Origin of the sequence: Rhizobium sp. C1 (assembly GCF_021026335.1) — a bacterium.
Classification (GTDB): Bacteria; Pseudomonadota; Alphaproteobacteria; order Rhizobiales; family Rhizobiaceae; genus Ensifer_A.
Map to the genome: position 1 here is coordinate 227383 of NZ_JAJNCY010000004.1, position 115343 is coordinate 342725.

91 protein-coding genes, 1 tRNA gene and 2 riboswitches (2 of these 94 only partly in view) are annotated in these 115343 nt (G+C 60.9%); of the genes, 56 read left to right on the top strand and 36 right to left on the bottom strand.

From position 1 onward, the window contains the following. From LQK83_RS11320 to LQK83_RS11335, 4 genes are all read left to right on the top strand, one after another. A protein-coding gene (locus LQK83_RS11320) for a helicase-related protein (RefSeq protein WP_230837645.1) crosses the window boundary here: on the top strand, window positions 1-2552 show its 3' portion. Its footprint begins 577 nt before the window's first position; only the last 2552 of its 3129 coding nucleotides appear in the window; the start codon falls outside the window, past its left edge; its stop codon occupies window positions 2550-2552. A gap of 72 nt (window positions 2553-2624) precedes the next feature. Then, window positions 2625-3038: an RNA-binding S4 domain-containing protein gene (locus tag LQK83_RS11325; protein WP_230837515.1), complete on the top strand. Its 414-nt coding sequence runs from the start codon at window positions 2625-2627 to the stop codon at window positions 3036-3038. A 139-nt stretch (window positions 3039-3177) separates the two neighbouring features. Continuing rightward, a complete protein-coding gene (fdxA, locus tag LQK83_RS11330; RefSeq protein ID WP_230837516.1) occupies window positions 3178-3516 on the top strand; it encodes a ferredoxin FdxA in 339 nt (112 codons plus the stop codon). Between the two features lie 392 nt (window positions 3517-3908). Continuing rightward, a complete protein-coding gene (locus LQK83_RS11335; protein ID WP_230837517.1) occupies window positions 3909-4487 on the top strand; it encodes a CarD family transcriptional regulator in 579 nt (192 codons plus the stop codon). Between the two features lie 97 nt (window positions 4488-4584). Here LQK83_RS11335 and LQK83_RS11340 read toward each other — a convergent pair whose 3' ends face one another. The 4 genes from LQK83_RS11340 to thiB all read right to left on the bottom strand — a co-directional run bounded on the left by LQK83_RS11340 (window position 4585) and on the right by thiB (window position 9590). Continuing rightward, the gene (locus tag LQK83_RS11340; protein ID WP_269065514.1) at window positions 4585-6027 is read right to left on the bottom strand and encodes a M48 family metalloprotease; all 1443 of its coding nucleotides are present in this window, start codon (window positions 6025-6027) and stop codon (window positions 4585-4587) included. Window positions 6028-6312: 285 nt separating this feature from the next. Beyond that, on the bottom strand, window positions 6313-6996 hold the full coding sequence (locus LQK83_RS11345) for a thiamine ABC transporter ATP-binding protein (protein WP_230837519.1): 684 nt from the start codon (window positions 6994-6996) through the stop codon (window positions 6313-6315). Further along, complete coding sequence (locus LQK83_RS11350) at window positions 6993-8576, bottom strand: thiamine/thiamine pyrophosphate ABC transporter permease ThiP (RefSeq protein WP_230837520.1); 1584 nt, start codon at window positions 8574-8576, stop codon at window positions 6993-6995. Before LQK83_RS11350 ends, LQK83_RS11345 begins: the two co-directional genes overlap by 4 nt. 9 nt (window positions 8577-8585) lie before the next feature. After that, the gene (gene thiB, locus LQK83_RS11355) at window positions 8586-9590 is read right to left on the bottom strand and encodes a thiamine ABC transporter substrate binding subunit (protein WP_230837521.1); all 1005 of its coding nucleotides are present in this window, start codon (window positions 9588-9590) and stop codon (window positions 8586-8588) included. A gap of 40 nt (window positions 9591-9630) precedes the next feature. Next, window positions 9631-9739, bottom strand: a riboswitch (TPP riboswitch). A gap of 1100 nt (window positions 9740-10839) precedes the next feature. Here thiB and LQK83_RS11360 point away from each other — a divergent pair. The 9 genes from LQK83_RS11360 (at window position 10840) to LQK83_RS11400 (ending at window position 21097) form a co-directional block, all read left to right on the top strand. Continuing rightward, the gene (locus LQK83_RS11360) at window positions 10840-11484 is read left to right on the top strand and encodes a thiamine diphosphokinase (RefSeq protein WP_230837522.1); all 645 of its coding nucleotides are present in this window, start codon (window positions 10840-10842) and stop codon (window positions 11482-11484) included. 1 nt (window position 11485) lies between these two features. Further along, window positions 11486-13309, top strand: a complete 1824-nt coding sequence (locus LQK83_RS11365; RefSeq protein WP_230837523.1) for an ABC-F family ATP-binding cassette domain-containing protein — start codon at window positions 11486-11488, stop codon at window positions 13307-13309. Window positions 13310-13561: 252 nt separating this feature from the next. Further along, window positions 13562-14401, top strand: coding sequence for an AAA family ATPase (locus tag LQK83_RS11370; RefSeq protein ID WP_230837646.1), 840 nt, complete (start codon window positions 13562-13564; stop codon window positions 14399-14401). A gap of 28 nt (window positions 14402-14429) precedes the next feature. Beyond that, window positions 14430-14507, top strand: a riboswitch (SAM riboswitch). Between the two features lie 59 nt (window positions 14508-14566). Further along, window positions 14567-15505, top strand: a complete 939-nt coding sequence (gene metA, locus LQK83_RS11375; RefSeq protein ID WP_230837524.1) for a homoserine O-acetyltransferase MetA — start codon at window positions 14567-14569, stop codon at window positions 15503-15505. 124 nt (window positions 15506-15629) lie between these two features. Beyond that, a complete protein-coding gene (locus LQK83_RS11380) occupies window positions 15630-16106 on the top strand; it encodes a Panacea domain-containing protein (protein WP_230837525.1) in 477 nt (158 codons plus the stop codon). 424 nt (window positions 16107-16530) lie between these two features. Further along, the gene (locus LQK83_RS11385) at window positions 16531-17718 is read left to right on the top strand and encodes a vWA domain-containing protein (RefSeq protein ID WP_230837526.1); all 1188 of its coding nucleotides are present in this window, start codon (window positions 16531-16533) and stop codon (window positions 17716-17718) included. Window positions 17719-17743: 25 nt separating this feature from the next. Next, on the top strand, window positions 17744-18757 hold the full coding sequence (locus tag LQK83_RS11390; protein WP_230837527.1) for an aldose epimerase family protein: 1014 nt from the start codon (window positions 17744-17746) through the stop codon (window positions 18755-18757). A 12-nt stretch (window positions 18758-18769) separates the two neighbouring features. Further along, entirely contained in the window at window positions 18770-20443 is a 1674-nt protein-coding gene (locus LQK83_RS11395) for a SulP family inorganic anion transporter (protein WP_230837528.1), read from the top strand. A gap of 39 nt (window positions 20444-20482) precedes the next feature. Next, on the top strand, window positions 20483-21097 hold the full coding sequence (locus LQK83_RS11400) for a ParB-like protein (protein WP_230837529.1): 615 nt from the start codon (window positions 20483-20485) through the stop codon (window positions 21095-21097). 174 nt (window positions 21098-21271) lie between these two features. Here LQK83_RS11400 and LQK83_RS11405 read toward each other — a convergent pair whose 3' ends face one another. Further along, on the bottom strand, window positions 21272-22750 hold the full coding sequence (locus tag LQK83_RS11405; protein ID WP_230837530.1) for an NAD-dependent succinate-semialdehyde dehydrogenase: 1479 nt from the start codon (window positions 22748-22750) through the stop codon (window positions 21272-21274). A 4-nt stretch (window positions 22751-22754) separates the two neighbouring features. Beyond that, on the bottom strand, window positions 22755-24035 hold the full coding sequence (locus tag LQK83_RS11410) for a 4-aminobutyrate--2-oxoglutarate transaminase (RefSeq protein ID WP_230837531.1): 1281 nt from the start codon (window positions 24033-24035) through the stop codon (window positions 22755-22757). Window positions 24036-24170: 135 nt separating this feature from the next. On the opposite strand from LQK83_RS11410, the gene LQK83_RS11415 reads away from it, so the two are divergent. The 3 genes from LQK83_RS11415 to LQK83_RS11425 all read left to right on the top strand — a co-directional run bounded on the left by LQK83_RS11415 (window position 24171) and on the right by LQK83_RS11425 (window position 26817). Further along, window positions 24171-24989, top strand: coding sequence for a MerR family transcriptional regulator (locus LQK83_RS11415; RefSeq protein ID WP_230837532.1), 819 nt, complete (start codon window positions 24171-24173; stop codon window positions 24987-24989). Between the two features lie 170 nt (window positions 24990-25159). After that, complete coding sequence (locus LQK83_RS11420; RefSeq protein WP_230837533.1) at window positions 25160-26329, top strand: ImmA/IrrE family metallo-endopeptidase; 1170 nt, start codon at window positions 25160-25162, stop codon at window positions 26327-26329. Further along, window positions 26329-26817, top strand: a complete 489-nt coding sequence (locus LQK83_RS11425; RefSeq protein WP_230837534.1) for a DUF4411 family protein — start codon at window positions 26329-26331, stop codon at window positions 26815-26817. Before LQK83_RS11420 ends, LQK83_RS11425 begins: the two co-directional genes overlap by 1 nt. A gap of 25 nt (window positions 26818-26842) precedes the next feature. Here LQK83_RS11425 and LQK83_RS11430 read toward each other — a convergent pair. Next, a tRNA-Gly gene (locus LQK83_RS11430) sits at window positions 26843-26917 on the bottom strand. Between the two features lie 248 nt (window positions 26918-27165). Between LQK83_RS11430 and LQK83_RS11435 the strand changes: the two genes are divergently transcribed. From LQK83_RS11435 to LQK83_RS11450, 4 genes are all read left to right on the top strand, one after another. Continuing rightward, a complete protein-coding gene (locus LQK83_RS11435; RefSeq protein ID WP_230837535.1) occupies window positions 27166-27672 on the top strand; it encodes a prolyl-tRNA synthetase associated domain-containing protein in 507 nt (168 codons plus the stop codon). A 57-nt stretch (window positions 27673-27729) separates the two neighbouring features. After that, complete coding sequence (gene trxA / locus LQK83_RS11440; RefSeq protein ID WP_230837536.1) at window positions 27730-28713, top strand: thioredoxin; 984 nt, start codon at window positions 27730-27732, stop codon at window positions 28711-28713. A 107-nt stretch (window positions 28714-28820) separates the two neighbouring features. Beyond that, the gene (locus LQK83_RS11445) at window positions 28821-29489 is read left to right on the top strand and encodes an LON peptidase substrate-binding domain-containing protein (protein ID WP_230837537.1); all 669 of its coding nucleotides are present in this window, start codon (window positions 28821-28823) and stop codon (window positions 29487-29489) included. Window positions 29490-29497: 8 nt separating this feature from the next. Next, window positions 29498-29686, top strand: coding sequence for a Trm112 family protein (locus LQK83_RS11450; RefSeq protein ID WP_112695231.1), 189 nt, complete (start codon window positions 29498-29500; stop codon window positions 29684-29686). 10 nt (window positions 29687-29696) lie between these two features. On the opposite strand, the gene LQK83_RS11455 is transcribed toward LQK83_RS11450, so the two are convergent. Beyond that, window positions 29697-30947 (bottom strand): ubiquinone biosynthesis hydroxylase, encoded by a 1251-nt coding sequence (locus tag LQK83_RS11455; protein WP_269065481.1) that lies wholly within the window; start codon window positions 30945-30947, stop codon window positions 29697-29699. 57 nt (window positions 30948-31004) lie between these two features. On the opposite strand from LQK83_RS11455, the gene tesB reads away from it, so the two are divergent. From tesB to LQK83_RS11495, 8 genes are all read left to right on the top strand, one after another. Next, window positions 31005-31889: an acyl-CoA thioesterase II gene (tesB, locus tag LQK83_RS11460; RefSeq protein ID WP_230837539.1), complete on the top strand. Its 885-nt coding sequence runs from the start codon at window positions 31005-31007 to the stop codon at window positions 31887-31889. A gap of 227 nt (window positions 31890-32116) precedes the next feature. Then, entirely contained in the window at window positions 32117-32467 is a 351-nt protein-coding gene (locus LQK83_RS11465) for a P-II family nitrogen regulator (protein WP_330166280.1), read from the top strand. A gap of 26 nt (window positions 32468-32493) precedes the next feature. After that, window positions 32494-33924 (top strand): ammonium transporter, encoded by a 1431-nt coding sequence (locus tag LQK83_RS11470; protein WP_230837541.1) that lies wholly within the window; start codon window positions 32494-32496, stop codon window positions 33922-33924. A gap of 255 nt (window positions 33925-34179) precedes the next feature. Next, on the top strand, window positions 34180-36861 hold the full coding sequence (locus tag LQK83_RS11475) for an FtsK/SpoIIIE family DNA translocase (protein ID WP_230837542.1): 2682 nt from the start codon (window positions 34180-34182) through the stop codon (window positions 36859-36861). A 125-nt stretch (window positions 36862-36986) separates the two neighbouring features. Further along, window positions 36987-37643 carry an outer membrane lipoprotein carrier protein LolA gene (locus LQK83_RS11480; protein WP_442966737.1) on the top strand — a complete coding sequence of 219 codons (657 nt, stop codon included), beginning with the start codon at window positions 36987-36989 and terminating at the stop codon, window positions 37641-37643. 76 nt (window positions 37644-37719) lie between these two features. Further along, entirely contained in the window at window positions 37720-38523 is an 804-nt protein-coding gene (locus tag LQK83_RS11485) for an exodeoxyribonuclease III (RefSeq protein WP_230837543.1), read from the top strand. A 300-nt stretch (window positions 38524-38823) separates the two neighbouring features. Further along, entirely contained in the window at window positions 38824-39858 is a 1035-nt protein-coding gene (locus tag LQK83_RS11490) for an aspartate-semialdehyde dehydrogenase (RefSeq protein WP_230837544.1), read from the top strand. A 217-nt stretch (window positions 39859-40075) separates the two neighbouring features. Then, on the top strand, window positions 40076-40894 hold the full coding sequence (locus LQK83_RS11495) for a lytic murein transglycosylase (protein WP_230837545.1): 819 nt from the start codon (window positions 40076-40078) through the stop codon (window positions 40892-40894). Window positions 40895-40991: 97 nt separating this feature from the next. Here the strand turns inward: LQK83_RS11495 and LQK83_RS11500 are convergent, their stop codons facing one another. Both LQK83_RS11500 and pdxY read right to left on the bottom strand, forming a co-directional pair. Continuing rightward, window positions 40992-41633, bottom strand: a complete 642-nt coding sequence (locus tag LQK83_RS11500) for a carbonic anhydrase (protein ID WP_230837546.1) — start codon at window positions 41631-41633, stop codon at window positions 40992-40994. Window positions 41634-41692: 59 nt separating this feature from the next. After that, the gene (gene pdxY, locus LQK83_RS11505) at window positions 41693-42607 is read right to left on the bottom strand and encodes a pyridoxal kinase (protein WP_230837547.1); all 915 of its coding nucleotides are present in this window, start codon (window positions 42605-42607) and stop codon (window positions 41693-41695) included. Window positions 42608-42856: 249 nt separating this feature from the next. Here pdxY and LQK83_RS11510 point away from each other — a divergent pair, with 249 nt between their 5' ends. Both LQK83_RS11510 and LQK83_RS11515 read left to right on the top strand, forming a co-directional pair. Then, a complete protein-coding gene (locus LQK83_RS11510; protein WP_230837548.1) occupies window positions 42857-47629 on the top strand; it encodes an NAD-glutamate dehydrogenase in 4773 nt (1590 codons plus the stop codon). Between the two features lie 40 nt (window positions 47630-47669). Continuing rightward, complete coding sequence (locus LQK83_RS11515) at window positions 47670-49061, top strand: MFS transporter (protein WP_230837549.1); 1392 nt, start codon at window positions 47670-47672, stop codon at window positions 49059-49061. Between the two features lie 258 nt (window positions 49062-49319). Here LQK83_RS11515 and ispG read toward each other — a convergent pair whose 3' ends face one another. Together ispG and LQK83_RS11525 are read right to left on the bottom strand one after the other, a co-directional pair. After that, window positions 49320-50567 carry a flavodoxin-dependent (E)-4-hydroxy-3-methylbut-2-enyl-diphosphate synthase gene (ispG, locus tag LQK83_RS11520; protein WP_230837550.1) on the bottom strand — a complete coding sequence of 416 codons (1248 nt, stop codon included), beginning with the start codon at window positions 50565-50567 and terminating at the stop codon, window positions 49320-49322. A gap of 84 nt (window positions 50568-50651) precedes the next feature. Beyond that, window positions 50652-51242, bottom strand: a complete 591-nt coding sequence (locus LQK83_RS11525; protein WP_230837551.1) for a TetR/AcrR family transcriptional regulator — start codon at window positions 51240-51242, stop codon at window positions 50652-50654. Window positions 51243-51321: 79 nt separating this feature from the next. Here LQK83_RS11525 and LQK83_RS11530 point away from each other — a divergent pair, with 79 nt between their 5' ends. From LQK83_RS11530 to LQK83_RS11540, 3 genes are all read left to right on the top strand, one after another. After that, on the top strand, window positions 51322-51783 hold the full coding sequence (locus tag LQK83_RS11530; protein ID WP_230837552.1) for a (2Fe-2S)-binding protein: 462 nt from the start codon (window positions 51322-51324) through the stop codon (window positions 51781-51783). Between the two features lie 5 nt (window positions 51784-51788). After that, window positions 51789-54065, top strand: a complete 2277-nt coding sequence (locus LQK83_RS11535; protein WP_230837553.1) for a xanthine dehydrogenase family protein molybdopterin-binding subunit — start codon at window positions 51789-51791, stop codon at window positions 54063-54065. 123 nt (window positions 54066-54188) lie between these two features. After that, window positions 54189-54524, top strand: a complete 336-nt coding sequence (locus LQK83_RS11540) for a zinc ribbon domain-containing protein YjdM (RefSeq protein ID WP_230837554.1) — start codon at window positions 54189-54191, stop codon at window positions 54522-54524. A 61-nt stretch (window positions 54525-54585) separates the two neighbouring features. Here the strand turns inward: LQK83_RS11540 and LQK83_RS11545 are convergent, their stop codons facing one another. Then, the gene (locus tag LQK83_RS11545) at window positions 54586-55539 is read right to left on the bottom strand and encodes an NAD-dependent epimerase/dehydratase family protein (protein WP_230837555.1); all 954 of its coding nucleotides are present in this window, start codon (window positions 55537-55539) and stop codon (window positions 54586-54588) included. 132 nt (window positions 55540-55671) lie between these two features. Between LQK83_RS11545 and LQK83_RS11550 the strand changes: the two genes are divergently transcribed. Further along, window positions 55672-56553: a LysR family transcriptional regulator gene (locus tag LQK83_RS11550; protein WP_230837556.1), complete on the top strand. Its 882-nt coding sequence runs from the start codon at window positions 55672-55674 to the stop codon at window positions 56551-56553. On the opposite strand, the gene LQK83_RS11555 is transcribed toward LQK83_RS11550, so the two are convergent. Both LQK83_RS11555 and LQK83_RS11560 read right to left on the bottom strand, forming a co-directional pair. Beyond that, window positions 56554-57735, bottom strand: a complete 1182-nt coding sequence (locus LQK83_RS11555; protein WP_230837557.1) for an MFS transporter — start codon at window positions 57733-57735, stop codon at window positions 56554-56556. 70 nt (window positions 57736-57805) lie between these two features. Beyond that, a complete protein-coding gene (locus LQK83_RS11560; RefSeq protein ID WP_230837558.1) occupies window positions 57806-58321 on the bottom strand; it encodes a L,D-transpeptidase family protein in 516 nt (171 codons plus the stop codon). A gap of 143 nt (window positions 58322-58464) precedes the next feature. On the opposite strand from LQK83_RS11560, the gene LQK83_RS11565 reads away from it, so the two are divergent. From LQK83_RS11565 to LQK83_RS11575, 3 genes are all read left to right on the top strand, one after another. Continuing rightward, the gene (locus LQK83_RS11565; RefSeq protein ID WP_230837559.1) at window positions 58465-59148 is read left to right on the top strand and encodes a response regulator transcription factor; all 684 of its coding nucleotides are present in this window, start codon (window positions 58465-58467) and stop codon (window positions 59146-59148) included. A 96-nt stretch (window positions 59149-59244) separates the two neighbouring features. Beyond that, window positions 59245-59697 (top strand): cyclic nucleotide-binding domain-containing protein, encoded by a 453-nt coding sequence (locus LQK83_RS11570; protein ID WP_230837560.1) that lies wholly within the window; start codon window positions 59245-59247, stop codon window positions 59695-59697. A gap of 426 nt (window positions 59698-60123) precedes the next feature. Further along, window positions 60124-68601: a GH36-type glycosyl hydrolase domain-containing protein gene (locus LQK83_RS11575; protein WP_230837561.1), complete on the top strand. Its 8478-nt coding sequence runs from the start codon at window positions 60124-60126 to the stop codon at window positions 68599-68601. 355 nt (window positions 68602-68956) lie between these two features. Here the strand turns inward: LQK83_RS11575 and LQK83_RS11580 are convergent, their stop codons facing one another. Continuing rightward, a complete protein-coding gene (locus tag LQK83_RS11580) occupies window positions 68957-70717 on the bottom strand; it encodes a glucan ABC transporter ATP-binding protein/ permease (protein ID WP_230837562.1) in 1761 nt (586 codons plus the stop codon). 617 nt (window positions 70718-71334) lie between these two features. Here LQK83_RS11580 and LQK83_RS11585 point away from each other — a divergent pair. Both LQK83_RS11585 and pyc read left to right on the top strand, forming a co-directional pair. Next, window positions 71335-72078: a helix-turn-helix transcriptional regulator gene (locus tag LQK83_RS11585; protein WP_230837563.1), complete on the top strand. Its 744-nt coding sequence runs from the start codon at window positions 71335-71337 to the stop codon at window positions 72076-72078. Between the two features lie 103 nt (window positions 72079-72181). Beyond that, window positions 72182-75643 carry a pyruvate carboxylase gene (gene pyc, locus LQK83_RS11590; RefSeq protein ID WP_230837564.1) on the top strand — a complete coding sequence of 1154 codons (3462 nt, stop codon included), beginning with the start codon at window positions 72182-72184 and terminating at the stop codon, window positions 75641-75643. 131 nt (window positions 75644-75774) lie between these two features. Here pyc and rpmF read toward each other — a convergent pair whose 3' ends face one another. Together rpmF and mtgA are read right to left on the bottom strand one after the other, a co-directional pair. Further along, entirely contained in the window at window positions 75775-75960 is a 186-nt protein-coding gene (rpmF, locus tag LQK83_RS11595) for a 50S ribosomal protein L32 (RefSeq protein ID WP_016556742.1), read from the bottom strand. A 172-nt stretch (window positions 75961-76132) separates the two neighbouring features. Beyond that, on the bottom strand, window positions 76133-76885 hold the full coding sequence (gene mtgA / locus LQK83_RS11600; RefSeq protein WP_442966745.1) for a monofunctional biosynthetic peptidoglycan transglycosylase: 753 nt from the start codon (window positions 76883-76885) through the stop codon (window positions 76133-76135). A gap of 132 nt (window positions 76886-77017) precedes the next feature. Between mtgA and LQK83_RS11605 the strand changes: the two genes are divergently transcribed. Together LQK83_RS11605 and hisC are read left to right on the top strand one after the other, a co-directional pair. Beyond that, on the top strand, window positions 77018-77932 hold the full coding sequence (locus LQK83_RS11605) for a polyprenyl synthetase family protein (protein WP_230837566.1): 915 nt from the start codon (window positions 77018-77020) through the stop codon (window positions 77930-77932). A gap of 19 nt (window positions 77933-77951) precedes the next feature. Continuing rightward, the gene (hisC, locus tag LQK83_RS11610) at window positions 77952-79013 is read left to right on the top strand and encodes a histidinol-phosphate transaminase (RefSeq protein WP_230837567.1); all 1062 of its coding nucleotides are present in this window, start codon (window positions 77952-77954) and stop codon (window positions 79011-79013) included. Between the two features lie 105 nt (window positions 79014-79118). Here hisC and purH read toward each other — a convergent pair whose 3' ends face one another. The 4 genes from purH to htpX form a co-directional block, all read right to left on the bottom strand. Further along, complete coding sequence (gene purH, locus LQK83_RS11615) at window positions 79119-80735, bottom strand: bifunctional phosphoribosylaminoimidazolecarboxamide formyltransferase/IMP cyclohydrolase (RefSeq protein ID WP_230837568.1); 1617 nt, start codon at window positions 80733-80735, stop codon at window positions 79119-79121. A gap of 105 nt (window positions 80736-80840) precedes the next feature. Continuing rightward, window positions 80841-82541 carry a heparinase II/III family protein gene (locus LQK83_RS11620; RefSeq protein WP_230837569.1) on the bottom strand — a complete coding sequence of 567 codons (1701 nt, stop codon included), beginning with the start codon at window positions 82539-82541 and terminating at the stop codon, window positions 80841-80843. Between the two features lie 116 nt (window positions 82542-82657). Beyond that, entirely contained in the window at window positions 82658-84040 is a 1383-nt protein-coding gene (locus LQK83_RS11625; protein WP_442966738.1) for an RsmB/NOP family class I SAM-dependent RNA methyltransferase, read from the bottom strand. After that, window positions 84037-84993 carry a zinc metalloprotease HtpX gene (gene htpX / locus LQK83_RS11630; RefSeq protein WP_230837570.1) on the bottom strand — a complete coding sequence of 319 codons (957 nt, stop codon included), beginning with the start codon at window positions 84991-84993 and terminating at the stop codon, window positions 84037-84039. Before htpX ends, LQK83_RS11625 begins: the two co-directional genes overlap by 4 nt. Before the next feature lie 121 nt (window positions 84994-85114). On the opposite strand from htpX, the gene LQK83_RS11635 reads away from it, so the two are divergent. Together LQK83_RS11635 and LQK83_RS11640 are read left to right on the top strand one after the other, a co-directional pair. Further along, window positions 85115-85333: a DUF1674 domain-containing protein gene (locus LQK83_RS11635; protein WP_230837571.1), complete on the top strand. Its 219-nt coding sequence runs from the start codon at window positions 85115-85117 to the stop codon at window positions 85331-85333. Between the two features lie 138 nt (window positions 85334-85471). Beyond that, window positions 85472-85852, top strand: a complete 381-nt coding sequence (locus LQK83_RS11640; RefSeq protein WP_230837572.1) for a thermonuclease family protein — start codon at window positions 85472-85474, stop codon at window positions 85850-85852. A 57-nt stretch (window positions 85853-85909) separates the two neighbouring features. Here LQK83_RS11640 and acs read toward each other — a convergent pair whose 3' ends face one another. Then, window positions 85910-87862, bottom strand: a complete 1953-nt coding sequence (gene acs, locus LQK83_RS11645) for an acetate--CoA ligase (protein ID WP_230837573.1) — start codon at window positions 87860-87862, stop codon at window positions 85910-85912. 314 nt (window positions 87863-88176) lie between these two features. On the opposite strand from acs, the gene LQK83_RS11650 reads away from it, so the two are divergent. After that, on the top strand, window positions 88177-88878 hold the full coding sequence (locus tag LQK83_RS11650; protein ID WP_230837574.1) for a DUF1013 domain-containing protein: 702 nt from the start codon (window positions 88177-88179) through the stop codon (window positions 88876-88878). A 109-nt stretch (window positions 88879-88987) separates the two neighbouring features. Here LQK83_RS11650 and LQK83_RS11655 read toward each other — a convergent pair whose 3' ends face one another. Together LQK83_RS11655 and LQK83_RS11660 are read right to left on the bottom strand one after the other, a co-directional pair. Then, a complete protein-coding gene (locus tag LQK83_RS11655; RefSeq protein ID WP_230837575.1) occupies window positions 88988-90901 on the bottom strand; it encodes a propionyl-CoA synthetase in 1914 nt (637 codons plus the stop codon). 103 nt (window positions 90902-91004) lie between these two features. Beyond that, window positions 91005-91682 carry a YggS family pyridoxal phosphate-dependent enzyme gene (locus LQK83_RS11660; protein WP_230837576.1) on the bottom strand — a complete coding sequence of 226 codons (678 nt, stop codon included), beginning with the start codon at window positions 91680-91682 and terminating at the stop codon, window positions 91005-91007. Window positions 91683-91872: 190 nt separating this feature from the next. On the opposite strand from LQK83_RS11660, the gene leuS reads away from it, so the two are divergent. From leuS to holA, 3 genes are read left to right on the top strand one after another with little or no spacing between them, the layout of a single operon-like run. Continuing rightward, window positions 91873-94503, top strand: coding sequence for a leucine--tRNA ligase (leuS, locus tag LQK83_RS11665; protein WP_230837577.1), 2631 nt, complete (start codon window positions 91873-91875; stop codon window positions 94501-94503). Beyond that, a complete protein-coding gene (gene lptE / locus LQK83_RS11670; RefSeq protein ID WP_230837578.1) occupies window positions 94490-94999 on the top strand; it encodes an LPS assembly lipoprotein LptE in 510 nt (169 codons plus the stop codon). The genes leuS and lptE overlap by 14 nt, the downstream gene beginning before the upstream one ends. Window positions 95000-95006: 7 nt before the next feature. Next, window positions 95007-96041: a DNA polymerase III subunit delta gene (gene holA, locus LQK83_RS11675; protein WP_230837579.1), complete on the top strand. Its 1035-nt coding sequence runs from the start codon at window positions 95007-95009 to the stop codon at window positions 96039-96041. A gap of 179 nt (window positions 96042-96220) precedes the next feature. Here holA and LQK83_RS11680 read toward each other — a convergent pair whose 3' ends face one another. The 8 genes from LQK83_RS11680 to hemE form a co-directional block, all read right to left on the bottom strand. Further along, window positions 96221-97114 carry a ParB/RepB/Spo0J family partition protein gene (locus LQK83_RS11680; RefSeq protein ID WP_230837580.1) on the bottom strand — a complete coding sequence of 298 codons (894 nt, stop codon included), beginning with the start codon at window positions 97112-97114 and terminating at the stop codon, window positions 96221-96223. Between the two features lie 27 nt (window positions 97115-97141). Next, window positions 97142-97936: a ParA family protein gene (locus tag LQK83_RS11685; RefSeq protein ID WP_230837649.1), complete on the bottom strand. Its 795-nt coding sequence runs from the start codon at window positions 97934-97936 to the stop codon at window positions 97142-97144. A 16-nt stretch (window positions 97937-97952) separates the two neighbouring features. Beyond that, window positions 97953-98588: a 16S rRNA (guanine(527)-N(7))-methyltransferase RsmG gene (gene rsmG, locus LQK83_RS11690; RefSeq protein WP_442966739.1), complete on the bottom strand. Its 636-nt coding sequence runs from the start codon at window positions 98586-98588 to the stop codon at window positions 97953-97955. Then, the gene (gene mnmG, locus LQK83_RS11695; protein WP_230837581.1) at window positions 98585-100471 is read right to left on the bottom strand and encodes a tRNA uridine-5-carboxymethylaminomethyl(34) synthesis enzyme MnmG; all 1887 of its coding nucleotides are present in this window, start codon (window positions 100469-100471) and stop codon (window positions 98585-98587) included. Before mnmG ends, rsmG begins: the two co-directional genes overlap by 4 nt. 36 nt (window positions 100472-100507) lie before the next feature. Continuing rightward, window positions 100508-101830: a tRNA uridine-5-carboxymethylaminomethyl(34) synthesis GTPase MnmE gene (gene mnmE, locus LQK83_RS11700; protein ID WP_230837651.1), complete on the bottom strand. Its 1323-nt coding sequence runs from the start codon at window positions 101828-101830 to the stop codon at window positions 100508-100510. Between the two features lie 153 nt (window positions 101831-101983). After that, window positions 101984-103249 carry a transcription termination factor Rho gene (gene rho / locus LQK83_RS11705; RefSeq protein WP_230829950.1) on the bottom strand — a complete coding sequence of 422 codons (1266 nt, stop codon included), beginning with the start codon at window positions 103247-103249 and terminating at the stop codon, window positions 101984-101986. Window positions 103250-103408: 159 nt separating this feature from the next. Further along, the gene (gene hemJ, locus LQK83_RS11710; RefSeq protein ID WP_230837582.1) at window positions 103409-103948 is read right to left on the bottom strand and encodes a protoporphyrinogen oxidase HemJ; all 540 of its coding nucleotides are present in this window, start codon (window positions 103946-103948) and stop codon (window positions 103409-103411) included. Then, window positions 103945-104955, bottom strand: a complete 1011-nt coding sequence (gene hemE, locus LQK83_RS11715) for a uroporphyrinogen decarboxylase (RefSeq protein ID WP_230837652.1) — start codon at window positions 104953-104955, stop codon at window positions 103945-103947. The genes hemJ and hemE overlap by 4 nt, the downstream gene beginning before the upstream one ends. Window positions 104956-105580: 625 nt before the next feature. Between hemE and LQK83_RS11720 the strand changes: the two genes are divergently transcribed. From LQK83_RS11720 to dnaQ, 4 genes are read left to right on the top strand one after another with little or no spacing between them, the layout of a single operon-like run. Then, window positions 105581-106186 (top strand): Maf family nucleotide pyrophosphatase, encoded by a 606-nt coding sequence (locus LQK83_RS11720; protein WP_230837583.1) that lies wholly within the window; start codon window positions 105581-105583, stop codon window positions 106184-106186. Between the two features lie 19 nt (window positions 106187-106205). Then, window positions 106206-107036 (top strand): shikimate dehydrogenase, encoded by an 831-nt coding sequence (locus tag LQK83_RS11725; protein WP_230837584.1) that lies wholly within the window; start codon window positions 106206-106208, stop codon window positions 107034-107036. Then, a complete protein-coding gene (coaE, locus tag LQK83_RS11730; RefSeq protein ID WP_230837585.1) occupies window positions 107036-107629 on the top strand; it encodes a dephospho-CoA kinase in 594 nt (197 codons plus the stop codon). The genes LQK83_RS11725 and coaE overlap by 1 nt, the downstream gene beginning before the upstream one ends. 17 nt (window positions 107630-107646) lie before the next feature. Continuing rightward, window positions 107647-108339: a DNA polymerase III subunit epsilon gene (gene dnaQ, locus LQK83_RS11735; RefSeq protein ID WP_230837586.1), complete on the top strand. Its 693-nt coding sequence runs from the start codon at window positions 107647-107649 to the stop codon at window positions 108337-108339. A 119-nt stretch (window positions 108340-108458) separates the two neighbouring features. On the opposite strand, the gene secB is transcribed toward dnaQ, so the two are convergent. Both secB and LQK83_RS11745 read right to left on the bottom strand, forming a co-directional pair. Further along, complete coding sequence (gene secB, locus LQK83_RS11740; RefSeq protein ID WP_109856264.1) at window positions 108459-108944, bottom strand: protein-export chaperone SecB; 486 nt, start codon at window positions 108942-108944, stop codon at window positions 108459-108461. 94 nt (window positions 108945-109038) lie between these two features. Continuing rightward, window positions 109039-109548: an FxsA family protein gene (locus LQK83_RS11745; protein ID WP_230837587.1), complete on the bottom strand. Its 510-nt coding sequence runs from the start codon at window positions 109546-109548 to the stop codon at window positions 109039-109041. Between the two features lie 114 nt (window positions 109549-109662). Between LQK83_RS11745 and LQK83_RS11750 the strand changes: the two genes are divergently transcribed. The 5 genes from LQK83_RS11750 to gyrB all read left to right on the top strand — a co-directional run bounded on the left by LQK83_RS11750 (window position 109663) and on the right by gyrB (window position 115037). Then, a complete protein-coding gene (locus LQK83_RS11750; RefSeq protein WP_230837588.1) occupies window positions 109663-110361 on the top strand; it encodes a Tim44/TimA family putative adaptor protein in 699 nt (232 codons plus the stop codon). Further along, window positions 110361-111470, top strand: coding sequence for a murein transglycosylase A (gene mltA, locus LQK83_RS11755; RefSeq protein ID WP_230837589.1), 1110 nt, complete (start codon window positions 110361-110363; stop codon window positions 111468-111470). The genes LQK83_RS11750 and mltA overlap by 1 nt, the downstream gene beginning before the upstream one ends. 1 nt (window position 111471) lies before the next feature. Continuing rightward, window positions 111472-112026, top strand: a complete 555-nt coding sequence (locus LQK83_RS11760; RefSeq protein WP_230837590.1) for a Smr/MutS family protein — start codon at window positions 111472-111474, stop codon at window positions 112024-112026. Next, window positions 112023-112391 (top strand): helix-turn-helix domain-containing protein, encoded by a 369-nt coding sequence (locus tag LQK83_RS11765; protein ID WP_230837591.1) that lies wholly within the window; start codon window positions 112023-112025, stop codon window positions 112389-112391. Before LQK83_RS11760 ends, LQK83_RS11765 begins: the two co-directional genes overlap by 4 nt. Window positions 112392-112598: 207 nt before the next feature. Beyond that, entirely contained in the window at window positions 112599-115037 is a 2439-nt protein-coding gene (gyrB, locus tag LQK83_RS11770; RefSeq protein WP_230837592.1) for a DNA topoisomerase (ATP-hydrolyzing) subunit B, read from the top strand. An 85-nt stretch (window positions 115038-115122) separates the two neighbouring features. Here the strand turns inward: gyrB and LQK83_RS11775 are convergent, their stop codons facing one another. Continuing rightward, on the bottom strand, window positions 115123-115343 hold the 3' end of the coding sequence (locus tag LQK83_RS11775) for a nitroreductase family protein (RefSeq protein ID WP_230837593.1). It continues 361 nt past the right edge of the window; the window shows 221 of its 582 coding nt (coding positions 362-582); its start codon lies beyond the right edge, outside the window — the gene reads right to left on this strand; it ends in the stop codon at window positions 115123-115125.

Sequence of the window (115343 nt, forward strand, 5' to 3'; positions counted from 1 at the left end):
TCGTGCTCGGCGCACTGAGCCCCCGCACCCGCAACGCCCAGGTCGGCCTCTACCAGTCCGGCGATGTCGATTTTCTCGTCGCCACCGACGCGATCGGCATGGGCCTGAACCTCGATGTAGGCCATGTCGCCTTCGCGCAGGACCGCAAGTTCGACGGCTATCAGTATCGCAATCTCAATCCTGGCGAGATCGGCCAGATCGCCGGCCGCGCCGGCCGCCATCTCAATGACGGCACGTTTGGCGTCACCGGCCAGGTCGCGCCGTTTGACGACGAACTGGTGGAACGGATCGAGGCGCATGTCTTCGACCCGGTGAAGGTTCTGCAATGGCGTTCCAAGGCCGTCGATTACACCTCGATCCGCGCGTTGCAGGAGAGTCTGAATGCTGCGCCTGCCATCAGCGGCCTGACCCGTGCGCTTCCAGCCGTGGACCTCCAGGCGCTCGACTTCCTCGCCGCCCTTCCAGAAATCCGCGATCTCGCCGACCGGCCTGCGCGCGTCGAAACGCTGTGGGAGGCCTGCGCGCTTCCCGATTACCGCCGCATTGCCCCCGCGCAGCATGCCGACATCATTTCGACGATTTATTCCGATCTGGTCCGCCGCGGTCATGTCAACGAGGACTACATGGCCGAACAGGTCCGCCGCGCGGACCGCACGGACGGGGAAATCGACAGTTTATCGGCGCGCATTGCGCAAATCAGAACTTGGACCTATGTGTCGAACCGTCCGGGATGGCTTGCCGATCCGACACACTGGCAAGAAAAGACGCGCGAAATCGAGGATAGGTTATCCGACGCGCTGCATGAGAGGTTGACGAAACGCTTTGTTGATCGCAGGACATCTGTGCTCATGAAGCGCTTGAGAGAGAATGCGATGCTGGAAGCAGAAATCAGTGTAAACGGTGACGTCTTCGTTGAAGGCCACCACGTCGGACAGTTGGCCGGTTTCCGGTTCACACTGGCAAATGCGGCGGAAGGCCAGGAAGCCAAGGCGATGCTGTCGGCAGCGCAGAAGGCGCTCGCGCTGGAATTCGAAGCGCGCGCCGCACGTCTCCACGCCGCCGGCAATGGCGATCTGGCGCTGACCTCGGAAGGCGTCGTGCGCTGGCTGGGCGATCCCGTCGCGCGCCTGACCTCGACCGATCACATCCTGCATCCCCGCGTGATCCTGCTTGCTGACGAGCAGCTGACCGGTCCGGCACGTGATCACGTCGCCGCCCGCATCGAGCGCTTCGTCAATCATCATATCGCAACGGTGCTGAAGCCGCTGGATGATCTGTCCCGCGCCGAAGACCTCGAAGGTCTGGCCAAGGGCCTGGCCTTTCAGCTCGTTGAAAATCTCGGCGTTCTCTTCCGCCGTGACGTCGCCGAAGAGGTGAAGTCGCTGAGCCAGGAACATCGCGCGGCGCTGCGCAAGCTCGGTGTCCGCTTTGGCGCCTACCACGTCTTCATGCCGGCACTCCTGAAGCCGGCCCCGGCCGAACTCATCACGCTTCTCTGGGCGCTGAAGAACGACTCCATGGACAAGCAGGGTTACGGCGACCTGATCCCGGTGCTGGCCGCTGGCCGCACCTCGGTCGTCACCGACCAGAACATCGATCGCAATTTCTACCGTCTCGCCGGCTTCCGCTTCCTTGGCAAGCGCGCCGTCCGCATCGACATTCTGGAACGCCTTGCCGACCTGATCCGTCCGCTTCTGCAGTGGAAGCCGGAGACGGGCAAGCGCCCCGACGGGGCCTATGATGGCCGCCGCTTTGTGACGACACCGGCGATGCTCTCCATTCTGGGCGCCACGCTGGACGACATGGAAGAGATCCTCAAGGGTCTCGGCTACCGCGCCGACAGCGTGACGGCAGAAGAAGCCGCAAGTTTCCTCGCGGCACAGGACGCCAAGGCCGCTCCGGCAGAGGGTGCGGCAGCGCCCGCAGCCGCGGAAGCATCGGCCGAAGACGACACTGCCGACAGCGATGCCGGTCAGGAGCAGGAAGAGCAGCCCGCAGAGGCTGCCGCTCACGCAGAAGCCGCACCGGTAGAGGCCGCCGCTGCCGAAGCCACTCCGGCAGACGCCGCAGCCGCTGGCGAAGCTTCCGCCGAGGAAACCGCGCCCAAGCCGGTTCTGCTGTGGCGTCCGGGTGGCCGTCATGAGCGCGAGCCGCGTCAGAACGCCGGTCCCCGCCGCGACAACCGTGGTCCCAGAGACCAGAACCGCGACCAGAACCGTGGCGAAAATCGCGGTGAAGGCAGAGGCGAAGGCCGGGGCGACCGCAACCAGGGTGCAAACCGTGGTGGCAACCGCGATCGCGCCCAAGGCGAAAGAAATCAGGGCGATCGTGCCCAGGGCGACCGCAAGGAACAGCGCTTCGGCGGTAAGCCCGGTGGCAAGCCGCATCGCGACCGCGACGAGAACCGTCACGGCGGTGGTGGCAAGCCCCAGCATGATCGCAATGACCGCAACAAGGTCATGAGCGCCGCTCCGCCGCGCAAGGAAAAGCCGATCGATCCGGATTCGCCCTTCGCCAAGCTCGCGATCCTCAAGGACCAGATGAAGAAGTAACGCATGTCGCGCAAAAGTGTGCAGCGGTTTTGCGATAACGACATGCCTCAAACAGGAATGTAAGGCGAAGCCGTGATGTCGGAGAGCCAGCCACTCGTTGCCGCGCGCCAGCGCATCGACAAGTGGCTATTCTTCGCGCGTGTCGCCAAATCGCGCTCGCTCGCCCAGACGCTCGTCTCCGGTGGCAAGGTCACCGTCAACGGCCAGCGCATTGCCCAGCCCTCCGTCCAGGTCAAGCCGGGCGACATGGTTGCCGTGACGCTGGAACGGCGCGACGTCGTGCTGAAGGTGGTTGCTGGTGGAGATCGCCGGGGACCTTATGAAGAGGCGAAACTTCTCTATGAAGACCTCTCGCCACCCCCGCCGCCGAGAGACGCGATAACCCCATTCGAACAGGCCCAGCGCGCCGTGGGTGCGGGGCGCCCTGAAAAGAAGGACCGCCGCGCCATCGACCGGCTGAAGCGCGGGCTTGTCGACACCGACTGACGATTGGAAATTCATGCTCGCAATTGCGGCAATTTCGGCGGGTTTTGCGCTTGCAATGGCATTTTAAAGCCGTTACCTGACGTCTCGAAACAGATGGCGTCGATTCATTTGAAATCCGCCGGTTGAACTGGAGTGCCGCATGACCTATGTCGTGACTGACAATTGCGTTCGCTGCAAATACACGGATTGCGTCGAAGTATGCCCGGTGGATTGCTTCTATGAAGGCGAGAACTTCCTCGTCATCCACCCGGACGAATGCATCGATTGCGGCGTCTGCGAACCGGAATGTCCTGCAGAGGCCATCAAGCCCGACACGGAGCCGGGCATGGAAAAGTGGCTGAAGGTGAACACGGAATTCGCCTCGATCTGGCCCAACATCACGGTCAAGCGCGACCCGATGCCGGAAGCCGAAAAATATGACGGCGAAGAAGGCAAGTTCGAGAAGTACTTCTCGGCCGAACCCGGCCAGGGCAACTGAGCCCGCACAAGGGTCCCGTACGGGCACGAGAGCATGGCAAATCACGGCGGGCGCTGCCTCATGAGGGGCGGCTGCCCCGAACTGCTTTCGGTTGCCATATCAAATCGTTGATTTCCTCAGTTTTTTGTGATAGGGTACTAAGACTGACCCAAACGCGTGAACTTGCACGCGCCAACCACCACGAAAGCAACTGATCCTGAAAACGCGATCAAACATCTGAAAAGCAACCGTCGCGTTGCTCAAAGGTTTTTTTGCGTTGAGGGAGATTGTTTTTGCGCCCGGCTGATGGGCCAGCCAGTGCCAACGACGGCCTTGCCGTCTACCCGGGCCGAACTGACCCGGCCTTGGGCTTTCGACAAAGCCCGGGGGAAAACAGGGAGTTTTTTTGACGCATGACGACCCAGCAGAAAAAACCGGCAGCAATCCGACACGGCTTCAAGACGGGCGAGTCCATCGTGTACCCCGCTCATGGCGTCGGTCAGATTGTGACTATTGAAGAGCAGGAAGTGGCGGGCATGAAGCTCGAACTTTTTGTCATCGATTTCGAGAAAGACAAGATGCGGCTGAAGGTTCCGGTCGCCAAGGCCGTCAGCATCGGCATGCGCAAGCTTTCCGAGAACGACAGTGTCGAAAAGGCTCTGAAGGTTGTTCAGGGCAAGGCGCGCGTAAAGCGTACCATGTGGTCGCGCCGCGCGCAGGAATATGATGCCAAGATCAATTCCGGTGACCTGATCGCGATTGCCGAAGTCGTGCGCGACCTGTACCGCGCTGAAAACCAGCCGGAACAGTCCTATTCAGAGCGTCAGCTGTATGAAGCGGCCCTCGACCGCATGGCGCGCGAAATCGCTGCCGTGAACCGCACGTCCGAAACGGAAGCCGTGCGTCTCGTCGAGACCAACCTCAACAAGGGTCCGAAGCGTGGCAAGGCCATCGAAGAGGACGACGCGCAGGAGGAAGAAGAAGCCGCATAATCTGCGAAGCTTCTCTTTGGAAAGCTCAAAGCCCCGGTCGAAAGGCCGGGGTTTTTGTTTGCCGTGAAGGCAGTAGCGTCCGCGGCAGAACCGCTGCCTACTCCGAAATGATCTTGAATTTGTCGCCGGGGCGCACGGGGCTGAAAGCCGTCATCGCGTTGAGCAGGCGGAAGAGGTCCGCCTTGCGGTCCGTTCCCATCATGCGGGCGGAAAGCGTATCGACCGTATCCTTCGGCCCGGCCGTAATGACGCGGACACGCAGCGGCTTCAGCGAGGCGATTTCGCTTGGCGTCATGCGCCGGAAAGAATCGCGGATTTCGCCGGCAATATCCTCCAGCTTCGGATTACCCTTCGGCACCGCCGTCAGGAACCGATAGATCTGCGTGCCGGAACGAATGACGGTCACGTCGAAGTCCCATTTCTGCGCCGAGGCACGAGCGGTCGCGGCATCCATGCCATTGACCTTGATGGCGCGGATCGAGCCCTTGTCGAGGCCCGTCACCCAGCCGCTGGCAATGTAATCGGTGAGCGAAATCTGCTGCTGGCCCGAGACGCCGTCAAAGCGCACGGCAATGTCGCCGGGACCGGTCGCCAGCACCGCTTCCGCCTTGTTGTCGATCTGGAACCCTTCCGGCACGTCGAACCGGATGCCGAGATTGGCATGCAGGAAGGTCGTGCCCCGCACATAGCCTTCCTTGGGGCTATCGCCGAAGAGCAACCCGTCAATCCCGGCGAGATAATAGTCGCGTCCCTTGTCTCCCACCGTGCCTTCCTGGCCGAAGGCGCGGGCGTGCTGGCGCGCCAGCTCGACGCGCTGCGGCGCGCTCGGATGGCTGGACAGGAAGTCGAGGCTCTGGTCTTCACCATTGACGGCGGTGAAGCGGCCGTAATTCTCCATCGAGGTCAGGAAGCGGGCGGCGGCGTAAGGATCGTAGCCCGCCTCGCCCAGCATGCGCACACCGATTTCGTCGGCCTGGAGTTCCTGATTGCGCGAGAAGGCGGCCAGACGAAGCTTGCCGCGCGCAATCGCCTGCTGGCCGGCCACGTCATTCTGCAGAACTTCCGAAACGACCTGGCTTGCGATCTGCTCGGCCTCTTCCTTCTGCTGACGCAGAATGCCGTGATTGGCGGTGACGTGGGCCATTTCATGCGCCAGCACGGCAGCGACTTCCGAAGCGTCATTGGCCAGTGCCAGAAGCCCGCGTGTCACATAGAGATAGCCGCCCGGCAGCGCGAAAGCGTTGATGGCCGGCGAATTCAGAATGGTGATGCGATAGGACTGTTTCGGGTTCTCCGAAACGGCCGTCAGGGAGCCCGCAATGCGGGCTACAAGCTTTTCCGTCTTCTGGTCGGTATATTCACCACCATAGGTCGCCAGAATCCGCGGATGCTCGCGCGCACCCATCGAGGCGTTGGGATCGTTCTTCTGCGCTTCGGAAAAGACCTGCGGATTGCTGGAGGGACCGATCGCATTCGCGCTCGAGGCCGTATCGGCAACAATGCTCTGGCACGAGGAAAGAGCAATGCTCAGGCCGAGCATGACGACAAGCGGCGCGCGTCTGGCGAAGCCCGCGGGCAGTTGACGCGCCCTGACGCCTTCAGCAAACAAAAACAATGCTTTGCTCATCTCGTTCCGCATTCCCGCCTGAAGCCGGCTTGCCTTGTCTCGTGGCGACCCGTTCTTCGCTTTCGCAGCATGGCAAGCCCGGTCTAGCCGATTGACCCCCGGTTGCATAGAGTTTTGCACAGAAAAATGTCGCAGATTTGCCCGGCTGTTGCAGAGCCGCATCGCATCTCAACTCGCCGGAAGTGTGGCGCTTAAGCGTCACCCTCGTGCGGTCAACATCGGCAGGTCGGCGATCTGGCCCTGCCCGGCGACATGGCCTGCCTCAACCATGGCAAACCGGTCGGCAAGCCGCCTCGCCTCTTCCCGATCATGCGTGATCATCAGGACCGTAAAGCCCTCCTGGCGGTGCATGGCGGCAAGCAGTGCACCCATCTGGTGGCGCAGCTCGGGGTCGAGCGCGGCAAAGGGCTCATCCAGCAGCATGATCGGCCGCTTGCGCACCAGCGCCCGGGCAAAGGCCGCCCGCTGCTTCTCGCCGCCGGACAGCGTCGCCGGCATGCGCTTTTCAAAGCCGGCAAGCCCGACGCGGGAAAGCGCATCGGAAACGGCCGCGCGCGCCATATCATCCAGCTGCAGCGATGGACTGACGCCCAGCGCGACATTGGTGAAAATGTCGCGATGCGCGAAGAGATTGTTGTCCTGGAAGATCAGCGAGACAGGCCGCTTGCCCGGCGGAACCGCCGCCATGTCTTCGCCACCAAGAAGAACACGCCCCGCATGCGGCCTCTCAAAGCCGGCCAGAATATTGAAGAGCGTACTCTTGCCCGAACCGGAAGGCCCCGTGACAGCCACGAAAGCGCCCTCCGGAACCGCCAGATCGAAGCTGAACCGATGGTCGCCGAGCGTGAGACCGGCGCTGGAGAGCTCAACCGCCTTTGTCATCGTCCCGCCTCCCCGCGCCGCCGCTCGGACGGCGTACCGAGCACGGCAAAGGCCATGCAGACGGCGGCGAGAATGAGCGTCAGCGCCGCCGCATCCGTGGTGCGATAGCTGCCGAGCCGCGCATAGATCAGCCAGGGCAGCGTCACGAAGCCTTCGCCACCAAACAGCGCCACAGCCCCCAGATCGCCAAGCGATAGCGACAGCGCGAAGAAGAAGGCCATCAGGAGCGGCCGCGAAAGCGCCGGCGCATCGATGATGCGAAGCCGCTGCAGGCCGCTGAGCCCAAGGCTTTGCGACAGCCGCCGCGTCCGCTCGACATGGCTGCGCACCGCCGGCTGCAGCACACGCAATGCAAAGGGCAGCGCCATCAACGCATTGATGATCGCGACAAGGATATAGGGCGCGAAGCCGTCGCCGCCCCTGAGCCAGAGGAACCAGCCGGTCGAAAGCACGATGGGCGGCGTCAGCAGGATCAGCGATCCGCCCGCATCCAGCCATCCGGCAAAGATGCGGGAGCCAGTGGAAACACGCGCCATCGCAATCAGCCAGGAGAGCAGAAGCGCCAGCAACGCCGCCGAAAGCCCGAGCACAGCGCTCGTCTGGAGCGCCCGCCAGAACAGGCGGTCGGCGAGGAGATGCGGGAAATCCGCACGAAGGCCATCGACCAGGATCGCCACGAAAGGCGCGCCGCAGAACAGGAGGAAGGCGACGATGACCGCGCCATCCCAGAGCTTTGAGGCAAGTGACCCGCCATCGAAGCGGCGCAGCTCAGTCCCCTGCTGCGCCCGCTCCTCGGCAGGCGCCGGAAAGGCAGCGAGGAAGGCAAGCACCAGTCCGGTCAGCACGACCTGCACCAGAACCAGAAACACCGCCCGCCCCGGCTCGAAATCGAATTTCAGCGCCTGATAGATCGCGACTTCCAGCGTCGTGGCGGCCGGTCCGCCGCCGAGTGTCAGGACCAGCGTGAAACTGGTGGCGCAAAGCATGAAGATCAGCCCCGCCACGCCCGGCAGCGCCGCCATCAGCGCCGGCCCCTCGACGAGGCGAAACAGTGCCACGCGCCCGAGATCGAGATTGGCAGCGAGTTTCCAGTAGGTCGGCGGAAAGCGATCGAGCGCGGCGGTGAAGAGCCGCGCCGCCAGCGGAATGTTGAAGAAGGTGTGTGCAATCAGGATGCCCGTCATGCCGTAAACATTGAACTTCGTGCCGAGGTCGAAGAAAGATAGCACACTATTGAACGCACCTTCCCGCCCCCAGACCGCCAGCACGCCGAAAGCAGCGGCAAGCGCGGGAAGCCCCATCGGCGCGGCCATGAAGCGCAGCAACCACACCCGGCCCGTGAAACTCGGCCGCCGCGCCACGGAAAGCGCGACGACGGCTCCAAAGAAGACGGAGAGCAGCGTAGACAATGAGGCCTGCCAGAGCGTGAATGTCAGCACGCTCGCAAGCTGTTGATCGATCCCGCCTGCCCCGCCGAAGCGGAGAAGCGGCGCCAGCGCCAGCGCGACAAAGCCGAGAATGAAGGCGAGCGCTATGGCTCCGCCGATCCGCTCCCCGCTTATGCCGCGCCGCGCATGCATCAACGATCCTTACTTGGCGCCCATGGCGGCGACCCATTCATCCACCCAGGCCTTGCGGTTCTTCTGCACCTCTTCCGGCGACATGAGGAAGGTCTTGGCCGGCTGCACCAGCTTGTTGAAGGCGTCCGGCAACGGCTGGTCCATCTTGGCGGCGGGCAGCATCCAGTTGGTCGTCGGGATGATGTCCTGGAAGGCGGGGCTCACCATGAAGGACAGGAAGGACTTGGCGAGCGCAGGGTCCTTGGAGGTCGCCGTCATGCCGGCCACCTCGATCTGGATGTAATGGCCTTCCGAGAAGCTCGCCGCCTGATAGCGCGAGGTCTTCTCTTCCATCTCATGATAGGCGGGCGAGGTCGTGTAGGAGAGCACCATCGGCGCTTCGCCCTTGGTGAAAAGACCATAGGCTTCCGACCAGCCCGGCGTCACGGTCAGCACGCGCTTGGACAGCTTCTTCCAGGCGTCACCCGCCTTGTCGCCATAGACCGATTTCATCCAGAGCAACAGCCCGAGACCCGGCGTCGAGGTGCGCGGGTCTTCAATCACGATCTTCTCGTCCGGATTGCCGTTGACCAGTTCGTCCAGGCTCTTGGGCGGCGTTTTCATCTTCTCGGTGTCGTAGACAACGGCGAAATGGCCATAGTCATAAGGCACGAACACGTCATCCTTGAAATTGCCCGGCACCTTGACCGCAGCGGCATCGATCCCGCTCGGCGCGAAAAGCCCTGTCGCCTTGGCATCCGCAACCAGCCCGGTATCGAGACCCAGAACCACATCGGCCTTGGTGTCCTTGCCTTCCAGCTTCAGCCGGTTGAGCAGCGCCACGCCGTCCTCCACCGAGACGTAATTGACCGTGCAGCCGCAGGTCTTCTCGAACGCCGCCTTGACCTTCGGCCCCGGACCCCATTCAGCGGTGAAGCTCTCGTAAGTATAGACGGTGAGCGTCTTGCCGGCCGCAAATGCCGATGTCGAGGAAAGAAGTGCGGCGAGAGCCGCCAGAAGAACTGTCTTGCGCATCTGCGCCTCCTTGGTTTCGAATACAGGGGAAGAGGCGCTTGATCGCGAGCCGTCTAATCCCTCCGCCGGTGCTAACCGGATCAGGTTCTTCGGGTTGGCATTGAAGCCTCTCAGCCGTTTCTCACGAAACAGCACCCCGTTAGAGCAGTTTGACATTTAAGGGTTGGCGGGAATTGTGACAAGGTTTTTGTGGGGCGGGCGTCACATCCAATCTCCCCCCTTGAGGGGGAGATGCCCGGCAGGGCAGAGGGGGTATGGTGCGGCATCCTCGGCCGTCATTCGCGTTCTTCCGTGTAGCACCCCCCTCTGTCAGCTTCGCTGACATCTCCCCCTCAAGAGGGGAGAGTGGCCTTGCGCCACGCCAAAAGCCTCGGGAAAAACCTCTCCCGAGTTCCGCTCCGGCCTTAACGCCTCCGCCCCTGTCTGAGGACATCAGCTTCCGGAGAGCCACGCTGACGCGCCGCCCAGTTGGTAGTTTAAAAAGTACGGCGGAGCGCCAGCGCGACCCGTCGAGATCTGCAAGGCAGGACCGCATCCGATCCTGATCCTCAAGCGCGGGCCGCCTCGCTAAACCGCCTGCGGAGGCAGACGGGTTCTCAGGCGTTGCCTGGCCGCCGAGCTATTCGCAGCCCATCGGGGGAGTCGTTTCGAGGGATGTGTCAGATCCACCGCCGCCCGCGCCCCCTGATGACATCCGCCGCACGTTACGATGGACATCATCAAGCTCTCCTCCCGCCTGAGCCAACCGTCGCTGGTCCATCCGGTGACGGGAGGGGTATAGGATAAGGCTTGTCGGAGAGAGCGGGGAAATTGAGGGATCAAATTTTTCTGTCAGGCTCACTTGAGGCACCCTTGGCAGATCCCAAAGGCCGTCATCCTCCGGCTTGTCCGGAGGATCTGCTGACGAAGCCAAGCAATCGACGGTGCGGCGTGCATTCGGCGTGGTCAGATCCTCGGGACAGGCCCGAGGATGACGGAGGAGAGGGTGCGGCTTAACCTCTCCCCTAGCGGGAAATGAAGGAAAATCAGAAACTTATCGGAAAGCCAAGTGCTAGATTTTCCAGGTGAGGGGGCCGTTTTGTCCCCGGCATTCGCCGCAAATCCCCCTCACCAAGCCCGCCAAGCCAATCGCCCACGGCTCTTGGGGCGAGCTATCCTCTCCCACAAGTGGAGAAGACAAGCACCTTCCGACACACACCTCACGCTTTACCCTTCCGGGCGGCCCGGTTTTCCGCTATCAGCGCCAGTCATGAGCCTTTTCACCATTCTTCTTGCCGGCGACCTCGCCATCACCGACCGTCTGGCCGCCCAGGTGGCCGGCACACGCGTGATCGCAGCCGATGGCGGAATGCGGCATGCGCGGGCGCTTGGCCTGACGCCCGAACTCTGGGTCGGCGACTTTGATTCAGCCCCTGATGCGCTGCTTGACCAATGGCAGGGCATCGAGCGCCAGCCCTATCCGCGCGCCAAGAACGCCACCGATGGTGAGATCGCGGTCGATACGGCGATTGCCCGGGGCGCGACGTCGCTCGTCATTGCCGGCGCGCTGGGCGGCGAGCGCACCGACCATGCCGTGATGCATCTGCTGCTGGCGCTCTCGCTCACTGAACGCGGAATCCCGACGCTGCTGACAACCGGCGAGGAAGAGGCGCAGGCCCATCTCGGCGGCCAGATGCAGATCGATCTGCCGAAGGGCGCGCTCTTCTCGATCCTGCCGTTTTCCGCGCTGTCGGGCCTGACGATCGAAGGCGCGCGCTATCCGCTCGATCGCGCGGAGATCGACAGCGGCTCGTCGCGCACCGTTTCCAATGTCGCCGAAGGTCCGGTGACAATCACGCTTCAATCCGGCCGCGCGATGGTGATCGCAAGGCCCGCAGACATGTCTGGAGGCTAAGATGGCCCCGCCGATCCTGAAACTCGACGATATTTTCTTAAGCTTCGGCGGCTCGCCGCTGCTGGCCGGCGCGAACCTGCAGGTCGAGCCCGGTGACCGCATCTGCCTTGTCGGCCGCAACGGCTCAGGCAAATCGACCCTGATGAAGATTGCGGCCGGCCTTGCCGAAGCGCAGAGCGGCGAGATCTTCCGCCATCCGTCGGCGACCATCCGCTATCTCGAACAGGCCCCGGATTTCGGCAGCCACCAGACGGTCGAGGCCTATGCCATGTCGGGCCTCGGCCCTGGCGACGATGCCTACCGCGTCACGTATCTGCTCGAACATCTCGGCCTGAAGGGCGACGAGAACCCGGCCAACCTCTCCGGCGGCGAAGCGCGCCGCGCAGCCCTTGCCCGCGTGCTGGCGCCGGAACCGGATATCCTGTTGCTCGACGAGCCGACCAACCATCTCGACCTCAACACGATCGAATGGCTGGAAGGCGAACTCACCCGCAGCCGCTCGGCCATCGTCCTCATCTCGCACGACCGGCGTTTTCTGGAGAAGGTTTCCAACGCCACCGTCTGGCTCGATCGCGGCATGGCGCGCCGTCTCGACCGCGGCTTTGCCCATTTCGAGGAGTGGCGTGACCAGGTTCTCGAACAGGAAGAGCTGGAACAGCACAAGCTCGGCAAGGCGATCGAGCGCGAGGAACACTGGCTGCGCTACGGCGTGACCGCACGCCGCAAGCGCAACATGCGCCGGCTGGGTGAACTGCAGACCATGCGCAAGGACTATCGCGGCCACAAGGGGCCGCAGGGGACGGTGCAGGCGAGCGTCGCGGATGCGCGCGAATCCGGCAAGCTCGTCATCGAGGCGGAGAAGATCACGAAGGTCTATGGCGAGCGCACAATCGTCGCGCCCTTCTCGATCCGCGTTCATCGCGGCGACCGTATCGGCCTGATCGGCCCGAACGGCGCCGGCAAGACGACGCTTCTCAAGATGCTGACGGGCCAGATCGAGCCGGATACGGGCACGGTGAAGCTCGGCACCAATCTCGACATCGCAACCCTCGACCAGCGCCGCGAGGACCTGAACCTCAACGACACGCTGGCGCATTACCTGACCGACGGGCGCGGCGAAAACCTTCTGGTCAATGGCGAGCAGCGCCATGTGACCGGCTACATGAAGGACTTTCTCTTCCAGCCGGAACAGGCCCGCACGCCGATCCTGCAATTGTCCGGCGGTGAGCGCGCCCGACTGATGCTGGCGCGCATTCTGGCGCGGCCGACCAACCTGCTGATCCTCGACGAACCGACCAACGACCTCGACATCGAGACGCTGGACCTGCTGCAGGAACTCGTGGCCGGCTTCAACGGCACGGTCATTCTCGTCAGCCACGACCGCGACTTCCTCGATCGCACCGTGACCTCGACCATCGCCCCCGCCAATCCGGATGCGCCCGACGGCCGCTGGATCGAATATGCCGGCGGCTATTCCGACATGCTCGTGCAGCGCAAGGGACTTGAGGCCGAACGGCGTCAGGCCGAGGCGAAGAAGGACAAGCCGAAGGACGACGCCCCCGCCACAGCTACGCCAGAGAAAGCCAAGGGCAAGCTCTCCTACAAGCAGAAATTCGCGCTCGAAAACCTGCCCAAGCAGATGGACGAGGCGGAGAAGAAGGCTGTCAAGCTCGAAGAGAAAATGGCAGACGCGAACTTCTTCACCAAGGACCCCGCCGGCTTCAGCAAGACCGCCGCCGAGCTCGAAAAGCTGCGCAACCAGATCGCCGCCTGGGAAGAAGAATGGCTGGAACTGGAAATGCTGCGGGAAGAGCTGGAGGGGTGAAGCGGAGGCCTCATTCGTTCAAGCTTGCACAAATTTGGTTCGCTGGTTAGGCTGATCCCCAACGAGCGGTAGCATTCGGAGCGCCCCCTCATCCGGCCCTTCGGGCCACCTTCTCCCCAAGGGGAGAAGAGGGAATGCGCCGCAGCGTTACCGGCCTCTTCTCCCCTCGGGGAGAGGTCCGCCGAGCGAAGCGGAGGCGGGGTGAGGGGCGGCTTGCTCCAACGGAAATGGGAAGGGCAAACAAGCATGACCATGCAGTTTCAAGGCACCGACACTTACGTCGCCGAAAAGGACCTGATGATTGCGGTCAACGCCGCGATCCGGCTCGAGCGGCCGTTGCTGGTCAAGGGCGAGCCGGGCACAGGCAAGACGGAACTGGCGCGGCAGATCGCGAGCGGTCTGGGCTTGAGGATGATCGAGTGGAACATCAAGTCCACCACCAAGGCGCAGCAGGGCCTTTACGAATATGACGCGGTCTCGCGGCTGCGCGACAGCCAGCTCGGCGATGAGCGCTTCAACGACATCTCCAACTATATCCGCAAGGGCAAGCTCTGGGAGGCCTTCTCGTCGGACGAGAAGACCGTGCTTCTGATCGACGAGATCGACAAGGCGGATATCGAGTTTCCGAACGACCTCTTGCAGGAACTCGACCGCATGGAATTCCATGTCTACGAGACCGGCGAGACGATCCGCGCAAAAGTGCGCCCCATCGTCATCATCACGTCGAACAACGAGAAGGAACTGCCGGACGCGTTTCTGCGCCGCTGCTTCTTCCACTATATACGCTTCCCCGAAGCCGAGACGCTGATGAAGATCGTCGATGTCCACTATCCCGGCATCCGCCAGGATCTGGTGCGCGCGGCGCTCACCCGCTTCTTCGAGATCCGCAACGTGCCGGGCATCAAGAAGAAGCCCTCGACCTCGGAAGCGCTGGACTGGATCAGACTTCTGGTGGCGGACGATATCGACCCGGCCGATCTCTCCGCTGACGCCAAGACCATCCTGCCGAAACTGCATGGCGCGCTTCTGAAGAACGAGCAGGACGTGCACCTCTTCGAACGGCTCGCCTTCATGTCGCGCCGGGAGAATTGATTCTTCGTCAGGTTAGGGTTAAATAGGTCTTGGAATTCGTGGTGATTTGCCGGCCGGCTTGCAGCCACGTAAAAGAAGTCGCTAAAATGGGCCCAGATGACAGTTCTGTCTGGAACCGGTAGCGATTTCGCCGCCGGTTTTTTGCGTTTTGGAAGAGAGAAGACCATGCCGATCAAGATTCCCGATGGATTGCCCGCCCAGGAAACCCTTGTCAACGAAGGCGTGCGCGTGATGACGGAGGCTGTGGCCATCCGTCAGGACATCCGCCCGCTTCGCTTCGGCCTGCTCAATCTCATGCCCAACAAGATCAAGACCGAGTTGCAGTTCGCCCGCCTGCTCGGCGCGTCTCCGCTGCAGATTGAACTGACGCTCGTCCGCGTCGGCGGCCACAAGGCGAAGAATACGTCGGAAGAGCACCTGCTTTCCTTCTACGACACGTGGGAACAGGTGAAGGACCAGAAGTTCGACGGTTTCATCATCACCGGCGCGCCGATCGAAACGCTGGAATTCCAGGACGTGACCTACTGGAACGAGATGGAACAGATCCTCGACTGGACGACGACGAATGTCCACTCGACCATGAACATCTGCTGGGGCGGCATGGCCGCCATCTGGCACTTCAACCGCGTGCCCAAATACACGCTCGACCACAAGGCCTTCGGCGTCTACCGCCATCGCAACCTGGCGCCCGCCTCACCCTATCTCAACGGCTTCTCGGATGACTTCCAGATCCCCGTCTCGCGCTGGACGGAAGTGCGCCGCGCCGATATCGAAAAGGTGCCTGGCCTCGAAATCCTGATGGAATCGCCCGAGACCGGCGTCTGCATCGTGCATGAACGCAAGTGCAACCGGCTCTATGTGTTCAACCACATCGAATATGATTCCACGACGCTGGCGGATGAATATTTCCGCGACGTGCAGGCAGGCTCGGCGATCGAAGTGCCGCATAATTACTTCCCCGAAGATGACCCGGCCAAGAAGCCGCTCAACCGCTGGAAGAGCCACGCCCATCTGCTTTTCGGCAACTGGATCAATAACATCTACCAGACCACGCCCTATGACATGGCGAAGATCGGTGAGGTGGAGCACAACCCCGGCTACTGATTCATAGGCAAAAATTTTTAGCTGACCGAGGAATGAATTCCTCATGTCAAAATCCTATGTTATGATTCGTCTAATTTCGAAATGCTCTGTCAAGGGGGCGACGCTCAAAACTGAGGAACTGGTTATGGCTGATCACGATGCGCGAGCGATAGCAAATGAATTTTTGCTTCGGCGAGCAGACGATGCTTGGCCGAGACAGATGTATATTCAGAAACTCTGCCATATTGCAAATGGCTGGAATTTGGCGATTAACGGCGAGCCTTTGATCCGAGAGTTACCTGAAGCATGGGATAACGGCCCTGTATTCCGGTCCATTTGGGATCACATCAAATCTTTCGGATATCGAGGAGAATATAATACTCTTGTAGATCCGAAAACAGATTCTGTCATACGTGAGAATATAACGGAAGATGAGCAAAAAGTGATTGACAGGGTCTGGTCGAAGTACGGCCACCTCGGCGCTTCTACTTTATCAAAGCTTACACATGAGGCGAACTCCCCTTGGGAAAAGGCTTACTTTTCGCGCGGAAGAAACGCAAATCTAAGCATGGAAGATATTCGAGAGCACTACATCGATCTGGCACTGGCAGGACGTGGCTAAGAGACCCACTCATGTAAGTCTTGAAGACTTGGAGAACGCGCCGCTAGCTCTTGCGGACACGACGACTCCGTCCAGTGTCAACGATGACCAATGGCGCGAGCGATTTACAACAGTTGCGGAGGAAAAGTCGCAACTGTTAGAGGAGCAGCTCCGTCTCAAGGAACAAATCAGTGAACTCAAGCAGAAACTGAATACAAAAAGTATTCTAGATGAAATGTTAAAGCCTTACGCCGGTAAGGCCTTTTGGTTTATGTGCTCGTATGCATCTTACGTTGGAATAGTTATTCTTATGAATGGCTTCGGATGTTTCCATACACCGATCCAAGAGTCCGTAATGCAATTCCTTGTCGGCTCAACGGCTGCCACTGTAATAGGTCTGGTGGGCATGGTGTTGACCGGGATATTTGTGGGGGCACGGAAGTAATTGTTCATCCCCTTCTTCCTCGAGCTGAAGGCCGCGAAGGTTCCCGTTTCGCTTCGGGAATATCTGACGCTGCTGGAAGGCATGGAGACGGGGCTGGTCGATTTCGATGTCGAGGGCTTCTACTACCTCTCCCGTGCCACGCTGGTGAAGGACGAGCGCTTCATTGATCGCTTCGATCAAGTCTTCGCGCAGGTTTTCAAGGGCCTCGAGGCCGTGTCCGGCAGCGCCGATGCCGTCGATCCCACCGATATTCCCGATGAGTGGCTGCGCCGCATGGCGGAGAAGTTCCTCACCGAAGAGGAAAAGGCGCTGGTCAAATCGCTCGGCGGTTTCGAGGCGCTGATGGAGACGCTGAAACAGCGCCTCGCCGAACAGCAGGGCCGCCATCAGGGCGGCAACAAATGGATCGGCACAGCCGGTACCTCCCCCTTCGGGGCTTATGGCTATAACCCGGAAGGCGTACGCATCGGCCAGGACAAGTCGCGCAACCGGCGCGCCGTCAAAGTATGGGACCGCCGCGACTTCAGAAACCTCGACGACAATGTCGAGATCGGCACACGCAACATCAAGGTCGCGCTGAAGCGCCTGCGCAAATGGATCCGACAGGGCGCCGACGAGGAACTGGATCTGGGCGGCACGATCCGCTCCACCGCCGAACACGGCTATCTCGATGTGAAGACGCGACCTGAGCGGCGCAACGCGGTCAAGCTCTTGATGTTCTTCGATATCGGCGGCTCGATGGACGATCACATCAAGGTGGCGGAAGAGCTGTTTTCGGCGGCGAAGTCCGAGTTCAAGCACATGGAATATTTCTACTTCCACAATTGCGTCTATGAGGGTGTGTGGAAGGACAACAAGCGCCGCAGGGTTGACGTGACTTCGACCTTCGACGTCATCCGCACCTTCGGCTCCGATTACAAGGCGATCTTCGTCGGGGACGCGGCGATGGCGCCTTACGAAATTTCCCATCCCGGCGGCTCGGTGGAGCACTGGAATGCGGAAGCCGGCGCCGTCTGGCTCGACCGGCTGACCAGCCATTTCACCAAGAGCGTCTGGATCAACCCCGTGAAGGAAGAATATTGGGGTTACAGCCAGTCCACGCAGATGCTGCGCACGCTGATGAACGGCCGCATGTATCCCCTGACCCTCGGCGGGCTGGAAAACGCCACCCGCGAACTCTCTCGATAAGCTTTCAAGACATAGAGGACATACCATGGACGCTGAACTGTTCGGCAAGACGGCCAAGGGCGAAGACGTGCACCGCGTCACCATTTCCGGCGGCGGGCTGACCGCCCATGTGTTGACCTGGGGTGCGGTGATCCAGGACCTGCGGCTGGATGGCCATGACGCGCCGCTGTCGCTGGGCTTCGAGAAATTCGAGGATTACCCGCTGCACTCCTCCTATTTCGGCGCGACGCCCGGCCGCTGCTCCAACCGCATCGCGGAGGGCAAATTCACGCTCGACGGCAAGACGATCCAGCTGGAGAAGAACGAGAAGGGCATCGGCCACCTGCATGGCGGCTCGGACGGCATTGCCAAACGCATCTGGACGATCGAGGCGCTGGCGGCCAACTCCGTCACCTTGAGCATTGTCGATCCCGATGGCCGCGCCGGCTATCCGGGCAATGCGACGATCAAGGCAATCTTCACGCTCAAGGACGGCGGCTGCCTCTCGATCGTCTATGAATCCACGACCGACGCGCCGACCCCGGTGAATATCTGCAATCACAGCTATTTCAATCTCGATGGCGGCGAGAGCATCATCGACCATGAACTGCAGATTGACGCCTATAGCTACCTGCCGACCGATGCCGCGCAGATCCCGACCGGCGAGACGCCTGACATCGCCGGCACAGGCTACGATTTCCGTAGCCTTCGACCGATCCGCAAGGTCGAGAACGGCGAACAGGTGCTCTATGACCACAATTTCTGCCTCTCGAAGGAACGCGTCGCCAAGCGCAAGGTCGCGACGCTGAAAAGCCCGAAATCCGGCGTCTCCATGGATGTGCTGACAACGGAGCCGGGCGTGCAGGTCTATGCCGCCTTCAAGCTCGACGTCCCCGTCCCCGGTCTCGGCGGCCGCCACTACGGCCCCTATGCAGGCCTTTGCATGGAAACGCAGGTCTGGCCGGATGCCGTCAATCACGCGAGCTTCCCCAACGCCATCCTCCGCCCCGGCGAGGTGCTACGGCAGGAAACGGACTACGTTTTCAAGAAGCACGCCTGATCGGGGACGACGATGGATGAAGCAGCGGCGAGCAGCGGCAGTCTGAAAAAACCCGGTAGCCGCGACATCGTCGCCGGTCTTTCCGTCGCTGGCCTGCTGCTTCCGGAAGCCGTGGCCTATGCAACGATCGCCGGCCTGCCGCCTGGCCGCGCGGTCTATGCGGCCGTGGCCGGCTGTTTCGTCTATGCATGGATCGGCCGCAGCCGTTTTGCAGTCGTTTCGGCGACCTCATCGTCTGCCGCAATCCTCGCGGCCATGCTCGCCACCTTTCCGGGCGATGCCGCAACCAAATCGGTTCTGGCGACGCTCGCCATCGCCATTGCCGGTCTCGTCTTTCTGGCCGCCCGGGCCTTTCGGCTTGGGCTCCTGACCGGCTTCATTGCAAGGCCCGTGCTGCGCGGCTTCGCCTTCGGCCTTGCGGTGTCCATCATTCTGCATCAATTGCCTTCGATTACCGGCGTGCCGGTGAAAGCGGACGACATCTTCGACTTCATTGCCGGACTGGTGAAGACCATCCCGGAATGGAAACCGGCCGGCCCGATTGCTGCGGCGCTGTCACTCGCCGTCCTGTTCGGCACGCGCCGATGGCCGCTCTTTCCGGCTGCCTTTGCCGTAGTGATCGTTGGGGCAAGCCTGTCACTGGCATTCGACCTTCCCCGCTATGGACTCAAGGAGACGGGACTCTTGTCCCTGACGCTGGAATGGCCGCATTGGCCAAACCTCGCGCTGGCCGACATCTCGCGCCTGATCCAGCTGACATTGCCTCTCGTGCTGATCCTCTTTGCCGAAAGCTGGGGGACGATGCGGGCGCTGGCGCTGCGCCACGGCGACACGATCGAGCCGGATCGCGAACTGGCAGCGCTCGGCCTATGCAACCTCGCCGCAGCGCTCGTTCAGGGCATGCCGGTGGGTGCCGGCTTTTCGGCGGGCAACGCGAATGAGGCTGCGGGTGCTGAGAGCCGCTGGTCGAGCGTCATTGCCGCCGGCGCCCTGGCCGTGCTGGTCGTGATCGCCTCCGGCCTGATTGCCCATCTGCCCGAGGCCGTGCTGGCCGCCATCGTGATTTCGGCGCTCGCCCACGCACTCGACCCCTCGCCGCTCATTCGCCTCTGGAAGATCGACCGAGATCAGTGGATTGCGCTCGCTGCCGCCGGCGGCGTGCTCGTCTTCGGCGTGGTCAACGGCATGTTGCTGGCGGTAGCCTTTTCGGTCGCCGCGCTGATGAGCCGGCTGGCACTGCCGCAGATTGCCCGCCTCGGACGCCTCCCCGGCACGCACGACTTCGCCGATATCGCGCGCCATCCGGAAGCGCAAGTGCCCGAACATGTCGGCATCTGGCGCCCCTCCGAGCCGCTCTTCTTCGCCAATGCCGAGCGGACGCTCGCCACCATCGCGACAGAAGCCGAGAGGGACCCAGCGATAAAAGTGGTAATCCTCAGCCTTGAGGAGACTTTCAATCTCGACAGCACGGCTCTGGAAGCCATCCAGGAAACCGACAAGCGGATCGCCGCTAACGGCCGCACATTTCTCCTCGCGCGCGCCCGCGACCCGGTGCGCGATATCCTGACCGCCGCCGGGGCTGACAAGCTCGTCGGGTGGGCATATTACAGTGTCGAGGACGCGGCCGAGGCCGCGCGCCAGATCGTCACGCAAGCCATTTCGAGCCGGATTCCGGAAACGATTTAGTTTCCGCATTCGCGCAAAACAAAAGATAGAGCACGTCCCATGGGTCATGATTTCGAACCCCGACTCCACCCTGTGCTGATCGCCGACCTGCGTCCGACCCAGATGACGGTCGGTATGCGGGAGGTCTATCGCAAACGCCGCGAATGGCGCGACATGTCAGAACATGAGGACCGCGATTTCCTCGGTGCCCATATGCTGCCCGCTGTCATCGGCCCCAAGGAACGATACTGGATCGTCGATCATCACCATCTGGCGCTGGCCCTGCACAAGGAAGGAGTCAAGCGCGTGCTGGTCTCCGCCATTGCCGATCTGAGCGCTCTGAGCAAGGACGAGTTCATGACCTTCATGGACAATCGCAACTGGCTGCATCCCTTCGACGGCGAAGGCGAGCGACAGCCTTTGAAGGCACTGCCGAAGCGGATCTGGGACCTCAAGGACGACCCGTTCCGCTCGCTTGCCGGCGCCGTGCGCGAGGCCGGCGGCTATGCCAAGGTCGCAACACCCTATACCGAATTCCTCTGGGCCGATTTCTATCGCCGCCGCATGAAACGGCCGGAAACCGACGACGAGTTCGACGATGCGGCCGAAAAAGCGCTGAAACTGTCGCGCAGCAAGGATGCCAAGCATCTGCCCGGTTGGGTCGAGGGTGGCTAGAGCACGTCCAGCAAAAGTGCTTAAGCGGTTTTGCGTCCGGACTGCGAAAAACAAATAGATAGAGCACGTCCAGCGAAAGTGGAAACCGGTTTCGCGTCTGGAACTGCGCAAGACAAGGACAAAAAACCGGCCCGCATCGCTGCGAGCCGGCCTCTTTCATTCATATAGCCTGCATTAGATGCTGAGGCAGAGATACTTGATCTCGGTATAGTCGTCGATGCCGTACTTGGAGCCTTCGCGGCCCTGACCCGACTGCTTGACGCCGCCGAACGGTGCGACTTCCGTGGAAATCAGGCCGGTATTGATGCCGACCATGCCATATTCCAGCGCTTCGGCCACGCGGAAGATCTTCGAGACATCCTTCGAGTAGAAATAGGAAGCAAGACCGAACTCGGTATTGTTCGCCATTTCGATCACGTCGTCTTCCGTCTCGAACTTGAAGAGCGGCGCGACGGGACCGAAGGTCTCCTCGCGGGCGATCTTCATGTCGGTCGTGACACCGGTCAGAACCGTCGGCTGGAAGAAGAGGCCGCCACGTGCATCCGGCTTGCCGCCGAGCTTGACGGAGGCACCCTTGGACAGCGCGTCGGAGATATGATCCTCGACCTTTTCCATCGCCTTCGCCGTGATCAGCGGACCGGCATTGACGCCTTCTTCAAAGCCGTCGCCGACCTTGATCTGCGAGACGCGTGCAGCAAGTTTTTCGGCAAAGGCATCATAAACGCCCGACTGGACATAGAGCCGGTTGGCGCAGACGCAGGTCTGGCCGTTGTTGCGATACTTCGATACGATCGCGCCTTCGACGGCGGCGTCGAGATCCGCATCGTCGAACACGATGAACGGCGCATTGCCACCAAGCTCGAGGCCGAGCTTCATGATCTGGTCGGCCGCCTGACGCATCAAGATGCGCCCGACATTGGTCGAGCCGGTGAAGGTGAGCTTGCGGACCTTGTCGTTCTCGGTGAATTCCTTGCCGATGGAGGAGGAATCCGTGCCTGTGACGACGTTGAAGATGCCGGCCGGAACGCCTGCGCGTTCGGCAAGGATCGCCAGCGACAGCGCCGAAAGCGGCGTTTCGGCAGCCGGCTTCGAGACCATGGCGCAACCGACGGCAATGGCAGGGGCCATCTTGCGGGCGAGCATGGCGTTCGGGAAGTTCCACGGCGTGATGGAGGCCACGACGCCGACCGGCTGCTTGATGATGATGATCCGCTTGTCGCCCTGGTGGCCGGGGATCGTGTCGCCATAAACGCGCTTGGCCTCTTCGCCGAACCATTCGACATAGGACGCGCCATAGAGGATTTCGCCGCGCGCTTCCGGCCAGGGCTTACCCATTTCCATGGTCAGGATCGTCGCCAGATCGTCGGCATTGGCGACCATCAGGTCGAAGAGCTTGCGAAGAACGGCAGCGCGCTCCTTGCCCGTCTTCTTGGCCCACGCCTTCTGCGCCTTGTAGGCGGCGTCGACGGCGCGGGCGGCTTCCGCACGGCCCATGTCGGGCAGCGTGGCGACATGTTCGCCGGTCGACGGGTTGGTCACGTCGAAGGTCTTGCCGCTATCGCTCTTCGCCAGCCATTCGCCGCCGATGACGGCCTTGTCGGTGACAAGGCTCGCATCTTTCAGCTTGGCAATCAGCTTGTCTGAAATCGCCATAAATTCACGCCTCCTTCGCGCATTCGACGAGAGTGGTTTCCAGAATGTCGAGCGCTTCGGCGAAGACATCGTCCGGAATGGTGATCGGCGCCAGGAAACGGATGACATTGCCGTAGACGCCGCAGGTGAGCAGGATCAGGCCCTTTTCGAGCGCCTTTTCACGCACCTTGTTGGTGAACTCCGGGCTCGGGGTCTTCGTTCCGGCGACGTTGAATTCGACGGCATTCATGAAGCCCGGACCGCGAATATCCGCGATCTGCGGAACTGACGACGACAGCGACGACAGGCGCTGCTTGAGGCGATTGCCGAGCTGGGTGGCGCGCTCGCAGAGGTTCTCGTCCTTGATGACATCGAGAACGGCAAGACCGGCAGCGACACCGATCGGGTTGCCGCCATAGGTGCCGCCGAGGCCGCCGGGGCCGGGCGCATCCATGAGATCGGCGCGGCCGGTGACGGCTGCAATCGGGAAACCGCCGCCAAGGCCCTTGGCCATGGTGGTGATGTCGGCCACGACGCCATGATGCTCCATGGCGAACAGCGCGCCGGTGCGGGCAAAACCGGTCTGGACTTCGTCGGCGATCAGCACAATGCCGTATTTGTCGGCGATTTCGCGCAGCTTGACCATGAACGCGCGCGGAACCTCATAGAAACCGCCCTCGCCCTGAACCGGCTCGACGATGAAGGCGGCAACGCGGCTCGGATCGACATCAGCCTTGAACAGCTTTTCCAGAACGCCGAGCGAATCCTCGACCGTCGTGCCATGCAGCTCGACCGGGAAGGGAACGTGGAAGACATCCGGCATCATCGCGCCGAAGCCGACCTTGTAGGGCTGGACCTTGCCGGTCAGCGTCATGCCCATGAAGGTGCGGCCGTGGAAGGCGCCCGTGAAGGCAATGATGGCGGAGCGGTTGGTGGCGGCGCGCGCGATCTTCACGGCGTTTTCGACCGCTTCCGCACCCGTCGTCACGAAAATCGTCTTCTTCTTGAAATTGCCCGGAACGGCATCGTTCAGGCGCTCGGCCAGTTCGACATAGTTCTCGTAAGGCACGACCTGGTGGCAGGTATGCGTGAAGCTGTCGAGCTGCGCCTTGACGGCCTCGATGACGCGCGGGTGGCGATGGCCGGTGTTGACGACGGCGATCCCGGCCGCGAAGTCGATGAAGCGGCGGCCCTCGATATCCCAGATCTCGGCATTCTCTGCCTTCTGGGCATAGACCTGCGTGGTCACGCCCACGCCGCGCGAAATGGCATCAGCCCGGCGGGCCGCAACTTCGGTATTCTGCATCGTCGTCTCCAAACGGATGGGGAAATCTCGTCGCCTCCTCGGCGCGACAAAAATTTTGCATTTTTTCTGTAGACTTGCAATATGGTCCGATCGATATTTTTCCCGTAGAGGGTAGTGGGCAACCAGGGCGACGAAATGACGGAAACGGTGCGATTCAAGATTGCCGAGGCGGCCCGCATGGCCGGCGTTTCAGCGTCCACGCTACGCCTTTGGGAGAGCCAGGGCCTGATCGACCCGGTTCGCACCGAAACCGGCCAGCGCCTTTACGAACAAACGCATATCGACCGGCTGAAGAAGATCAGCTGGCTGAGATCGGAGAAAGGCATCAACCCAGCGGCCATCCGCGACAATCTCGCCGCAGAGGAACCGCAGCCGGCAAAGCCGAAGAAGTCCACCCGCCGCGCACCAACCCAGCAGATGGGTGCCAAGATCCGCAAGCTGCGCCGCGACGCCGGCGAAACGCTGGACAAGGTCTCGCAGGAAACGGGCATTTCCGCCTCTCTTCTCTCGACCTTCGAACGCACGTCGCAGGGCCTGTCGCTGAAATCCCTGCATGACCTCGCCCACCATTTCGGCACGTCCTTTTCGGCGCTCAGCGGCACCGGCGGCACGCGCACGAGCGAATCGCTCATCCGCAACGGCCGCTGGACCTCATGGCCGGCCACAACCACCGGCGTCAGCGTGCAGGTTCTGGCCGAAGGCCGCAACATGATGGACTGCCACCGCTTCGTGCTCGCCCCCGGCGCCACCAGCGAAGGCGCCTATGCCCACGAAGGCGAGGAATTCATGCATGTCCTGACCGGCTCCATGGAAATCGTCCTCGACGACGACCGATTTTTCATCCTCTCCGAGGGCGACAGTTTCTACTTTGAGAGCAGGCGACCGCATTCATGGCGGAATTTGAGCGAGGGCGAGACGGTGCTTCTGTGGATCAACACGCCGGCTTCGTTCTGAGGGTTGGAACGTAAACGATCTTTCTATAGGAGCCTAGCCGCCGAATTTCGCCACAATGTCGCTTAAGCTGATATACAAATTGGTTTGTTGATGTGGCGGGTACAGTCGCGGACAAGCTTCCTTAACCATTTTGTGTGTGCATAATGGAGTGTGGGGAAGTTACTTACGCTATGGCGAAAGCACTGATCAACTACCGTATTTTGGAATGGGCAAGCGATCGCGCTGGCGTGGATGCTGACGGCCTTGGCGCGAAGCTGAATACAAGTGTTGATCGTGTCGCCTCTTGGCTTTCTGGAGCAGAAAAGCCGACATTTCGTCAGGCTCAGAAACTCGCCGCTGCACTCAATATACCGTTCGGCTTCCTCTTCCTAAACAATCCGCCAGTCGATGAAGTCTCCATTCCCGACCTTCGAACGGTGGGCAGCGACCCAACGCAGAAGCTCGATCTGAACTTTCGCGACCTTCTCAAGGACGTGATGTTCAAACGGGACTGGTATCGGGACTTCATGATCGAGGTGGACGGGAAGCCACGACCATTTGTCGGAAGGTTTGCATTGTCTGATGACGCGAAAGTCATTGCTAGGGATATGCGCCGAACACTCCTCCCGCCCGACGGCGATATGCCACACGCCGCCAACTCGGAAGCATTACTTTCGGAGTTGATGAAGGCAGCTGAAGCCGCCGGGGTTTGGGTGATGCGGAACGGCGTTGTTGGCAACAACACTCGCCGCCCCTTATCCGTTCGGCAATTTCGGGGATTCGCGATCAGCGACCCGCATGTACCGTTAATCTTCATCAATGGAAAAGATGCAAAAGCTGCTCAGCTTTTCACGCTTGCCCACGAGCTTACCCACATATGGCTTGGCGAGAGCGGAGTTTCGAATGTTCAGATTGGTGAGCGTGACTTTGGGGCGAAGCGCACAGTCGAGCAGAAATGCAACGAAGTCGCCGCTGAATTCCTTGTGCCGGAAGCCTCTATTCGGGGAAGTTGGAGAACGGACTACACGTTCTCGAATAATTTGGACAACAACGTTCTACTGTACCGTGTTAGCCGAATCGTGATCGCACGCCGAGCGTTTGACCTCGGATTGTGCAAGGAAGATGAATACCGTCGCCTTTATGCGTTTGAGCAAGCCCAATGGGACCGCGACGCAGCCGAAGACGGCGGCGGCGGCGGCAACTTCTATCTCAACTTGCCTATCCGAAACGGCAGCAGGTTCACAAATTCGGTCGTGAGTCAGGCAATCTCGGGCCAGTTGTTGCTTCGACAGGCCGCTTTACTCCTGAATACTCAGCCTGCATCCTTGGTGAAGTTTCATCAGAAACGGCTGGCCGCTTAATGAAGTTTCTGCTCGATACAAATATCTTCATTGAGGCAAAGAACCGGTATTATGGCTTCGACATCTGTCCAGGTTTTTGGGATTGGATGGACGCGGTTTGCGGTCGAGAAGTTGGCTCCATCGAGACTGTTTGTGACGAGTTGATGGACGGTGGCGACGAACTCGCGGCTTGGGCGAAAGACAGGAAGGACGCGGCTTGGCTCTTGAAAGTTGATGACGAAGCGACCCAACTGAATTTCGCTTCGGTCGCCAACTATGTTTCAAGTCAGCAATATACTCAGCCAGCTATAGATAAGTTCCTTGCCAAGGCAGATCCTTGGCTAATAGCCAAAGCGATCACCATAGGTGCAAGAATTATCACACACGAGTTGCCAGAACACGCTTCAAAGAAACGTGTTCCTATACCCAACGTCTGCGACAACTTCGGAATACAGTGCGTTAACACTTTCGACGCTCTGAGACACTTTTCAGCGTCTTTTCGCCTGTGATTAAATGCACGCAATCTAAGAAAATTGGAGCGGGCGAAGGGATTCGAACCCTCGACCCCAACCTTGGCAAGGTTGTGCTCTACCCCTGAGCTACACCCGCTCAACCAAACGGCCTGGGTAAGTAAGTGGCCGTGGAAGCGTCCCCGTCTTGCGGCGACGGGCGGTATATGGCCCAAGCCCTTTTCAAATGCAACAGGGAAAATTGCATTCGGTGAAGTTTTTTTGACGCGCGCGATTTGTGAAGGAAGATCAAGGGCAACCGGGCGGATGCGGGAACGATTGCATCAAAGGGCGTTGCGGCCTATTGGGGATGCTTCCATTCCAAACCTCATGCGCGGGACTTCATTGATGAGCGGCACGCCGAAAACCGACAAGGACCTCTTCGACTTTCTCGACGGCCTTGGCATCAACTATGTCAACCACGAGCACCGGCCGGTCTTTACCGTGGCGGAGGGCCAGGACCTGCGCGACGCGATCCCCGGCGGGCATACGAAGAACCTGTTCATCAAGGACAAGAAGAGCCGGTATTTCCTGCTGACCGTCGAGGAACATGCGACCGTGGACCTGAAATCGGTCCATAACCTGATCGGCGGTTCGGGGCGCGTCTCCTTTGGTTCCGCGGAAAAGCTGATGGAATATCTTGGCGTCGTGCCGGGCTCAGTGACGGCGCTGGGTGCCATCAACGACACTGATCATCAGGTGACGTTCATTCTCGATGCCGACCTGATGCAGAGCGAGATCATCAACTGCCATCCGCTGCGCAACAGCGCCACGACCTCGATCAAGCGGGACGATTTGCTGCGATTCATGGAAGCGACGGGTCATGAAGCCATTGTCTTGAAAGTCACCGAGTGACATACGATTTGTAGGATGAAAAAAGGTCCGTGCCAACGGCGCGGCGGGAGCACTTCGATGAGCGGCGATTACAATCCTTACGGTTCTTCTTACGGCAGCACGATGAGCGGCTCTGCCTCGTTTGGCGGCAGGCCCGCAAGCCCGACAGCGGGCGGCGGCGCGGACCTTATCAAGGAGACGACGACGTCGGCCTTCCCGCGCGACGTGCTGGAAGAATCGAAGAAGCAGCCGGTTCTGGTCGATTTCTGGGCCCCCTGGTGCGGCCCCTGCCGCCAGCTCACCCCGATCATCGAGAAGGTCGTCAAGGAAGCCGGCGGACGCGTCAAGCTCGTCAAGATGAACATCGACGATCATCCGGAATATGCCGGCCAGATGGGCATCCAGTCCATCCCGGCCGTCGTCGCCTTCGTCAACGGCCGCCCGGCCGATGGCTTCATGGGCGCGATCCCGGAAAGCCAGATCCGCCAGTTCATCGACAAGATCGCTGGCGCTGCGCCCGGCGACGATCAGGCCGAAGCGATTGCCGATACGCTCGCGCAGGCCGGCGAGCTGCTCGCCGCCCGGGACGCCAGCGGTGCTGCCTCGCTTTATGCCGCAGTCCTGCAGGCTGATCCGGAAAACATCGCAGCGCTTGCCGGAATGGCACAATGCATGATCCTTGCCGGCCAGCACGACCGCGCGCTCGGCCTCATCGACAGTCTCGACGACGAGAAGAAGGCCGATCCGGCGATCGTTGCCGTGCGCAAGTCGCTGGAACAGTATGAGGAAGCGCGCAAGCTTGGCGATCCGGCCGCACTGGAGCACGAGTTATCGCTGAACCCGGACAATCACGAGGCGCGCATGAAGCTCGCCAAGATCGCCAACGTGCAGGGCAACCGTCAGGACGCCGCCGACCACCTTCTCTATATCATGAAGAAGGACCGCACTTACGACGACGACGGCGCGCGACGGGAACTGCTGAATTTCTTTGAGGTTTGGGGTGCGAAGGAACCTGCGACGGCTTATGCGCGACGCAAGATGTCCTCGATCCTGTTTTCGTGACGGCCTTCGGCCGGAAGGCCGGACCGCTACGAGAGCTTTTTGTTTGACGCAGTCCCGACGCAAAACCGCTGAAGCGCTTTTGGCTCGGACATGCTCAAGGAGTGACGATGCAAGTCGGTAACGCACGCTATCTGACCGAAAACGATCTTCCGAAAACGCTTGCCGTGTTTCCGCTCACCGGCGCGCTGCTTCTCCCCGGCGCGCAATTGCCACTCAACATTTTCGAGCCGCGTTATCTCGCCATGTTCGACGATGCACTGGCCGGACACCGGCTGATCGGCATGATCCAGCCGGCGCTGGATGCGTCCGAGGCCGATCCGAAACCGGAACTCGCCAAGGTCGGCTGCATCGGTCGCATCACCTCCTTCGGCGAGACGGGCGACGGACGATACATCCTGTCGCTGACCGGCGTGACGCGCTTCCGTGTGCTGGAGGAACTCGCCGTCACCACGCCTTACCGCCAGGTCAAGCTTGCGCCCTTCCTCACCGATCTCGAACCGGTGGATGAGGAGAGTGTAGACCGCAAGGGCCTGCTGCAGGCTTTCCGTGACTATCTCGATGCCAATAGTCTCGAAGCAGACTGGGACAACATCTCCCGCGCCAGCAATGCGACGCTGGTTAATTCCATGTCGATGATGTCGCCCTATGGTCCGGCGGAGAAGCAGGCGCTGCTGGAAGCGCCCGACCTCAAGACTCGCGCCGAAACGCTGATCGCCATCACCGAGATTGCGCTGGCCAAGGCCGCCCCGGACGGCGGCGGTGGAATCCTGCAGTGAGGCCGCCCATGAGCGCGCGCACCAGTGGCATCGATCCAAAAATGCTGGAACTGCTGGTCTGCCCGCTGACCAAGGGCCGGCTGAGCTTCGATGCCGAGCGCAACGAGCTCATCTCGGAAAAGGCGAAACTGGCCTATCCCGTGCGCGATGGCATTCCGATCATGCTGATGTCGGAAGCCCGCAAGATTCTGGACTGATGTTCGCCGATCAGATCGGTTGGCCGCCGAGCAGGCGCGGGTCCCCCGCCCCGCCGACACTGGACGCCTGGCGGATGAAGAAGTTCTTCAAACCCGGCAGCCGGTCGACGACGCTCAACCCGAAATCGCGCGCCATGCGCATCGGGGTGAAATCGTTGGAGAACATGCGGTTGAGCACATCGGTCGTGACACCCATGCGGAACGTGTCGAACCGCCGCCATTCCTGATAGCGTTCCAATATGTTGAGCTGGCCGAAATCGAGCCCCAGCCGATCCGCCTCGACAATCGTTTCGGCAAGTGCGGCCACATCCTTGAAGCCGAGATTGAGGCCCTGGCCGGAAATCGGGTGGATGCCATGCGCCGCATCACCGGCCAGCGCGAATCGGGGCGCCACGAAGTCCCGCGCCAGCGTCAGCGCAAACGGGAAGGCGCGCTTGCCGCCAACCACCTTGATCGCACCGAGCTTGTGGCCGAAGCGGCGCTCCAGCTCCTCCTCGAACACCAGATCGTCCGCCTTCAGCAGCGCCTCGGCATCGGCTGTCCGCTCGTTCCAGACGAGCGACGAGCGGTTGTTCTTGAGCGGCAGCGTCGCAAACGGACCGGCGGGGAGGAAATGCTCCTCCGCGATGCCCTCATGCGGCCGCTCATGCTCGATGGTCGTCACGATGCCGGACTGGCCATAATCGAATCGCACCGTCTTGATGCCGGCAATGTCACGGAGCTTGGAGCGTACGCCATCGCAGGCCACCAGCAGACGCGCGTCGATGGTCTCACCATTCGAGAGCGTCACCGTCTGCCACGCATCGCCCGTCTTGAAATCGACGGCCGAAACGCCTTGGCGGATTTCGACGCCCAGCACTTCGGCGCGCTTCCTGAGCGAGCGCACCATCGCCGGGTTCGGCACCATATAGGCAAACGGCTCACCCGCTTCCGCCTCGCCATCGAACGTCAGGAAAACCGGCCGAACCGGGTCGGCCGTTTTCGAATCGGTGATGATCATCTTGCGGATCGGCTCGGACTCGGGCGCGATCTCGTCCCACGCCCCCAGCACGGTCAGCAATCGCTTGGCCCCCGCGGCAATGGCCGAGGCGCGCTCGTCCTTCTCCCAGACGCCGTCAGGTGCGGCATCATAGACGCGCACATCGAGATGCGGCGCCGCCGACTTCACCGCCACCGCCAGCGAAATTCCGACATAGCCACCACCCGCAATAAAGACATCAAGCATCGCGCCAACCTCGCTGGTATTCCTGCCCTTGAGCAAACTTCGTGACCTATATAGAGGATGGAGTACGCCATTCCTACTTGAGAAGGATCAAACATGTCGGCTGAAGCAGGCAATTTTTCGCCCATGCAGGAACTGATCGCGACGCTCGATCTCGAAAAGCTGGAAGAAAACCTGTTTCGTGGCACGAGCCCGCAGGTCGGCTGGCAGCGCGTCTTCGGCGGGCAGGTGATCGCGCAGGCACTGGTCGCCGCGCAACGCACCGTCGATGAGGGCCGTTTCGTCCACTCGCTGCATGCCTATTTCATGCGCCCCGGCGACCCGTCGATCCCGATTGTCTACGAGGTCGACCGCATCCGTGACGGCAAGAGCTTCACGACGCGCCGCGTCGTCGCCGTTCAGCACGGCAAGGCGATCTTCTCGCTTTCGGCCTCCTTCCAGGAAGACGAGGACGGCTTCGAGCACCAGCAGGCGATGCCGCCCGTCCCCACACCGGAAGAACTGGGCGGCGAGGGCGACATCGTGTCGCGCTATGTCGAAAACGCCCCCGAAGCCATCCGCCGCTACTGGCTGCGTCCCCGCCCGATCGAATTCTGCCCGGCCTATCCGGAAGACTATTTCAATCGTCAGCAGCTCGAGCCTGTACAGAACGTCTGGGTCCGCACCACCGGCCCCTCTCCCGACGATCGTCGCCTGCGCGCAGCCATTCTGGCCTATCTCTCCGACATGACCCTGCTCGATACCTCGCTTTATGCGCACGGAACCTCCGTCTTCGACAGCGACCTTCAGGTCGCGAGCCTTGATCACGCCATGTGGTTTCATCGGGACTTCTCACTGGACGACTGGCTGCTCTACGGTCAGGACAGCCCCAGCGCATCCGGCGCGCGCGGCATGACGCGCGGCAGCCTTTACAGCCGCTCCGGCGTGTTGATCGCCTCGGTGGCCCAGGAAGGTTTGATTCGGAAACGTGCATCTGCATAAATAATTCGCTATTTTTCAAAAATGCACAAAATTTATGCAGACATGCGCTCCACATTTTTGCCGATTTTTGGCCAAGAATTGAGCGTGTCATTTTTTATTAATAAAATCAGTAAGTTCATCTTAATTTCGAATCTGGCACGGACCTTGAATGTGTAAGAGCGGTCCCGGACGGATTACCGGCCGGCGGCATGACGCTTTGCCCCTCCTTAGGGGCGTACACATGAAGGATGGGAAACCAGATGAAGATTGTGATGGCCATCATCAAGCCGTTCAAGCTGGACGAGGTCCGTGAGGCCCTGACAGCCGTTGGCATCCAGGGCCTGACCGTAACCGAAGTCAAAGGCTACGGACGCCAGAAGGGACATACCGAAATCTATCGCGGCACCGAATATGCGGTCAGCTTCCTGCCGAAGCTGAAGATCGAGGTCGCCGTCAGTTCCGACACCGTCGACAAGGCGGTCGAAGCGATCGTCTCCGGCGCCAAGACCGGCCAGATCGGCGACGGCAAGGTATTTGTCTATTCGATTGACCACGCCGTTCGCATCCGCACCGGCGAAACCGATTCCGAAGCGCTCTAAGCGTTGCGTTCAGGGAGTTAATATCTATGTCCTCTTCGAAACTTTCCATTCTCGGCCGGGCAGGCCTGGCAACGGCAGCGCTTCTCGCGCCAGTCGTTGCTTTTGCGCAGGACGCGGCTGCTCCTGCAGCGACGGCCGCTGCGGCTGCTGCACCGGCCATGACCATGAACAAGGGCGACAATGCCTGGATGCTGGTCTCGTCGGCTCTCGTTCTCTTCATGACGGTTCCGGGCCTCGCCCTGTTCTATGGCGGCCTCGTTCGCTCCAAGAACATGCTCTCCGTTCTCATGCAGGTGCTCGTCATCACCTGCGTCGTGGCGCTGATCTGGATCGTCTATGGCTACTCGCTGGCCTTCACGCCGGGCGGCGGCCTGAACAGCTTTGTCGGCGGCTTCTCCAAGGTCTTCCTGAAGGGTGTCACGACCGATTCGCTGGCCGAAACCTTCACCAAGGGCGTCGCCATTCCTGAGCTGACGTACATCGTCTTCCAGATGACCTTCGCCTGCATCACGCCGGCCCTGATTGTCGGCGCCATAGCTGAGCGCGTGAAGTTCTCGGCCGTGATCCTGTTCACGATCCTCTGGGTCACCTTCATCTACTTCCCGATTGCGCACATGGTCTGGTTCTGGGGCGGCCCGAGCGCCTATGCTGATCCCGGCGGTCTGATCTTCGGCTTCGGCGCGATCGACTTCGCAGGCGGCACCGTCGTTCACATCAATGCTGGTATCGCAGGTCTCGTCGGCGCCATCATGCTCGGCAAGCGTATCGGCTACGGCAAGGAAATCATGGCTCCGCATTCCATGACGCTCACGATGGTCGGTGCATCCATGCTCTGGGTCGGCTGGTTCGGCTTCAACGCCGGCTCCAACCTGGAAGCCAGCGCAGGTGCTTCGCTTGCCTTCATCAACACCTTCGTGGCAACGGCTGCTGCCGGCATGTCCTGGAGCCTTGTTGAAGCTCTGACCCGCGGCAAGGCCTCTATGCTCGGCGCTGCTTCGGGCGTCGTTGCCGGTCTCGTTGCCGTCACCCCGGCTGCTGGCTTTGCCGGCCCGGTCGGCTCGATCGTCCTCGGCCTTCTCGTTTCGCCGATCTGCTACTTCTTCGTCTCCGTGGTGAAGAACAAGTTCGGCTATGACGATAGCCTCGACGTCTTCGGCGTACACTGCGTCGGTGGTATCTTCGGCGCGATCATGACCGGCATTCTCGTCAACCCGGCGCTGGGCGGCGCTGGCATCGTCGATTACTCGACCGCCAACTTCGCAGCCAGCTATCCGGGCACAGGCGTTCAGGTCCTGGCTCAGCTGAAGGGCGTTCTCGTCACGCTGCTGTGGTCCGGTATCGGCTCGGCGATCCTCTACAAGATCACCGACCTGATCGTTGGCCTGCGCGTACCGCAGGAAGCTGAGCGCGAAGGTCTCGACCTCTCGTCCCACGGCGAAGCGGCCTACCACAACTAAGATGATCGGCGGCGCGGCAGAGCCCGCGCCCCACCCATCCCGTCGCAATCTCGCGATTGCACGTTTTGCCCGGGCCTCACGGTCCGGGCTTTTTTATGCCGGACACAGCGTTCGAGACGATTTCGAAAGGAAAACACTTTCTGAAGGGGGATGGTTAAAGGGGCTTTAACTCTCCGCCTGTTAACGTTCGCTCAACATGGCATCGTTGTGACCGGCGATGCGTGGATCGTAATGTGAGTAGACGAGCTGGATTCCATGGCACGGACGACGGTAGCGCTGGACGGCAGGCCGCAGGGCTTTGCACTTTCAACCTTTATCATCAGGCAGGCAGGCCTTGCCGCAGGCATTGCGATTTTCGCATTGCTGGCGCTTGGCGTCGCCGCCATGTCGACCTGGAATGTCACCGATCCGAGCCTCAGCTTCGCCACCGGCAAGCCGGCGACCAATATTCTCGGCTATCCGGGTGCGGTCTTTGCCGACATCATCATGCAGTTCTTCGGACTTGCAAGCGTGATTTCCTTGCTGCCGCCGCTTTCGCTCGCCATTGCGCTGATGTTCCATCGCCGTATCAACCGTGTACCGCAGCGCTTTGCCGCCTGGTTCGGCGGTTCGGTTCTGGCCGCCGCCGCCGTCGGCTGCGTACCGCCGCCGATCACCTGGCCGCTGCCCAACGGCGCTGGCGGCGTTGCCGGCGATCTCGTGCTGCGCCTCCCGGCGCTTTTTGCCGGAGCCTATCCGAGCGGCACGTCCGGCCTTGTTCTCGGAAGCCTCATCGCTATCCCCGCCGGCTGGCTGCTGCTGATCGCCTGCGGCTTGCTGCTGCGCAATCCGCCCGAGCGCGCGCCCAAGGCATCGACGGCTTCCAACGCCCGCACCGTTGCCCAGGGGCAGGCGGACGCCCGCGATGACGGCGAGGATGACGAAAGCTATTCGCCGATCGCCGTCCTGTTCGGCGGCGTCGCCCATCATTGGTTCAACGTGAAGGCTCGCTTCCGCCGGATCTTCGGCATGCACGGAACGAATCGCGGCGGCGGCCAGATCGAGGAACCCTACGACTTCAATGAGGACGAATATGCCATCGTCGATCCGGCAGCGGCCGAAATCGATGAAGCACCCTATTCGGCCGCGCATGAGGAACGCCCGGCGCATCATACGCCTGCTGCGGTCCAGCGCCGCGTTATCGCAGCGCCCTCCGCCGACCCCTATTTCGACGAAGACGACGACGCGCCCTTCGATATCGACGTCCCGCAGAGCCGTCCGGCAGCGGTGAGCCCGCGCGTCTCCATGCCGCCGCAGCCGCAGCGCGCCGCAGCACCGCAGCAACCGCCCGCAGCGGAAGCACCACGCCCGGCACCGATGCGCACCACCATGCGCGCACCGGCACCCACGCCGCGCGTCAACAATGACGGTTTCACTCTTCCCTCGACCGAGCTGCTCGCCGAGCCGAAATCGACCGGCCGCGATTCGACACTGTCGCCTGAAGCGCTGGAGCACAATGCCCGCCTGCTGGAAGGCGTACTCGACGACTTCGGCGTCAAGGGCGAGATCATCCATGTTCGTCCCGGCCCGGTCGTCACGCTCTACGAACTGGAGCCGGCCCCCGGCATCAAGTCGTCGCGCGTCATCGGCCTGGCGGACGATATCGCCCGCTCGATGAGCGCGATCGCCGCCCGCGTTGCGGTGGTGCAGGGCCGCAACGCCATCGGCATCGAGCTTCCCAACCAGAAGCGTGAGATGGTCTATCTGCGCGAACTGATCGAAAACCAGGAATTCCACGACGCCAAGGGCAAGCTCGCCCTGACGCTTGGCAAGACGATCGGCGGCGAACCGGTCATTGCCGACCTCGCCAAGATGCCCCACCTGCTCGTGGCCGGTACGACGGGCTCGGGTAAGTCGGTCGCCATCAACACCATGATCCTGTCGCTGCTCTATCGGCTCTCGCCGGAAAAGTGCCGTCTGATCATGATCGACCCGAAGATGCTCGAACTCTCCGTCTATGACGGCATCCCGCATCTGCTCTCGCCGGTCGTGACGGACCCCAAGAAGGCCGTCGTCGCGCTGAAATGGACCGTGCGCGAAATGGAAGACCGCTACAAGAAGATGTCAAAGATCGGCGTCCGCAATATCGACGGCTTCAACACCCGTGTCGAACAGGCGCTGGCCTCCGGCGAAGCCATCACCCGCACGGTGCAGACCGGCTTCGACCGCGAAACCGGCGAGGCCGTCTACGAGACGGAAGAATTTGCACTCAAGCCGCTGCCCTATATCGTCGTCATCATCGACGAAATGGCCGACCTGATGATGGTCGCCGGCAAGGACATCGAAGGCGCCGTCCAGCGCCTCGCCCAGATGGCGCGTGCCGCCGGCATTCACGTCATCATGGCCACGCAGCGCCCGTCGGTGGACGTCATCACCGGTACGATCAAGGCGAACTTCCCGACCCGCATCTCCTTCCAGGTGACGTCGAAGATCGACAGCCGCACCATTCTGGGCGAACAGGGTGCAGAACAGCTGCTCGGCCAGGGCGACATGCTCTACATGGCCGGTGGTGGGCGTATCCAGCGCGTCCATGGTCCGTTCGTGTCGGACCATGAAGTGGAAGACATTGTCGCCTATCTGAAGACGCAAGGCGTACCGCAATATCTCGATGCCATCACGGCGGACGACGAGGATGGCGACGGCGAAGGTGGCGGCGGTCCGGCCGGCACGTCCAACCTCGCGGACTCAGACGATCCATACGATCAGGCCGTGGCGGTTGTTCTTCGCGACGGCAAGGCCTCGACCTCCTACATCCAGCGCCGCCTCGGCATCGGCTACAACCGTGCCGCCTCGATCATAGAGCGCATGGAACAGGAAGGCATCGTCGGCCCGGCCAACCACGCCGGCAAGCGCGAGATCCTCGTCCCGACCGAATCGGATATCACCGGCGGGGTCTGACACGGCATGCCGCGCAAAAACGTGCAGCGGTTTTGCGATAACGGCATGCCCCAGCACGTGTGTGGAACTCGCCTTGAAGACGCCGCGTTTGCCTGCGAGATAAAGGACGATTCGAGGAGACGAGAATGAAATTCCTGAAAGTTTTTGCGGGCTTGGCTGAATTGAAGCGTCCGCTTGCGACGATGATGGCCGCACTCGCATTGGCTTTTGCCGTTTCGGTCGCGCCGGCCGGCGCGCAGCAGGCCAATACGAAGGCGCAGGAAATCGCCAACCACTTTTCCGGCATCAAGACGATGATGGGCGATTTCGTGCAGTTCGGCCCGCGCGGCGACCAGACGGGCGGCAAGTTCTACATTTCGCGTCCCGGTAAGGTGCGTTTCAACTATGACGCCCCCTCGCCGATGCGCGTGATCTCTGACGGCCGCACCCTCGTCGTCGGCAACATGAAGCTCGGCACCTGGGACCAGTATCCCCTCTCCAAGACGCCGCTGGCGCTGCTGCTCGACGACAAGATCGACCTGACCGGCAAGATGGTCCGCAGCGTCAAGCAGGACCCGGATCTCGTGACCATCGTACTGGGCGACAAATCCGTCTTCGGCGATTCTACCATCACCATGATGTTCGACCCCGCGACCAACGACCTGCGCCAGTGGACGATCACCGATGCGCAGGGCAAGGAAACCTCGGTCATGATCTACAACGTCAAGGCCGGCGTGGATTTCGCCGACAGCGTCTTCGCCCTGCCTTACGACCAGATGAAGGGCGTTGCGCCCGGCAAGTAAGGGCTGCGGAATTCAGTGGACATTGACGCCGTCACACAATAGGTCCTGCGGGAGAGACGCCCGCAGGACCTTTTTCATGACTTTCACGCTTGCCACCTGGAACATCAACTCCGTGCGGCTGAGAATGCCGATCGTCGGGGAGTTCCTGACCCGTTTCCAGCCCGACATCCTGTGCCTGCAGGAAATCAAGTGCCGCGACGAGGAGTTTCCCTACGAGGCGTTCCGGGCGCTTGGTTATGTCCACATGTGTGTCAGCGGCCAGAAAGGCTACCACGGCGTCGCAACCGTTTCGAAGGCGAAGATCGACATTGACGAGACCCGCGACTTCTGCGGCGTCGGCGACAAGCGGCATCTGTCGGTCGACTTTGAACATGCCGGCCGTAACATTCGCCTGCACAATTTCTACGTTCCTGCCGGCGGCGACGAGCCGGACCGCACGATCAATCCGAAATTCGGCCACAAGCTCGATTTCATCGCGGAAATGCGGGCGATGCGCGCCCTCGACGGCTCCGGCCGCTCCTCGATCCTCGTCGGCGACCTCAACATCGCACCGCTGGAACACGACGTCTGGTCGCACAAGCAGCTCTTGAAGATCGTCAGCCACACGCCTGTCGAGACCGATGGTCTGAAGGCCGTGATCGCCGAAGGCGGTTGGTCGGACCTGATGCGGGAAAAGTTTCCCGAGCCGCAAAAGCTCTACACCTGGTGGAGCTATCGCGCCAAGGACTGGGACGCTGCCGACAAAGGCCGCCGCCTCGACCATATCTGGTCATCGCCCGACCTCGCCCCACACGTCACCGACATCGAAATCCTGCGCGAAGCACGCGGCTGGACGCAGCCTTCGGACCATGTTCCGGTCATCGCGCGCTTCGCATTTTAGTCGCATCCGCGCCCCTGGAAATATTGACTCTTGCCCAAAAGAGCGTATGAGCAGCAGCGGAAAAGGACGGGCCCTATGCTTTCGTGTGACAATCACATGTCCGGCATGATCGACGCAGCGCTTTGCGACTGCGGTGCTTTCCGTTCTTTCGTTTCCAAAACCAAGGCCAAAACGACGACGAAAACCGTCTGACGTCTCTGGCCTGCCGCTCTCTCCCCGGCCCGGCCGGGGACAGGATACCTGATGCCAATCAGGTTCCCCCCTCACCGGACGAGGAGAGAAAAGAAAGAGAGCGAAGACATGGGTTTCAAGATTGCAATCGCGGGCGCAACCGGCAACGTAGGCCGGGAAATGCTCAACATTCTGTCCGAACGCGGCTTTCCGGCCGATGAGGTCGTGGCGCTGGCGTCCAGCCGTTCCGTCGGCACGGAAGTCTCCTTTGGCGACAAGACGCTGAGGGTTTCCAATCTTGAGAATTATGATTTCTCCGACACCGATATCTGCCTGATGTCGGCCGGTGGCGATGTCTCCAAGCGCATGTCCCCCAAGATCGGCGCACAGGGATGCGTCGTCATCGACAACTCCTCGGCCTGGCGCTACGATTCCGAAGTTCCGCTGATCGTGCCGGAAGTGAACCCCGACGCCGTCGAGGGCTTCACCAAGAAGAACATCATTGCCAACCCGAACTGCTCGACCGCCCAGCTCGTCGTGGCTCTGAAGCCGTTGCATGACTATGCCAAGATCAAGCGCGTCGTCGTCTCGACCTACCAATCGGTCTCCGGCGCCGGCAAGGACGGCATGGACGAGCTCTTCAACCAGACCCGCGCCGTCTTCGTCGCCGATCCGATCGAGAACAAGAAGTTCACCAAGCGCATCGCCTTCAACGTCATCCCCCACATCGACGTCTTCATGGAAGACGGCTACACGAAGGAAGAGTGGAAGGTTCTCGCCGAAACCAAGAAGATGCTCGACCCGAAGATCAAGGTGACGTGCACGGCCGTGCGCGTCCCGGTCTTCATCGGCCATTCGGAATCGGTCAACATCGAGTTCGAAAACGAGATCACCGCCGATCAGGCCCGCGAAATCCTGCGCGAAGCGCCGGGCTGCCTCGTCATCGACAAGCATGAAAACGGCGGCTACATCACGCCGCTCGAATGCGCCGGCGAAGACGCGACCTATATCTCGCGCATCCGCGAAGACGCCACGGTTGAAAACGGCCTCAACCTGTGGGTCGTCTCCGACAACCTGCGCAAGGGTGCGGCCCTCAACGCCGTTCAGATTGCCGAGCTTCTTGTCAATCGCGGCCTGATCAAGGCCAAGAAGAAGGCTGCCTGATCGGCGCTCTTACTCTCCGCCCGGCCGCAACTGACGGCCGGGCGGAGCACGGTCACCGAAATTTGATGACCGCCACCGACGGGTCAGGTTGCGAAAAGCCACCACTTTCGCTCAATGAAGGTGAAGCATTCTCCATGCGGACCTTGAGTCGGGTTAAACGACAGGCATTGCGAATATCAAGGCGCGTCTGCGCCAATCTTCCAAACGGGGGCGTTGTATGAAATTGACGAAATGGTTGGGCTTGTCTGCGGCGCTTGCTGTAGCGGCCACCTTTGCCAATCCGGCCTATGCGGCCAAGTGCGGCAATAACGGTGCCGGCTTCGAAGCCTGGGTGCAGGAGTTCAAGGCGGAAGCGGCGAAGAACGGTATCAAGCAATCGGTTCTCGACAACGTCTTCGACAATGTCCACTACAACGTTCCCACGATCCGCGCCGACCGCGGCCAGCACAGCTTCAAGCTGTCGCTCGATGCCTTCATGAAAAAGCGTGGAGCTGCCACTATCGTCTCGCGCGGTCGCAGCATGCTGAAATCCAATGCCGCCCTCTTCAACAGCATACAGCAGCGTTTCGGCGTTTCGCCCGGTCCGCTGATTGCCATCTGGGGTATGGAGACTGGCTTCGGCAGCTACATGGGCGACCAGAACACGCTTTCGGCCGTCTCGACGCTGGCCTATGACTGCCGCCGCCAGGACTATTTCACCGATCAGCTCTACGCGGCACTGAAGCTCGTGCAGGCCGGTACGCTCTCGGTCAATTCCACGGGCGCTGCGCATGGTGAAGTGGGCCAGACCCAGTTCCTGCCGAAAAACGTCCTGCTTTACGGCGTCGACGGCGATGGCGACGGCCGTATCAACCTCGCCACATCCAAGGCCGACGCGCTTGCCTCGACCGCGAACTTCCTCAAGGGCCATGGCTGGCGCCCCGGCGCAGGCTATCAGCCGGGCGAACCGAACTTTGCGGCCATCCAGGGCTGGAACGCCGCAACCGTCTACCAGCAGGCGATTGCCATCATGGGCAAGCAGATCGAAGGCAAGTAAAGGGGCGTCTCTGTTCTCCGCATGAAGCCCCAATGTAAAAAGCCCGGCGAAGATGCTTCGCCGGGCTTTTTCAATGCAGGCTATATATCGCTGGCGATCAAAGCTCGGGACGAACGAAATCGCCGCTCACGGGATCCATGATCCAGAGTTCGCCGGTCGAGATATCGAACCAGGCGCCGTGAAGACGCATCTTGCCGGCATCCTCGAGGATCTTCACACACGGGAAGGATCGCAGATTTTGCAGCGAGTTGCGAATCGAAACGCGCTCCAGCGCACGCTGACGCTCCGCGGCCGTCAGGATGCCAGCCTTGCGGATCTGTTCTGCCGGCCCGTCAAGGAGCCCCATCCATTTGCCAATGAAATCGCCGGGCGAGAGCGGCTCGGCAGAGGGCGACAGCGCCGCACCGATACCGCCGCAGCGACCGTGACCCATAACGATGATATCGCGAACCTTCAGCGACTGGACGGCAAATTCCAGCGCCGCCGAGGTGGAGTGATAATTCCCGTCCGGCTCATAGGGCGGAACGAGATTGGCGACGTTGCGCACCACAAAGAGTTCACCCGGGCCGCAGTCGAAAATGGTCTCGGGCGCCGAACGCGAGTCGCAGCAGGCGACGATCATCGCCTTGGGCTTCTGCCCCTCCTTGGCCAGACGCTGATATCGCTCGCTCTCATCGGCATAGCGGCCGCTCATGAAATTGCGATAGCCGTTGAGAAGTTCGTCAGGAAACTGAGCCATGATACCCCACTTGTGCTGGACAAAAACTGAAGAGTATTAGCACCCGCAGCAAACGCCGATCAACCCGCCTGCTCTTTATCAAGAGGCACGGGTAAGACCGCACGTTTGCGAGCCGATACGGAGCTGACAAGGCTGCGGATTGCGACACTGGCCATCGGCGTTTTCAGGGCCGCGGCTTCGGTCTGCAGCAGAAGTTCATCAGACCCGGCCCGGATGGAGCGCGCGGCGATTTCAAAGACGCTGGAGGACGAGAGCCGAAGCGCCTCTTCCGCCGGAAGGCCGCCCAGCACATGCGATAGAAAAAGTGCGGAAAACAGATCGCCAAGACCGTTAGGCGCGCGCTCCAGCGCCTGATGCTCGGCCAGAACCTGCCGGCCGGCCTCGATCAGGAGATTGGCGATCGCGCCCCGCATCATCGCATGCGCCGAGGTGACAACCACCCTGGTAACGCCGGTTCTGGCCGCTGCGGCGGCAATAGCCACATTGTCATCCACCGGCGCGCCGGCAAGCCAGCCGAGCTCGAACCGGTTGGGGGTCGCCAGATCGGCAAGCGGCAAAAGCGCGTCCCGAATGGCAACGGCAACGGCCTCGGCCACATATAGCCCGCCCGCATCGCCAATGACGGGATCGCAGAGATAGAGGAAATCGGGGTCGCTTTGCTTGAAGCTGGCGATGAGATCCGCCGCCGCATGCACTTGCCCGGCATCGGCGAAATAGCCGGTCATGGCGGCGCGAACCTCGCCGCGCCATTTTGCCCCCTTAAGATCTGACAAAGCACCTGCAAAAGCCTCCGTCTCGACAGCAATCCGTGTCGAGCGGCCGTGGCCGGGATGCCACGGCAGGATGACGGTCGGCACCGACCAGACGGAATGCCCCCGCGTTTCCAGTGCAAAGACGGCGGCGCGGTTGCCGACGGCCCCGCGCATGACATGGCTCGAAATCGACAGGATGCTCTTCTGCTGGTCCAAACGCATAACTCCGCTTCGAGCTTTCGTGATCGCCCGCCTGCCGTCGCATGTCAACGTTTCCGCTTTATTGCACTTTGCGCAAAAAACGGCGCCACCGATGCGAAAATGCTGAATACGGCTTCGAATTCGTCAAAAATGTCATGAAATTCGCGTAAAAATCGCTGGAAAATTACAAAATGGCCCTATTTTCACATTCGGCTCAAAAAAATCAATATTTCTGATATTGTTCCGCGCAAATCACCGGGAGGACGTTTCATGGCAGGCCGCAGCAACCCAAAACGCGACAAGGTTCTGGAGGCGGCCCGGCAAGCTGCCAAGTCGTCCGGCAAGCCGACAATCGATCCCATTCTCCTCTATGGTCGCGCCAGCGCGGACGATATCGAGGCTTACAATGCCGAAATGCTCGCGGCGGGCAGCGCCCATGCGGCGGCCGAAATCGCCGCTTGGTACGGCAAAGATGCGCGGGTCACGGTTGCCCAGATCGACGCTATAACGCCGGATGGCACTGCCTGCTCGGTGCTATCGGTCACCGACCGCAACATGCCTTTCCTTTTCGATTCCGTCATGGGCGAGCTGACCAGCACCCACCGCGACATTTACATGGTCGTTCATCCGATCCTGATCCTCGAGGAAGAAAAGAAGCCGCGACTGCATGTGAGCGACGATGGCAGCGCGCCTGAGAGCCGCGTCAGCCACATACAGATCCATTTCGCGCGCGTGACGCCTGAAACGGCCAAGGATCTGATCAAGCGGATCGAAACCGTTCTGGAGCAGGTTCACCTGTCCGTCCGCGACTGGGGCAAGATGGTCGCGACCCTCAATCAGACGGTAGAAGGCATTCGCGCGCAGGACGCGCGCCGCCGCGAAAAGGAAGAATCGCTCGCCTTCCTCGACTGGCTGCGCGCCGATAACTTCACCTTCCTCGGCATGCGCGAATATACCTATTCCGGCAAGGGTGCGGATGCGACCGTCGAGCGCGGCAAGGGTGCGGGGCTCGGCATTCTCTCCGACCCGGAGGTGCGCGTTCTGCGTCTTGGCAAGGACGCCGTGACGACGACCCCGGAAATCATCGAATTTCTCGAAGGCCCGGACTATCTCATCGTCACCAAGGCGAATGTAAAATCGGTCATCCACCGCCGCGCCTATATGGATTACGTCGGCATCAAGCGCTTCGACAAGCATGGCAACGTCATCGGCGAGCTGCGCATCGTCGGGCTCTTTACCTCCACCGCCTATACGCAGGGCGCCTCGCAGATCCCGCTTCTGCGCTCCAAGGTCGAGAAGGTCGTGCGCCATTTCGGCTATGCGCCGGACAGCCATTCCGGCAAGACGCTGATGAATGTGCTGGAATCCTATCCGCGCGACGATCTCTTCCAGATCGACAGTACCCTGCTCGCGAGCTTCTGCGAGCAGATCATGGATCTCTCCGACCGGCCGCGGGTGCGGGTGCTCGCGCGTATCGACCATTTCGACCGCTTCGTCTCGCTCCTCGTCTACGTCCCGCGCGAGCAATATGATTCCGACGTGCGCGAGAAAATCGGCAACTATCTCAAGACCGTCTATGACGGCCGCGTTTCGGCCTATTATCCCGCCTTCCCGGAAGGTGGCGTTGCCCGCGTCCATTTCATCATCGGTCGCTCCGGCGGCAAGACGCCGCGCATCTCGCAGGCAGAACTCGAGCGGGAAGTCCGCAACATCGCGACCTCCTGGGAGGAGCGCTTCAGCGCGCTTGCCGGTAGCCACGATTGCGCCCTTGCGACCGGTCCGGATTTCCAGGCTGCCTTCGACCCGAAGGAGGCCTTTGCCGATCTTGCGAAGATCAAGCAGGCCGTCACCCACGACGTGTCGGTGGAGTTCTACCGCGCCGGAGGCGAAGCCTCGGAGGTCAGCCTCAAGATCTTCCATGCCGGCGAGCCGCTTTCGCTGTCCCGTCGCGTGCCGCTTCTGGAAAATCTCGGGTTTCAGGTGATTGCCGAAAGCACCTACGAATTCATGCTGCGCAATGGCGCGGAAACCTCGCCGGTTGTCCTGCATGACATGGAACTGGCGCATGCCAATGGCCGCGCGATTGATCTCAAGGCTGAACGCAAGCCGCTGGAAGACGCGCTTCTCGCCGCCTTCAGCGGCGCCATCGATAATGACAGCTTCAACCGGCTCGTCCTGACGAGTGGCCTGACGGCGCGCGAAGTCACGGTGATGCGCGCCTATGCGCGTTATCTCCGCCAGACACGGATTGCCTATTCGCAGGGCTATATCGCCGATACGCTCGTCCGTTATCCGGAAATTGCCGCAAAGCTCTTCGCGCTCTTCGTGACGCGGCTCGACCCGGCAGGCTCCAACAAGCAGCGTGGCAAGCGCGAGGACGAGATCGTCGCCGATATCGAGGAACGGCTTTCCTCCGTTCCCAGCCTCGACGACGACCGGATTCTGCGTCGCTACATGAACGTGATCCGCGCAACACTGCGCACCAATTATTTCCAGAAGGGGCCGTTCGGCCTGCCGCGCGCCACGCTCGCCTTCAAGCTCAACCCGCACGAGATTGAAGGCCTGCCCGAACCCAAACCCTTCCGCGAGATCTTCGTCTATGGCGCGGAGGTCGAGGGCATTCATCTCCGCTTCGGCAAGGTCGCCCGCGGCGGCATCCGCTGGTCCGACCGCGCCGAAGACTACCGCACCGAAGTTCTGGGCCTCGTGAAGGCACAGCAGGTCAAGAATGCCGTCATCGTGCCGGTGGGCGCCAAGGGCGGCTTCTATCCGAAACGACTGCCGGCAGGCGGCAGCCGCGATGCCATCTTCGCCGCCGGCACGGAAGCCTACAAGACCTATATCCGCACGCTGCTTTCCGTCACCGACAACCTGCAAGGCGCCGATATCGTGCCGCCGGAAAAGACCGTCCGCCATGACGGCGACGATCCGTATTTCGTCGTCGCCGCAGACAAGGGCACGGCGACCTTCTCCGACACCGCCAACGGTCTTGCGCAGGAGGCCGGCTTCTGGCTCGACGACGCTTTCGCGTCGGGCGGCTCGGCCGGTTACGACCACAAGAAGATGGGCATCACCGCGCGCGGCGCCTGGGAAACCGTCAAGCGGCACTTCCGCGAGATGGATATCGACATCCAGTCGACCCCTTTCACCGTCGCCGGCGTCGGCGACATGTCGGGCGACGTCTTCGGCAACGGCATGCTGCTCTCGCGCAAGATCCGTCTCGTCGCCGTGTTCGACCATCGCGACATCTTCATCGATCCCGATCCGGACATGGCAGCCTCATTTGCCGAACGCCAGCGGCTCTTCAACCTGCCCCGTTCGAGCTGGCAGGACTATGACCGCTCGAAGATTTCCAAGGGCGGCATGATCGTCTCACGCAACGAGAAATCGGTCAGCCTGACGGCGGAAGCGGCCAGGGTCATCGGCCTGCCCAAAGGACCCGCGACCCCGTACGAGATCATGACCGCGATCCTCAAGGCCGAAGTCGATCTTCTGTGGTTCGGCGGCATCGGCACCTATATCCGGGCCGCATCGGAAACGGATGCCGATGTCGGCGACCGCGCCAACGATCCGATCCGCGTCGCCGCCGCAGAAGTGCGCGCCAAGGTGATCGGCGAAGGCGCCAATCTCGGCGTCACGCAGAAGGGCCGTATCGCCTTCGGGCTCAAGGGCGGACGCTGCAACTCGGACGCAATCGACAATTCGGCCGGCGTCAACACCTCCGACGTCGAAGTCAATATCAAGATCGCGCTCGCCAGCGCCATGCACGACGAGCGCCTGACGCGACCCAAGCGCGACAAGCTGCTCGCTTCGATGACGGATGAAGTCGCCGAACTGGTCCTGCGCAACAACTATCTGCAATCGCTGGCCATTTCACTGACTGGCCGGCGTGGCCTTGGCAATGGCCGCGAACTCGGTCGCTTCATGAACCGGTTGGAAGCCGACGGCAGGCTTGACCGCAAGGTGGAAAACCTCCCCGACGAACAGACGATGACGGAACGCTATGCCTCCGGCCATCCGCTGACACGCGCGGAAATCGGCGTGTTGCTCTCCTATGCCAAGATCGTGCTCTTCGACGCTCTGGTGGCGAGCAACCTGCCCGACGACCCGTGGCTGGGCAGTCTGCTGTCGGATTATTTCCCGGCCGGCATGCGCAAGACCTATGCCGATGACATTGCCAAGCACCGCCTTCGCCGCGAGATCATCGCCACGGTACTCGCCAACCATGTGATCAACCGCGGCGGCCCCGCCTTCATCACGACGCTCACGGATGCGACGGGGGCAAGCCCGGCGGAGATCGTCAAGGCGGCCATCATCGTGCGCGACGGTTTCGGCTTGCCGGCGATCTGGCGCGAGATCGACGCACTCGACACGATCATTCCCGGCAATCGCCAGAACGAACTCTATGCGCTGACGGAAGAAGTCTACCGCGCGGCAACGCGCCTCGTACTGAAGGCCGGCATGATCTCCGGTTCGCTGGAGGAGGCTGCAAGCCGCTTGCAGAAGACGATGAAGGCGCTGAAGGGAAAGGCCCTGGCGCTTCTTTCGCCCGCCGCCCGCCGCGATGCGGAAGACAGCAAGGCGCGGCTGATGGAGATCGGCGTTCCGGAACAGCTGGCCGGCGACCTGACCGGCCTGAGAGCCCTCGTTCTCGTGCCGGAGATCGCTCTGGTGGCCGAAGCCTCTGGCGACAGCCTCGACAGGGCCGCCGACACCTTTACCGGTGTCACCGAGACGCTTCGCATCGGTCGTCTTCTCTCACCGGCAAACCCGGTCACTACGGCCGATATGTATGAGGAACAGGCACTTGCCCGCAGCCTCGACGACATTTCGGCAGCACGCCGGGCCATTACCGTGCAGGTTCTGACCGATGGCAAGAGTGGCAAGGCACCGCTCAATCAATGGCTCATGACGCATGAGGCGACGCTTGCCCGCATCACCGGGCAGCTTTCGGCCATCACCGAAAGCGGCGACCTGACGCTGGCCCGTTATGTGCTTGCGGCAAGCCTCCTCAACGACCTTGCGGTCGGCAAGGCGGCATGACACAGTCCCCGCAAACTCCAGAGGGGAATGCGGGGAAAAGATGGTCAGCGAGGCGGTGAAAGTCATTGAGGATGCGCCGAAAACAACCCGCCGGGGCATTCTCGGCTGGATGTTTTTCGACTGGGCGGCCCAGCCCTATTTCACAGTGGTCACCACCTTCATCTTCGGCCCCTATTTCGTCTCGCGGCTGACCGACGATCCGATTTCGGCCCAGACGCACTGGAGCAATGCGGCCACGATCGCGAGCTTCATCATCGCAATCTTCTCGCCCATTCTCGGCTCGATTGCCGATTCCACAGGCGCCAAGAAGAAATGGATCGGCTTTTTCGCTGTGATCCAGATCATCTCGCTGACCATGCTCTGGTTTGCAGCACCCGGCTCGCCGATCGTTTACCCCATGATCTTCTGGATTCTCGCCACGCTGGCCGCCGAATTCTCGATCGTCTTCAACGATTCCATGATGCCGCGCCTGATCCCGGAGAAGGATGTCGGAAAGATTTCCAACCTCGCCTGGGGCCTCGGCTATCTCGGCGGCATGATCGCGCTTTTTGCCGTCATTCTGTTTCTCGCCGGCGACCCCGCCACCGACAGAACGCTGATAGGCATCAAGCCGCTCTTCGGCCTCGATCCGAAGCTCGGTGAAGACGCCCGCATCACCGGTCCGCTCTCCGCGCTCTGGTATTTCATCTTCATCCTGCCGATGTTCTTCTTCACGCCCGACGTGAAAAGCACCGGTGTCAGCATGGCCAAAGCCGTGAAGGAAGGACTTTCCGATCTAAAGCAATCGCTAGGCGAACTGATGCGCACGCGACGCCATCTCGCCCGCTTCCTCATCGGCCGGATGATCTATCAGGATGGCGTCAACGCACTGATCGTGCTGGGCGGCGCATTCGCCGCCGGCATGTTCCATTGGGCAACGATCGAGATCGGCATCTACGGGATCATCCTCAACGTCGTCGCCATCGCCAGCAATGTCGTCGCCGGCTGGCTGGATGGGAAGCTCGGTTCGAAACGCGTCGTTGTGATGAGCCTCATCAGCCTGCTTCTCGCCACAATGGGCATTATCTCGACCGACAAGGGCTCCACCCTCTTCGGCCTCGTCACGCTATCGGCAGTCGATGCCGGTGGCCTCTTTGGCACCGCCGCCGAAAAGGTTTTCATCCTCTATGGCCTGCTCATCGGCATCGCCTTCGGCCCCGTGCAAGCCTCCTCACGCTCCTTCATGTCGCGCAGTATCAAGCCGGAGGAAGCAGGCCGCTATTTCGGCATCTATGCGCTCTCCGGACGCGCCACGAGCTTCATGGCCACGCTGGCCTTCTCTGTCGTGACAGCGTCTACCGGCTCGGCGCATCTCGGCATGGCGACAATCATCGTCTTCCTCGTGGTCGGGCTTGGCTTCCTGCTGGCGACGCCTTATCCGGCAAAGGACTGACACGAAAAAGGCGACCCGAGGGCCGCCTTTCCAGAGAGAAGATCTAATCATTGCGCTGATAACGCAACGCTTTAGGACTTGGCGCCCCCTCATCCGACCCTTCGGGCCACCTTCTCCCCGACGGGGAGAAGAAGGAATGTGCCGCAGCCTCGCGGACATCCTCGCCCCATCGGGGAGAGGTCCGCCGAGCGTTAAGCGGAGGCGGGGTGAGGGGGAAACCGGATGCAGGGCGAACGGGAAGCCAAGCAGCCGAGCGGCTTATTCCGCCGCTTCCGTCTTCCGCCCGAAGCGCTTCTCGATGTAATCCGCTACAAGTCCCTCGAACTCGGCCGCGATGTTCGGCCCGCGCAGAGTCATCGCCTTCTGGCCGTCGATGAAGACGGGGGCGGCGGGCGTTTCGCCAGTGCCGGGAAGCGAGATGCCGATGTCGGCATGCTTGGACTCGCCCGGTCCGTTGACGATACAGCCCATGACGGCGACGTTGAGCGCTTCGACGCCCGGATATTTCTCGCGCCAGACCGGCATGTTCTTGCGGAGATCCCCTTCGATCTTCTGGGCAAGCTCCTGGAACACGGTGGAGGTGGTGCGGCCGCAGCCGGGGCAAGCGGCCACCACGGGCAGGAACTGGCGGAAGCCCATAACCTGCAGCAGCTCCTGCGCGACAATGACTTCCCGCGTTCGGTCGCCGCCGGGCTCAGGCGTCAGCGAAACACGGACCGTGTCGCCGATCCCCTGCTGCAGCAGATAACCCATGGAGGCAGACGAAGCGACGATACCCTTGGAGCCCATGCCAGCTTCCGTCAGCCCGAGATGCAGCGCATGGTCGGACCGCTCGGCAAGCATCGAATAGACGGCAATGAGGTCCTGCACCTGGCTGACCTTGGCCGAGAGAATGATCTTGTTGCGCGGCAGGCCGATCTCTTCCGCCAATTCGGCAGACAGCAGCGCCGACTGTACGATCGCCTCGCGCGTCACCTCGCGCGCCGTCAGCGGCGAGCCGTTGGCGGCGTTTTCGTCCATGAGGCGCGTCAGCAGTTCCTGATCGAGCGAGCCCCAGTTGACGCCGATGCGGACGGGCTTCTGGTAGGTGATCGCCTTCTCGACGATCTCGGCGAACTGCTTGTCCTTCTTGTCCTTGAAGCCGACATTGCCCGGGTTGATGCGATACTTCGCCAGTGCTTCCGCGCAGGCCGGGTGATCGGCGAGCAGCTTGTGGCCGATATAATGGAAATCGCCGACCAGTGGCACATTGAGGCCGAGACGCTCCAGCCGTTCGCGGATCTTCGGAACGGCGGCGGCACTCTCGTCGCGATCGACCGTGATGCGCACGATTTCCGAGCCGGCGCGATGCAGCGCTGCGACCTGCGCCACAGTGCCGTCGATATCGGCCGTGTCGGTATTGGTCATCGACTGCACGACAACCGGCGCGCCGCCGCCCACGATGACGCCGCCGACTTCAACGGCAACGGAGGCGCGGCGCGGTTTCGGATCGTAGGAATGGCTCATGGTGCGGGCTTTCAACGGAATTGGATGCTGTTCAGGTGGATCAAACATGGGCCGATGTCAACATCGTGACAGATGGGGCTATCCCTATGCCGCCACAAGCGGGCCGATCATCAGCCGCACGAAGGTCTCGAGCCGACGCGCCAGTTCTTCAGCCGACGTCATGCGCAGCTTGAACCCCTCCGCGCCATCCGTGATCATGGCAGCAATTTCGGAAGCGCTCACCCCCGCACCTTCGAGCGTAACCCGCCCGGCCGACGCCTCCTGTTCGAGAATGTCGGCAATCGTCACCTCGATCAGCTTCATCCAGTCGCGAAAGAGATCGGCCCCAATCTCGGATTTCAACGCGAAAAGTTCCTCGGCATGGGCAGAGGCCCCGATGGTCTCATGCGGTTCGACGATGCCGGCCCGCACCACCTGCATGATCCGCTTTTCCGCCGAACCCGTAGACGAGGCAATCCCCGCAAGCCTGTCGCGAAGCTCGTCCATCATGGACAGGACGCAGGCACGGAAGATGTCGGTCTTGTTCTTGTAGACGAGATAAAGCGCCGGCCGCGACATGCCGGCCGCGCGCGCAATATCGTCCATCGTGGCGCGCTTCACGCCATATTGGAAGAAGGTTTGGAACGCGGCCTCAAGGATCGCCGCAGCCTTGGGATCGCGGTCTCTGGCTTGCATGATTGACATACTGACATTTTTCGTTATTTTGTCAAGAACTGACTGCTTCGGCGCCAGACTACAGGGAGGTCGCGCAAAAATGAAACTGCAAGTGAACGGAACCGTCCATGAGCTCGATATAGAGCCGGAGATGCCGCTGCTCTGGGCGCTGCGCGACGAACTCAACATCAAGGGCCCGAAATTCGGTTGCGGCGCGGGTCTCTGCGGCGCCTGCACGGTGATCATCGACGGTCAGGCAACGCGGTCCTGCCAGACGGCGGTCGGCGATGTGAGATCCAATATCCGCACCATCGACGGTCTCGGCAAGCCGGATGCGCTGCACCGGGTGCAGCAGGCCTGGCTCGACGAACAGGTCGTGCAATGCGGCTATTGTCAGGCCGGGCAGATCATGAATGCGGTCGCGCTTCTCGAAGCCAATCCGACGCCTTCAGACAAGGATATTGATGAGGCCATGAGCGGCAATCTCTGTCGCTGCGGCACCTATCCGCGCATCCGCGCCGCCATCAAGCGTGCCGCGGCCGGCCAGCAGACGGGGGCTTGAAGACCATGGCATCCATCGGAAAAATCGCCCGCCGCACCTTTCTTGTCGGCGCTGCCGCCGTCGCCGGCGGCGTGGCCTTCGGCTATTACAAATACAGGCAGCCGCTCGAAAACCCGCTGAAGAAGGATCTCGCCAATGGCGAGGCGACCCTCAACCCCTATATCAAGATCGCCAGCGACAATCGCATCACCGTGATCGTTCCCCGCGCCGAAATGGGCCAGGGTGCGTTCACGACGCTCGCCGCCCTCGTCGCCGAAGAACTGGACGTCACGCTCGACCAGATCGTGATCGAACACGGCCCAGCCGCCCCCGCCTATTACAATGATGCCGCCCTGCGCGAAGGCGCGCCCTTCCCCGCCTTCGATCATTCCATGGTCGCCGAAACGGTGCGCAATGCCATGGGCGTCGTCGGCAAGTTCCTGGCGCTCCAGATGACTGGCGGCTCCTCCTCGCTGGCCGACGGTTACGAAAAGATGCGGCTGGCCGGTGCCACGGCCCGCGAGACCCTGAAGTCCGCCGCAGCCCAGAAGCTCGGCGTGTCCGTGGGATCGCTGAAGACCGAAGCGGGCAAGGTAATCGACGCGAAATCCGGCAGGAGCCTGACCTATGGCGAACTGGCGCTCGACGCCGCAAAAATCGATCCGCCTTCCGATGTCGCGCTGAAGCCACGGAGTCAGTGGAAGCTCCTCGGCAAGCCGCAACCGCGCAAGGACATGCCGGCCAAGGTCACCGGCCAGCCGATCTTCGGCATCGACGTGCAATTGCCCGACATGCTCTATGCAACGGTGCGCATGAACCCGCAGCCGGGCGGCGCGATGAAGAGTTTTGACGCCTCAGAGGCGCTCAAGATGCGCGGCGTGAAGAAGGTCATTGCCATCGACAGCCTCTACGGCAAGGGCTTTGCGGTCATTGCCGACAACACCTGGCGCGCCTTCAAGGCGGCCGATGCCGTGAAGGTCGTCTGGGCCGACGGTCCCGGCCATCGCGACGATGCGGAGGCGAAGAAGATCCTCGCCAGCACGATTGCCGGCGGCGGCGGCTTCTCGCTTCGCTCGGCCGGCGATCCGGAAAAGGCCTTCGCCGATGCGCCGCGCGAAAAGCTGGTCGAGGCGGAATATTATGCGCCCTTCCTGTCGCATGCGACGATGGAGCCGATGAACGCCACCGCGCGCCTGAAGGACGGCGTGCTGGATGTCTGGTCGCCCAATCAGGCTCCGAGCGTCATCAAGATCATCGGCGCGCGGCTGACCAAGCTCGCGGACGAGAAGATCAATGTCCACACGACCTTCCTCGGCGGTGGCTTCGGCCGGCGCATCGAGCCGGACTTCTCCGACTATGCGATCCGCGTTGCCATGGAAACCGAAGGCCGGCCGGTGAAAGTCACCTGGACCCGCGAGGAGGACATGAGCCACGGGCCTTACCGCCCGGCGGCTCTGGCCAAATATCGCGCGCGCATCGGCAATGACGGCCTGCCGGTCGCCATTCATGGCTCGGTCGCCTCGCCTTCCGTCATGGCCGGCATGGTCGGGCGCATCATGCCGGGCCTGCCCACAGCCGGGCCGGACAACCTGATCCTCGACGGCACCTATAACCAGCCTTACACGATCCCGAACTATCGCATCGACGGCTACAAGGCGCCGCTGACGACGCCGGTCGCCTCTTGGCGTTCGGTCGGCAACTCGTTCAATGCCTTCATGAACGAGAGCTTCATGGACGAGCTGGCCCATGCGGGAAAGATCGATCCGCTCGAATTCCGCCGGAAGCTGATGGTCGACTATCCGACCGCGATTGCCATCCTCGACAAGCTCAAGACGTTGTCCGACTGGGGCAAGCCCATCGACCAGACCCGCGCGCAGGGGATCGCCTTCACCCTGTCCTTTGGGACCTGGGTCGGCGAGGTCGTACAGGTGAAGGACGAGAACGGGTCGATCCGTGTCGAAAAGGTCTGGATCGTCGCCGATCCTGGAATGGTGCTCGACCCGCTGAACTTCAAGGCGCAGATGATGTCGGGGGCGATCTACGGCCTCTCCGCCGCCATCGGCCAGCAGATCAGCTTTGCAGACGGTGCGCCACAACAGTCGAATTTCAGCGACTATGACGCCATGCGCATGAACCAGTGCCCGGATATCGTGATTGAGATCCTCGAAAATTCCGGCCATCTCGGCGGCGCGGGCGAACCGGCGACCCCGCCGGTCATGGCGGCATTGGCGAACGCGATTTTCGCGCTCAACGGGAAACGGATACGGTCGATGCCGCTGAACGGGGAAGTCAGCTTCGTCTGACCTCTCATTTCACGTGCGCAACCGCTCGACAAGTTGTGAGCCAGGCGCTAGGAGGCGGTCATCCCATTGAAATTTGCCGCGCCTCCGGGGCCTCCCGGAGGTTTTGGCATTGAAAGGACCGCCATGAGCGAGAACCCGCCCTGCCCGAAATGCCAGTCCGCCTTTGCCTATGAGGATGGCGGACTGATGATCTGTCCCGAATGCGGCCATGAATGGTCGCCGGGCGCGGAAGCCCAGGCCGAGGAAACGACCTACCGCGACGCCAACGGCGCCCTTCTGGTCGACGGCGACACCGTCACCGTCATCAAGGACCTGAAACTCAAGGGCTCTTCGCAGGTCCTGAAAGTCGGCACCAAGGTCAAGAACATCCGCCTCGTCGAGGGCGATCACAACATCGACTGCAAGATCGATGGCTTTGGCGCGATGAAGCTGAAGTCGGAATTCGTGCGGAAGTCCTGAGCATTTCCAGGAAAAGTGGAAACCGGTTTTCCGTCCGGAAATGAGTCAGAACAAAGGGAAGTCACGCCGCCTTGGCGAGGGGCCGGCTCACGAAACCGTGGTCGGCCAGCGCCTGAGCAATCGCCTCGTCGGCAGGCGTTGTTGCGACGGAGCCGAGAAAGGCTTCGAGCTTCTGGCCCGAGAGCGAATGCGGCGTGAACCAGAGATAGTTCATCTTCACCAGTTCACGCACGATCGGTGAAAACACGCCGACGACATTGAGTAGCGCCCAGGACACCTTTTTGCGCGCCAGCTTGCGCCCCGACGCCTGCTCCGCGGCGCGCGCGAAATCCTCGCCCGTCAGCGTATGTCCCTCGAAACTGAACTGCGAGAACATCGGCAACTCGCCCGCCCGTTCCGCCAGCCGCACGAAGGCGTCGGCGAGATCCGGAAGATAGGCGAAGGCGTGGGGCAGATCGTAGGGACCCGGCCAGGAGAAGGAGCCCTTCGAAATCTTCGTGGCCATCATCAGGTCGAGCCAGGTGCCCGCCTTGTCCGTGCCATAAAAGTCGCCGGCGCGCAGAATGACCGTCTTGACGCCCTCGCTTGTGGCCGCCTTGAACAGCGCCTCCATCTCGATGCGGATGCGCGCCTTTTCTGTCGTCGCGGAAAAGGGCGCGTCGTCGGTCATCTCGAGACCGATCTCCTTGCCGTAGTTGTAGACGTTGCCGATGAAGAGATGCACTGCGCGGTTTTCCTTCGCCGCCGCCGTGACATTGCGCGCCATGGCAAGTACGGTACCCTCCCACTTGTCATAGGGCGGGTTGAGCCCGTTGAAGATCATGTCCACGCCCATCGTGGCGGCAATGACCTGCGCGCGGTCCATGGCATCGGCCGCACGATATTCGACGCGGCCCGATAGACCATCGCAGCGCCCGCTGCGGGTGACGGCCACGACCTCATGGCCATGCGCCAAGAAGGCAACGGCGACGGCATGGGCGAGACGGCCGTTTGCGCCCAGAACTGCGATTTTCATGGGATTGTCCCTTTCACTTTGGGAGCCGCCACTTGGGGGCCGTTCGCTCCGTTTCGATGAGAAAAAGCTATTCTCAAATTTTCTTCGTGAATATGGACGAGATCGAGGGATAATTATACGAATTTGAATATCATGGACTGGAACCTCATCAAGACATTCCTCGCCGTCGCCGAGACGGGCACGCTGCTCGCCGCGGCTGAGGCGTTGCGCCTGAGCCAGCCGACGGTGGGCCGCCATATCGACGAACTGGAGGCGGCGACAGGGCTCACACTCTTCATCCGCGGACGCCGCGGCATGGCGCTGACCGAAGCCGGCCTTTCTCTTCTGGATGATGCACGCAGCATGGCGAAGGAGGCGGATCATTTCCTGCTCCGCGCCTCCGGCCGCGCCAGCGAAGCCTCAGGCCCGGTGCGCATCACCGCCAGCGATATCGTCGCCAACTACCTGCTGCCTCCGATCCTCGTCGCCCTGAAAGACGCCGAGCCGGGCATCGATATCGAGCTTGCCCCATCGAATGCGGTGGCCAACCTGCTTGCCCGCGACGCCGATATCGCCATCCGCATGACGCGCCCCATCCAGAACGATCTGATCGCGGTGAAGGTCAACGATTTGGCCATGGGCACCTATGCGCATGAGCGCTATCTCGCCAAAACCGGTGTGCCGGAAACGGTCCAGGATCTGGCGGGCCACCGTCTCGTCGGTTACGACCGCGATATGCTGATCCTCAACGGCATGAAGGCGCTCGGGATCGAAGGCGACCGCTCGCTTTTCACCTTCCGCACCGACGATCAGGTGGCCTATTGGGAACTGGTGAAAGCCGGGGCCGGTGTCGGCTTCGGCGCCCGCTGGCTCGCACGGCAGACGCCGGAACTGCGGCGCGTCCTGCCTGATCTCAACATCCCGCCGCTCCCGATGTGGCTGGCCTCGCATCAGGAACTGCGCACCTCGCTCAAAATCCGCCGGGTGATGGATTTCCTGCGCGAGGCGATCAGCGCCATGCCGCTCGCCGACTGATCAGTTCTTGGCGGCGTCTGCGTAACGGGCAAGCCCCGACAGCGCCAGAACCGCAAGCAGAAACACCGGCAACGTCAGGAACACGGTCGAAAAGCTCGTATGTTCGGCGGCAAATCCGATTGCCGACGGGGCAAACAGCATGCCGGAATAACCGAGGAAGGTCGTGACCGAGAGCGCCACGCCCTGCGCAAAGCCCGGCAGATTGCCAGCCGCCGAAAAGGCGATCGGCACCATGTTGGAAATGCCGATCCCGCAGATGGCAAAGCCGATGAAGGCGACGACCATGTTCGGCGCGGACCCTGCCGTCACCAGCCCGATGATCGCCATGACGGTGCAGAAACGGAAGGTCTTCACGGCTCCGAAACGGTCGCGCACCAGATCGCCGGCAAAGCGCATGATCGTCATCGTAAAGGCGAAGGCCCCGAAGGCAAAGCCGGAAAAGGCCAGTGACGCCCCGAGCTCGCGGCGGATATAGAGCGCTCCCCAGTCCAGCACCGAGCCTTCCGGCACCATCGAGAACAGCGCCATGATGCCGAGCAGCCACGGCAGCGGGCTCAAGGGAAGCTTTGCCTTCTCCCGCGCCTCGCTCGCATGCGGCACGTCGTGGAACAGATGAGGCCACACCGCTGCCAGGAGCCCGAAGCCGACAACCGTCAGCACGACGGAATGGCCGACGGTTCCAAGCCTTTCGATCAGGAACCCGCCCGTCATCGTGCCGACAAAGGTGCCGAGGCTCCAGAAGGCATGGCAGGAGGACATGATCGAACGGCGCATGGACTTTTCGGTCTCAACCGCATTGGCGTTCATCGAAACGTCCATCGCGCCGGTCAATCCGCCGAACAGAAAGATGGCGATGGCACCCAGCCAGATGCTGGGGGCAAGGCTGAGAAGAAGAATGGTCGGCAGGAAGAGGATCGTCGCCGTCTTAGCCACCTTGGTCGATCCGAAACGGGCAATCTGCGTGCCTGTCACCGGCATCAGCATCAACGATCCCACGCCCATGACGAGGATCATGATACCGAGTGCGCCCGGATCGAGCCCGAGGCGGCTTGCAAATTCGGGTATTTTCGGCGCCCAGGCGCCCATCATGAGGCCGTTGATGAAGAAGAGGGCGGAGACGGCCAGCCGCTCGCGCGTGAAATAACCGGACCGGCCGGCGCGCGCCTCCCCATTGCGGTTCATCCCGATCCTCCCTCGTTTAAACCGATTCGATTGCGAAGATTAACCGTCTCGGACAACGAGAGGAACCCCGTCATTTCACGTGAATCACGGCCCGGTTGCCGGCAATGGCCAGCAGACGCCGCATGTCGCGCGCCGTCACGGCAATGCAGCCTTCTGTGGGCTGGTAGCCCGGACGGGCGAGATGCAGGAAGATCGCCGAACCTGCCCCGCGCCGGCGCGATGAGACATTCCAGTCCATGACGATAACGATGTCGTAGAGCGCGTCCGCGCGGCACATCGTTTCGTGGCTCTCCTTGAGCGGCAGACGTGAGAGCCGGTTATAAGCCGGGCTTTTCGGATCGTCGCACCAGACCATCACCTTGCGCGACGGGAACATCGGCAGCCGCGTGACGGGCCGCGCGACCCGATCACTGCGCCAGAAGCCGTAAAGCAGACGAAGAGGTGCGCGCGGCGTGTGCCCGTCCCCCTCGCGCTTCAGCATGCCGATCCCCGAGCGGCCAAGCGCGCAATTCAGCGTCAGCGGGCCAACCTTGAGATAGCCCTGGCGATGATCGCGCGCCGACGGCCGGACTTCGAATGATTGCATCGCGCTCTTCACGACCTCTTGCCTTGTCCGTGATCGACAACCTGCCTATTCGGGCGGCATTGGAAATCGATTGGGCAATTGTTTTCATTTCTGCGCCGATGATTTAGAAACCTGTTCATGTTTGATGCAAGGGCTTTTGGCTGATGGGCACCCGGACGATTTTGCTGGTGGACGACGACGACGACCTGCGCGAGATGCTGGTCGACCAACTGGGGCTTTATGAGGAGTTCCACGTCCTGCAGGAAAAAACCGCAACGAAGGGGGTGCAGGCAGCCCGCAACAACCCTGTCGATCTGCTGATCATGGATGTCGGTCTCCCTGACATGGACGGCCGCGAGGCCGTGAAATTGCTGCGCCGCGGCGGTTTCAAGGCCCCGATCATCATGCTGACCGGACACGACACGGATTCCGACACCATTCTCGGACTGGAAGCCGGCGCCAACGACTATGTGACCAAGCCCTTCCGGTTCGCCGTGCTTCTCGCCCGCATGCGCGCGCAGTTACGCCAGCATGAGCAGAGCGAGGACGCGACCTTCACGGTCGGTCCCTACACGTTCAAGCCCAGCCAGAAACTGCTGGTCGACCAGTCGGGCCAGAAAATCCGCCTGACGGAAAAGGAAGCGGCCATCATCCGCTACCTTTATCGCGCCGGCCAGAAGGTCGTAACCCGCGACGTGCTGCTGGAAGAGGTCTGGGGTTATAACTCCGGCGTCACCACGCATACGCTGGAAACCCATGTCTACCGCCTGCGCCAGAAGATCGAGCGCGACCCGTCCAACGCTGAAATCCTGGTCACCGAAAACGGCGGCTACAAGATCATTCCGTAGAGTTTGTCAGGGAAAAGTGGGCGCCGGTTTTCCCGAAAAGACAAACGAGAAACAAAGAAGCCAGAACCCGAGAGGTTCTATAATCCGAGACACTCCATGTCGCTGAAGTCCGATATAGACCTCTTGTCGCGTGTGCCGCTCTTTCGCGGCATGAATGACGAGCAATTGCGCCTTCTCGCCTTCGGTGCCGACAAGCGGCAGCTGACGCGCGGACATACGCTCTTCACGCCCGGAACCCGCGTCTCCACCGCCTTCGTCGTCTCTTCGGGAATGATTGGTCTTGCCGTTCCGACCCGGCAGGGCAATCGCCGCATCGAGGATGCCGGTCCCGGCTCGCTGCTGTGTGAACTGGCGCTGATCAGCGAGCACGAATGCAGCCTGACAGCGGTCGCTGTCGAAGACAGTGAGGTCCTGCATGTCACCCGCTCGCTTTTCTCGCGGTTGATGGAAGAATTTCCGCAGGTTGCAGTCGTTCTGGACCAACGCATCCGCGACAACCTCAATCGGATGATCGGCGAGCTGAGCCGGATCGAGCAGAAATTCTCCTAAGACAAGGGAAGTCCTGCAGCAGGGCAGCGCAGAAGAAAAACCACCCGTCAGGATTCAGCGTGTCACGGTAATTGCAACTCTCTATATTTGCCTAGACTCTACCCAGCGAAGCTTAGCGCTTAACCATTTTTAAACGTTTAAAGTCTCCTTGCCTTTTAGGCGCAAAATTGCCATTTTTCTACATCACGGCAAAACTGCATACCCTTGCGGGTGGCTGCGGAATCGGGGGAGCCTGCATGTCAGGCAAGAATGACCGGAGGGTGATGTGACCGCCTGACCGGCATAAGATGTTGTTTCTATACGTCGTCCTGCTTTTCTTCATCCATCATTCAGATTCGCTCGATTAGGGGTATCCCTCGCGATGCCCTATTTCGGACGGCTGCAGACGGTAAGGGCTTGCGGGCAAATGAGCGGCAATGCCGCAAAATGACGGAAGCTATCTTGGACACGACAACTCTTCAGAACACGCCGCGCCGGATCAAATCGGAAACCGAGACCCGGCGGATCGAGCACAACAACGCCATTCGCGCGGAATATCTGCCGATGGACGGGCTTGCCAAGGTTGGCGAGCGGCTCGCAACCGGCGAGATCAACACGCTTCCTGTCTTCGAGCCCTTCGACTTCTTCGCGCGCAACAAGGAAAACGAGCGCGAAATCCTCCGCGTCTACCGTTCCGCCGCGCGCGACGTCGAAAACGGCGCTTCGATCACGCCGGCAGCCGAATGGCTGCTCGACAACCACTACATCATCGAAGAAGCCATCCAGGAAGTCCGCCGCGACTTCCCCAAGCGCTACTATCGCGAACTGACACTGATGCGTCTTGCCGGCAACGTGGAGATCCCGCGTACACTGGCACTCGCCTGGCTCTATGTCGCCCACACGCATTCCACAGTCTCCCGCGAAACGCTGACCGCTCTCGTCCAGGGCTTCCAGACGTTCGAAACTTTCTCCATCGGCGAACTGTGGGCCATTCCGTCGATGGTGCGTTTCGTCCTGGTCGAAAACCTCGCCCGCATTTCGACACGCGTCGAAAACTCCCGCCGCATGCGCAAGTGGGCCAATGACGAGGCTGACCAGCTTCTCCGCATCAAGGACCCCGCACGTCTCGCCGAAAAGCTGAAGACCCTGGAAGAGCCGGCGCGCGACAACACGTTCGCAGCCCAGTTCCTCTATCGCCTGCGCGACGGCAGCCACACCTCCGGCATGGCCATCGCCTGGCTAGAAGCCGAGCTCGAAAAGCGCGGCAGCGACGGCGAGGAAGTGATCGTCAACGAGCACAATCGCCTCTCCTCCGGCAATGCGACGATGAGCAGCATCATCCGGTCGCTGCGCGAGATCGATGACGGCGAATGGCCGGTCTGGGTGGAAAGCGTCAGCAAGGTGGACAGCCTGCTGGGCGAAGGCACCGATTATCACGATCTCGATTTCGGCTCGCGCAACCAGTATCGCGACACGATCGAGGAACTTGCCAAACGCTCGAGCTTCTCGGAAATCGACATCGCCTCGAAAGCGATGGAGCTGGCCGCCAATCGCAACGCCAATGTGGGCGAATTCCTCGCCGGCAAGCGGATTGGCGAATTGAAGGAGGCCATCGGCTACAGCAATTCGCTGCTGGATTATGGCCGCATCTGGCTGCGCAAGCTCGACTGGCTGGCGATTGCCGCGCCGGTCAGTGTCCTGACGCTGCTGGTCATGGGCTTCATGGCTTGGTTCCTGACGCATGCAGGTGTTCCTTACGAACATATCCTGCCGCTCGCCGTGCTTTTCGCTCTTCCCTCCTCGGAAGGCGCCATCGGCCTCTTCAATACCCTCTCGTCGTTCGTCCTGACCCCGTCGCGCCTGACGGGTTACGAATACAAGGACGGCATCCCGGCCGAGGAGCGCACGCTGCTCGTCGTCCCCTGCATGATCACGAGCCGTGACACGGTGGACGAACTCGTCCGCAATCTCGAGGTTCACTATCTCGCCAACCCGCATGGCGAGATCTATTTCGCGCTTCTCTCCGACTGGGCCGATGCCCAGAAGGAAGAAACGCAGGCCGATATCGACGTTCTGAACTATGCCAAGAGCGAAGTGGCCAAGCTCGCCGCGCGCTATGCCTATGACGGCCGAAACCGTTTCATGCTGCTGCATCGCCGCCGCCAATACAATCCGGCCGAAGGATGCTGGATGGGCTGGGAACGCAAGCGCGGCAAGCTGCACGAGCTGAACCTGCTGCTCCGCGGCGACCACGATACCAGCTTCATGACCGGCGCCAACCAGGTTCCGGAAGGTGTGCAATATGTCGTGACGCTCGACGCCGACACGCGCCTGATGCGCGACGCGGTCACCAAGCTGGTCGGCAAGATCGCCCATCCGATCAACAAGCCCGTGATCGATCCGAAGACCCGCCGCGTCACGCAAGGCTACGGCATTCTGCAGCCGCGCGTGACACCGTCGCTCACGACCGGCAAGGAAGCCTCCGCCTTCCAGCGTATCTTCTCCGCCAATCGCGGCATCGATCCTTACGTCTTCACCGTCTCCGACGTCTATCAGGACCTGACCGGCGAAGGCACGTTCACCGGCAAGGGCCTCTATCACGTCGATGCCTTTGAGGCCGCCATCAAGGGCCGTATCGAGGAAAACCGCGTTCTCAGCCACGACCTTCTCGAAGGTTCGCTGTCGCGCTGCGCGCTGGTGACCGATGTCGAACTCGTCGAAGACTTTCCGACCCGCTACGAGGTCGAAAGCTCGCGCCAGCATCGCTGGGCGCGCGGCGACTGGCAGCTCCTGCCCTATATTTTCGACCCGCGCTCGGGGGTCAACGGCCTTGCCCGCTGGAAGATGCTCGACAACCTGCGCCGCTCGCTGACGCCGGCGGCCTGGACGCTGGCCGCCGTCTGGGGCTGGCTCCTGATGACGCCGATGTATGCCGTGCTCTGGCAGATCGCACTCATCCTGACGCTGACCATCTCGCCGACGTTGTCGCTGCTTTCCATCGTCATGCCGCGTCGCACGGACATCGTCATGCGGGGGCATTTCCAGCGCCTGCAGGACGAAATCCGCTCGGCTTCCGCCATGGTGGCGCTGCGCGCAACCTTCATCGCGCACAATGCCTATCTGATGACGGACGCGATCATCCGCGCCCTCTATCGCTCCATCGTCTCGGGCAAGCTGCTTCTGGAATGGCGCACCGCAGCCCAGGTGCAGAGCGGCGCACAGGGCGACGTGCACGCCTATTATCGCTCGATGTGGCAGGCGCCGGTACTGGCAGCGCTCGCGCTCGGCTTTGCAGGCACCAAGGGCATCTACCACGTCTATGCCGGCCTGCCGCTCGGCATCGCCTGGATGCTCTCCCCCTATATCGCCTGGCGCGTCAGCCAGTCGGCCGAGACCGAAGACCGTCTCGAAACGCCGGCCGACGTGGTGCAGGGCCTGCGTCTGATCGCGCGCCGCACGTGGCGCTATTTCGAGACCTTCGTGACCCCGCAGCAGAACTTCCTGCCGCCGGACAACTTCCAGGAAACGCCGAACCCGGTCATCGCGGCACGCACCTCGCCGACCAATATCGGCGTCTATCTTCTCTCCGTCGTCTCCGCCCGCGACTTCGGCTGGATCGGCTTCGAAGACACCGTGAGCCGTCTCGAACAGACGGTCGCGACTGTCGAACGGATGCAGAAATACCGCGGCCATCTGTTCAATTGGTATTACACGGAAACGCTGGAAACGCTGGGCCCGCAATATATCTCGGCGGTGGACAGCGGCAACCTCGCCGGCCACCTCATCGCGATCTCCTCGCAATGCCGCGACTGGGCGGAAGCACCCTCTGCGCATCTGCAGTCGAGCCTCGACGGCATAGCCGACGCCGTGATGATCTTCCAGGAGGCGATGGCCGAGCTGCCGGACGACCGCAAGACAGTTCGCCCGTTGCGCAAGCGCATCAAGGAACTGACCGCCGGCTTCCTGAAGACGCTCAACGAAGCCCGTAGTGAAAACGAGCCGGCCACGATCCATATCACGGGTCTCGCCGAGCTCGCCGAAGACCTGGAAAAGCTCTCCGCCAATCTCGACCACGAGATCGGCAGCGAAAAGAGCGGCGAGGTTGCGTGGTGGGCTACTGCGCTGTCGCGCACCTGTCAGGCGCATGTCGCTGACAGCGAATTCGACTTCGCCATGATTGACGCGTTGCGCAAGCGCCTCGAAGTGCTGCGCGATACGACGCGTTCGCTCGCCTTCGCCATGGACTTCCGCTTCCTGTTCCGTCCGGAACGCCGGCTGCTGTCCATCGGCTACCGCGTCTCCTCCAACGAACTCGACGAAGCCTGCTACGACCTTCTGGCCTCCGAAGCCCGCCTCACCAGCCTCTTCGCAGTCGCCAAGGGCGACCTGCCGACGGAACACTGGTTCAAGCTCGGCCGTCAGGTCGTGCCGGTCGGCTCGCGCGGCGCGCTGGTCTCCTGGTCCGGCTCGATGTTCGAATATCTGATGCCGCCGCTCGTCATGCAGGAGCGTCAGGGCGGTGTGCTGAATCAGACCTCGAACCTCGTCGTCAAGGAGCAGATGAACCACGCCCGCCGTCTGGGCGGCATTCCGTGGGGCATTTCGGAAGCGGCCTTCAACGCCCGCGACCACGAACTGACCTACCAGTACACCAACTTCGGTGTGCCGACGCTCGGCCTCAAGCGCGGTCTCGGCCAGAACGCCGTGATTGCGCCCTATGCCTCGCTGCTCGCCAGCCAGTATGCACCGGTCGAGGCGTTCGAAAACCTCCAGCGCCTGCGCAAGCTCGGCGCGCTCGGCCGTTACGGCTTCCACGATGCGGTCGACTTCACGCCGACCCGTGTCCCGGAAGGACAGACCTGTGCGGTGGTCTATAACTACATGGCCCACCACCACGGCATGTCGATCGCGGCTGTCGCAAACGTCGCCTTCAACGGCCACCTGCGCGAACTCTTCCACTCCGATCCGGTGATCGAAGCGGCCGAACTCCTGCTGCAGGAAAAGGCGCCGCGCGAAATCCCGGTCATGAGCGCCAAGCACGAGGCCAACCAGCCCGGCAACAAGGTCGGCGACAACCTGCCGCGTCCGGAAATCCGCACCATCGACAACCCGGAAGTGAAGGATCGCCAGACCGTTTTCCTGTCGAACGGCCATTACTCTGTCATGCTGACGACGGGCGGCGCGGGCTATTCACGCTGGAACGGCCAGACGGTTGCCCGCTGGAAGCCCGATCCGACCGAAGACCGCCACGGCACGTTCATCTTCCTGCGCGACATGGAATCGGGCGAGTGGTGGTCCTCCACCGTCGAGCCCCGCCGCGCAAAGGGCGAAGTCAACAAAGTCATCTTCGGTGACGACCGTGCCGAATTCTACAAGACTGTCGGCACGTTGATGAGCCATGTCGAGGTGATTACCGGCACCGAGCACGATGCCGAAGGCCGCCGCATCACCATCACCAATCTCGGCCACGAAGATCGCCATATCGAGCTGACCTCCTATCTCGAGCCGGTGATTTCGACGGACGAGGCGGATATTGCCCATCCGCTCTTTTCGAAAATGTTCATCCGCACGGAAATCGGCCGCCGCGGCGATGTGATCCGCGCGTGGCGCAACAAGCGTTCGCCGAGCGATCCGGGTACGCATATCGCGCACCTGATCGCCGATCCGACGGGCGAAACCCGTCCGACGGAATTCGAGACCAGCCGCCGGAACTTTATCGGCCGCGGCCGTTCGATCGCCGATGCCGCCGCTTTCGATCCGGGCACAACGCTTTCGGGCACGGACGGCTACACGCTCGACCCGATCCTGTCGCTGCGCCGCGTCGTGCGCATCCCGGCCGGCAAGAAGGTCAGCGCCATCTTCTGGACGATTGCCGCACCGAACCGCGATATGATCGACCAGGCCATCGAGCGTTACCGTCACCCGGACGCCTTCGGCCACGAATACATCCATTCTTGGACCCGCAGCCAGGTGCAGATGCGCCATGTCGGCGCCTCGCCGCAGGAGGCAACCGCCTTCCAGATCCTCGGCCGCTATCTGGTCTATCCGGAAACGCTCCTGCGCGCCGATGCCGGTTCGGCGGAAGCGATGGCCGCGTCGCAGACGGCATTGTGGCCGCTGGCGATCTCCGGGGACTTCCCGATCTTCATGCTGCGCATCAACGACGACGTTGACCTCAACGTCGCCTGGGGCGCGCTGCGCGCACAGGAATATCTGCGCTCGCGCGGCGTCACCGCCGATCTGGTCATCGTGAACGAACGCGCCACGTCTTATGCGCAGGACATGCAGCACACGCTGGATTCCATGTGCGAGAATGCGCGCCTGCGCGGCCAGTCCGACGGTCCGCGCCAGCACATCTTCGCGGTACGCCGCGACCTGATGGACGATGCCACCTGGGCCTCCCTGCTCGCCTCCTCCCGCGCGGTCTTCCATGCCCGCAACGGCGCGATTTCCGAACAGATCGCCCGCACCGTGTCGCTCTTCGAAAACCGCGTTCTCGAAGCCCCGCCGGAAGCCCCCCGCTATCGGTCCAGATCGATCAAGGAGGCAGGTACGCTCTCCGGCGACGGCCTGGAATTCTGGAACGGCTATGGCGGCTTCTCCACCCAGGGCGACGAATATGTCATTCGCCTGCGCGGCGGCGAATCGACGCCGCATCCGTGGATCAACGTGATCGCCGAAAACGACTTCGGCTTCCACGTCGCGGCCGAAGGCGGCGGCTTCACCTGGAGCAAGAATTCGCGCGATTACCCGCTGACCCCGTGGTCGAACGACCCGGTGAGCGACCGTCCCGGCGAAACCTTCTATATCGCCGATCTCAACAGCGGTGCGGTCCTGACGCCCTTTGCGGGCTTAAGCGAACGCGAATCGGTGGAATTCGAAACCCGCCATGGTTTCGGCTATTCAACCTTCCGTAGCGTTCAGGAACAGGTCGGCATCGAGCTCAGCCAGACGCTGCTCCCCGGCAAGCCGGTGAAGCTCTCGCGTCTGACGCTCTCCAACAAGGGTTCGATCTCGCGCAGCTTCCGCATCTACGGCTATGTCGAATGGATGCTGGGCAACAACCCGAACCGGACCGCGCCCTTCGTGGCCTGCCGCGCGACGGAGAACAAGCAGGTTCTGTTTGCCTCCAACCCGTACAGCATCACGCATTCCGGCCGCACGGCCTTCTTCGCGGTGAACGCCGATGTCTCGAGCGCGACGGCCTCGCGCGGCGAGTTCATCGGACGCTGGGGCGACATCCGCCGCCCGGCTTCCGTGACGGGTGCGCACGCGCTATCCGGCCAGATGAACCACGACGGCGACCCTTGCGGGGCGCTCGCCATCGACATCATCCTCCAGCCGGGCGACACGCGCGAATTCGTCTTTGCGCTGGGCGATGGCGACAATGATGCGGCAGCTGAAGCCTTGTCGGCAGCGGCGATTTCTGCGGACTTCGCAAGTGCGCTTGACGCCAACAAGGCGCGCTGGAACACCCTTCTCGGCAAGGTCCGCATCGATACGCCGGATCGCGCCCTGAACCATATGCTGAACGGCTGGCTGCCCTATCAGATGCTCGCCTGCCGCATCACGGCCCGCGCCGCCTTCTATCAGGCAAGCGGCGCCTACGGCTTCCGTGATCAGCTGCAGGATTCGCTGGCGCTGATGCTCCACGATCCGTCAATCGCGCGTCGCCAGATCGTGACGGCGGCCGGACGCCAGTTCGCGGAAGGCGATGTGCAGCATTGGTGGCTCGCCGAGAACGGTGCGGGCGTCCGCACCCATATCTCGGACGACGTCGTCTGGCTGGCCTATGCACTCGACCAGTATGTGACCGCGACGGGCGACACGACGATCCTCGACGAGACCGTGCCCTTCATCACCGGACCGCTTCTGGCGCAAGACGTGCATGACTCCTTCTTCCGTCCGGAAACCTCGGAACAGACGGCGAGCGTCTACGAACACGCCGCTCTCGGCCTTGATCTCGCCCTTGCAAGGACGGGTCCGAACGGCCTTCCGCTGATCCTCGGCGGCGACTGGAACGACGGGATGAACCGCGTCGGCGTGGCCGGCCGCGGCGAAAGCGTGTGGCTTGCCTGGATTCTCGCCGGTACGCTGTCCCGTTTCATCCCCGTGGCGGAAAGCCGTGGCGACCAGGCGCGCGCCAACAACTGGCGTACGCATCTGGAGCGTCTACGCGACGCCATCGAAACCGCCGGCTGGGACGGTCATTACTATCGTCGCGCCTATTATGACGACGGTACGCCGCTTGGTGCGGCAACGAGCGATGAGAACCGCATCGATTCGATTGCCCAGTCCTGGAGCGTACTCTCGGGCCAGGGCAATCCCGACCGCAGCAAGCAGGCGCTCGACGCAGCGCTTGCAAACCTGCTGGAGCACGACGCGGGCATCCTGCGCCTGTTCAACCCGCCCTATGCCACCACGGACAAAGACCCCGGCTATATCCGCGCCTATCCGCCCGGCATTCGCGAAAACGGCGGGCAATATACCCATGCCGGCGCATGGCTGGCGCTGGCGCTGGCCAAGTCGGGCCGCCCGGAAGAGGCCATGCAGTGCCTCGACTGCCTCTTGCCGATCCGCCATTCCACGGATCGCGAGGCGGCCGAACGCTACCGCACGGAACCCTATGCCGTCGCTGCCGATATCTATAGCGAAGGTGGGTTGCGCGGTCAGGGCGGCTGGAGCTGGTACACGGGCTCGGCCGGCTGGATCTACCGCGCCATCGTCGAAGGCCTGCTCGGCATCGAACGCAAGGGCGCCGATGTCATCGCCAATCCGACGCTGCCGGCCGAATGGAGCGGCTTCACCGCGCGGATCGAACTGGCCGGCAAGACGGTCGAGATCAAGGCAAGCCGCAGCGCGGCGGGTGAGATCGAGACCAGCGTGAACGGCGCGAAGGAACAGGCTTCGATCAAGCCGAAGTAACAGGGGCGAGCGCATTAAGCGCCCTCCCTCCCCCAATTCCTTGGGTGAGCAGAACAGAAAAAGCCGCCGCATCGATCCGATGCGGCGGCTTTTTGACGTCTGGCAAAAGCGGTCAGGGAGGATAACATCAACTGGCCGGCCATGCTTCTGCCGACCCCCCTTTCACGAAAGATCGGCCAGCGCGCCCAAGCCGGTGAACCCGGGTTTGCAGGAGACGGTCCAGCTTGCAAAAGAACCGTCAAAGCCTAAAGCCAGGTGCCGGTGCCACCTCTGGAACGACGCGAAGACAACAAGAAAGACCGTTCCGGGCGCCTTCCATTCACCCGAGACGCTCCGACGATAAGTCGGCCGCCCCTTATTCGGCGGCCGGATGCGCGCTCTTCACCAGATCGTCGGTGAGAATGCCGGAAGCCCGCAGCAGGGCGGCAAAGCGGCCGTTGCTGTGGCTGAGATGATCGAAGGTGCCCTGCTCGGCAATACGGCCATGATCGAGGAAGATGACCAGATCGGCATCGCGAACCGTGGAGAGACGGTGGGCGATGATGAAGGTCGTGCGGTTGGCGCGCAGACGGTCGATTGCCGTCTTGATGCGGGCTTCCGTCTCGACGTCGAGTGCAGAGGTCGCCTCGTCCAGCACCAGAATCGGCGCATCCTTGAGGATGGCACGCGCCAGCGCGATACGCTGGCGCTCGCCGCCCGAAAGCCGGTTTCCGCGATCGCCGACCACCGTGTCATAGCCCGCGACGCGGCTTTCGATGAAATCATCCGCCGAAGCGGCGCGCGCCGCCTCGATCACATCATCGGTCGTGGCATCTTCGCGTCCGATACGGATATTGTCCGAAATCGACCGGTTGAGCAGGCCGGAATCCTGAAAGACGGTGGCGATGGCGCGGCGCAGCGATTTGCGCGTGACCTTGGTGATGTTCGCGCCGTCGATCAGGATCTCGCCCTGCTGGGGATCGTAGACGCGCTGCAACAGGTTGATCAGCGTGGTCTTGCCCGCGCCCGTCGGCCCGACGATAGCGACCGTCTGCCCGGCTTCAACCGTGAAGGACACGTCACGGACGCCCTGCGTCGTATTGGCGAAATCGAACGAGACGTTGCGGAATTCCACCTTGCCAGAGACCTGGCCGAGATCTTCCGCCTCGGTCGATTCCTCACGCTCGCGCACGGAATCCTCGAGCTTGTAGAATTCCTCGAGCTTGGCCCGCGCCTCGAAGATCTGGCTTGCAAAGCCCTTGATCTGGTCGAGACGGGAAATCAGCAGGTTGGCAAAGCCGATAAAGGCAATGACATCGCCAACCTTGATCTCACCGCTCTTCACCATGATCGAACCGAGAATGAGGATCGCCATCATGGAAATCGTGGAGGCGATGCGGTTGAGCGCGCTGGCAAGCGCCCACCAGTCCAGAACCGGAAACTGCGCCGACAGGAGCCGGCCGGTATATTCCCTCAGCGCCTGCGTCTCGCGCTCGATGCGGTTATAGCTGTGCAGCACCGGCACATTGCTGATTGTGTCGCTGACATGCGAGAAGACCTGATGGTAATGCTCCTCGACAGCCGCCTGGCCTTCGCGTGTGCGGTTCATGACGACCTGCCCGGTCAACCAGTAGAGAATACCCAGCAGCAGCAGCACGATCGAAAGCCGCACGTCCATGGAGAGCGCCGCCGGTACCAGCAGCACCAGGGCTACAGCGGTCGAAAGATGCGTTCGCATGAATTCGAGCCAGAGGCCGAACAGCGTCTCGCAGGCGCGCAGCAACGTGTGCAGCACGTTGGATGTTCCGCGCTGGCTATGCCAGGCAAGCGGCATGGAGATGATGCGCGCAAACGCTTCCGCAAGAAGCCCCGAGCGGCGGGAATGCGCCAGCCTGTCGGCCTCACGGGCAACCAGGACGAAGGCCACCGTGTTGAAAATGCCGAGCCCTGCCCATGCCATCAGCACCGGCAGCGAATTGGCGCCCGACGACATCGCATCGATGATCCGGCCGAAAAGAATCGGCTCGGCAATGGCGACAAGCGCCAGCACGATATTGCTGATGATGACGATCGACACCCTCAGCCGCTCTTCGGCGAGGTAGCGAAGCGCCCTGAGATAGACCTTGGTAAGTGACACTTGGCGTTTGCCTTTCCATGTATTTCAAGGCCGTGCGGCATCCGGCGAGATCCGGGACAGCAACGGCAACATATCACGGCGCAGTCTTACAGGAACATCCGTCGCAGCGCTTGGCGATTCGCTGTTCGCAGCGATTTACGAACACATCGCACTTCAGCGCTCAAGCAATGACTGCGCACCATATGAAGATAGCCAGCGCAGATGAACAGAACCTGAGCGGTGCCTCGCTCCACACATGAGCGCTTGGACAGCGCGAAAATTAGAGTATCGGGAAGCGCTTTAAGACGCGGAATTCGTTTTTTCTTTGTCTATAGCGCCCACCTGCGGGAGGCCATGGGTCCGGGGTGGCAACGCGCGCAATTCGGGCCGGCAGAACCTGAAATTGCATGGAAATCGTAAGCTCGCCTTCTTGACAGAGCGAAGCTTTGCCGTCCATATACATCTAAGATATTGAGTTTATATATGTTTCCATATATCAGACGAGGTGGCGGTACGCGGCGAAGCCGCGCGTGGCCATCTTCTTCTGCGTCTTTTGGTGGAAGCTGAATTCGTGCCTCACGCTCGATATCGCGGGCTTGCCGATTTCGATGTTTCGGGTCGGGCGAATGGGTGACGAAATGAGCATCAATGCAATCGTCCAGTTTCTCGTCATGGGGCGGGAGCATGAAAATCCGAAGACATTGATTGCCGATTTCGAGCATCTTATCCGACAGTATCGGTTCGAATATTATGGCATTCTGATGCAGCCGCGCCCGCATCAGGACCCGATGACGCTGGTTCTTGCCGGCAAGTGGCCGCCGAAATGGCCCGAAACCTATATCGCCAACCGCTTCGTTCTGGTCGATCCGACCGTGCGGTATCTCGGGCGGGCGGCCGGCGCCTTTCGCTGGAAAGAGGCGCGAAAAGCCTTCAAGACGGACCCTCAGAAGCGCCGTATAGACCAGATGTTCAAGGAAGCGGCAAAGCTCGGCCTGGAAGACGGCTATATTTTTCCGGTGCACGGACGCCAAGGGCTTATCGGCAATGTGACACTCGGCGGCATGCCGGTGGACATGACACCCGTGGAGATTTCACTTTTCGAGCAGGTGGCGAAGCTGATGTTCCTGGAACTCCTGCGGTTCCGCGTTGCCGGGCAGGGCGACCAGCCACAGCCGCTACCGCCGGAGATCAAATTGACGCGGCGCGAGTTGGAAGTGCTTCACTTTCTGGCCGATGGAATGACATCGCAGGAAATCGGCAAGGCGCTGAACCTCTCCAGCCACACCGTCGACTGGTACATGAACGGCATCCAGGAGAAGCTGGAGGCGCGAAATCGCCAGCATGTTGTCGCATTGGCATTCCGCCAGGGCCTGGTCTCCTGAGTTAAGATCCCTCTGCAAAGAGTCTCGTTGAACTTCGTGTCGCGAGGCGCTAACAATTTGTTAGCGGGTGCAGCATGGGAGCTGCCAATCATGGGGGAAGACCTTGACGATTTCCAAAATTCTCGTCGCAAACCGTTCTGAAATCGCAATCCGCGTTTTCCGCGCTGCAAACGAACTCGGCATCAAGACCGTGGCGATCTGGGCGGAAGAAGACAAGCTGGCGCTTCACCGTTTCAAGGCAGACGAGAGCTATCAGGTCGGCCGCGGACCGCATCTCGAACGCGATCTGGGCCCGATCGAGAGCTATCTTTCGATTGATGAAATCATTCGCGTCGCCAAACTTTCCGGTGCAGACGCCATCCACCCCGGTTATGGCCTTCTTTCTGAAAGCCCCGAATTTGCCGAGGCCTGCGCCGAAAACGGCATCATCTTCATCGGCCCGAAGCCGGAAACCATGCGCCAGTTGGGCAACAAGGTGGCCGCACGCAATCTGGCGATCTCCATCGGTGTTCCGGTCGTTCCCGCGACCGATCCTCTCCCGGACAACGAGGAAGAAATCAAGCGTCTGGCCGAGGAGATCGGCTATCCGGTCATGCTCAAGGCCTCCTGGGGCGGTGGCGGTCGCGGTATGCGGGCCATCCGCGACCCGAACGACCTGCTTCGGGAAGTGAACGAAGGTAAGCGCGAAGCCAAGGCCGCCTTCGGCAAGGACGAAGTCTATCTCGAAAAGCTCGTGGAGCGCGCGCGCCACGTCGAAAGCCAGGTTCTCGGCGACACCCACGGCAATGTCGTGCACCTTTTCGAACGCGACTGCTCGATCCAGCGCCGCAACCAGAAGGTCGTTGAGCGCGCGCCGGCACCTTACCTCACGGCTGAACAGCGCGCCGAACTGGCCTCTTATTCGCTGCGCATCGCCGAATCCACGAACTATATCGGCGCGGGCACCGTCGAATATTTGATGGATGCCGATACCGGCAAATTCTACTTCATCGAAGTGAACCCACGCATTCAGGTCGAGCATACCGTGACCGAACAGGTCACCGGCATCGACATCGTCAAGGCGCAGATCCACATTCTGGACGGCTTTGCCATCGGCACACCGGAATCGGGTGTACCCTCGCAGGAAAACATCCGTCTCAACGGCCATGCGCTCCAGTGCCGCATCACGACGGAAGACCCGGAACATAACTTCATCCCGGACTATGGCCGCATCACCGCCTATCGCGGCGCGACCGGTTTCGGCATTCGTCTCGACGGCGGCACAGCCTATTCGGGCGCCGTCATCACCCGCTATTACGATCCGCTGCTGGAAAAGGTCACGGCCTGGGCGCCGAACCCGGACGAGGCGATCCACCGCATGGAGCGCGCGCTGCGCGAATTCCGTATCCGCGGCGTCGCCACCAACCTCACCTTCCTCGAAGCCATTATCGGCCACCCGAAATTCCGCGACAACAGCTATACGACGCGCTTCATCGACACGACACCGGAACTGTTCCAGCAGGTCAAGCGCCAGGACCGCGCCACCAAGCTGCTCACCTACATCGCCGATGTGACCGTCAACGGCCATCCGGAAGCCAAGGGCCGCGCCCGTCCGCCGGAAGATGCCGCAGCTCCGATCCTGCCCTTCATCGACGGCCCGGTACCGGATGGCACGAAGCAGCTTCTCGATAAACTGGGTCCGAAGGGCTTCGGTGAGTGGATGCGCGCCGAAAAGCGCGTGCTCATGACCGATACGACCATGCGCGATGGCCACCAGTCGCTGCTCGCCACCCGCATGCGCACCTATGACATCGCGCGCATTGCCGGCACCTATGCCCGCGCACTGCCGAACCTGCTCTCGCTGGAATGCTGGGGCGGCGCGACCTTCGACGTCTCCATGCGCTTCCTCACGGAAGACCCGTGGGAACGTCTGGCTCTGATCCGCGAAGGCGCGCCAAACCTGCTCCTGCAGATGCTGCTGCGCGGCGCCAACGGCGTCGGCTACAAGAACTATCCCGACAATGTGGTGAAGCATTTCGTCAAGCAGGCATCGGCCGGCGGCATTGATCTCTTCCGCGTCTTCGACTGCCTGAACTGGGTTGAGAACATGCGTGTCTCCATGGACGCCGTGGCCGAAGAGAACAAGCTCTGCGAAGCCGCCATCTGCTACACCGGCGACATCCTCAGCTCTGCTCGTCCGAAATACGACCTGAAATACTATGTCGAGCTCGCCCGAGAACTGGAACGCGCCGGCGCGCATATCATCGCACTGAAGGACATGGCAGGCCTCCTGAAGCCGGCGGCTGCGACGATGCTCTTCAAGGCGCTGCGTGAGGCGACCGACCTGCCGATCCACTTCCACACGCACGACACGTCCGGCATTGCAGCGGCGACCGTTCTCGCGGCCGTGGATGCGGGCGTCGATGCCGTTGATTCCGCCATGGACGCGCTTTCAGGCAACACCTCGCAGCCGTGCCTCGGCTCGATCGTCGAGGCGCTGAAGGGCGGCGAGCGTGACCCGGGCCTCGACACGGGCTGGATCCGCCGCATTTCCTTCTATTGGGAAGCCGTGCGTAACCAGTACGCGGCCTTCGAAAGCGACCTCAAGGGTCCGGCCTCGGAAGTCTATCTGCACGAAATGCCGGGCGGCCAGTTCACCAACCTCAAGGAACAGGCCCGCTCGCTCGGTCTCGAAACCCGCTGGCACGAAGTGGCCCAGGCCTATGCCGATGCCAACCGCATGTTCGGCGATATCGTCAAGGTGACGCCTTCCTCCAAGGTCGTCGGCGACATGGCGCTGATGATGGTGAGCCAGGACCTGACGGTTGCGGATGTCGAGAATCCGGCAAAGGACGTTTCCTTCCCCGAATCGGTGGTCTCCATGCTCAAGGGCGACCTCGGCCAGCCTCCGGGCGGATGGCCGGAAGTCCTGCAGAAGAAAGCCCTAAAGGGCGATGCGGCCTACACGGTTCGTCCTGGCTCCCTGCTGGAAGATGCCGATCTCGCCGCCGAACGCAAGGCGATCGAAGAGAAGCTGGAACGCGAGATCTCGGAGTTCGAATTCGCCTCCTATCTCATGTATCCGAAGGTCTTCACCGACTTCGCCGCAGCTGCCGAGCTTTACGGCCCTGTCTCGACGCTGCCGACGCCGGCCTATTTCTACGGCCTGCCGGTCGGCGAGGAGCTGTTCGTCGATATCGAGAAGGGCAAGACGCTCGTCATCGTCAACCAGGCGCAGGGCGTTGCGGATGACAAGGGCATGGTCACGGTCTTCTTCGAGCTGAACGGCCAGCCCCGCCGCATCAAGGTTCCGGACCGCGCCCACGGCGCCTCCGGTGGCGCCATCCGCCGCAAGGCGGAAGCCGGCAATGCCGCCCATCTCGGCGCGCCGATGCCGGGCGTGATCTCGACGGTCGCCGTTTCTTCCGGCCAGACTGTCAAAGCCGGCGACGTGCTGCTCTCCATCGAAGCCATGAAGATGGAAACGGCGCTGCATGCCGAAAAGGATGGCACCATTGCCGAAGTTCTGGTCCGCACCGGCGACCAGATCGACGCCAAGGACCTGCTGATCGTCTACGGCGCCTGAGCCGCTTACGCTGGAGAACAAATAGCCGCGCATCTTCGGGATGCGCGGCTTTTTTTGTCTTAACCTGTCTTCAGGACAACAAAAAAGCCGGCTCGAAAGCCGGCTTCCTAATCCTCAGCAGAGAGAAGCGCTTATGCGCTTTCCTTCGGCGTCAGAACCTGACGACCACGGTACATGCCGGTCTTCAGGTCGATGTGGTGCGGACGGCGAAGTTCGCCGGAATTCTTGTCTTCAACGTAGGTCGCAGCCTTCAGCGCATCGGCCGAACGACGCATGCCGCGCTTGGACGGGGAAGTTTTTCTTTTCGGAACAGCCATTTAACGTACTCCAATGTGTCAGGCAAAGCTCTGTCACAGGCCGGTTTGAATGGCCGGATGGACATTGCCGATGTCGGAAATTGGCGCGCTTATACATAAAGCTGTGGACTTTGGCTAGACCCCGCAGCAATTTTTGTCGCGATACGGTCACATGACGCTTTCATGCCGCCAATCAGGGATAGATGCAGCGCACATAATCCGCTGAGCGGGCTGCGCGACGGGCAACAATCCCGGCAATAGCCCGCATAGCCCGCGACGGCCTGTCCGGCACCCGAACATACGGGTTGGGCAACGCCGCGGCGAGAAGTGCGGACTGGCTCGCCGTGAGCCTGGAAGCCGGCACCTTGAAATAGGTCTGCGCCGCGGCCTCGATCCCGTAAATGCCGGGTCCCCATTCGGCTATATTGAGATAGACCTCCATGATCCGCGCCTTCGACCAGACGAAATCGGTGGCAAAGGCCAGCGGCAGCTCCAGTCCCTTGCGGATGAAGGAGCGGCCATTGAACAGATAAAGGTTCTTCACCGTCTGCATGGGGATGGTGCTCGCGCCGCGCGTTTCCTCGCCCTTCAGCGTATCGTCGATTACGCCCTTCAGCTGCACGAAATCAACGCCGTAATGCCGGCAAAACTGCCCGTCCTCCGACATCATCACCGATTTGACGAGCACCGGTGCGATCTCATCGAGATCGACCCAGCGCCGGTCATAGCCCTTGAATAGAACGAGATCGGTCAGCATCAGCGTCGAGACAGGGTGAATGAAGGGCGGCCAATAGACAAGGATCAGCGCATAGGGCAGCAGCAGCAACACGAAAAGCAGCCGCAGCGCGCGGAGCCAGAGCGGTCCGCGCGGCCAGATCCAGTCGATCAGTCGCTTGCGGGGTCTCACCTCTGCCTCTTCCGTGACCCGCTCGGGCGGCGTCGGGATGTCGTCTTCCATCATCGCCATGAAGGAATGCATAAAGGCTCGGGGCCACCAAGACCAGTGGCGGCCAAATTTTTAACGAAAAGCCCCTGTCCCGCCATTGCCACGACGAAACCGAAGTGCAAATGAAAAATCATGACCGGAACCGATGCGATCTTTGATGAAAGGCTGCAAGGCGCAGCACAGGCCGTACAGGCCCTTCTCTCCGCGCTTTTGGGCGTGGCTCCCTTGCCGGGCGAAACCGCCCGCCCCGAACGCCTGATGGCAGCGATGCGGCACGGCGTGTTGAATGGCGGCAAACGGATGCGGCCCTTCCTCGTCCTGGAGACGGCCCGACTGTTCGGCGGCCCGGAAGAGGCCGCGCTGCGCGTTGCTGCGGCACTTGAATGCATCCACTGCTATTCGCTGGTTCATGACGACCTGCCCGCCATGGACGATGACGACATGCGCCGCGGCCAGCCGACGGTCCACAAGGCCTTTGACGAGGCGACCGCGATCCTTGCCGGCGATGCGTTGCTGACCTACGCCTTCGATATCCTCGCCGATGGCGAGACGAAGCTCGCCGCGGAAGCCAAGGTCGCCCTGACGCTGAAACTTGCCCGCGCCTCCGGTCTCGGTGGCATGGCCGGCGGCCAGATGCTGGACCTGCAGGCAGAAACGCGGACACCGGATGAAATTGGCATCGTCACGCTGCAGGCGATGAAGACCGGTGCGCTGATCCGCTTTGCCTGCGAAGCCGGTCCGATTCTCTCCGGCGCATCGAAAGAAGATGCAGCACGGCTCTCCGAATTCGGCCGCAAGATCGGCCTCGCCTTCCAGCTTGCCGACGATCTTCTCGATCTCACCGCAGACAGCGCAACGCTTGGCAAGGCCGCCGGCAAGGATGCCGCCAAAGGCAAGGGCACACTGCCTGCCCTTCACGGTATCGACTGGACGCGCAAGCGGCTGGTTGAGCTTGTCGAAGAGGCCGAGACCCTGCTTTCATACTATGGCGAAAAGGCAGACGTGCTGAAGGCCGCCGCCCGCTTTGTCGCGAACCGGAAAAACTGATCCCGGGAAAACGGAACCCATGAGCAAATACTGGTCCCCTATCGTCTCGACGCTGAAGCCTTATGTTGCTGGCGAACAACCGCGCATCGCCAACCTGGTGAAGCTGAATACCAACGAGAACCCCTATGGTCCCTCGCCCAGGGCGCTGGAAGCCATCCGCCACGCCGCCGACGACCGCCTGCGGCTCTATCCTGATCCTTCCGCTCTGGAGTTACGCCAAGCCATCGCCAGCCTTCACGGGGTGAATGCCGACGACGTGTTCGTGGGTAACGGCTCGGACGAGGTTCTCGCCCACACCTTCATGGGCCTGCTGAACCACGAGGCGCCGCTTCTCTATCCGGACATCACCTACAGCTTCTATCCCGTCTACAGCCAGCTTTATGGCATCGAGACGCAGCAGGTGCCGCTGGACGAGAACTTCGGAATCCGGCTATCGGATTACGATCAGCACTGCGGCGCCATCATCCTGCCCAACCCGAATGCCCCGACCGGCATCGGCCTGCCGCTTTCCGAGATCGAGGCGCTGGTGGCCGCCCATCCGGACCAGCCGGTGGTGATCGACGAGGCCTATATCGACTTCGGCGGCGACAGCGCCATTGCCCTGACGCGCAAATATCCGAACCTTCTGGTGGTTCAGACCTTTTCCAAGTCGCGCTCGCTTGCCGGCATGCGCGTCGGCTTCGCCATTGGCCAGCGCCCGCTGATAGACGCGCTGGAACGGGTGAAGGACAGTTTTAACTCCTATCCGCTCGACAAGCTGGCGCAGGTTTCTGCCAAGGCTGCGATCGAGGATGTGGAATGGTTCAAGACATGCTGCGACCGCATCATCGCGAGCCGAACTCGCGTGGTTTCAGGCCTCGAGCAACGCGGTTTCCGCGTCCTGCCGTCGCTCGCCAATTTCGTCTTCGCCACCCACCCGGATTTCGCTGGGGCCGACCTCGCGGCGAAGCTCCGCGAACGGGCAGTTCTCGTTCGCCACTTCGCCAAGCCGCGCATAGACGCCTATCTGCGCATCTCCATCGGCACGGAGGAGGAATGCGACCGGTTAATCGAAGCGCTGGATGACATTCTGGCGGACTGACCAAGATAGCTGTGGTTTCACGTGAATCACGCTTGACAGCAATTCATGAAAAAGGGGCCGAGAGGCCCCTTTTTTGTAGATTACGTCTGTAGGGGGCAACCGGCGTTAATGCCGGAAATGCCGCATTCCTGTGAAGACCATGGCCACGCCCGCCTCGTCGGCTGCGGCAATCACATCCGCATCCTTGATCGAGCCGCCCGGCTGGATCAGCGCCGTGGCGCCGGCGGCGATCATGGAAAGCAGGCTGTCCGGGAAGGGCAGGAAGGCCTCGGACGCCACGGCAGAGCCCTTGGTCATCGGCTCGGCCCAGCCGGCAGCCTTGGCTGCCTCTTCGGCCTTGATGGCGGCGATGCGGGCGGAGTCGATGCGGCTCATCTGGCCGGCGCCGATGCCCGCCGTCTGGCCGTCCTTGGCGTAAACAACGGCATTCGACTTCACATGCTTGGCGACGCGGAAGGCGAACTTCATGTCTTCCAGTTCCTGCGCCGTCGGCGCGCGTTTGGTCACCACCTTCAACGCCATGTCCTCGACCATGGCATTGTCGCGCGACTGGACGAGCAGACCGCCTGAGACGGTCTTGGCCATGATACCGCCCTTGCGCGGATCGGGAAGGCCGCCGGCGGCCAGAAGACGCAGGTTTGGCTTTGCGGCAATGAGCGCCTTGGCCTCATCGGTTACAGACGGGGCAATGATCACCTCGGTGAAGAGCTTGACGATTTCTGCAGCGGTTTCCGCATCCAGTTCCTGGTTCAGCGCAATAATGCCGCCAAAGGCAGACGTCGAGTCGCAGGCCAGCGCCCGGCGGTAGGCATCCGCAAGGCTCGAACCCGTGGCAACGCCGCACGGATTGGCATGCTTGATGATCGCGCAGGCAGGGCCCTGCTCAGGCCGGAACTCGGCGACCAGCTCGTAAGCCGCATCCGTGTCGTTGATGTTGTTGTAGGAAAGCTGCTTGCCCTGCAGCAGCGCCGCCGTGGCAACGCCGGGGCGGTTTTCGCCGGTGATGTAGAAGCCGGCCGCTTGGTGCGGGTTTTCGCCATAGCGCATTTCTTCCTTGAGCACGCCGCCGATGGCGCGATGGCGCATCATGCCGAGGTTCAGTTCGTCGGCAAACCAGTTGGAAATTGCCGCATCGTAAGCAGCCGTGCGCGCGTAGGCGGCAGCCGCCATCTTGCGTCGGAAATCATAGGAGGTCGAACCGGCATTCGACTTCAATTCGCCGATCAGGGTTTCGTAGTCCGCCGGATTGGTGATGATGGTGACATAGGCGTGGTTCTTGGCCGAAGCGCGGATCATGGCCGGGCCGCCGATGTCGATATTCTCGACCGTGGTCGGATAATCGCCGCCCTTGGAGCGAACCTCTTCGAACGGATAGAGGTTGATGACGGCGAGATCGATATCGATGATACCGTGGGCCGCCATGGCCGCCTTGTGCTCTTCGTCGTCGCGAATGGCGAGCAGGCCGCCATGAACGGTCGGATGCAGCGTCTTGACGCGGCCATCCATGATTTCCGGAAAGCCGGTGAGCTCCGAAACGTCCTTCACAGCGAGCCCCGCATCGGCAATCGCCTTGTGCGTACCACCGGTGGACAAAAGCGTAACACCTTGCTCCACAAGCGCCCTGGCAACCTCGACAATGCCTGTCTTGTCGGAGACCGAGAGAAGCGCGGTCTTGATGCGAACCTTGTCGGGAGCGGGAATTTTCTTGGAAACGACAGCCATGGGCTCAACCTCTTGCCTCAGCGGAAAACGTGGCTCCTGCCGGGCGGAGCCTGTTGCTCGCGCCCTAGCACAGTTGCGCCTTCCGGAAAACCGCAAGATGCCAATTTATCGGGCTTTTAAGCGGCCCTTTTGCTCCAGCCGCCAGCCGATTTCCGGCAGTTTGCCGACATCGAACACGATCTCAAGCTGGCGGGAGCCGCGAATGCCGGACGAGTCGGCAAAGAACACGTCTTCGCCCACCTCGATCTTGGCATCTATACAGGTGAAAGACCAGGTCTGCGCATCGGGCGCGACCAGCAGAACCTCGTTGTCATCCACCGGCCGGATCTGGATCGAGGGATGGATGTGGAAGCGGGCCGAGGCCTGAAAGCCGCAATTCTCCGGCGGTTCCACGCCGCCCTTGCCCATGAAGCGATCACCGCCGCGGATAATCGTGCCGCTGGGATGAAGCTGAAGGCTGCGCTCGTGATAAAGACCGAACTTCTCCAGATAGCCATCGTGGCTCGCCACCAGAATTTCGCCCTGCGGATCTTCCTTGCGCGTCGCTTCCACGCGCTTGACTCCGCCGGTGACCACCGTTCCGAGGTCGGAAAGCCGCCCGAAACTATGCGAGGAAGTATCGTTCAGCGTCACCGTCGAATGGGCGGCCGTCGAACGGGCCAATTGTCGATACTCCTCCGGCCCGTAAAGCGGGGACCCCGAATTGACGATCAACCGGTGACCACCGGAGGAGAGTTCGAAGGAGAGGCAGCCCGCATGGGCATGCGTCGACGTTTCCTGCGTGATCGGATAGCCGGTATCGACGATGATGGCCGTGCTGCTCGTGCCGATGCGCTGGTAGCGCATATAGGGCATGGCTCGGAAGGGCTGGCCTGCGGATTCATCATAGCGCAGCACAGCCACAAGTTCGGTCGCCAGTGTCGCGGTCGCGCCGTTGAAAAGGCTCAGTTCCCCGCTCTGGTGACGAAAGAAGCGCAGCGCCGGGAACATCCGATCGATTGCCGGAATCAGCCGCGAAGGCATTTCATGGCCGAGATTCACATAGGTCTGGCGAAGCGGCAGCAACTCCATGAGAAGATCGAGAATGGCGCGCGGATTGCGCGAAATATGCCCGCCGTCAGGCAGGATCTGGCGGTCCAGTTCGCGATCGAGGCTGGCACCCGCGCGCTGTACAACGGCGAGCGTCGTGGGCAGCGAGAGGCTGGCCATTGCAAGCGCGATGCGAATGCGCATGACTTCCAGTCCGTCGCCGGCTGTGGGAGCCACCGAGCGCAGGTAATCGACATGCATGCCGATGCTTTTCAAGAACCGGCGATAGAAACCGAGCTGCGCCGACTTCAGAATGACGGGGGAATGTGACAGCCACGACATGAGGCGAAGCGCCGCCGTCTGCGGCCGCCAGACCGGACTATCATCGGGCCAGCGATGACGCGCGATCCAGTCCTGAGCAATCTCCTGAGCGCGCTGATAATGCTTGTCGCTCTTCGTGGCCCGAAAATCCCGCAGCCAGACGAAGGAATGCAGCCGAGTTTCGAACTCGGGCGAGGGCGGGTCGAGATCGAAGACCGATTCGTCGCTGGCATCGAGCGTGCGGCCCGCCAGCGTAAAGCGTCCGTTGAAGATTTCTTCGGCGATGAAAGGATCAGACGCGCGCAGATCCGTCGGCGCGACAAGAAGCTTTTCCGGTGCTTTTCTGAAGGTTTGGCGGAAACGAAAAACGCCACCATTTGCCGCCTGATGGACTTGGCGGATGCCGCTCCTCATGTAGAGGGTAGACAGTATCTTGCGGCCGAAAGGCGCCATCATGAGAAAACTCTAGGAAATCGAACAGGATTCCTAGGCATAATCTGCCATTGCGTCAATTCAGGACGCAGGGAAGAGCTGTTGATGGTAAATTCACCAAACCGGAACAGAGCCAAAGCTTAGCTGTCGCGCCTGAGCACACAGGCATAGAAACCATCCATGCCGCTGGCCGCAGCCGTTTCGCGTTCCAGCATCGCAGGCGTCGTCCGCACCTCACCCTTCGCCGTGATCGCGTCGGGAAGACCGGGCAGAACCGAAGCCGTAACGGGAACCCGGGTCACTGAAGGCATGCTCGCCAGCAGACGCCCGATCATCTCCTCGCCCTCGATCGGATCGAGCGAGCAATTGGAGAAAACGACGATACCGCCCGGCTTGACCAGCGAAAGAGCGTGGCGCAGCAACCGCTCCTGCACGCCCGCGAGCTTGCGCACGTCGTCCAGGCCCTTGGTCCACGGAACGTCCGGATGACGGCGCGCCGTGCCGGTGGAGGAGCAGGGGGCATCCAACAAGGCCGCATCGTAGAGCGCGGCCGGCTTATGATCGCCGGCATTGCCCTCAATCAGTTCGGCTTCGAAACGCAAACGATCAAGATTTTCCTTCAACCGCTTCAGGCGGTTGGCAGACATGTCCAGCGCCGTCACCTTCGCGCCCGCCTGGATCAGCTGCGCCGTCTTGCCGCCGGGTGCGGCGCACAGATCCACAACACGCTTGTCCTGCAGGTTCCCAAAGAGCCGGGCAGGGATTGCAGCGGCAGCATCCTGCACCCACCACTCTCCATCGGCATAGCCCTCAAGATCGACGACAGAACCTTCATAATCGGCCAGCCTTACGCTGCCCGTGGGCAGCACGACGCCGCCAAGCCGCTGGGCCCAGCCTTCCGGATCGGATTTGACGGTGAGATCGATGGCCGCCGGCGCCAGGTGCGCCTCGGCAATCGCCAGCGCCGCCTCCGGGCCATAAACGGCGACCAAACGGCTTTGGAACCAGTCGGGCAGGGCGGGAACCGGGGCGCCGACCTCGTTGAGAAGCCGCTCTTTTTCGGAGGAAAGACGTCGTAGCAGCGCATTCACGAGGCTGGCAAATCGCTTGTTGCGCGGATCGTCATTCGCCTGTTCGACGGCAAGATCAACCGCAGCCCGATCCGGCACGTCGAGATAGAGGATCTGCGCGGCGGCGACCATCAGAACATGCTGAAGTGCCCGCGCGCCGTCTGGCAGCGGCGTCTTGAGCAGCGATCCGATCATGGCCTCGATGCGGGGCAAATGCCGCAGAGCCGTATTGAGGATCGCCCGCACGAGACCGCGGTCAGCCGGCGAAAGCGCCATGTAGGCGGGGTTGCCGCCCGTCTGGTCGAGCATCCCGTCCAGCGAGGCTTTCTTGTCGATCACCGCTGCCAGCAGGCGGGACGCCGCCTGACGTGCGGCCAGGCCTGGTTTATCGGAAGTTTTGATGGCGCCACGAGAGGCGGAGCCCGGCTTTGGCCGGACCGGTTTTGACGTCAAGACCACGGTCCTTCGGATGAGTTGGGCCGGCCCGCACCCGAAGATACGCTCGGCACGGATCGCGCATTGCGGGTCGGATTAGCAGCCGGGCGCGGCGGCGTCGATCCGAAATTGCCGGCAGAGGCCATTTTTTCAAGCTCCGAGACACGATTATCCGTGTTTGGATGGGTCGAAAACAGATTGTCCATCCGCTCACCCGACAGCGGGTTGATGATGAACATATGCGCCGTCGCGGGATTATGCTCGGCCTGCATGTTCGGCACCTGATGCGCATAGGCCTCGATCTTGCGCAGCGCCGAGGCAAGCCACAGCGGCTGGCCGCAAATCTCGGCACCGCGCCGGTCCGCCTCATATTCGCGCGTCCGGCTAATCGCCATCTGCACCAGCATGGCTGCAAAAGGCGCAACAATCATCGCAATCAGCGTGCCGACGATACCGAAACCGTTGTTTTCTCGACGATCACTGAAGAAGAAGGCGAAGTTGCCGAGCATGGAAATCGCACCGGCCAGCGTCGCGGTGATCGTCATGGTCAGCGTGTCGCGATGCTCGATATGGGCAAGCTCATGCGCCATGACGCCCGCAACTTCCTCGCGGCTTAGGGCGTTGAGCAGACCGACGGAGGCTGCCACCGCTGCATTCTCGGGGTTACGACCGGTCGCAAAGGCATTCGGCTGGTCGGAGTGGATGATATAGACCCGTGGCATCGGCAGGTTGGCGCGCTGCGCGAGATCACGCACGATGCCGTAATATTCCGGCGCGCTCTGCGCATCGACCTCCTGCGCGCCATACATGCGCAGAACCATGCTGTCGGCATTCCACCACGAAAACAGGTTCGTCGCTGCGGCTACCAGGAAGGCGATCATCATGCCCGCCTTGCCACCCAGCGCAAATCCGACCGCCATGAACAGGGCAGTCATGAAAGCAAGAAGCATGGCGGTTCGCATCGTATTCATCGTCGTTCCTCGTAACGGCGTGTCCAGAGACATCGATCGCCCCGCAAGTACTTTTGCTGTGGCGAAAATGTCCTTATATGATGGAGATCAGAGGCCTGAACTTCAATATGATGAGACTGCGATGACCGACGAACACGCCCCGACAGAGACGTCGACCAACACTCCGGTGGAACCGAAGAAGGAACTTTCGCCGGCAGCTCTGCGTGCACTTGCAGAGGCAGAGGCGCGGCGTCAGGCAGAGAAGCAGGCGGAGCAGCCCAAGGAAATCGGCGGACGTGGCGGCGCCGACCCGGCTCGCTTTGGCGACTGGGAAATCAAGGGCCGTGCCATCGACTTTTGAGAGAAGGGGTAATTATTCCTATTTTCAGCGGCGATGAATAAGGATATATTCCTATCCATGTTCCGAATCGCCGCTAGCATCAGCATCGTATTTATTCTTCTGGCCCAGACCCGGCCTGCGGAGGCCTTTGAATTTGCCATGCGGCAAATCAGGGGCCCCATTGCGGCCGATGTTCTGCGCGTCCTGGATGGCGATACGGTTGAAGTTCGCGCCTACCCCTGGCCGCAACAGAGTGTCGATGTCCTGGTGCGCCTGCGCGGCATTGATGCCCCGGAAATTCATTCGAAATGTGAAACCGAACGAGAAAAGGCAGAGATCGCCAGAAACCGGCTTTCCAGCATGATCGGTGAGCAAAAGCATGTGCTTCTGACGGATATCGACGGCGACAAATATTTCGGAAGGGTCGTTGCCAATCTCGGCCTTCAGGATGGGGAGGATGCGGCCAGCACGCTGATCCTTGAAAATCTTGTCCTTCCCTATGACGGCGGCCACAAGGATCATCCGTACTGTCAGTCCTGAAAATGCAAAAGACCCGGCACAAGGCCGGGTCCCACGTGTCTCACCTCATCAGCGGTTTCAACCCTTGCGGTTCTGACGGTTTTCGATCAGGTCCTCAACCACCGTCGGATCGGCCAGCGTCGAGGTATCGCCCAGCGAACCGAAATCGTCCTCGGCGATCTTGCGCAGAATGCGGCGCATGATCTTGCCGGAGCGGGTCTTCGGCAGTCCCGGCGCAAACTGGATCTTGTCCGGCGAGGCGATCGGGCCGATCTCCTTGCGCACATGCGCGACCAGATCCTTGCGCAACTGCTCGCTGCCTTCATGCCCGACCATCAGGGTCACGTAGCAATAGATGCCCTGACCCTTGAGATCATGCGGATAGCCAACCACGGCGGCTTCCGATACGGCGTCATGCGAGACAAGAGCGGATTCGACCTCCGCCGTGCCCATGCGATGGCCTGATACGTTGATCACGTCATCGACGCGGCCGGTGATCCAGTAAAAGCCGTCTTCATCGCGGCGGCAGCCATCGCCCGTGAAATACTTGCCCTTGTAGGTGGAGAAGTAAGTCTGGATGAAGCGCTCATGGTCACCATAGACCGTGCGCGCCTGACCCGGCCAGGAATCGGTGATGCATAGATTGCCGTCGGTCGCGCCGTCGAGAACCTTGCCCTCGGAATCAACGAGCTGCGGCTTCACGCCGAAGAAGGGACGCGTCGCCGAACCCGGCTTGAGATCCGTTGCGCCCGGCAGCGGCGTGATCATGATGCCGCCGGTTTCCGTCTGCCACCATGTATCGACGATCGGGCAGCGCTTGTCGCCGACCACGTTGTAATACCATTCCCAGGCTTCCGGATTGATCGGCTCGCCGACCGAACCCATGGTGCGCAGCGACGAACGCGAGGAACGTTTCACGAAGTGATCGCCAGCACCCATGAGCGCGCGAATGGCCGTGGGGGCCGTGTAGAAGATGTTGACCTTGTGCTTGTCGACGACATCCCAGAAACGCCCGGCGTCCGGATAGTTCGGCACGCCCTCGAACATCAGCGTCGTTGCACCATTCGCGAGCGGCCCGTACACGATATAGGAATGGCCGGTGACCCAGCCCACATCCGCCGTGCACCAGTAGATATCGCCGTCCTGATAATCGAAGACATATTGATGCGTCATGGAGGCATAGACGAGATAGCCACCCGTGGTGTGCAGCACGCCCTTCGGCTTGCCGGTCGAACCCGAGGTATAGAGAATGAAGAGCGGGTCTTCCGCCTTCATCTTCGCCGGCGGGCAATCGGGCTTCGCAGCTTTCGTCGCCTCGTGATACCAGATGTCTCGCGTATCGAACCATTCGACCTTGCCGCCGGTGCGGCGGACAACGAGAACATTTTCCACCTCGACCCCGGAGCGCGAGGCAATATCGATGGCAAGATCGGTATTGTGCTTGAGCGGAACCGTCTTGCCGCCGCGCAAACCTTCATCGGCCGTGATAACGAAGGTCGACTGGCAGTCGATGATGCGGCCCGCGAGTGCATCCGGAGAGAAGCCACCGAAGACGATGGAGTGGATTGCGCCGATGCGGGCGCAGGCGAGCATCGCATAGGCCGCTTCCGGGATCATCGGCATGTAGATGGTGACGCGGTCACCCTTCTTGACGCCGTTGGACTTCAGCACGTTGGAGAGACGGCAGACCTGATCGTAAAGCTCGCGATAGGTGATCTTCTTGTCGTCGTAGGGGTTGTCGCCTTCCCAGATGATGGCGACCTGATCACCGCGCGACACGAGATGGCGATCGATGCAATTATAGGCGACGTTGGTGATACCGTCCTCGAACCACTTGATCGAGACCTTGCCGGTAAACGACGTGTTCTTGACCTTGGTGAAAGGCTTGAACCAGTCGATGCGGGTGCCGTGCTTGGCCCAGAACTTCTCCGGATTGTCGGAGCTTTCCTTGTACCACTTCAGATACTTGTCATTGTCGATCAAGGTCCGCGACTTCGCGGTCTTCAATACGGGATAGGTCGTGCCTGACATGAACGCTCCTCCGAAACTCCTCGCAAACGTGAATGCCCCGCCGTCTCCCGACAGACCCTTTGGGCATCACGCGAATCCTGTTGCTGAACTCGAGAGCTAGGTATCCCTCCCTGTCAGCGACGGGCAACCTCCGACCCGTTCGAATTCGAGTTTTATCATCTAAAATCAAGCTATCAATGCGACTTTGGTCATTTGTCGGAAGCAGAATTGCAATTCTGCGCCAAAACGGCTATACGAATTTCCATATCCCGGAAATCATCAGTGGTACTACCACGGCCCGCGACACCGGCGCGGACGACTGAAGGACTCTATGCATGGCCCAACAATTGCTGATGCCCAAGGCGACCGCCGTCTGGCTTGTCGACAATACTGCCCTGTCTTTCGAGCAGATTGCACAGTTCTGCAAGCTGCACCCGCTTGAAGTCAAAGCCATCGCCGACGGCGAAAGCGCTCAGGGCATCAAGGGCCTCGATCCGATCTCCACCGGCCAGCTGTCGCGCGAGGAAATCGCCCGCGCCGAAGCCAATCCGGCGCATAAGCTCAAACTGTCCGACCCGAAGGTCCGCGTGCCGGAATCCAAGCGCAAGGGTCCGCGTTACACGCCGGTCTCCAAGCGTCAGGACCGTCCGAACGCCATTCTCTGGCTCGTGCGCAACCATCCGGAACTCAAGGACGCGCAGATTTCGCGCCTCGTCGGCACGACCAAGTCGACGATCGAGCAGATCCGCGAACGCACCCACTGGAACTCGGCAAACCTTGCCGCCATGGACCCGGTGACGCTCGGCCTCTGCTCGCAGATCGATCTCGACCTCGAGGTTGAAAAGGCCTCGAAGGGTCGTCCGCTGCCGACCGCTGAAGAGCTCGGCGCGACGTTGCAGCCCGCGCGCGAAACCGAACGCTACCCTTACGGCGACGACCAGCCGGAAGAAAAGTCGCTCGACGCAGACGCCGTTTTCGCCAAGCTCAAGTCGCTCAAGTCGACCCGCAACGACGACGAAGACGAAGACAATTTCTGAGCTGTTTGCAGCACCGAAAATAAACCCGGCCCGATGGCCGGGTTTTTTGTTGCCTGGATTTCGCTGATTCACGTGAAACCGAGCGTGCGCCCGGCCTTACGAGACTTGCTTACAGCACATGCGGATGCGGCAGTCCGTGCGCCTTCAGCGCCGCCTCGATTTCCCCAAGCACCGCGGGGTCCTCGATCGTCGCCGGCATCTTCCAGGTCTCGCCATCGGCGATCTTCTGCATCGTTCCACGCAGCACCTTGCCGGATCGAGTCTTCGGCAAGCGCTTCACACAAGTCGCGAGCTTGAAAGCGGCGACCGGGCCGATATGGTGGCGCACGAGATCGATCACTTCCTTCTCGATCATCCGCTCGGGCTTCGTCACGCCGCTGTTGAGCACGAGGAAGCCACAGGGTACCTGACCCTTGATGTCATCCTGCACGCCGATGACGGCCGCCTCCGCCACATCCGGATGGCTGGCGCAGACTTCCTCCATTGCCCCGGTCGAAAGGCGATGGCCCGCACAATTGATGATGTCATCCGTGCGCGCCATGATGAAGAGATAGCCATCCTCATCGATATAGCCCGCATCAGCCGTCTTGTAGTAACCAGGAAACTCCTCGAGATAGGCGTGCCGGAACCGCTCGTCGGCATTCCATAGCGTCGGCAGGCTGCCGGGCGGCAGGGGGAGTTTCACGACGACATTGCCCAATGTGCCCGCAGGCACGGTGTGGCCCGCATCATCCAGAACCTGCACGTCATAACCCGGCATCGGCACGGTCGGCGATCCATATTTGACCGGCAGCAGGCCAAGCCCCGCCGGGTTGCCGGCAATGACCCATCCCGTTTCCGTCTGCCACCAGTGATCGACCACCGGCACTCTGAGATGCTCTTCCGCCCACTTGATCGTGTCCGGGTCGGCCCGCTCGCCCGCCAGGAACAGCGTCCGCAGCGACGGCATCGGAATGTCCTTCAGGAACGCACCCGTCGGGTCTTCCTTGCGGATGGCGCGAAACGCCGTCGGCGCGGTGAAGAAGGAGACGACATTGTGCTTCTGGATCACCCGCCAGAACGTCCCGGCATCAGGCGTCCCGATCGGCTTTCCTTCAAAGAGGATCGAGGTATTGCCCGAAATGAGCGGGCCGTAGACGATGTAGGAGTGCCCGACGACCCAGCCGATATCTGAAGCGGCCCAGAAGGTCTCGCCGGGCTTCACGCCGTAGAAATTCCGCATGGTCCAGTGCAGCGCAACGAGATGGCCGCCATTGTCGCGCACCACGCCCTTGGGCTGACCGGTCGTGCCGGACGTGTAGAGGACATAGAGCGGGTCGGTCGCAGCCACCGGTACACAGTCGATCTCGCCGCCGCGATGCTGCGCTATCAGCGCCTCGAAATCATGATCCAGCCCATCTGTCAGCGGCGCCGACAATTCCGGCCGCTGGTAAAGCAGACAGGCGGCCGGCTTGTGATGCGCGAGTTCGATCGCCTCATCCAGCATCGGCTTGTAGGGCACTACGCGGCCAGGCTCGATGCCGCAGCTGGCAGAAATGATGAGCTTGGCCTTGCTGTCATCGATGCGGGTCGCCAGTTCCGGTCCCGCAAAGCCACCGAAGACGACGGAGTGCACGGCACCGAGCCGCGCGCAGGCGAGCATGGAGAGAACGGCCTGCAGGATCATCGGCATATAGATGATGACGCGATCGCCCTTCTCGACGCCAAGCGAGCGCATGGCCAGCGCAATCGCCTTCACCTCGGCCAGCGCTTCCGCATAGGTGATGGCCGAAGAGCGGCCCGTGATCGGGCTTTCGATGATGAAGGCATTGCGGCCTCCGAGACCGGCGTGAACATGACGGTCGAGCGCATTGTAGCAGGTGTTCGTCACGCCATCCGGAAACCAGCGTCCGTAAACGCCGGCTGACGCATCGAAAGCCTGTTTTGGCTTCTCAAACCAGTCTATGGCTTCCGACTGCCGCATCCAGAAAGCTTCCGGATCGGTTTTCCACGCCGCATAGGCGGCATCATATCCCTGACGCATATCTTCCTCCCGGCGCGTTCCCAGTCGCGCTTCAGGAGGCGAAGTCTACTCGACACAAAAGCGTCAAAGAACCCCGACAAAAGGCCAATAGATGCGGGTTCGCCTATGCATGCTGCTGATAGGCGCGGTTGCCGAAGATGGCCGAACCGACGCGGACGCTCGTCGCACCGAATTCGATCGCCGTCTGATAGTCAGACGACATGCCCATGGAGAGCTTCGAAAGCCCGCATTTTCCGGCTAGCTTGGCGAGAAGCGCGAAATGCGGCCCCGGATTTTCCTCCGCCGGCGGAATGCACATGAGACCCACCACGGGAAGCGACAATTCGTCCCGGCAAAGCTTGACGAAGTCGACCGTGTCATCCGGCGCAATGCCTGCCTTCTGTGGCTCAAGGCCTGTATTGACCTGCACATAAAGCTGAGGCCGGCGTCCCTGTTTCGCCATTTCGTCAGCAATGGCGCGCGCGATCTTTTCGCGGTCGATCGTCTCGATGACATCGAAGAGCGCGACGGCATCGCCCGCCTTGTTGGATTGAAGCGGCCCAATCAGATGCAGTTCCACACCCGAAAAGGCTTCACGCAGACCCGGCCACTTCGACTTGGCTTCCTGAACCTTGTTCTCGCCAAACACACGCTGTCCGGCTTCCAGGGCAGGGCGGATCTCATCCGCCTCGAATGTCTTCGACACCGCAACCAGCGTAGCCGAGCCCGCGTCGCGTCCCGCACCCTTTTCCGCCTTCGCGATTTCCGCTTTCACGGCGTTGAGCCTGTCCTGAAGTTCCATGCCACACTTCCCTTTGCCTGCCTGAGCACCCATTTATGATGCAACGCGCAAATTTGGAACCTCGATCCGCTTCATTTTTTGCCGCACCGGCTCCGCCGATCTCACCGAAATGCCCGAAAAACTTGACGCTTCCGGCAATTCGTGATGAAGGTCGCCCCCAAATTCTTGATCTATCCGGAACAGTCGAATCATGGCCTCAGAACGCTATAACCCGCGCGACGCTGAACCCCGCTGGCAGGCGGAATGGAACGAGCGCGAGATTTTCAAAACCGACAACGACGATCCGCGCGACAAATATTACGTGCTTGAGATGTTCCCCTATCCCTCGGGCCGCATCCACATGGGCCATGTGCGCAACTATGCGATGGGCGATGTCGTGGCGCGCTACAAGCGTGCCCGCGGCTACAACGTTCTGCATCCGATGGGCTGGGACGCCTTCGGCATGCCGGCGGAAAACGCCGCCATGCAGAACAAGATCCATCCCAAGGAATGGACCTACGCCAATATCGCCACCATGCGCGGCCAGCTGAAATCCATGGGCCTGTCGCTCGACTGGTCGCGTGAATTCGCCACCTGCGACGTGGAATATTACCAGCGCCAGCAGAGCCTCTTCCTGGACTTCCTGGAAAAGGGCCTCGTCTACCGCAAGCAGTCGAAGGTCAACTGGGACCCGGTCGACCAGACGGTTCTGGCGAACGAACAGGTCATCGACGGCCGCGGCTGGCGTTCCGGCGCGCTGGTGGAACAGCGCGAGCTGACGCAATGGTTCTTCAAGATCACCGACTTTTCGCAGGATCTGCTGGATTCGCTGGACGAACTCGACCAGTGGCCTGAAAAGGTACGCCTGATGCAGAAGAACTGGATCGGCCGCTCGGAAGGTCTGAGCCTGCGCTGGGAAACCGTCGGCAACGACCTGCCGGAAGAATTCCGCGACGTGACCGTCTATACGACGCGTCCGGACACGCTGTTCGGCGCGTCCTTCCTGGCGATCGCCGCAGACCACCCGCTGGCAAAGTATGTCGCCGCGAGCAACCCGGCTGTTGCAGAGTTCGCCGAGGAATGCCGCCGCGCCGGAACGTCGCTGGCAGCACTGGAAACCGCTGAAAAGAAGGGCATGGATACGGGCGTGAAGGTCCGTCATCCCTTTGACCCCGCTTGGGAACTGCCGGTCTATGTCGCCAATTTCGTGCTGATGGAATACGGCACGGGTGCCATTTTCGGCTGCCCCTCCGGCGACCAGCGCGACCTGGATTTCGCCCGCAAATACGGCCTGCCGGTCGTCCCGGTCGTCATGCCGGAAGGCGCCGATGCAGCAAGCTTCACCGTTGGCGACACCGCATATGATGGCGACGGCGTGATGATCAATTCGCGCTTCCTCGACGGCAAGTCCACAACGGATGCCTTCCAGGAGGTCGCCGACCGTCTGAGCGCCACGCTGCTGGGCGGCAAGCCGCAGGCAGAGCGCAAGGTGAATTTCCGCCTGCGTGACTGGGGCATTTCGCGCCAGCGCTATTGGGGCTGCCCGATCCCGGTCATCCATTGCGATGAATGCGGCGTCGTGCCGGTGCCGAAGAAGGACCTGCCGGTCCAGCTGCCTGACGACATCAATTTCGACAAGCCGGGCAACCCGCTCGACCGTCATCCGACCTGGCGCAACGTGAAATGCCCGTGCTGCGGCAAGGACGCCCGCCGCGAGACGGACACGATGGACACGTTTGTCGATTCGTCCTGGTATTTCGCCCGCTTCACCGCGCCCCGCGCCGACGAGCCGGTCATCACCAATGTCGCCGATGCCTGGCTGCCGGTCGACCAGTATATCGGCGGCATCGAACACGCGATCCTTCACCTGCTCTATTCGCGCTTCTTCACCCGCGCCATGCGCCAAACCGGCCATGTGAACCTGAAGGAGCCCTTCAAGGGTCTCTTCACGCAGGGCATGGTCGTGCATGAGACCTATAAGATCGGTGAGGGCGCGAACGGAACCTGGGTGCAACCTTCGGACATCCGCCTGGAAGAAACGGACGGCACCCGCCGCGCCTTCCATGTCACCACCGGCGAGGAAGTCACGATCGGCTCGATCGAGAAGATGTCGAAGTCGAAGAAGAACGTGGTCGATCCGGACGATATCATCGCCTCCTACGGCGCCGATACCGCCCGCTTCTTCATGCTCTCCGACTCGCCGCCGGAACGCGACGTCATCTGGACGGAAGCCGGCGTCGAAGCCGCCCATCGTTTCGTCCAGCGCATCTGGCGTCTGGTTTCGGAAGCAGCGCCGGCCTTGCGCGGCGTGAATCCGGCACCGGCGACGTCAGGCGAGGCTCTGCCGGTCTCACAGGCCGCCCACAAGGCGCTGCTGGCCGTCGCCAACGACTACGACCGTCTCGGCTTCAACAAGGCCGTGGCGCGCGTCTATGAACTCGTAAACGCCCTTGCCGCGCCGCTGACCAAGGTAGGAAATGAAAAGGTCGATGAAGCCTATGCCGGTGCCCTGCGTGAAGCCACGCAGATCCTGGTCCAGCTCTTCGCCCCGATCATGCCCCATCTGGCCGAAGAATGCTGGAAGGAGATCGGCTGCACGGGCCTCGTTTCCGACGCCGCCTGGCCGGCCTATCTGGAAAGTCTCGTCGTCGAGAACACGGTGGTTCTGCCGGTTCAGGTGAACGGCAAGAAGCGCGGCGAATTGACAATCGCGCGCGACGCGTCTCAGAGTGACGTTGAAGCCGCCGTGCTGGCGCTCGATTTCGTGACCAGCGCACTGGCCGGCGACAAGCCGAAGAAGATCGTCGTCGTACCGCAAAGGATCGTCAATGTCGTTGTTTGATAAGCCGCTGTTTCGACGTGCTTTTGTGGGCGCTGTACTGGCTTCGGTGCTGGGTCTCAGCGCCTGCCAGGTACAGCCGCTTTACGGTAAGGCCGGGATCACGGGTGAACTCGCCAGCGTCGGTATCTCAGAGCCGACGAACCGCGTTGAGCAGTCTGTCCGCAACCAGATGATCTTCCTGCTCTCCGGTGGGGCGGGGGAGCCGGCAAATCCGGTGTATCAGCTGAATCTGCGGGTAAGTTCCAGCAATGTGAACTATCTTTCGCAGATATCATCAAACCTGCCGCAGCCGGGGCGTGTAACTCTGACCGCGACCTATACGTTGACGCGTGACGGCAAGCTGATCAAGCAGGGTACACAGCGGATGGACGCGCAGCTTGATTACACAAGCCAGCAATTCGCTCAGATTCGTGCTGTTCGCGACGCCGAAGACCGCGCCGCGCGCGAACTTGCCGAAGTGCTGAAGCTCGATATCGCCTCGGCCCTGTCGAAGTGATCGGCCCATGTCGGAGCTGAAACCGCAGGAATTCGACCGCCTCTTGCGGGGCAGCTCGGCCTTGCCGCGCATCATCGTCATTTTCGGTCCTGATCGCGGACTTGTTTCTGAACGCGCGGAAGCCGCAGCAGTGCGGACCGGCATAGCCCTCAACGACCCCTTTGCGGTCACCAAGATCGAGGCTTCGGACCTTCAGAAGACGCCGGGGCGCCTGATGGAGGAAATGCAGAGCATCGGCCTCTTCGGCGGTGAAAAGCTGGTCTGGGTCCGCAATGCCGCCAACGAGAAGGCACTTGTCGACGGCGTCACGGCTTTGGCGGCAGCTGAGCCGGAAACCTATCTGATCATAGAAGCCGGCGACCTGAAAAAGGGCGCGGCGCTGAGAAAGGCCGCTGAAGCCGCCCGCAGCGTTGTCTCAGTTCCCTGCTATGCAGACGATCAGGCGAGCCTCAACAGCCTCATAGACGACATTCTGAACGAGACTGGCCAGCGCATCACACCGGGAGCGAGAGCGCGCCTCCTGGACAATCTGGGGGGGGATCGCCGGGCGAGCCGGGGCGAGATCCGCAAGTTGGCGCTTTATTGCGCCCATGAACCGCAAATCGAGGAGCAACATGTCCTCGACATCATCGGAGATGTCAGCGAAACCTCGCTCGATAACCTGATCGATGCGCTTCTTGGCGGCGATGCCAACGCCATGATTGCCGCACTGGAAGCGTTGATTTCCGCGAAAACCGCCATCTATCAGGTTCTGAACGCGGTCCTGCGGCAATTTCAGATGCTCGATACGCTGCGGGCGGAGATGGATAAATCACGCGTCTCTGCAAGCCAGGTCATCCAGACACACGGCAAGCATATCTTCTTCAAACGGCGCAACGTCGTCACCCAGGCGCTTTCCGTATGGACGACCCCGAAACTCTCTCGTGAGCTGTCTCGCCTGCAGACCATGGTGCTGACAAGCCAGAAGAACCCGCAGATTGCCGACAGCGTCGCCGCCCAGCTTCTCCTGTCTCTGACGCAGCAATCGGTCGTCAGGCGCTGAATTCTGCCTCAGTCAGAACGATCAGTGACTTTTGAAAATTCTTTTGAAAGCAGGTACTTGAGCTTCCGTTCGGCGGTTTATTCCGTGTGTGAAAGCTGTTCACGATAGACACGAAACGAAAAACCTCTCCCACGAAAATCATGGGAGAGGAGATCAAACGTGTCCCGTGACGTCGGGTTCTAACGCCGCTCAAGCAGCCGGCAAATTTCTTCCAGTTGGTCGAGCGTCTTATAGGAAATCTTCACGAAGCCGCCGGCAGCCTTGTGGCTGACCGAAACATCGAGGCCAAGCGCATCCGAGAGCGACTTCTCCAGCGCCAGCGTATCGGCATCCTTGTTGTCACGCGGCTTCTGCCCAACGAGGCCCGGATTTTCCTGCGCCTTGATATCATTCTGCGCCAGACGCTCCGTATCGCGCACAGACATGCCCTTGGCGACGACCGATCTCGCGAGCATCACCGGGTTTGAGGTCGGAATCAAGGCGCGCGCGTGACCTGCAGAGAGCGTTCCAGACGACAGCATGTCGCGCACCTCATCCGGCAATTTCAACAGACGCAGACTGTTGGCGACATGGCTCCGGCTTTTTCCAATAATTTCGCCGAGATCGTTCTGCGTATAGCCATGCTCCGCGATAAGCTGTTCGTAACCCAGCGCCTCTTCGAGCGGATTGAGGTCTGAACGCTGAACATTTTCAACGATCGCCAGCTCAAGCGCAGTGCGATCATCTACATCGCGGACGATTACCGGGATATCGGCAAACCCCGCCAGCTGTGCGGCTCTCCAGCGACGTTCACCGGCAATAATCTCGAATTGCCCGCCAGCCACTGTGCGCACGACAACAGGCTGCACGATCCCGTGCTGACGGATTGACGCAGCCAGCTCCTGCAGCTCGGCCTCATCGAACGTGCGGCGGGGATTTCGCGGATTGCGAACGACGTGTTCGATCGGAACCTGGCGATCCGCGCTGATCCGGCTGGATGCTGCACTGCCACTCATGGGAATCGGCTGATCCATCTCACCGATCAGCGCTGCGAGACCGCGGCCGAGGCGGCGTTTCGAATGATCTTCTTCCATGCCGAGATTATTACACCTCCGTTACAATTAGGCTGCGAGGCGCTGACGCTCTCTCTGGATGACTTCCGAAGCCAGTTGAAGATAGGCCTGACTTCCCGCGCACTTCAGATCGTAAAGGATCGCCGGCTTCCCATAAGAGGGCGCTTCGGATACGCGAACATTACGAGGGATGAGAGTGTGATAAACCTTCTCACCAAGATGGGTTCGAACATCGTTGACCACCTGCTGGGCCAGATTATTTCGAGCGTCGAACATTGTCAGCACAATGCCCTGGATATCCAGCTGCGGATTTACCGTCGAACGAATTTGTGAAACAGTTTCAAGAAGTTGGCTCAGGCCCTCGAGAGCGAAGAACTCGCACTGCAGGGGGACAAGAACCGAGTGAGCGGCCGCCATCGCATTCATCGTCAACAGATTGAAGCTGGGCGGGCAATCGACCAGTATGTAAGAATATTCAAAGGCTTGCGTCGAGATCAGAGCCTTGCGCAAACGGAAAACCCGGTCACTCGCCTGCGAAATCTCCATTTCAATACCCAGAAGATCCATGGTCGAGGGGATGATGTGAAGATTCGGAACGGCGGTTTCCTGCACGGTCTCCTTTACTGAATGCGTCCCCATCAGGAGGTCGTAAGAAGAATGCTCGCGGTTTTTCCGTCCGATACCGAGCCCGGTGCTCGCGTTCCCTTGTGGGTCAAGGTCGACAATCAGAACCTTTTCACCGATCGCAGCGAGTGCCGTCGCAAGATTAATCGCAGTGGTAGTCTTCCCAACCCCACCCTTCTGATTTGCAACGGTTATGATCCGATTTCGATATCCGCTCATCGCCATTTTGGTCTCGCTACACCTTGGGCGTCAGATTCGAAATCTCAAGAATAACCGATCCCTGCTCGATCTGACTCTCATGTTTTACCAGATCGAAGTTCCAACTTCTATGCGCGTCGGAGATCTCGCGCGCGTAATCCCGACCTTTATGGAAAAAAAGTTTCGTTTGGGCAGACATCTCGATCCAAGGCATCGAAAAGGAGCAAAGATCCGAAAGGTCTGCCAGAGCCCGCGCAGAAATCGCGGCGCATTCCGGCACCTCTCTGGGCGCGTCTTCGATGCGAACGGGATGGACGGAGGCACGCGCACCCGTTTGAAGAATGGCATTGCGAAGGAATGACGCCTTTTTGTTGTTGCTCTCGACGAGATGAACCCATCCGTCCTCCAGCTCAGAGAGCAAGATGGCGGTGATCACGCCAGGAAACCCTCCACCGCTGCCCAGATCAACCCACTCTTGGGGCTTAGGGCTTAGGGCAAAGAGCTGCGCGCTATCCGCAATATGCCGCCGCCACAAGTCACCGGCCGTTGACGGCGCCACAAGATTGATGGCCTTGGCCCACTTCTGAAAGAGGTCGGCAAAGGCATGTAGTTTCTCCATCGTTTCACGTGAAACACGTAATCCGTCTAGTTCTAACGGGTGACTCTTCATCATTGTATAGAGGCTTTCAACTCAGACGCAGACTCGGCTCGCTTACGCAGGTGCACCAGCAGGAGCGCCAGAGCTGCAGGCGTCATACCTTCAATAGCTGCGGCCTGAGCCATGTTTAGAGGCTTGATTCTATCGAGCTTTAGGATGAGCTCGTTGGAAAGGCCGGAGATGTCCTCGAAAGAAAAGTTTTGAGGGATCGCTCGCGCTTCATCTCGCCTTACATCGGCAATCGTGGCTGCCTGGCGATCCATATACACCGAATATCCAGCTTCTATCTTGAGCGCCGCCTGCACAGCAGTATCCAATCTACTCAGTTCTGGCCATATCCGCTGCGCGTCCGAAAGCTCGAAATCCGGGCGCGAAAGCAAGTCGTAAGCGCTTCGCCGAACGCCATCCTTGTTCAACGTCAGCCCGAAATGCTCCGCCTCATTCGGCGTTATGCTCAAGCTCTTCAGCAATTCGCGCGCCGTGTCCACGTTGCTTCTGTAGCGCTCGAACTTTTCCCGCCGGGCAGCCCCGCAAATCCCCAACTCGATCGCCAGGTGAGTCAACCGTTCGTCCGCATTATCTGCGCGCAAGGACAGCCGGTATTCAGCCCGAGAAGTGAACATACGATAAGGCTCTGTCACGCCGAAGCTGATCAGGTCATCGATCATGACGCCAATATAGGAGTCAGTTCTGCTGAAGCGGACAGCCTCTGCACCCGTTGCGTGACGAGCGGCGTTCAAACCTGCAACAAGCCCCTGCGCGCCAGCCTCTTCATAGCCGGTGGTTCCGTTAATCTGCCCCGCAAGGAACAACCCGGGAAGGGCGCGGACTGCAAGCCGGTGATCAAGCTGCGTGGGATCAACAAAGTCATATTCGATCGCGTAACCCGGCTGCCGTATCACAACCGCTTCCAAACCGGGAATGCTGCGAATGAAAGCCTCCTGCACATCAACAGGAAGGGAAGTCGAGATACCGTTCGGGTAAACGGTGTCATCATTCAGGCCCTCGGGTTCCAGAAATATCTGATGACCGTCCCGATCGCCGAACCGGACAATCTTATCCTCGATCGACGGACAATAACGCGGACCCACTCCCTTGATCTCGCCCGAATACATGGCCGAGCGGTGAATATTCTCGCGGATAATGCGATGGGTCTGCTCAGTGGTACGGGTCACACCGCAAGCAATCTGGCGATTGGTGATAGACTCGGTCATGAAGGAAAATGGCGTCAGTTCAGGATCAGCCTCCTGAACGCCGATGCTATCCCACGCGATCGTCTTTCCATCAAGACGCGCAGGGGTACCCGTCTTCAAACGCCCAAGGCGCAGCCCGAGCGCCTCAAACCGGGCCGAGAGCCCGATGCTCGGCTCCTCACCGACCCTGCCAGCGGGTGTCTTTTCATTCCCGATGTGAATCAATCCACGCAAAAAGGTGCCCGTCGTAATAACAACAGAACGGCACCGAATCGATCTTCCGTCTGAGGTTTGAACCCCGTTCACTTCGCCATTCTCTACCAGAAGATCAAAGGCATCACCTTCGAGCAGCGTAAGCCCTTGAATTCCGGCAATGGACGTCTGCATATGCGTCTTATAGAGAGCCCGGTCGGCCTGGGTCCTCGGCCCTCGGACGGCCGGTCCCTTTTTCCGGTTCAGCAGGCGAAACTGTATGCCGGCTTGGTCCGCAATCCGTCCCATTAACCCGTCCAGGGCGTCGATTTCACGCACGAGGTGACCTTTACCCAAGCCGCCAATGGCAGGGTTGCACGACATCATGCCGATTGTCGATATTTTGTGTGTCAGCAACAGCGTCGTTGCGCCTGCCCGTGCGGATGCCGAGGCCGCCTCACAGCCCGCGTGGCCACCACCGATGACGATAACGTCAAAATCGAAAGTCTTCATCGTTTCGTTCCTGAATCGATATGGGCGGAAGCCCATCTATTTGCCCACGCAGAACTGGGAAAAGATCAGCCCCAACAACGCATCCGGGGTCACTCTCCCCGTCAAATGCGCCAGTTCATCGGCAGCGCTTCGTAAAAACTCAGCGCGAAGCTCCAGTGGCGTACCCGGCCCCTCAATCGCCTCGATGAGGGCCGCGCATGCGCTCACAACATGGTTACGATGCCGAATCAAAAGTGGAGTGGCAAAATCACCGCCACCCATCGCGCGCGCCGCGCGCGCTTCTATTTGTTTCAGAAGTGAATCGATTCCGTTTCCCGTCAACACCGAAATAGAGAGAAAGCTATCTGAAGTCGACGCGGAATCGCGTTCAGCCTTGCTACGCACGAAAATGATATCAGACTTCGCCTCAGCCGTCTCGATCTCATTCTGCGCTGCTCTCTCTCCCGTCTCCGAGAGGTAGAGTACCAGATCGGCGGCGCGAATCGTCGCATGCGCGCGCTCGATACCGATACGTTCAACCGGATCGTCGGTTTCTCGCAAACCCGCAGTATCGTAGAGAACGATCTTCGTTCCGTTCAGATCAAGATCAACAGAGAGAACATCACGCGTGGTGCCCGCAATATCAGTAACGATCGCAACGTCGCGTCGCGCAAGATAATTCAGCAAGCTCGACTTTCCGGCATTCGGCGGACCGGCAATCGCGACGCGAAAACCCTCTTGAATGATTTCGGCGCTGTGATCGGATAGCGCCGCCTCCATCTCGCTCACGAGCAGTCGCACGTCGCGCCACACTTGGTCAGACACGGAGCCGGGAATGTCCCCCTCATCGGCAAAGTCGAGTTCAGCCTCGATGAGCGCGCGCGCCTGCGACAAACGCGCCATCCATCCGTCGTAGCGCTTGGACAGGTAGCCGTCAGCGAGATATTTGGCGAGGCGCCTTTGGTTCGCTGTTTCCGCCTGGAGAAGCTCGGCCAGACCTTCAGCCTCCACCAGATCCATCTTGCCGTTTTCAAAGGCCCGCCGGGCAAATTCTCCCGCTTCCGCGGGCCTTAGACCGGGGATCGCCGCAAGAGCCTCGAGGATCGCTGCGACAATGGCGCGGCCGCCGTGAACCTGAAGTTCGGCGCAATCTTCGCCCGTGAAAGACCGGGGTCCTTTGAAAAACAGCGCCAACCCGCGATCGAGCTCTTCTCCATCCGCTGCACAAACCGTGACAAGTCGCGCCAGTCTCTCCGGCGGCACGACACGACAGAGCAGGCGCAAGACATGTTCGGTCGCGGCGCCCGACATTCGGATAACGGCAACACCAGCCGGGAGACCGCCGCTGGAAAGCGCGAAGATCGTGTCTGAACTTGCCATAACTCTTGCATCCATCCCATCAGGAAAAGGGGATCTCACCACACCTTTGCCGCCAAGCTTCATCGCCGCGGTTTCTGCGATCAAAACAAAAAAGAGTCAATCACGGCGCAAAACCGCGATTGACTCTCATTTACGAGAATCCGGCTAAAGAAATCAGGTATTCATCGATTCAAAGAAGTCGCCGTTATTCTTCGTCTGCTTCAGCTTGTCGATCAGGAACTCGATCGCGTCCGTCGTGCCCATCGGGGCGAGAATCCGACGAAGAACAAAGATCTTCTGCAGGTCCTGACGCGGAACCAGAAGGTCTTCCTTACGCGTACCGGACTTCAGAATATCCATAGCCGGGAAGATGCGCTTGTCAGCCACCTTACGGTCAAGGACGATTTCCGAGTTGCCGGTACCCTTGAACTCTTCGAAAATGACTTCGTCCATGCGGCTTCCGGTATCGATCAGCGCGGTCGCAATGATCGTCAGCGAACCACCTTCCTCGATGTTACGGGCGGCGCCGAAGAAACGCTTCGGGCGCTGCAGCGCGTTTGCATCCACACCGCCGGTCAGAACCTTACCCGAAGAGGGAACGACCGTGTTATAGGCGCGGCCAAGACGGGTAATCGAATCCAGCAGGATGACCACGTCGCGGCCATGCTCGACCAGGCGCTTGGCCTTCTCTATCACCATTTCTGCCACCTGAACGTGCCGCGTGGCCGGCTCGTCGAAGGTCGAGGACACAACTTCGCCGCGCACGGAGCGCTGCATGTCAGTCACTTCTTCCGGACGTTCGTCGATCAGAAGAACGATCAGATAGCATTCCGGATGATTTGCGGTAATCGAATGGGCGATATTCTGCAGGAGCACCGTCTTACCGGTACGCGGCGGCGCCACGATCAGCGCGCGCTGACCCTTGCCGAGAGGCGCCACCAGATCGATCACACGAGGTGACAGATCCTTGGATGTTGGAACCTCAAGCTCCATCTTGAAGCGTTCGTTCGGATAAAGCGGCGTCAGGTTATCGAAATGAACCTTGTGCCGGATCTTTTCCGGGTCCTCGAAATTGATCGTGTTGACCTTCAACAGCGCGAAATAGCGTTCGCCTTCCTTGGGGCCCCGGATCGGGCCTTCAACCGTATCGCCGGTTTTCAGCGAGAAGCGTCGAATCTGCGACGGCGAGATGTAGATATCATCGGGACCGGGAAGGTAGTTGGCATTGGCAGAGCGCAGAAAGCCAAAGCCGTCCTGAAGCACTTCCACAACGCCTTCGCCAATGATCTCCACCTCCTGCGTGGCCAGAACCTTCAGAATTGCAAACATCAATTCCTGTTTGCGCATCGTGCTCGCGTTCTCGACCTCCAGCGACTCTGCAAAGGCAAGCAAGTCGGTTGGTGTCTTGTTCTTAAGCTCCTGAAGCTTCATTTCAGCCATGAATAACCACACGAATAAAAGGGGAGAACCGGACGGGACAATAAGCGGCTGCCAGACCAGTCTGTCTGACACTGTGAGTCCGTCACCTCGGAAGAGATGCAACGAAAATAGCGCTTCGCAGACCCACTCGCAAGGGGGCGTCACCAATTTGGCGTCAAATCAGCCGAAAGGCTTCACGATGACCAGGATAACAATGACGATCATCAACACTGTCGGCGCTTCGTTGAACAAACGCCAGCTGCGGGAAGTACCGATACGCTGATCGGAACCGAATCGGTTCACCGCATGCGCCATGTAGACATGCGTGCCCGTGAGCCCCATGACAGCCAGAAGCTTGAGATGCAGCCACAGACCCTGAAAGTGAAAGATTTCGATCGCCATCCACAGGCCGAAAATCCAGGATAGCACCATCGCCGGGGTCATGATGATCGTCAGAAGACGCCGCTCCATGACCTTGAACGTCTCCGAAGCCTCCGAACCGACCGTCTGGTCAAGATGGTAAATGAAGAGCCGCGGCATGTACAAAAGCCCGGCCATCCAGGAGATCACGGCAATGACATGCAAGGCCTTCACCCAGAGATAACGGTTCTGCGCATCTGCCATGAAAAGACCGAAACCCGCCGCCACAAAGACGATCAGCGCGATGCTCGCGCGCAGCGCCGCCCTGCTTCCCGACCTCGGCCTCCCGGTCGTGTTCAAATCGGGCCTCCTCGCACACGGCTGACAAGCCGTGTCACATTCGCCGGGTCGGCCTGCGGTGTAATCCCATGGCCCAGATTGAAGATCAGGGGACCTGAACCGAGTTCCTGCAGGATTGCGTCGATCCCTTCGTCCAGCGCGCGGCCGCCGGCCACGACACGCATGGGATCGAGATTTCCCTGAACTGCCCCGTCCTTTTGCAATTCCTTCGCAAACGAGAGCGGGACGGACCAGTCAAGCCCGATCGCATCAGCCTGCGTCGCCTGCCGATAGGTCTTCAGCAGATAGCCTGCTCCCTTCGCAAAAGCGATGATCTTTGCGCCGGGTCGCGCGGCGCGGACCTTGTCGATGATCCGCCGCACCGGCTTGACAGCGTAACGCTCGAACTCAACCTCACCCAGAACGCCCGCCCAGGAATCGAAAATCTGAACAGCATCCGCGCCGCTGTCGATCTGCCGGATCAGATACGCGGCGGACAGATCAGCAATATGATCCAGAAGCTTCGCAAACGCGTCAGGATGCTGATAGGCAAACAGCCGGGCAGGGGCCTGATCCGGCGTACCATGTCCAGCGATCAGATAGGTCGCAATCGTCCAGGGCGCGCCGCAGAAGCCCAGCAGTGTCGTTTCCGCGGGAAGCTCCTGTCTCAAACGCCGAACGGTCTCGTAGACAGGCTCCAGCTTGTTTCCAAGCTCGGTCTTCGTCAGAGCATCAATCTCATCGACTGAGAGAGGATCGAGCTGTGGTCCGCTGCCCTCTTCAAAACGAACATTGCGTCCAATTGCATCGGGAATCACGAGAATGTCGGAAAAAAGGATCGCCGCATCAAAGCCATAGCGCCGTATCGGCTGCAGCGTAACCTCCACCGCATATTCAGGCGTATAACACAGATCAAGGAAACTACCGGCCTTGGCGCGCGTCTGCCTGTATTCGGGCAGATAGCGTCCTGCCTGACGCATGAGCCAGACTGGCGGTGGAGTGACGGTCTTTCCCTCCAGGACGTCCATCACTTTCCGGCATGTGCCTGTGGTCACCGCTCATCTCCAATCTAAAAAATTCATTCTTAAAGAGCTTCTATTTCTTAGAGTCGGTGAGGATCAAGGATTAAAATTGACGCAACCTTCATCCACTGATCTGTCAGCGCCAACGGCATCGGTTGAAAATTTTGGCGCCGACAGCAGGAATTCTTCGGAAGATCCGATTCCGGAAATGAATTGAGATATTTAAGTGCCGCGACGCAGTGTACTTATCTGTTGATAAGTTCCGCATAAGTGAGGATAAGGTGGAACTTGTCCACAAACGCGAAATCGGCCGGAAAACTGGGATCTGGGAATCCCAAATGTGGATAAATCCGGAGTTTCCCACAGCCCCGTCGGCCGCACCGAAAACTCCTCAGTTCTCTCCCGCCTTATCAACAACAGCCCGGGATTAACGGGGATAAGCCGGTATAGGACTTGCCACTCATAGAATCGCCTACTGAGCGCTACAGATCCGACCCTATCTGCAAATTACTAACGGATGATTAACGATCTGGTTCCCTTGGACACTTCGATAGTCTTGAGTTGTCAATTCACCGTGCCAATGCGAGAAAGCCCGCATTCAATTGGCCCATAAAGACCAAGGCTCATGATAATGACAAAGGAAAAACGCCTGATTCTGGCCTCTGGCTCTCCGTTCCGAAAACAGTTGATGGAAGCGGCAGGTCTCAGGTTCGAAACTGAACCTGCCCGTATCAACGAACGCGAGATCGAAGCGCCTCTGGCGCAATCGGAGGCTCGGCCGGAAGAGATCGCGGCCGCTCTAGCCAGAGCCAAAGCCCGCGATGTGGCCAACCATCATCCGGGCGCCGTTGTCATCGGCTCCGATCAGGTCATGTCGATGGACGGGCGACTGTTTCACAAATGCACCTCCGTGGAGATGGCGCGCCAGCAACTTCGCTCGATGCGCGGACGGGCTCACCGGCTGTCGAGCGCGATCTCCATCGTCACAGACGGAGAGGAAATCTGGAAACATGTCTCTGTAGCCGACATGTCGTTTCGGGATTTCAGTGATGCGTTCCTCGATTTGTATATGGCTCAAGCAGGAGAGAAAGTCTTGCTGACGGTGGGTGCCTATAGTTATGAAGGACTGGGGCAGCAACTGTTCGAGAAGGTCGAGGGGGACTTCTTCACCATCATAGGCCTGCCCATGCTGCCGCTGCTGGCAGCGCTCAGAGACCTTGCCATCATCCCCCGCTGATTCACGTGAAACATTAACCATGCACGCATTCGTCGCCGGCCATCCGATCAATCATTCCAAGTCTCCGCTTATTCATGGAACATGGCTGAAGCGCCATGGTCTCGAAGGGACCTATCGCGCCGTTGATGTGCCGCCCGAAAATTTCGAGGCGTTTATCGCGAGCCTCAAGGGGCTAACTGCCGATTATGTCGGCGGCAATGTCACAATTCCTCACAAGGAAAAGGCTTTTGCGCTTGCCGACGAGGCGGATGAGACGACGGATTATATTGGAGCGGCCAACACGCTCTGGCGCGAAGACGGCCGGCTCAAGGCGACGAATACCGATACTTATGGCTTCGCGGCCAATCTCGATGAAAAGAGCCCGGGCTGGCAATCTCTGGAAACGGCGGTGGTGTATGGTGCGGGAGGGGCCAGCCGGGCCGTGATCGTCGCCCTTCTCGAGCACGGGTTCCGCAGCGTCCATGTGCTGAACCGGACGCTTGAAAAGGCGCGGGTGCTTGCCGACAGGTTCGGTCCGCGTGTCGAAGCGCATCAGCTTCAGGCCTTGCCGGATGTGCTTCACGGTGCCGGCCTCTTCGTCAATACGACCTCTCTCGGTCTTGAAGACAAGACGGTCCCGCAGATCGATTTCACGCGAATGCGACCCGGTGCTCTGGTGACGGATATCGTGTATGTCCCGTTGAAGACAGCCTTCCTTCAGCAGGCCGGGGTGCAGGGCGTTGCGACCGCCGACGGGCTCGGCATGCTCCTGCATCAGGCGGTTCCCGGTTTTGAAAAATGGTTCGGCGTCCGCCCGGTTGTCGACCTGGAGCTGCGTCAGATCGTCGAGACCGCGATGGGAATGCGTTGATGTTCGTCATTGGCCTCACGGGTTCGATCGGTATGGGCAAGTCGACGACGGCCGAGATGTTCCGCGCCGAAGGCATTCCGGTCAATGACGCCGATGCGGTAGTTCACGAGCTTTATTCCGCCGAGGCGGTCGCGCCTATCGAGGCTGCCTTTCCCGGTACGACGGATGGTGGCAAGGTCGCCCGCGCCAAACTTGCCGCTCATCTCGCGGCCAACCCCGATGACTTCAAACGCCTGGAAGCGATCGTCCACCCGCTGGTGCGCGAAAAGGAATTGCAGTTCCGCCGCAAGGCCGAAGAAGAGGGCCACGATATCGCCGTCCTCGACATACCGCTGCTCTTCGAGACAGGCGGAGAAAAGCGGGTCGATGCGATCGTGGTGGTCACTTGCGCATCGGAGATCCAGCGCGCCCGAGTTCTCGCACGTCCGGGCATGACGGTGGATAAGTTCGAAATGATCCTCTCTCGACAGACACCGGATAGCGAAAAACGCCGCCGGGCGAACTATATTGTCGACACCGGCGAGGGGCTGGAGACGGCACGTGCGGCAGTGCGCGACATTCTCGCCGATATCCGGGCGCGACGCCTCAGATAATCAGGACAGGAACAGGGATGCGGGAAATCATATTCGATACGGAAACCACCGGCCTGGATTCGCGCGAAGACCGGATCATCGAAATCGGTGGCATCGAGCTTGACAATCATTTCCCGACGGGGCGGACCCTGCATCTCTATATCAATCCGGCCAACCGCAAGGTTCATCCGGACGCGTTGGCGGTGCATGGGATCACGGACGAGTTCTTGGCCGACAAGCCGGTCTTTGCCGATGTGGCCGAACAGATCCTGAGCTTCTTCGAAGGCGCGAAGTGGATCGCGCACAACGCGACCTTCGATATGGGTTTCGTCAATGCGGAGCTCGGCCGTCTTGGCCTTCCGCCGATTGCGCCCTCGGAAGTCATCGACACGCTGTCGCTCGCCCGCCGCAAGCACCCGATGGGCCCCAACTCGCTCGATGCGCTCTGCAAACGCTATGGCATCGACAACTCGCATCGCGCCAAGCACGGCGCGCTTCTCGACTCCGAGCTTCTGGCGGAAGTTTATATCGAAATGATCGGCGGCCGTCAGGCAGCGCTCGGTCTGGCGGGTCCGGGACAGGTGTCGATTGAGGAAAGCGAAGCGGCCGCCCTCGCTATTGCTGGCCGCCAGAAGATTCTGGCCGACCGGGTGACGGAGGCCGAGCGTCAGGCGCATGATGCATTGGTTGCCAAGATGGGCGGCAAGGCGCTCTGGGCGCGCTACCAGTAGCCGACGAAGACAGCGCCAGCTCTCTGCGGGCGCTTGCTTCGGGATCAACGCCGCAAAAGAAAAAGCCCGGGACATCATCAGCCCGGGCTTCTTTGTTTTCAGTTCGCAGGTAGATGCGATCAGTTGGTGTTGGCGCTGACCTTGGCGCGGGCCTGTTCTTCGGCCATGCGCTGCGAGAACATCTGTGCGAAGTCGATCGGGTCGACGAGAAGCGGCGGGAAACCGCCGTTGCGCGTCACGTCGGCAATGATCTGACGGGCGAACGGGAACAGCAGGCGCGGGCACTCGATGAAGAGGATCGGCAGCATGTGTTCCTGCGGGAACCCGGAGATGCGGAAGACGCCGCCATAGGCAAGCTCGGCATGGAAGAGTGACTTGTCGCCAGCCTTGGCTTCTGCCGTCAGTGTCAGCAGAACGTCGAAGTCGTCGCCGCCGAGCGGGTTGGCATTGACGTTGACATTGATGTTGATTTCCGGAGCCTTGTCGCGAGCCTGCAGGGACTGCGGCGCACCCGGATTTTCGAAGGAGAGGTCCTTCGTATACTGGGCGAGAATGTTCAGCGAAGGAGCCTGTCCGGCGCCGTTCTGGTTTGCATCGTTAGACATGTCAGCTCCTCAAGGGATAATCGTTCGTGCGGCGATCTAACATTTCCAAGGGGGGCTTACAACCCTGCGGCCGAAGCAGGCTCTTCGACAGCGGTCAGTCGATCCGCCGGTTCCAGGGCGAATTGGGGTTCTGCTCGCGACGATATTCGTCCTCGTCCAGATCGATGACGTCGCCGGCCTCATCGTTTCTGTCACCGCCTTCAAAGGGCGACCCGGGCTCGTTGCCCGTCCTGCGGAACATGCCGGTGACGACGATCCGGTCCTTGATCAGCAGCCAGGCGGCATCCCGGACAGCAGGAATGAAAAGAAGAAGGCCAAGAAGATCAGTAACGAAACCGGGGGTCAGCAGGAAGAGACCGGCCAGCACGATCATCGTTCCATGGATCAGTTCACGCGCTGGCAAGCGTCCGGCATCCATTTCGCGTGAAAGCTTGCGGAGCACACCGATCCCCTGGATTCGCAGAAGCACCCCGCCGAGCGCCGATGAGAGAAAAATGAGACCGATGACCGGCAGCACGCCGATATAGCGCCCGACAATGATGAAGACCGCAATTTCAAGCAGCGGCAGAACGACCAAGGCCAGGGGAAGGATCGAAAATCGCATGTGGGGCGCCTTTATTGCCGCTGGAACTGTCGAAGCGACATCTAGCGTTTGAATAGCTGTGGTTTGAAGACTATATGATCTCAAGAGATAAATGAGAAACTGGTTTATAGGCCAATGGGTTCAAACGATATCGTCACGATTTTTTTCCTCGTCGCGGCAGTTGTCATCTTCATTCAGCTGCGCAACGTGCTCGGGAGAAGAACCGGCAACGAGAAGCCGCCGCACGATCCCTACACGCGTCGGGAAGCTGCCGAAGCGCGTTCGGTCGCAGATAGGCCTGCGCCCGTTGCAGCGGGGCGCGATCCGGGCGAACCGGTAAACCCTTATGCGTCGGCAGATGCCTTTACCGCTGCTGGCAGCGATCTGAACACCGGCATTCGTTCCGTCATCGACGCCGATCCGAGCTTCAACCCGACAGAGTTCATGAAGGGTGCGCGCGCCGCCTATGAAATGATCGTCATGGCCTTTGCCGAAGGCGACCGCAATTCGCTCAAGAATCTTCTCTCCCGCGAAGTCTATGAAGGCTTTGAAGCGGCCATCAAGGATCGCGAGACGAAGGGCGAGCGGATGAACTCGACCTTTGTTGGCATCAGCAAGGCCGATATGTTGAACGCTGCCATGAAGGGCACGGAAGCCTTCGTGACGGTGCGGATCGTCAGCCAGCTGATCTCTGCCACCTATGACAAGCAGGGCGCGCTGATTGACGGTCATCCCGAAGAGGTGGCTGAGGTCAAGGACATCTGGACCTTTGCCCGCGACACCCGCTCGCGCGACCCCAATTGGAAACTCGTCGGCACCGAATCGGAGCAGTGATGACATCCGGGTTCTCGCTCGAAAGACGCGGCTTCAACGATCTGGCCGGTTGGGGCGAGGACGACCCTCGGGAACTGATTGCAGCGCTCCGGCGATGCCGGGCGCATATTCTGGAAAAGAAACCCTATCGGACCGGTGCGCTGGGAATTACGGCGCAAGAACTTCTGCCGGCAATGGATGCGGCAGAAGCGCTGTGCAGCGTCGGCTCAGCCGGCGAGGCCCGTTCCTTTTTCGAAGCGCATTTCGTGCCGTTTTTCATTCGACGCGATGATGGCGGCAACGGCTTTGTGACGGCGTTTTACGAGCCGGATGTCGAAGTTTCCGATAAGCCGGATGCGGTCTGGCGCTATCCCTTCTACCGTCGGCCCGATGATCTGATCGATCTGGATGACACAAACCGTCCCGCGGCGATGGAGCGATCCTACATGTTCGGGCATCTGCGCGACGGCAAGATTTCCGAATATGCGGACCGCAAGGCCATCGATCTCGGATATCTGGATGGCCGCGGGCTGGAGATCGCCTGGGCGAAGTCCAAGGCGGATGTCTTCTTCACCCATGTTCAGGGCGCTGGACGGCTCACCTTCCGCGATGGCTCGGTCAAACGAATCACCTATTCCGCCAAAGCCGGACATCCCTTCACCGGCATCGGCCGTCATCTGGTCGAGACCGGCGAAATCGATCCCGCCAGGATTTCCATGGGGGCAATCCGCGACTGGCTCGCGTGCAACCCCGATCGGGCTGACGAGACCTATTGGCGCAATCGTTCCTATATTTTCTTCCGCGAGGAAGAGATGGGCGATCCGGCGCTTGGTCCCGTTGCCGCTGCCAAGGTGCAGATGACGCCCGGACGATCTCTGGCAGTCGATCGCAGCATCCACACCTTCGGCTGTCCCTTCTACATCGAGAGCGAAAGCCTGACCCGGCTCGATGACGGCAAACCCTTCCGTCGGCTGATGCTGGCGCTCGATACCGGCACCGCGATTATCGGTCCGGCGCGCGGCGATATCTTCACCGGCTCCGGCCCGGAAGCTGGCGATCTTGCCGGCTCTGTCCGCAACGATGCGAACTTCTTCATTCTGGTCCCCAAGGCCGCTGCGGAGCGCTACTGAGATGGCGACGAAGAAGACCATGTCGTCGGAAGACCGCATCCTCTGGGGCAAGGTCGCGCGCTCGGTTCGGGCTCTGCCGGGCCGCATGGACTTCCTTGAAGAGTTCGAGCCGGAGATACTGGAAGAGTCAATCCCCTCCGGCGGTGTCCCGATCTTCACCTCCGCCGACGCGACTTCTAACGCAACGCCAGCGAACAAGAAGCCGGATCACCGCCTTCACCCGATCGAACGCCCGGTGCAGAAGAAGATCGCCAAGGGGCGTTTACAGCTTGAAGCTCGCATAGACCTCCACGGTCTGGTGCAGAGCGAGGCGCATGCGATGCTGCTCGGCTTTCTCGTGCACGCGCATGAGCGCGGCTTGCGACACGTTCTGGTGATTACCGGCAAGGGTTCGTCCATGGGCAGTGAAGGCGCGTTGAAGCGTGCCGTCCCGCTCTGGTTCTCGAAGCCCGAGTTCCGGTTCCTGATTTCGGGCTACGAAACGGCAAGCCGCGGCCACGGTGGCGAAGGCGCACTCTACGTAAGGCTCGCGCGCAAGCCGGGTGACAAGTCATGACGCCGTTCGGGGAGGCGATGCGTGAATTGCGCCGCAAGAAGGGCGTGACGCAGAAGGAGATGGCGACCGCGCTAGGCGTCTCGCAGGCTTATCTCTCGGCGCTGGAACACGGCAATCGCAGCGCCCCGAGCTTCGATTTCATCCAGCGCGTGGCCGGCTATTTCAACATCATCTGGGATGACCTCGAAGACCTGATGCGGATCGCCGGCCTCTCGCATCCGCGTGTCGTGATCGACACCGCGGGCCTCGATGCGGCCTATACGGCGCTCGCCAACCGGCTGGCCCGCGAGATCAGAAACCTCGATCCTGAAACCCTGGCCGCTATCGACGCAGTGCTAAACGAAGCAGCGTCGCTGAAGCCTTGAAAAAGCCCCGAAAACAGCCGCTTTCCGGGGAAAAACGCCGACTCGCGTTTGGCTTCACTGCCAAAGTGCCTATAGTCGAAATGATAAATTCGTGGTGATTCGGGCAAGGCGCGGCATATCAGGCGCCCTGCCCAGAAACCGGCGGAATGGGTGCCTATTCAAGGCTGGCCTGCCGCATCGGTCGCCGGTTCATCTGGGAAAGTTTAAATGAGCGAGAATACCGACATCCAACAGGGTTCAGGCGCCGAGGAATATGGCGCAGACAGCATCAAGGTCCTGAAAGGCCTTGATGCCGTGCGCAAGCGCCCCGGCATGTATATCGGCGATACGGATGACGGCTCCGGCCTGCATCACATGGTCTATGAAGTGGTCGACAACGCGATCGATGAAGCGCTGGCCGGCCATGCCGACCGCGTGACGGTGACGCTCAATGCCGAGGGTTCGGTCTCCGTCACCGACAACGGACGCGGCATCCCGACGGGTATACACCACGAGGAAGGCGTTTCGGCGGCCGAGGTCATCATGACCCAGCTCCATGCCGGCGGAAAGTTCGACCAGAACTCCTACAAGGTCTCCGGCGGTCTGCATGGAGTGGGCGTCTCGGTGGTGAACGCGCTCTCGACCAAGCTCAAGCTGAAGATCCGACGAGACAACAAGGTCCATGAGATGACCTTCACGCACGGCGTCGCCGATGCGCCGCTCGAGGTGACGGGCGCCTATGAAGGCCGCTCCGGCACGGAAGTCACCTTCCTACCGAGCCCGGAAACCTTCACCAAGACCGAGTTCGATTACGACACGCTGGAACACCGCCTGCGCGAACTCGCCTTCCTCAATTCCGGCGTTCACATAATCCTGACCGACAAGCGCCATTCGGATATCCGCGAGACGGAACTGGTCTATGATGGCGGTCTCGAAGCTTTCGTCGCCTATCTCGACCGCGCCAAGAAGCCGCTCGTGCCGAAGCCCATCGCCATCAAGGGCGAGAAGGATGGCATCACGGTTGAAGTGGCCATGTGGTGGAACGACAGCTACCACGAAAATGTGCTCTGCTTTACGAACAACATCCCGCAGCGCGATGGCGGTACGCACCTTGCCGGCTTCCGCGGCGCGCTGACCCGTCAGGTCACCTCCTATGCCGACACGTCCGGCATCCTGAAAAAGGAAAAGGTGACGCTGAGCGGCGAAGACTGCCGCGAAGGTCTCACCGCCGTTCTGTCGGTCAAGGTGCCGGACCCGAAGTTTTCCTCGCAGACCAAGGACAAGCTGGTCTCCTCCGAAGTTCGTCCCGTGGTGGAAAACCTCGTCAACGAGGCGCTGAACCGTTGGTTCGAGGAACATCCGGGCGAAGCCAAGGTCCTGATCGGCAAGGTGGTAGAAGCGGCCGCCGCCCGCGAAGCCGCCCGCAAGGCGCGCGAACTGACGCGCCGCAAGGGTGCGCTCGATATCTCGTCGCTCCCCGGCAAGCTCGCCGACTGTTCCGAACGCGATCCGGCCAAGTCCGAACTCTTCCTCGTCGAGGGTGACTCGGCAGGTGGCTCTGCCAAGCAGGGCCGTTCGCGCGAAAACCAGGCGATCCTGCCGCTGCGCGGCAAGATCCTCAATGTCGAGCGCGCGCGTTTCGATAAGATGCTGTCGAGCCAGGAAATCGGCACGCTCATCACGGCGCTCGGCACGTCGATCGGCAAGGACGAGTTCAATGCCGAGAAGCTGCGCTATCACAAGATCATCATCATGACCGATGCTGACGTGGACGGCGCGCATATTCGCACCCTGTTGCTCACCTTCTTCTTCCGCCAGATGCCGGAACTGATCGAGCGCGGCCATCTCTATATCGCCCAGCCGCCGCTCTATAAGGTGACGCGCGGGAAGTCCTCGCAATATCTGAAGGACGAAAAGGCGTTCGAGGATTACCTCATCAACGCTGGCCTTGACGATTCCGTCCTCCAGCTCGGTACGGGTGAAGCCCGCGCCGGTCAGGATCTGCGCGAAGTCGTCAACGATGCGCTGCGCTTGCGCGCGCTGATTGACGGCCTGCATTCGCGCTATAACCGCAATGTGGTCGAGCAGGCGGCGATTGCCGGCGCACTGAATGTCGAACTGGTCCAGAATCAGGCTGCGGCCGAAAACACGGTCGCCGAAGTGGCCCGCCGTCTCGACCTCATTTCCGAAGAGACGGAGCGCGGCTGGACCGGCCATGTCAATGACCAGGGCAATCTGGTCTTCGAACGCATGGTCCGCGGCGTCAAGGAAGCCGCCATTCTCGATATGGCGCTTCTTGGCTCGGCCGATGCACGCCATATCGACCAGATGCATGCGCGCCTCAAGGATATCTACGCGATCCCGCCAGTCCTGCGCCGCAAGGAGGGGGAAACCCAGATCATCGGGCCGCGCGCTCTGCTCGACATCATCTTCGGCGCCGGCCGCAAGGGCATTGCGATGCAGCGCTATAAGGGTCTCGGCGAAATGAATGCCGAGCAGCTCTGGGAAACCACGCTTGATCCGAACGTTCGCTCGCTCCTGCAGGTCCGGGTCAACGATGCTGTCGATGCCGACGGTCTCTTCTCCCGCCTCATGGGCGACGAAGTGGAGCCGCGCCGCGACTTCATTCAAGAAAACGCACTCAGCGTCGCCAACCTCGATATCTGATCGGAAAGAATCCGGCTCAGAATCCGGCAAACAAAAAAGCCCGCCTCTGAAAGATCAGAGACGGGCTTTTGCATGTTCAGGTCAATCAGGCGACGAAAACGCCGTTGCCGGCAATGTCGGAAAGCGGCTTGCGCGGGCTCGGAGCTTCGCGCTCCTGCAGACGCTCGGGAAGGGCATCCTTTTCGCCGCGGGTGCCGATGGCGATGCCCACTTCCAGGCGGTAGGACGAAGGAACGTTGAAGATCTCCATCGCCTTGTCATGCAGCACACCACCCATCGCATGGGCGTGGTAGCCGAGCAGATGCG

Bases quoted from the DNA above. Each gene is read 5' to 3' on its own strand.
- fdxA (WP_230837516.1), top strand. From the start codon at position 3,178: ATGACCTATGTCGTGACTGACAATTGCGTTCGCTGCAAATACACGGAT.
- LQK83_RS11335 (WP_230837517.1), top strand. From the start codon at position 3,909: ATGACGACCCAGCAGAAAAAACCGGCAGCAATCCGACACGGCTTCAAG.
- LQK83_RS11340 (WP_269065514.1), bottom strand. From the start codon at position 6,027: ATGCTCGGCCTGAGCATTGCTCTTTCCTCGTGCCAGAGCATTGTTGCC.
- LQK83_RS11345 (WP_230837519.1), bottom strand. From the start codon at position 6,996: ATGACAAAGGCGGTTGAGCTCTCCAGCGCCGGTCTCACGCTCGGCGAC.
- LQK83_RS11350 (WP_230837520.1), bottom strand. From the start codon at position 8,576: ATGCATGCGCGGCGCGGCATAAGCGGGGAGCGGATCGGCGGAGCCATA.
- thiB (WP_230837521.1), bottom strand. From the start codon at position 9,590: ATGCGCAAGACAGTTCTTCTGGCGGCTCTCGCCGCACTTCTTTCCTCG.
- LQK83_RS11360 (WP_230837522.1), top strand. From the start codon at position 10,840: ATGAGCCTTTTCACCATTCTTCTTGCCGGCGACCTCGCCATCACCGAC.
- LQK83_RS11365 (WP_230837523.1), top strand. From the start codon at position 11,486: ATGGCCCCGCCGATCCTGAAACTCGACGATATTTTCTTAAGCTTCGGC.
- LQK83_RS11370 (WP_230837646.1), top strand. From the start codon at position 13,562: ATGCAGTTTCAAGGCACCGACACTTACGTCGCCGAAAAGGACCTGATG.
- metA (WP_230837524.1), top strand. From the start codon at position 14,567: ATGCCGATCAAGATTCCCGATGGATTGCCCGCCCAGGAAACCCTTGTC.
- LQK83_RS11380 (WP_230837525.1), top strand. From the start codon at position 15,630: ATGGCTGATCACGATGCGCGAGCGATAGCAAATGAATTTTTGCTTCGG.
- LQK83_RS11390 (WP_230837527.1), top strand. From the start codon at position 17,744: ATGGACGCTGAACTGTTCGGCAAGACGGCCAAGGGCGAAGACGTGCAC.
- LQK83_RS11395 (WP_230837528.1), top strand. From the start codon at position 18,770: ATGGATGAAGCAGCGGCGAGCAGCGGCAGTCTGAAAAAACCCGGTAGC.
- LQK83_RS11400 (WP_230837529.1), top strand. From the start codon at position 20,483: ATGGGTCATGATTTCGAACCCCGACTCCACCCTGTGCTGATCGCCGAC.
- LQK83_RS11405 (WP_230837530.1), bottom strand. From the start codon at position 22,750: ATGGCGATTTCAGACAAGCTGATTGCCAAGCTGAAAGATGCGAGCCTT.
- LQK83_RS11410 (WP_230837531.1), bottom strand. From the start codon at position 24,035: ATGCAGAATACCGAAGTTGCGGCCCGCCGGGCTGATGCCATTTCGCGC.
- LQK83_RS11415 (WP_230837532.1), top strand. From the start codon at position 24,171: ATGACGGAAACGGTGCGATTCAAGATTGCCGAGGCGGCCCGCATGGCC.
- LQK83_RS11420 (WP_230837533.1), top strand. From the start codon at position 25,160: ATGGCGAAAGCACTGATCAACTACCGTATTTTGGAATGGGCAAGCGAT.
- LQK83_RS11425 (WP_230837534.1), top strand. From the start codon at position 26,329: ATGAAGTTTCTGCTCGATACAAATATCTTCATTGAGGCAAAGAACCGG.
- LQK83_RS11435 (WP_230837535.1), top strand. From the start codon at position 27,166: ATGAGCGGCACGCCGAAAACCGACAAGGACCTCTTCGACTTTCTCGAC.
- trxA (WP_230837536.1), top strand. From the start codon at position 27,730: ATGAGCGGCGATTACAATCCTTACGGTTCTTCTTACGGCAGCACGATG.
- LQK83_RS11445 (WP_230837537.1), top strand. From the start codon at position 28,821: ATGCAAGTCGGTAACGCACGCTATCTGACCGAAAACGATCTTCCGAAA.
- LQK83_RS11450 (WP_112695231.1), top strand. From the start codon at position 29,498: ATGAGCGCGCGCACCAGTGGCATCGATCCAAAAATGCTGGAACTGCTG.
- tesB (WP_230837539.1), top strand. From the start codon at position 31,005: ATGTCGGCTGAAGCAGGCAATTTTTCGCCCATGCAGGAACTGATCGCG.
- LQK83_RS11465 (WP_330166280.1), top strand. From the start codon at position 32,117: ATGGGAAACCAGATGAAGATTGTGATGGCCATCATCAAGCCGTTCAAG.
- LQK83_RS11470 (WP_230837541.1), top strand. From the start codon at position 32,494: ATGTCCTCTTCGAAACTTTCCATTCTCGGCCGGGCAGGCCTGGCAACG.
- LQK83_RS11475 (WP_230837542.1), top strand. From the start codon at position 34,180: ATGGCACGGACGACGGTAGCGCTGGACGGCAGGCCGCAGGGCTTTGCA.
- LQK83_RS11480 (WP_442966737.1), top strand. From the start codon at position 36,987: ATGAAATTCCTGAAAGTTTTTGCGGGCTTGGCTGAATTGAAGCGTCCG.
- LQK83_RS11485 (WP_230837543.1), top strand. From the start codon at position 37,720: ATGACTTTCACGCTTGCCACCTGGAACATCAACTCCGTGCGGCTGAGA.
- LQK83_RS11490 (WP_230837544.1), top strand. From the start codon at position 38,824: ATGGGTTTCAAGATTGCAATCGCGGGCGCAACCGGCAACGTAGGCCGG.
- LQK83_RS11495 (WP_230837545.1), top strand. From the start codon at position 40,076: ATGAAATTGACGAAATGGTTGGGCTTGTCTGCGGCGCTTGCTGTAGCG.
- LQK83_RS11500 (WP_230837546.1), bottom strand. From the start codon at position 41,633: ATGGCTCAGTTTCCTGACGAACTTCTCAACGGCTATCGCAATTTCATG.
- pdxY (WP_230837547.1), bottom strand. From the start codon at position 42,607: ATGCGTTTGGACCAGCAGAAGAGCATCCTGTCGATTTCGAGCCATGTC.
- LQK83_RS11510 (WP_230837548.1), top strand. From the start codon at position 42,857: ATGGCAGGCCGCAGCAACCCAAAACGCGACAAGGTTCTGGAGGCGGCC.
- LQK83_RS11515 (WP_230837549.1), top strand. From the start codon at position 47,670: ATGGTCAGCGAGGCGGTGAAAGTCATTGAGGATGCGCCGAAAACAACC.
- ispG (WP_230837550.1), bottom strand. From the start codon at position 50,567: ATGAGCCATTCCTACGATCCGAAACCGCGCCGCGCCTCCGTTGCCGTT.
- LQK83_RS11525 (WP_230837551.1), bottom strand. From the start codon at position 51,242: ATGCAAGCCAGAGACCGCGATCCCAAGGCTGCGGCGATCCTTGAGGCC.
- LQK83_RS11530 (WP_230837552.1), top strand. From the start codon at position 51,322: ATGAAACTGCAAGTGAACGGAACCGTCCATGAGCTCGATATAGAGCCG.
- LQK83_RS11535 (WP_230837553.1), top strand. From the start codon at position 51,789: ATGGCATCCATCGGAAAAATCGCCCGCCGCACCTTTCTTGTCGGCGCT.
- LQK83_RS11540 (WP_230837554.1), top strand. From the start codon at position 54,189: ATGAGCGAGAACCCGCCCTGCCCGAAATGCCAGTCCGCCTTTGCCTAT.
- LQK83_RS11545 (WP_230837555.1), bottom strand. From the start codon at position 55,539: ATGAAAATCGCAGTTCTGGGCGCAAACGGCCGTCTCGCCCATGCCGTC.
- LQK83_RS11550 (WP_230837556.1), top strand. From the start codon at position 55,672: ATGGACTGGAACCTCATCAAGACATTCCTCGCCGTCGCCGAGACGGGC.
- LQK83_RS11555 (WP_230837557.1), bottom strand. From the start codon at position 57,735: ATGAACCGCAATGGGGAGGCGCGCGCCGGCCGGTCCGGTTATTTCACG.
- LQK83_RS11560 (WP_230837558.1), bottom strand. From the start codon at position 58,321: ATGCAATCATTCGAAGTCCGGCCGTCGGCGCGCGATCATCGCCAGGGC.
- LQK83_RS11565 (WP_230837559.1), top strand. From the start codon at position 58,465: ATGGGCACCCGGACGATTTTGCTGGTGGACGACGACGACGACCTGCGC.
- LQK83_RS11570 (WP_230837560.1), top strand. From the start codon at position 59,245: ATGTCGCTGAAGTCCGATATAGACCTCTTGTCGCGTGTGCCGCTCTTT.
- LQK83_RS11575 (WP_230837561.1), top strand. From the start codon at position 60,124: ATGACGGAAGCTATCTTGGACACGACAACTCTTCAGAACACGCCGCGC.
- LQK83_RS11585 (WP_230837563.1), top strand. From the start codon at position 71,335: ATGAGCATCAATGCAATCGTCCAGTTTCTCGTCATGGGGCGGGAGCAT.
- rpmF (WP_016556742.1), bottom strand. From the start codon at position 75,960: ATGGCTGTTCCGAAAAGAAAAACTTCCCCGTCCAAGCGCGGCATGCGT.
- LQK83_RS11605 (WP_230837566.1), top strand. From the start codon at position 77,018: ATGACCGGAACCGATGCGATCTTTGATGAAAGGCTGCAAGGCGCAGCA.
- hisC (WP_230837567.1), top strand. From the start codon at position 77,952: ATGAGCAAATACTGGTCCCCTATCGTCTCGACGCTGAAGCCTTATGTT.
- purH (WP_230837568.1), bottom strand. From the start codon at position 80,735: ATGGCTGTCGTTTCCAAGAAAATTCCCGCTCCCGACAAGGTTCGCATC.
- LQK83_RS11620 (WP_230837569.1), bottom strand. From the start codon at position 82,541: ATGATGGCGCCTTTCGGCCGCAAGATACTGTCTACCCTCTACATGAGG.
- htpX (WP_230837570.1), bottom strand. From the start codon at position 84,993: ATGAATACGATGCGAACCGCCATGCTTCTTGCTTTCATGACTGCCCTG.
- LQK83_RS11635 (WP_230837571.1), top strand. From the start codon at position 85,115: ATGACCGACGAACACGCCCCGACAGAGACGTCGACCAACACTCCGGTG.
- LQK83_RS11640 (WP_230837572.1), top strand. From the start codon at position 85,472: ATGCGGCAAATCAGGGGCCCCATTGCGGCCGATGTTCTGCGCGTCCTG.
- acs (WP_230837573.1), bottom strand. From the start codon at position 87,862: ATGTCAGGCACGACCTATCCCGTATTGAAGACCGCGAAGTCGCGGACC.
- LQK83_RS11650 (WP_230837574.1), top strand. From the start codon at position 88,177: ATGGCCCAACAATTGCTGATGCCCAAGGCGACCGCCGTCTGGCTTGTC.
- LQK83_RS11655 (WP_230837575.1), bottom strand. From the start codon at position 90,901: ATGCGTCAGGGATATGATGCCGCCTATGCGGCGTGGAAAACCGATCCG.
- LQK83_RS11660 (WP_230837576.1), bottom strand. From the start codon at position 91,682: ATGGAACTTCAGGACAGGCTCAACGCCGTGAAAGCGGAAATCGCGAAG.
- leuS (WP_230837577.1), top strand. From the start codon at position 91,873: ATGGCCTCAGAACGCTATAACCCGCGCGACGCTGAACCCCGCTGGCAG.
- lptE (WP_230837578.1), top strand. From the start codon at position 94,490: ATGTCGTTGTTTGATAAGCCGCTGTTTCGACGTGCTTTTGTGGGCGCT.
- holA (WP_230837579.1), top strand. From the start codon at position 95,007: ATGTCGGAGCTGAAACCGCAGGAATTCGACCGCCTCTTGCGGGGCAGC.
- LQK83_RS11680 (WP_230837580.1), bottom strand. From the start codon at position 97,114: ATGGAAGAAGATCATTCGAAACGCCGCCTCGGCCGCGGTCTCGCAGCG.
- LQK83_RS11685 (WP_230837649.1), bottom strand. From the start codon at position 97,936: ATGAGCGGATATCGAAATCGGATCATAACCGTTGCAAATCAGAAGGGT.
- rsmG (WP_442966739.1), bottom strand. From the start codon at position 98,588: ATGATGAAGAGTCACCCGTTAGAACTAGACGGATTACGTGTTTCACGT.
- mnmG (WP_230837581.1), bottom strand. From the start codon at position 100,471: ATGAAGACTTTCGATTTTGACGTTATCGTCATCGGTGGTGGCCACGCG.
- mnmE (WP_230837651.1), bottom strand. From the start codon at position 101,830: ATGGCAAGTTCAGACACGATCTTCGCGCTTTCCAGCGGCGGTCTCCCG.
- rho (WP_230829950.1), bottom strand. From the start codon at position 103,249: ATGGCTGAAATGAAGCTTCAGGAGCTTAAGAACAAGACACCAACCGAC.
- hemE (WP_230837652.1), bottom strand. From the start codon at position 104,955: ATGGACGTCCTGGAGGGAAAGACCGTCACTCCACCGCCAGTCTGGCTC.
- LQK83_RS11720 (WP_230837583.1), top strand. From the start codon at position 105,581: ATGACAAAGGAAAAACGCCTGATTCTGGCCTCTGGCTCTCCGTTCCGA.
- LQK83_RS11725 (WP_230837584.1), top strand. From the start codon at position 106,206: ATGCACGCATTCGTCGCCGGCCATCCGATCAATCATTCCAAGTCTCCG.
- coaE (WP_230837585.1), top strand. From the start codon at position 107,036: ATGTTCGTCATTGGCCTCACGGGTTCGATCGGTATGGGCAAGTCGACG.
- dnaQ (WP_230837586.1), top strand. From the start codon at position 107,647: ATGCGGGAAATCATATTCGATACGGAAACCACCGGCCTGGATTCGCGC.
- secB (WP_109856264.1), bottom strand. From the start codon at position 108,944: ATGTCTAACGATGCAAACCAGAACGGCGCCGGACAGGCTCCTTCGCTG.
- LQK83_RS11745 (WP_230837587.1), bottom strand. From the start codon at position 109,548: ATGCGATTTTCGATCCTTCCCCTGGCCTTGGTCGTTCTGCCGCTGCTT.
- LQK83_RS11750 (WP_230837588.1), top strand. From the start codon at position 109,663: ATGGGTTCAAACGATATCGTCACGATTTTTTTCCTCGTCGCGGCAGTT.
- mltA (WP_230837589.1), top strand. From the start codon at position 110,361: ATGACATCCGGGTTCTCGCTCGAAAGACGCGGCTTCAACGATCTGGCC.
- LQK83_RS11760 (WP_230837590.1), top strand. From the start codon at position 111,472: ATGGCGACGAAGAAGACCATGTCGTCGGAAGACCGCATCCTCTGGGGC.
- LQK83_RS11765 (WP_230837591.1), top strand. From the start codon at position 112,023: ATGACGCCGTTCGGGGAGGCGATGCGTGAATTGCGCCGCAAGAAGGGC.
- gyrB (WP_230837592.1), top strand. From the start codon at position 112,599: ATGAGCGAGAATACCGACATCCAACAGGGTTCAGGCGCCGAGGAATAT.